This is a genomic window from Arthrobacter sp. S39 (genome assembly GCF_004320525.1).
In the GTDB taxonomy this organism is placed as follows: domain Bacteria; phylum Actinomycetota; class Actinomycetes; order Actinomycetales; family Micrococcaceae; genus Arthrobacter.
The window spans coordinates 228,204-341,452 of the sequence record NZ_SIHX01000001.1 but is presented as its reverse complement, the minus strand read 5'-3'; the positions used below and the strand labels follow the sequence as shown (position 1 = coordinate 341,452).

115 protein-coding genes (1 of these 115 only partly in view) are annotated in these 113,249 nt (G+C 64.4%); 43 read left to right on the top strand and 72 right to left on the bottom strand.

Features of this window, described 5'->3' with window-relative positions:
* Positions 1-59: 59 nt before the first annotated feature.
* From EYS21_RS01635 to EYS21_RS01625, 3 genes are all read left to right on the top strand, one after another.
* On the top strand, positions 60-683 hold the full coding sequence (locus EYS21_RS01635; RefSeq protein WP_131131381.1) for a 5-formyltetrahydrofolate cyclo-ligase: 624 nt from the start codon (positions 60-62) through the stop codon (positions 681-683).
* Between the two features lie 129 nt (positions 684-812).
* A complete protein-coding gene (locus EYS21_RS01630) occupies positions 813-1,073 on the top strand; it encodes an FmdB family zinc ribbon protein (protein ID WP_131131380.1) in 261 nt (86 codons plus the stop codon).
* 122 nt (positions 1,074-1,195) lie between these two features.
* A complete protein-coding gene (locus EYS21_RS01625) occupies positions 1,196-1,948 on the top strand; it encodes an RcpC/CpaB family pilus assembly protein (RefSeq protein ID WP_131131379.1) in 753 nt (250 codons plus the stop codon).
* 73 nt (positions 1,949-2,021) lie between these two features.
* Here the strand turns inward: EYS21_RS01625 and EYS21_RS01620 are convergent, their stop codons facing one another.
* The 7 genes from EYS21_RS01620 to EYS21_RS01590 all read right to left on the bottom strand — a co-directional run bounded on the left by EYS21_RS01620 (position 2,022) and on the right by EYS21_RS01590 (position 13,033).
* Complete coding sequence (locus EYS21_RS01620) at positions 2,022-6,233, bottom strand: AAA family ATPase (protein WP_131131378.1); 4,212 nt, start codon at positions 6,231-6,233, stop codon at positions 2,022-2,024.
* Positions 6,234-6,362: 129 nt separating this feature from the next.
* A complete protein-coding gene (gene guaA, locus EYS21_RS01615; protein WP_131131377.1) occupies positions 6,363-7,952 on the bottom strand; it encodes a glutamine-hydrolyzing GMP synthase in 1,590 nt (529 codons plus the stop codon).
* Between the two features lie 99 nt (positions 7,953-8,051).
* Positions 8,052-8,582: a DUF3817 domain-containing protein gene (locus EYS21_RS01610; protein ID WP_131131376.1), complete on the bottom strand. Its 531-nt coding sequence runs from the start codon at positions 8,580-8,582 to the stop codon at positions 8,052-8,054.
* Positions 8,579-9,442 carry an SURF1 family protein gene (locus tag EYS21_RS01605; protein WP_131131375.1) on the bottom strand — a complete coding sequence of 288 codons (864 nt, stop codon included), beginning with the start codon at positions 9,440-9,442 and terminating at the stop codon, positions 8,579-8,581. The genes EYS21_RS01610 and EYS21_RS01605 overlap by 4 nt, the downstream gene beginning before the upstream one ends.
* Before the next feature lie 81 nt (positions 9,443-9,523).
* Positions 9,524-10,012 (bottom strand): PTS sugar transporter subunit IIA, encoded by a 489-nt coding sequence (locus EYS21_RS01600; protein WP_131131374.1) that lies wholly within the window; start codon positions 10,010-10,012, stop codon positions 9,524-9,526.
* A 41-nt stretch (positions 10,013-10,053) separates the two neighbouring features.
* Entirely contained in the window at positions 10,054-11,793 is a 1,740-nt protein-coding gene (locus EYS21_RS01595; protein WP_131131373.1) for a glycerol-3-phosphate dehydrogenase/oxidase, read from the bottom strand.
* A gap of 103 nt (positions 11,794-11,896) precedes the next feature.
* On the bottom strand, positions 11,897-13,033 hold the full coding sequence (locus EYS21_RS01590) for a GuaB3 family IMP dehydrogenase-related protein (RefSeq protein WP_131131372.1): 1,137 nt from the start codon (positions 13,031-13,033) through the stop codon (positions 11,897-11,899).
* Positions 13,034-13,087: 54 nt separating this feature from the next.
* Between EYS21_RS01590 and EYS21_RS01585 the strand changes: the two genes are divergently transcribed.
* Together EYS21_RS01585 and EYS21_RS01580 are read left to right on the top strand one after the other, a co-directional pair.
* Positions 13,088-13,591 carry a hypothetical protein gene (locus tag EYS21_RS01585; RefSeq protein ID WP_131131371.1) on the top strand — a complete coding sequence of 168 codons (504 nt, stop codon included), beginning with the start codon at positions 13,088-13,090 and terminating at the stop codon, positions 13,589-13,591.
* A gap of 59 nt (positions 13,592-13,650) precedes the next feature.
* Positions 13,651-14,226 (top strand): hypothetical protein, encoded by a 576-nt coding sequence (locus EYS21_RS01580; protein ID WP_131131370.1) that lies wholly within the window; start codon positions 13,651-13,653, stop codon positions 14,224-14,226.
* Between the two features lie 16 nt (positions 14,227-14,242).
* On the opposite strand, the gene EYS21_RS01575 is transcribed toward EYS21_RS01580, so the two are convergent.
* The 3 genes from EYS21_RS01575 to EYS21_RS01565 form a co-directional block, all read right to left on the bottom strand.
* Positions 14,243-16,102 carry an ABC transporter ATP-binding protein gene (locus EYS21_RS01575; RefSeq protein WP_131131369.1) on the bottom strand — a complete coding sequence of 620 codons (1,860 nt, stop codon included), beginning with the start codon at positions 16,100-16,102 and terminating at the stop codon, positions 14,243-14,245.
* A 92-nt stretch (positions 16,103-16,194) separates the two neighbouring features.
* Positions 16,195-17,706, bottom strand: a complete 1,512-nt coding sequence (gene guaB / locus EYS21_RS01570) for an IMP dehydrogenase (RefSeq protein ID WP_131131368.1) — start codon at positions 17,704-17,706, stop codon at positions 16,195-16,197.
* A gap of 216 nt (positions 17,707-17,922) precedes the next feature.
* Positions 17,923-19,992, bottom strand: coding sequence for an acyltransferase family protein (locus EYS21_RS01565; RefSeq protein ID WP_242633232.1), 2,070 nt, complete (start codon positions 19,990-19,992; stop codon positions 17,923-17,925).
* Between the two features lie 137 nt (positions 19,993-20,129).
* On the opposite strand from EYS21_RS01565, the gene EYS21_RS01560 reads away from it, so the two are divergent.
* Positions 20,130-21,098: a DUF389 domain-containing protein gene (locus tag EYS21_RS01560; protein ID WP_242633231.1), complete on the top strand. Its 969-nt coding sequence runs from the start codon at positions 20,130-20,132 to the stop codon at positions 21,096-21,098.
* Here the strand turns inward: EYS21_RS01560 and EYS21_RS01555 are convergent.
* The 4 genes from EYS21_RS01555 to EYS21_RS01540 all read right to left on the bottom strand — a co-directional run bounded on the left by EYS21_RS01555 (position 21,067) and on the right by EYS21_RS01540 (position 25,891).
* Positions 21,067-22,173 carry an NAD(P)-binding domain-containing protein gene (locus EYS21_RS01555; RefSeq protein WP_131131366.1) on the bottom strand — a complete coding sequence of 369 codons (1,107 nt, stop codon included), beginning with the start codon at positions 22,171-22,173 and terminating at the stop codon, positions 21,067-21,069. The genes EYS21_RS01560 and EYS21_RS01555 overlap by 32 nt on opposite strands.
* Entirely contained in the window at positions 22,173-22,529 is a 357-nt protein-coding gene (locus EYS21_RS01550; RefSeq protein ID WP_242633230.1) for a hypothetical protein, read from the bottom strand. The genes EYS21_RS01555 and EYS21_RS01550 overlap by 1 nt, the downstream gene beginning before the upstream one ends.
* A 94-nt stretch (positions 22,530-22,623) precedes the next feature.
* Positions 22,624-24,261 carry a helix-turn-helix transcriptional regulator gene (locus EYS21_RS01545; protein WP_131131365.1) on the bottom strand — a complete coding sequence of 546 codons (1,638 nt, stop codon included), beginning with the start codon at positions 24,259-24,261 and terminating at the stop codon, positions 22,624-22,626.
* 106 nt (positions 24,262-24,367) lie between these two features.
* Positions 24,368-25,891: an ATP-dependent DNA ligase gene (locus tag EYS21_RS01540; RefSeq protein WP_131131364.1), complete on the bottom strand. Its 1,524-nt coding sequence runs from the start codon at positions 25,889-25,891 to the stop codon at positions 24,368-24,370.
* Positions 25,892-25,967: 76 nt separating this feature from the next.
* On the opposite strand from EYS21_RS01540, the gene EYS21_RS01535 reads away from it, so the two are divergent.
* A complete protein-coding gene (locus EYS21_RS01535) occupies positions 25,968-26,567 on the top strand; it encodes a dihydrofolate reductase family protein (protein WP_131131363.1) in 600 nt (199 codons plus the stop codon).
* 59 nt (positions 26,568-26,626) lie between these two features.
* Here the strand turns inward: EYS21_RS01535 and groL are convergent, their stop codons facing one another.
* The 4 genes from groL to EYS21_RS01515 all read right to left on the bottom strand — a co-directional run bounded on the left by groL (position 26,627) and on the right by EYS21_RS01515 (position 30,066).
* Positions 26,627-28,237: a chaperonin GroEL gene (gene groL / locus EYS21_RS01530; protein ID WP_131131362.1), complete on the bottom strand. Its 1,611-nt coding sequence runs from the start codon at positions 28,235-28,237 to the stop codon at positions 26,627-26,629.
* 77 nt (positions 28,238-28,314) lie between these two features.
* A complete protein-coding gene (gene groES / locus EYS21_RS01525) occupies positions 28,315-28,608 on the bottom strand; it encodes a co-chaperone GroES (protein WP_056344177.1) in 294 nt (97 codons plus the stop codon).
* 220 nt (positions 28,609-28,828) lie between these two features.
* Positions 28,829-29,215, bottom strand: a complete 387-nt coding sequence (locus EYS21_RS01520; protein ID WP_131131361.1) for a hypothetical protein — start codon at positions 29,213-29,215, stop codon at positions 28,829-28,831.
* A gap of 29 nt (positions 29,216-29,244) precedes the next feature.
* Positions 29,245-30,066 carry a phytanoyl-CoA dioxygenase family protein gene (locus EYS21_RS01515; protein ID WP_165478240.1) on the bottom strand — a complete coding sequence of 274 codons (822 nt, stop codon included), beginning with the start codon at positions 30,064-30,066 and terminating at the stop codon, positions 29,245-29,247.
* 104 nt (positions 30,067-30,170) lie between these two features.
* Between EYS21_RS01515 and EYS21_RS01510 the strand changes: the two genes are divergently transcribed.
* Together EYS21_RS01510 and EYS21_RS01505 are read left to right on the top strand one after the other, a co-directional pair.
* Positions 30,171-31,016 carry an AraC family transcriptional regulator gene (locus EYS21_RS01510; protein WP_131131359.1) on the top strand — a complete coding sequence of 282 codons (846 nt, stop codon included), beginning with the start codon at positions 30,171-30,173 and terminating at the stop codon, positions 31,014-31,016.
* Positions 31,017-31,026: 10 nt separating this feature from the next.
* Positions 31,027-32,265: a class I SAM-dependent methyltransferase gene (locus EYS21_RS01505; RefSeq protein ID WP_131131358.1), complete on the top strand. Its 1,239-nt coding sequence runs from the start codon at positions 31,027-31,029 to the stop codon at positions 32,263-32,265.
* A gap of 2 nt (positions 32,266-32,267) precedes the next feature.
* On the opposite strand, the gene EYS21_RS01500 is transcribed toward EYS21_RS01505, so the two are convergent.
* The gene (locus tag EYS21_RS01500; protein ID WP_278184701.1) at positions 32,268-33,086 is read right to left on the bottom strand and encodes a shikimate 5-dehydrogenase; all 819 of its coding nucleotides are present in this window, start codon (positions 33,084-33,086) and stop codon (positions 32,268-32,270) included.
* Positions 33,087-33,113: 27 nt separating this feature from the next.
* Complete coding sequence (locus EYS21_RS01495; protein ID WP_131131876.1) at positions 33,114-34,547, bottom strand: glycoside hydrolase family 3 N-terminal domain-containing protein; 1,434 nt, start codon at positions 34,545-34,547, stop codon at positions 33,114-33,116.
* Positions 34,548-34,945: 398 nt separating this feature from the next.
* Between EYS21_RS01495 and EYS21_RS01490 the strand changes: the two genes are divergently transcribed.
* Positions 34,946-36,097 carry a glutamate--cysteine ligase gene (locus tag EYS21_RS01490; RefSeq protein WP_131131357.1) on the top strand — a complete coding sequence of 384 codons (1,152 nt, stop codon included), beginning with the start codon at positions 34,946-34,948 and terminating at the stop codon, positions 36,095-36,097.
* Between the two features lie 89 nt (positions 36,098-36,186).
* On the opposite strand, the gene tsaD is transcribed toward EYS21_RS01490, so the two are convergent.
* From tsaD to EYS21_RS01460, 6 genes are all read right to left on the bottom strand, one after another.
* The gene (tsaD, locus tag EYS21_RS01485; RefSeq protein WP_131131356.1) at positions 36,187-37,305 is read right to left on the bottom strand and encodes a tRNA (adenosine(37)-N6)-threonylcarbamoyltransferase complex transferase subunit TsaD; all 1,119 of its coding nucleotides are present in this window, start codon (positions 37,303-37,305) and stop codon (positions 36,187-36,189) included.
* Entirely contained in the window at positions 37,302-37,763 is a 462-nt protein-coding gene (gene rimI, locus EYS21_RS01480) for a ribosomal protein S18-alanine N-acetyltransferase (RefSeq protein ID WP_131131875.1), read from the bottom strand. Before rimI ends, tsaD begins: the two co-directional genes overlap by 4 nt.
* A gap of 44 nt (positions 37,764-37,807) precedes the next feature.
* Positions 37,808-38,479, bottom strand: coding sequence for a tRNA (adenosine(37)-N6)-threonylcarbamoyltransferase complex dimerization subunit type 1 TsaB (tsaB, locus tag EYS21_RS01475; RefSeq protein WP_131131355.1), 672 nt, complete (start codon positions 38,477-38,479; stop codon positions 37,808-37,810).
* Positions 38,479-39,096, bottom strand: coding sequence for a tRNA (adenosine(37)-N6)-threonylcarbamoyltransferase complex ATPase subunit type 1 TsaE (gene tsaE, locus EYS21_RS01470; RefSeq protein WP_131131354.1), 618 nt, complete (start codon positions 39,094-39,096; stop codon positions 38,479-38,481). Before tsaE ends, tsaB begins: the two co-directional genes overlap by 1 nt.
* A complete protein-coding gene (alr, locus tag EYS21_RS01465; RefSeq protein ID WP_131131353.1) occupies positions 39,083-40,312 on the bottom strand; it encodes an alanine racemase in 1,230 nt (409 codons plus the stop codon). The genes tsaE and alr overlap by 14 nt, the downstream gene beginning before the upstream one ends.
* 84 nt (positions 40,313-40,396) lie before the next feature.
* A complete protein-coding gene (locus EYS21_RS01460; RefSeq protein ID WP_131131352.1) occupies positions 40,397-41,488 on the bottom strand; it encodes a carbohydrate kinase family protein in 1,092 nt (363 codons plus the stop codon).
* 70 nt (positions 41,489-41,558) lie between these two features.
* Here EYS21_RS01460 and EYS21_RS01455 point away from each other — a divergent pair, with 70 nt between their 5' ends.
* From EYS21_RS01455 to EYS21_RS23945, 4 genes are all read left to right on the top strand, one after another.
* Entirely contained in the window at positions 41,559-42,950 is a 1,392-nt protein-coding gene (locus EYS21_RS01455; RefSeq protein ID WP_131131351.1) for a 6-phospho-beta-glucosidase, read from the top strand.
* A 139-nt stretch (positions 42,951-43,089) separates the two neighbouring features.
* Positions 43,090-44,355 (top strand): D-inositol-3-phosphate glycosyltransferase, encoded by a 1,266-nt coding sequence (gene mshA, locus EYS21_RS01450; protein ID WP_131131350.1) that lies wholly within the window; start codon positions 43,090-43,092, stop codon positions 44,353-44,355.
* A gap of 47 nt (positions 44,356-44,402) precedes the next feature.
* Positions 44,403-46,085, top strand: a complete 1,683-nt coding sequence (locus tag EYS21_RS01445; protein ID WP_131131349.1) for a formate--tetrahydrofolate ligase — start codon at positions 44,403-44,405, stop codon at positions 46,083-46,085.
* Between the two features lie 459 nt (positions 46,086-46,544).
* On the top strand, positions 46,545-47,138 hold the full coding sequence (locus EYS21_RS23945; protein WP_347559515.1) for a DUF559 domain-containing protein: 594 nt from the start codon (positions 46,545-46,547) through the stop codon (positions 47,136-47,138).
* 84 nt (positions 47,139-47,222) lie between these two features.
* Here the strand turns inward: EYS21_RS23945 and EYS21_RS01435 are convergent, their stop codons facing one another.
* The 8 genes from EYS21_RS01435 to glmS form a co-directional block, all read right to left on the bottom strand.
* On the bottom strand, positions 47,223-48,308 hold the full coding sequence (locus tag EYS21_RS01435; protein ID WP_131131347.1) for an inositol-3-phosphate synthase: 1,086 nt from the start codon (positions 48,306-48,308) through the stop codon (positions 47,223-47,225).
* 171 nt (positions 48,309-48,479) lie between these two features.
* Complete coding sequence (mgrA, locus tag EYS21_RS01430; protein WP_131131346.1) at positions 48,480-49,517, bottom strand: L-glyceraldehyde 3-phosphate reductase; 1,038 nt, start codon at positions 49,515-49,517, stop codon at positions 48,480-48,482.
* A gap of 96 nt (positions 49,518-49,613) precedes the next feature.
* Positions 49,614-51,383, bottom strand: a complete 1,770-nt coding sequence (treZ, locus tag EYS21_RS01425) for a malto-oligosyltrehalose trehalohydrolase (RefSeq protein WP_131131345.1) — start codon at positions 51,381-51,383, stop codon at positions 49,614-49,616.
* On the bottom strand, positions 51,380-53,689 hold the full coding sequence (gene treY, locus EYS21_RS01420) for a malto-oligosyltrehalose synthase (protein ID WP_131131344.1): 2,310 nt from the start codon (positions 53,687-53,689) through the stop codon (positions 51,380-51,382). The genes treZ and treY overlap by 4 nt, the downstream gene beginning before the upstream one ends.
* The gene (gene glgX / locus EYS21_RS01415) at positions 53,686-55,941 is read right to left on the bottom strand and encodes a glycogen debranching protein GlgX (protein WP_131131343.1); all 2,256 of its coding nucleotides are present in this window, start codon (positions 55,939-55,941) and stop codon (positions 53,686-53,688) included. Before glgX ends, treY begins: the two co-directional genes overlap by 4 nt.
* Positions 55,942-56,057: 116 nt before the next feature.
* Positions 56,058-57,593, bottom strand: a complete 1,536-nt coding sequence (locus EYS21_RS01410; RefSeq protein ID WP_131131342.1) for an NAD(P)H-hydrate epimerase — start codon at positions 57,591-57,593, stop codon at positions 56,058-56,060.
* Between the two features lie 37 nt (positions 57,594-57,630).
* Entirely contained in the window at positions 57,631-57,978 is a 348-nt protein-coding gene (locus EYS21_RS01405) for a holo-ACP synthase (protein WP_131131341.1), read from the bottom strand.
* Between the two features lie 5 nt (positions 57,979-57,983).
* Entirely contained in the window at positions 57,984-59,876 is a 1,893-nt protein-coding gene (gene glmS, locus EYS21_RS01400; RefSeq protein ID WP_131131340.1) for a glutamine--fructose-6-phosphate transaminase (isomerizing), read from the bottom strand.
* Positions 59,877-60,022: 146 nt separating this feature from the next.
* Here glmS and coaA point away from each other — a divergent pair, with 146 nt between their 5' ends.
* The 3 genes from coaA (at position 60,023) to mscL (ending at position 62,363) form a co-directional block, all read left to right on the top strand.
* Positions 60,023-60,988: a type I pantothenate kinase gene (gene coaA / locus EYS21_RS01395; protein ID WP_131131339.1), complete on the top strand. Its 966-nt coding sequence runs from the start codon at positions 60,023-60,025 to the stop codon at positions 60,986-60,988.
* 110 nt (positions 60,989-61,098) lie between these two features.
* Positions 61,099-61,887: a M15 family metallopeptidase gene (locus EYS21_RS01390; RefSeq protein WP_131131874.1), complete on the top strand. Its 789-nt coding sequence runs from the start codon at positions 61,099-61,101 to the stop codon at positions 61,885-61,887.
* Between the two features lie 86 nt (positions 61,888-61,973).
* Positions 61,974-62,363, top strand: a complete 390-nt coding sequence (mscL, locus tag EYS21_RS01385; RefSeq protein WP_131131338.1) for a large conductance mechanosensitive channel protein MscL — start codon at positions 61,974-61,976, stop codon at positions 62,361-62,363.
* Positions 62,364-62,427: 64 nt separating this feature from the next.
* On the opposite strand, the gene glmM is transcribed toward mscL, so the two are convergent.
* Both glmM and EYS21_RS01375 read right to left on the bottom strand, forming a co-directional pair.
* Positions 62,428-63,789: a phosphoglucosamine mutase gene (gene glmM, locus EYS21_RS01380; RefSeq protein WP_131131337.1), complete on the bottom strand. Its 1,362-nt coding sequence runs from the start codon at positions 63,787-63,789 to the stop codon at positions 62,428-62,430.
* A gap of 36 nt (positions 63,790-63,825) precedes the next feature.
* Positions 63,826-64,956: an acyltransferase gene (locus EYS21_RS01375; protein ID WP_131131336.1), complete on the bottom strand. Its 1,131-nt coding sequence runs from the start codon at positions 64,954-64,956 to the stop codon at positions 63,826-63,828.
* Positions 64,957-65,114: 158 nt separating this feature from the next.
* Between EYS21_RS01375 and EYS21_RS01370 the strand changes: the two genes are divergently transcribed.
* The 4 genes from EYS21_RS01370 (at position 65,115) to EYS21_RS01355 (ending at position 71,976) form a co-directional block, all read left to right on the top strand.
* Complete coding sequence (locus EYS21_RS01370) at positions 65,115-66,353, top strand: bifunctional glycosyltransferase family 2/GtrA family protein (protein ID WP_131131335.1); 1,239 nt, start codon at positions 65,115-65,117, stop codon at positions 66,351-66,353.
* 77 nt (positions 66,354-66,430) lie between these two features.
* On the top strand, positions 66,431-68,230 hold the full coding sequence (locus EYS21_RS01365) for a glycosyltransferase family 39 protein (RefSeq protein WP_242633229.1): 1,800 nt from the start codon (positions 66,431-66,433) through the stop codon (positions 68,228-68,230).
* A complete protein-coding gene (locus EYS21_RS01360) occupies positions 68,196-70,097 on the top strand; it encodes a glycosyltransferase family 39 protein (protein WP_165478239.1) in 1,902 nt (633 codons plus the stop codon). The genes EYS21_RS01365 and EYS21_RS01360 overlap by 35 nt, the downstream gene beginning before the upstream one ends.
* Positions 70,066-71,976, top strand: a complete 1,911-nt coding sequence (locus tag EYS21_RS01355; RefSeq protein WP_131131332.1) for a glycosyltransferase family 39 protein — start codon at positions 70,066-70,068, stop codon at positions 71,974-71,976. Before EYS21_RS01360 ends, EYS21_RS01355 begins: the two co-directional genes overlap by 32 nt.
* Positions 71,977-72,027: 51 nt before the next feature.
* Here EYS21_RS01355 and rpsI read toward each other — a convergent pair whose 3' ends face one another.
* The gene (gene rpsI / locus EYS21_RS01350; RefSeq protein ID WP_050684362.1) at positions 72,028-72,534 is read right to left on the bottom strand and encodes a 30S ribosomal protein S9; all 507 of its coding nucleotides are present in this window, start codon (positions 72,532-72,534) and stop codon (positions 72,028-72,030) included.
* Between the two features lie 38 nt (positions 72,535-72,572).
* A complete protein-coding gene (gene rplM / locus EYS21_RS01345) occupies positions 72,573-73,016 on the bottom strand; it encodes a 50S ribosomal protein L13 (RefSeq protein WP_015937805.1) in 444 nt (147 codons plus the stop codon).
* 297 nt (positions 73,017-73,313) lie between these two features.
* Between rplM and EYS21_RS01340 the strand changes: the two genes are divergently transcribed.
* The 20 genes from EYS21_RS01340 to EYS21_RS01245 all read left to right on the top strand — a co-directional run bounded on the left by EYS21_RS01340 (position 73,314) and on the right by EYS21_RS01245 (position 89,805).
* Positions 73,314-73,979: an A24 family peptidase gene (locus EYS21_RS01340; RefSeq protein WP_347559514.1), complete on the top strand. Its 666-nt coding sequence runs from the start codon at positions 73,314-73,316 to the stop codon at positions 73,977-73,979.
* 274 nt (positions 73,980-74,253) lie between these two features.
* On the top strand, positions 74,254-74,454 hold the full coding sequence (locus tag EYS21_RS01335; protein ID WP_131131331.1) for a Flp family type IVb pilin: 201 nt from the start codon (positions 74,254-74,256) through the stop codon (positions 74,452-74,454).
* A 148-nt stretch (positions 74,455-74,602) separates the two neighbouring features.
* Positions 74,603-74,803: a Flp family type IVb pilin gene (locus EYS21_RS01330; protein WP_131131330.1), complete on the top strand. Its 201-nt coding sequence runs from the start codon at positions 74,603-74,605 to the stop codon at positions 74,801-74,803.
* Between the two features lie 74 nt (positions 74,804-74,877).
* Positions 74,878-75,270: a TadE/TadG family type IV pilus assembly protein gene (locus EYS21_RS01325; protein ID WP_131131329.1), complete on the top strand. Its 393-nt coding sequence runs from the start codon at positions 74,878-74,880 to the stop codon at positions 75,268-75,270.
* On the top strand, positions 75,258-76,265 hold the full coding sequence (locus EYS21_RS01320; RefSeq protein WP_131131328.1) for a pilus assembly protein TadG-related protein: 1,008 nt from the start codon (positions 75,258-75,260) through the stop codon (positions 76,263-76,265). The genes EYS21_RS01325 and EYS21_RS01320 overlap by 13 nt, the downstream gene beginning before the upstream one ends.
* A gap of 28 nt (positions 76,266-76,293) precedes the next feature.
* Positions 76,294-77,076 (top strand): RcpC/CpaB family pilus assembly protein, encoded by a 783-nt coding sequence (locus EYS21_RS01315; protein WP_131131327.1) that lies wholly within the window; start codon positions 76,294-76,296, stop codon positions 77,074-77,076.
* A complete protein-coding gene (locus EYS21_RS01310; RefSeq protein ID WP_131131326.1) occupies positions 77,073-78,278 on the top strand; it encodes an AAA family ATPase in 1,206 nt (401 codons plus the stop codon). Before EYS21_RS01315 ends, EYS21_RS01310 begins: the two co-directional genes overlap by 4 nt.
* Positions 78,275-79,759: a CpaF family protein gene (locus EYS21_RS01305; RefSeq protein ID WP_131131325.1), complete on the top strand. Its 1,485-nt coding sequence runs from the start codon at positions 78,275-78,277 to the stop codon at positions 79,757-79,759. The genes EYS21_RS01310 and EYS21_RS01305 overlap by 4 nt, the downstream gene beginning before the upstream one ends.
* A 2-nt stretch (positions 79,760-79,761) precedes the next feature.
* Positions 79,762-80,712 carry a type II secretion system F family protein gene (locus tag EYS21_RS01300; RefSeq protein ID WP_131131324.1) on the top strand — a complete coding sequence of 317 codons (951 nt, stop codon included), beginning with the start codon at positions 79,762-79,764 and terminating at the stop codon, positions 80,710-80,712.
* A gap of 11 nt (positions 80,713-80,723) precedes the next feature.
* On the top strand, positions 80,724-81,599 hold the full coding sequence (locus EYS21_RS01295; protein ID WP_131131323.1) for a type II secretion system F family protein: 876 nt from the start codon (positions 80,724-80,726) through the stop codon (positions 81,597-81,599).
* Positions 81,600-81,607: 8 nt separating this feature from the next.
* Positions 81,608-81,820 (top strand): Flp family type IVb pilin, encoded by a 213-nt coding sequence (locus EYS21_RS01290; RefSeq protein ID WP_131131322.1) that lies wholly within the window; start codon positions 81,608-81,610, stop codon positions 81,818-81,820.
* Between the two features lie 264 nt (positions 81,821-82,084).
* On the top strand, positions 82,085-82,321 hold the full coding sequence (locus EYS21_RS01285) for a Flp family type IVb pilin (RefSeq protein WP_131131321.1): 237 nt from the start codon (positions 82,085-82,087) through the stop codon (positions 82,319-82,321).
* Between the two features lie 120 nt (positions 82,322-82,441).
* Positions 82,442-82,834: a TadE family protein gene (locus EYS21_RS01280; RefSeq protein WP_131131320.1), complete on the top strand. Its 393-nt coding sequence runs from the start codon at positions 82,442-82,444 to the stop codon at positions 82,832-82,834.
* The gene (locus tag EYS21_RS01275; protein WP_131131319.1) at positions 82,822-83,853 is read left to right on the top strand and encodes a pilus assembly protein TadG-related protein; all 1,032 of its coding nucleotides are present in this window, start codon (positions 82,822-82,824) and stop codon (positions 83,851-83,853) included. Before EYS21_RS01280 ends, EYS21_RS01275 begins: the two co-directional genes overlap by 13 nt.
* 42 nt (positions 83,854-83,895) lie before the next feature.
* Entirely contained in the window at positions 83,896-84,666 is a 771-nt protein-coding gene (locus EYS21_RS01270; protein ID WP_131131318.1) for an RcpC/CpaB family pilus assembly protein, read from the top strand.
* Positions 84,663-85,859 (top strand): AAA family ATPase, encoded by a 1,197-nt coding sequence (locus EYS21_RS01265; RefSeq protein WP_131131317.1) that lies wholly within the window; start codon positions 84,663-84,665, stop codon positions 85,857-85,859. The genes EYS21_RS01270 and EYS21_RS01265 overlap by 4 nt, the downstream gene beginning before the upstream one ends.
* Positions 85,860-87,416, top strand: a complete 1,557-nt coding sequence (locus EYS21_RS01260) for a CpaF family protein (protein ID WP_131131316.1) — start codon at positions 85,860-85,862, stop codon at positions 87,414-87,416.
* Positions 87,417-87,422: 6 nt separating this feature from the next.
* On the top strand, positions 87,423-88,355 hold the full coding sequence (locus tag EYS21_RS01255) for a type II secretion system F family protein (RefSeq protein ID WP_131131315.1): 933 nt from the start codon (positions 87,423-87,425) through the stop codon (positions 88,353-88,355).
* Positions 88,356-88,362: 7 nt separating this feature from the next.
* Positions 88,363-89,247 carry a type II secretion system F family protein gene (locus tag EYS21_RS01250; protein ID WP_131131314.1) on the top strand — a complete coding sequence of 295 codons (885 nt, stop codon included), beginning with the start codon at positions 88,363-88,365 and terminating at the stop codon, positions 89,245-89,247.
* A gap of 93 nt (positions 89,248-89,340) precedes the next feature.
* Complete coding sequence (locus EYS21_RS01245; protein ID WP_165478238.1) at positions 89,341-89,805, top strand: Hpt domain-containing protein; 465 nt, start codon at positions 89,341-89,343, stop codon at positions 89,803-89,805.
* Positions 89,806-89,839: 34 nt separating this feature from the next.
* On the opposite strand, the gene EYS21_RS01240 is transcribed toward EYS21_RS01245, so the two are convergent.
* On the bottom strand, positions 89,840-90,619 hold the full coding sequence (locus EYS21_RS01240; RefSeq protein ID WP_131131313.1) for a response regulator transcription factor: 780 nt from the start codon (positions 90,617-90,619) through the stop codon (positions 89,840-89,842).
* A gap of 254 nt (positions 90,620-90,873) precedes the next feature.
* On the opposite strand from EYS21_RS01240, the gene EYS21_RS01235 reads away from it, so the two are divergent.
* The gene (locus EYS21_RS01235; RefSeq protein ID WP_131131312.1) at positions 90,874-92,541 is read left to right on the top strand and encodes an ATP-binding protein; all 1,668 of its coding nucleotides are present in this window, start codon (positions 90,874-90,876) and stop codon (positions 92,539-92,541) included.
* A gap of 127 nt (positions 92,542-92,668) precedes the next feature.
* On the opposite strand, the gene EYS21_RS01230 is transcribed toward EYS21_RS01235, so the two are convergent.
* From EYS21_RS01230 to rpsJ, 31 genes are all read right to left on the bottom strand, one after another.
* The gene (locus tag EYS21_RS01230) at positions 92,669-93,562 is read right to left on the bottom strand and encodes a tRNA pseudouridine synthase A (RefSeq protein ID WP_207307654.1); all 894 of its coding nucleotides are present in this window, start codon (positions 93,560-93,562) and stop codon (positions 92,669-92,671) included.
* Between the two features lie 31 nt (positions 93,563-93,593).
* Positions 93,594-94,169, bottom strand: a complete 576-nt coding sequence (rplQ, locus tag EYS21_RS01225) for a 50S ribosomal protein L17 (RefSeq protein WP_131131311.1) — start codon at positions 94,167-94,169, stop codon at positions 93,594-93,596.
* Between the two features lie 66 nt (positions 94,170-94,235).
* Complete coding sequence (locus EYS21_RS01220) at positions 94,236-95,246, bottom strand: DNA-directed RNA polymerase subunit alpha (RefSeq protein ID WP_131131310.1); 1,011 nt, start codon at positions 95,244-95,246, stop codon at positions 94,236-94,238.
* 132 nt (positions 95,247-95,378) lie between these two features.
* Complete coding sequence (gene rpsK / locus EYS21_RS01215) at positions 95,379-95,780, bottom strand: 30S ribosomal protein S11 (RefSeq protein WP_018769149.1); 402 nt, start codon at positions 95,778-95,780, stop codon at positions 95,379-95,381.
* 53 nt (positions 95,781-95,833) lie between these two features.
* Entirely contained in the window at positions 95,834-96,208 is a 375-nt protein-coding gene (gene rpsM, locus EYS21_RS01210) for a 30S ribosomal protein S13 (RefSeq protein ID WP_003803743.1), read from the bottom strand.
* Between the two features lie 178 nt (positions 96,209-96,386).
* Entirely contained in the window at positions 96,387-96,500 is a 114-nt protein-coding gene (rpmJ, locus tag EYS21_RS01205; protein ID WP_009358722.1) for a 50S ribosomal protein L36, read from the bottom strand.
* 70 nt (positions 96,501-96,570) lie between these two features.
* On the bottom strand, positions 96,571-96,792 hold the full coding sequence (gene infA / locus EYS21_RS01200) for a translation initiation factor IF-1 (protein ID WP_009358723.1): 222 nt from the start codon (positions 96,790-96,792) through the stop codon (positions 96,571-96,573).
* A 169-nt stretch (positions 96,793-96,961) separates the two neighbouring features.
* The gene (locus EYS21_RS01195; protein WP_131131309.1) at positions 96,962-97,915 is read right to left on the bottom strand and encodes a P1 family peptidase; all 954 of its coding nucleotides are present in this window, start codon (positions 97,913-97,915) and stop codon (positions 96,962-96,964) included.
* A 24-nt stretch (positions 97,916-97,939) separates the two neighbouring features.
* On the bottom strand, positions 97,940-98,767 hold the full coding sequence (map, locus tag EYS21_RS01190) for a type I methionyl aminopeptidase (RefSeq protein WP_131131308.1): 828 nt from the start codon (positions 98,765-98,767) through the stop codon (positions 97,940-97,942).
* A gap of 69 nt (positions 98,768-98,836) precedes the next feature.
* The gene (locus tag EYS21_RS01185) at positions 98,837-99,406 is read right to left on the bottom strand and encodes an adenylate kinase (RefSeq protein WP_207307663.1); all 570 of its coding nucleotides are present in this window, start codon (positions 99,404-99,406) and stop codon (positions 98,837-98,839) included.
* A gap of 5 nt (positions 99,407-99,411) precedes the next feature.
* On the bottom strand, positions 99,412-100,722 hold the full coding sequence (secY, locus tag EYS21_RS01180; RefSeq protein WP_131131306.1) for a preprotein translocase subunit SecY: 1,311 nt from the start codon (positions 100,720-100,722) through the stop codon (positions 99,412-99,414).
* Between the two features lie 220 nt (positions 100,723-100,942).
* Positions 100,943-101,437 (bottom strand): 50S ribosomal protein L15, encoded by a 495-nt coding sequence (gene rplO / locus EYS21_RS01175; protein ID WP_066436888.1) that lies wholly within the window; start codon positions 101,435-101,437, stop codon positions 100,943-100,945.
* Positions 101,438-101,644 (bottom strand): 50S ribosomal protein L30, encoded by a 207-nt coding sequence (gene rpmD / locus EYS21_RS01170; protein ID WP_131131305.1) that lies wholly within the window; start codon positions 101,642-101,644, stop codon positions 101,438-101,440.
* Between the two features lie 3 nt (positions 101,645-101,647).
* Complete coding sequence (gene rpsE / locus EYS21_RS01165; RefSeq protein ID WP_066293261.1) at positions 101,648-102,376, bottom strand: 30S ribosomal protein S5; 729 nt, start codon at positions 102,374-102,376, stop codon at positions 101,648-101,650.
* Complete coding sequence (rplR, locus tag EYS21_RS01160; RefSeq protein WP_079596676.1) at positions 102,373-102,756, bottom strand: 50S ribosomal protein L18; 384 nt, start codon at positions 102,754-102,756, stop codon at positions 102,373-102,375. Before rplR ends, rpsE begins: the two co-directional genes overlap by 4 nt.
* A gap of 2 nt (positions 102,757-102,758) precedes the next feature.
* Entirely contained in the window at positions 102,759-103,295 is a 537-nt protein-coding gene (rplF, locus tag EYS21_RS01155; protein WP_056344361.1) for a 50S ribosomal protein L6, read from the bottom strand.
* An 18-nt stretch (positions 103,296-103,313) separates the two neighbouring features.
* Positions 103,314-103,712, bottom strand: a complete 399-nt coding sequence (gene rpsH, locus EYS21_RS01150) for a 30S ribosomal protein S8 (RefSeq protein ID WP_018773673.1) — start codon at positions 103,710-103,712, stop codon at positions 103,314-103,316.
* Between the two features lie 78 nt (positions 103,713-103,790).
* Positions 103,791-104,372, bottom strand: a complete 582-nt coding sequence (gene rplE / locus EYS21_RS01145) for a 50S ribosomal protein L5 (protein WP_066293276.1) — start codon at positions 104,370-104,372, stop codon at positions 103,791-103,793.
* A complete protein-coding gene (gene rplX, locus EYS21_RS01140) occupies positions 104,372-104,731 on the bottom strand; it encodes a 50S ribosomal protein L24 (RefSeq protein WP_131131304.1) in 360 nt (119 codons plus the stop codon). Before rplX ends, rplE begins: the two co-directional genes overlap by 1 nt.
* A gap of 3 nt (positions 104,732-104,734) precedes the next feature.
* Positions 104,735-105,103 carry a 50S ribosomal protein L14 gene (rplN, locus tag EYS21_RS01135; RefSeq protein WP_024366126.1) on the bottom strand — a complete coding sequence of 123 codons (369 nt, stop codon included), beginning with the start codon at positions 105,101-105,103 and terminating at the stop codon, positions 104,735-104,737.
* A 450-nt stretch (positions 105,104-105,553) separates the two neighbouring features.
* Positions 105,554-105,859, bottom strand: coding sequence for a 30S ribosomal protein S17 (rpsQ, locus tag EYS21_RS01130; protein ID WP_104136687.1), 306 nt, complete (start codon positions 105,857-105,859; stop codon positions 105,554-105,556).
* Complete coding sequence (gene rpmC, locus EYS21_RS23895) at positions 105,856-106,185, bottom strand: 50S ribosomal protein L29 (protein WP_131131303.1); 330 nt, start codon at positions 106,183-106,185, stop codon at positions 105,856-105,858. The genes rpsQ and rpmC overlap by 4 nt, the downstream gene beginning before the upstream one ends.
* Positions 106,186-106,187: 2 nt before the next feature.
* A complete protein-coding gene (gene rplP / locus EYS21_RS01120; protein WP_013601829.1) occupies positions 106,188-106,604 on the bottom strand; it encodes a 50S ribosomal protein L16 in 417 nt (138 codons plus the stop codon).
* On the bottom strand, positions 106,605-107,438 hold the full coding sequence (rpsC, locus tag EYS21_RS01115) for a 30S ribosomal protein S3 (RefSeq protein WP_131131302.1): 834 nt from the start codon (positions 107,436-107,438) through the stop codon (positions 106,605-106,607). It abuts the gene before it with no gap.
* The gene (gene rplV / locus EYS21_RS01110) at positions 107,439-107,804 is read right to left on the bottom strand and encodes a 50S ribosomal protein L22 (RefSeq protein ID WP_003803798.1); all 366 of its coding nucleotides are present in this window, start codon (positions 107,802-107,804) and stop codon (positions 107,439-107,441) included.
* 38 nt (positions 107,805-107,842) lie between these two features.
* The gene (rpsS, locus tag EYS21_RS01105) at positions 107,843-108,124 is read right to left on the bottom strand and encodes a 30S ribosomal protein S19 (RefSeq protein WP_011692805.1); all 282 of its coding nucleotides are present in this window, start codon (positions 108,122-108,124) and stop codon (positions 107,843-107,845) included.
* 12 nt (positions 108,125-108,136) lie between these two features.
* Complete coding sequence (gene rplB, locus EYS21_RS01100; RefSeq protein ID WP_131131301.1) at positions 108,137-108,976, bottom strand: 50S ribosomal protein L2; 840 nt, start codon at positions 108,974-108,976, stop codon at positions 108,137-108,139.
* Positions 108,977-109,005: 29 nt separating this feature from the next.
* Entirely contained in the window at positions 109,006-109,311 is a 306-nt protein-coding gene (gene rplW, locus EYS21_RS01095) for a 50S ribosomal protein L23 (protein ID WP_066293292.1), read from the bottom strand.
* Positions 109,308-109,928, bottom strand: coding sequence for a 50S ribosomal protein L4 (gene rplD / locus EYS21_RS01090; RefSeq protein WP_131131300.1), 621 nt, complete (start codon positions 109,926-109,928; stop codon positions 109,308-109,310). The genes rplW and rplD overlap by 4 nt, the downstream gene beginning before the upstream one ends.
* A 4-nt stretch (positions 109,929-109,932) precedes the next feature.
* Positions 109,933-110,583 (bottom strand): 50S ribosomal protein L3, encoded by a 651-nt coding sequence (rplC, locus tag EYS21_RS01085; RefSeq protein WP_056626643.1) that lies wholly within the window; start codon positions 110,581-110,583, stop codon positions 109,933-109,935.
* A gap of 17 nt (positions 110,584-110,600) precedes the next feature.
* On the bottom strand, positions 110,601-110,909 hold the full coding sequence (gene rpsJ / locus EYS21_RS01080; protein WP_003803825.1) for a 30S ribosomal protein S10: 309 nt from the start codon (positions 110,907-110,909) through the stop codon (positions 110,601-110,603).
* A 383-nt stretch (positions 110,910-111,292) separates the two neighbouring features.
* Between rpsJ and EYS21_RS01075 the strand changes: the two genes are divergently transcribed.
* A complete protein-coding gene (locus EYS21_RS01075; protein ID WP_131131299.1) occupies positions 111,293-112,729 on the top strand; it encodes a GH1 family beta-glucosidase in 1,437 nt (478 codons plus the stop codon).
* Between the two features lie 53 nt (positions 112,730-112,782).
* Here the strand turns inward: EYS21_RS01075 and EYS21_RS23890 are convergent, their stop codons facing one another.
* Both EYS21_RS23890 and EYS21_RS01070 read right to left on the bottom strand, forming a co-directional pair.
* Positions 112,783-112,908: a hypothetical protein gene (locus tag EYS21_RS23890; protein WP_269449497.1), complete on the bottom strand. Its 126-nt coding sequence runs from the start codon at positions 112,906-112,908 to the stop codon at positions 112,783-112,785.
* A gap of 30 nt (positions 112,909-112,938) precedes the next feature.
* Positions 112,939-113,249, bottom strand: partial view of a hypothetical protein gene (locus EYS21_RS01070; RefSeq protein ID WP_207307653.1) — the final stretch only. Its footprint extends 3,859 nt past the window's final position; 311 of the gene's 4,170 nt are visible here — the last part of the coding sequence; the start codon falls outside the window, past its right edge; its stop codon occupies positions 112,939-112,941.

Below are 113,249 nucleotides of genomic sequence, written 5' to 3'. Positions count from 1 at the left end.
TACAGACCGTAATTATTGGACGGGCGAAACCCGGCCGGACGACAGGAGGAGCAGCCACTGTGACTGCCGGCAACAGCTCTGCCAAGGAAAAGATCCGTGCACTGCACCGGGCTGCCCGCGCCGCTATGGCCCCCGCCGCCCGAGAGGCGGCCGGTGCCGGCATAGCGCGCCACGGCCTCGACTGGGCTGACCGTCTTTCCCCGGCGACGCCGTCGACGTTCTGCGTCTACCTCGGTGTGGGCTTCGAACCGCCCACAGGCCCGCTCATTGCTTCCCTTCACGGCCGGGGCCACAGGATTCTGCTGCCGGTCTGCGAACCCGGGCGCCGGCTCAGCTGGGTGTTCTGGGCGCCGGGCGGGGAGCTCGTCCGCAGCACATTTGCCCCCATCCTTGAGCCGGCGGGGACCCGGCACGGGCTCGACGTGATGGCCGGCGTCTCCGCGCTCTTCCTGCCGGCCACTGCCCTGGACCACAACGGCAACCGCATCGGACAAGGCGGTGGCTACTACGACGTTTTCCTCGATGCGCTCGACGGCGTCCGGCCCGGCCTTCCCTCTGCGGCGATCGTCTTTGACCAGGAGGTACTGCCGGCGGGCAGCATTCCCGCCGAGGACTTCGACCGGAAAGTACCGGACGCCCTCACCCCCTCCGGACTGGTTCATCTGGGCCCGGCGCCGGCATAACTTCCGACGCCGGGCGGCCGCCCCGGCGGGGATGATAGAATTGGCACTCAGGCCCTGCGACTGCTAATGGACGGAAACGATCGTCCTGGCAGCACGGGACCTCTCGTTTGTCCAAGAGGAGGAGCACCAGTGCCAACGTATGCGTACGCCTGCAAGGATTGCAGCCATGCCTTCGATATTGTCCAGTCGTTCACGGACAGCACACTGACGTCCTGCCCCGAGTGCCAGGGCACCTTGCGCAAGAAGTTCAACAGTGTTGGCGTGGTCTTCAAGGGCTCCGGTTTCTACCGCACCGACTCCCGCGATGCCAAGGGAAGCACGGTTTCGGCCGCCCCGTCGGCGCCCGCAGCACCGGCACCAGCCCCCGCCACGGCCGCTGCCGCAAGCTGACGCGCCAGGCCTGTTCCCGGGCCTCGCATGACCGCGGCATCCTCAGCGACGCCCGAATCCGGTTGTCCACATAGCCCACAACGGTGCTGTTCTCTGTGTCCGGCCCGAAATAGCGTGGGCCCATGTCCGCCGCACTGTTTCGCCCTCATCGAAGAACTCCCGCCAGCCGAAAGGCACCTGCGCCCGGGCGGCCGTCACGTGGTGCCCGTCCGCTGTCGGCCGGCCGGCCGCCGGGCCGCCGGCTTGGCCCGTGGCTGGCCCGCAACCGCCGTCTCGCCATAGCGTTCCTGCTCTGCGTTGCAGCAGCCGTGGCGGTCCATCAGCTCACTCCGGCGCCGGCGGATTCGGTGACGGCCCTCGCCGCGGCCCGGGACCTTCCGGCCGGTTCCTCGCTGGCGTCCTCGGACATGGCCGTAGTTCAGGTTCCGCCGGACATGATCGCAGCCGGATCCCTTCAGGTCGCCGCCGAGGCAGCGGGAAAGCAGTTGGCAGCCCCGCTCCGCAAAGGGCAGCTCCTGACGGACACCCAGCTACTGGGCCCCGGTTTGCTCGCGGGGACTCCTCCGGGTTCTGCTGCTGTGCCGCTGCGGATGGCGGACCCCTCCTCCATCCAGCTCGTGTCACCGGGGCAGCTGGTGAACGTGGTGCTCACGTCCGCGAACGGCTACGACCAGCAGGCTGCCTCGGAAGTCCTGGCGACAGCGGTGCCGGTGCTCTGGACCTCGGGCCAGGGCGGCAAAACCGGAGAATGGCTGGGAACAGGCGAGACGGAAGGCCTGATCGTAGTGGCGGCCGACCCCGGACAGGCTGCCCGGCTGGCAGGGGCCTCCACGCAGGGCAAGCTGTTTTTTGTCCTTGTCGGGGCGCCGGGATGACCCGCGGGGCCGCCCGCGGGGTGGCCCGACCGTGCCTGGTGGCGGGGCCCACGGCGCAGTAGGCTCCGGTCCATCACCCCCAGTGTGGCGGTTTCTGTTCCTTAAGCCATGCGTCGTGGTCGTCATCGGGGCCGTCGCCCCAGCGCCGGGGGTCGTCCTCCGCGGCTTTGTTGGGCAGGATGCCCTCCGTTCCGGTGGCAGCCTGGCCGTACGCAGGGGCAGCCGTTTTGGCCTCCTCGCGCGCGTTTTCCTGGCTTGTGCCCTGGCTTGGCGCCTGGCCGTCAGCGGCGTCTCCGCCGGCGCGGGCGTCAGCGTTGTATGTTGGGGCCACGCGGACCGCCTCCTCCTCATCCGGACGTGCCGCCCGGTTCTGGTAGTTTTCCGGCGCAGCAGGCTGTCCCTGCTGCGTGTGGTCGGCCCGGCTGGGAAGGTCAGGCTCCCGGCTGACGCTCCCATACGCTTCGAGTGACAGCGGGTCCACGTCGTCGTCGAAGAAATTGGCGGATGCCATGGCCCGGCCCGGCAGGACCACTTTCTCCAGGCCCAGGTAACCGGCAATGCGGTCGGCGCAGGCCGAGGGGTCGGTGAAGACCTCGATGGTCCACAGCGGCATGTACCGCCAGCCCATGCGCTCCAGGAGCTGCGGCCGCAGCCGGCTCCGCTCCCGGACACTCATGGTCCGGTATTGGTCAGTGCCGTCTGATTCGATGGCCACCGGCCACGGCGTCTCGGGGTCGTCCTGGCCCATGGTGCTGAGCGGGTCGGCTGCCGCCACCACGTCGATGACGCCGTCGTACTGGTGCCAGACGCGCGCACCGCGGGCACGCAGGCGGTCCCCGAGGTCAGCAACCAGCGGATCCGCTCCGAGGGCCTGCTCGCTGGCGGCGGCCCGGGACGCAGGAGTGCCGAGGTTGGTGTTCCCGGCAATCTCCCGGTCCAGAAGCTCATAGAGGTCAACGGCGCCGTGGGCCAGCCTGGTGTGGTCCAGGTCCTCCGGCCGGAAGCAGGTCAGGACGTGCAGGGACCGGCGCGCCCGGGTCATGGCCAGGGCGAACTTTTCGCGGCCGCCCTCGGCGGACAACGGACCGAAATTGTGCAGGGCACGGCCATGCGGCGTCCGTCCGAAGCCGGGTGAAAAAATCACGTGGTCCCGGACCAGGCCCTGTGCGCGTTCAAGGTCCACGACCCGGAAGGATTCGGGACCTGCCCCGAAGAACCCGGCGAGGCCGGGGTGGTTGGGCAGCTGCAGCCGGATGGATTCGCCGATCCTGGCCGCGTGCCGGAGACTGGCCGTGACAACGGCCAGCGAAGTCCGCGGGCGGAGCCGTGCATGTTCGAAGACCAGGTGCACCACCCGGTTGACCTCTGCCACGACGGATTCAACACCCTCATGGTCGGCGCTCGGCAGCCCGGTCCCGTCCGGCAGGTACTCAACCAGCAGGGCCCTGTCCAGACCCGTGGCGGACTGGCCCTCCGGCAGCCGGCGGAGGCCGCCGTCGTAGAAATTCTTGCTGAGCTGGAGGACCAGGTCCTCGTCCACGGCACGGTAGACAAAGTTCAGCCGCCAGACCGGCAGCACGGCTGACAGTGCGGAGAAGGCGCTCTCCACGCGCTGGTGGGCCGTTTCGCCGGCCGCGAGCCGTTCCACTCCGACGGTGAACGTGCGCGGGCTGGCAATCCGGGAATCACCGAAGGCAATGACCTGCTTGGCCCGGGCCATGGCCGGCAGGACCGCCTGGAGCGAGGTGGCCTCGGCATCCAGGACAACCACGGCATCAAAGCTCTGCTCTGCCGGAAGGAGCCCGGTCATCAGGTACGGGCTCACGGACCAGACGGGCACCAGCATGGGCACCAGCGCCGGCGCCTGGGCGGTCAGCGCGGCAAGGGTCACACGCCCGTCCTTCAGCAGGCTCTTGAGCAGGGCGGCCTGGCGCGGGTTCTCGCCGATGGCTGCGCGCCACCGCTCGGACAGGTCCCAGCGGAGCCGGGCGGCGCCGCTGGCGATATGCGCGTTGTCGGCGAGCCGGTATTCAGCTTCCAGCTGCCGGAGGGCGTCACCGTCGGACATGGCGAGGTAGTCGTCGCCGCTGATCATAGCTTCCAGTGCGGACTGCCACCAGGCGAGTTCAAGCTCCGCGGCCACGGATCCGGCCGGGACTTCCCGCTCGGCGAGGTCGGTGAGCAGTTCACCCAGGCCATGTTCACGCATGTTCTCCACCAGCAGGGTGCGCTCCGGCAGTGTCTTGAGGGTGTCCGTGTCCGCGACCAGCCGCTCGAGGCGTTCCATCAGCTCGGGGTACGGCGTGGTTGCCAGGGACCCGCCCGCTTCGGTGTGCCGCAGGGCCTCCCCCAGCTCCGTGAGTTCACGGTCCAGCGAACGGTACATCATGTTCATCTCCGCCAGCCCTGACGGCACGGCGGGGTGGCGCTGCGTTGTGGCGTAGCCGGACCACAGTGCGCGCTGTTCCTGCACGAGCATCAGTGAGCTGTGGAGGTCCGCGATGTGGACCCCGGGGCGGACGTATTCCTTCGCCACCCGGCGCAGCCGGGAGCGCTGCATGGACGCCATGTCGATGTTCCGCTCACGCCGCCAGGCCGAGGATGCGGTCGCCGAAATCAGGTCATGGACGGGCCGGTCAAAAATGTCCGGGGTGAACTTGTCCAGGCTTTCCCGCACCGCCATGAGGAGCTCAAGCTGCTCGCCCCATTCGGCAAATGAGAGGCCAAGGCGGATCTCGGCGTGCTCCGCCACGGCGTTCATGCGGTCCCGCAGGACGGGCAGGGTTTCTTCCACAGAGCGGGCCAGCTGCTGGGCTTCTTCCGTTTCCTTGCGGGTGAGCAGCCTGGCCCCGTGCCAGGGGCTGGTGGTGGACGCCCGGCTGAAACTGCCGAGTTCCGCGGCACGGTGGAGCCGGCCCGCGAGTTCGTTACGGTCCCTGATGTTGTCCAGGACGCTCCGCTTGAGCCGGACAGTGGTGGCCGGGGCAGGCTGGATGGAGGTCAGTTCGGCCAGTGACTGCATGGCTTGGTAGGGCGAGCACCCCCAGCGCTGCCGCACATTGTGGAGGGACGCAACGTGGTCCGTCAGGGCGTGCCGGTGTTCGGTGAGGGTCTTGTGCAGGTTCCCGAGCTGGGGCTGGAGGGACTTCTCGTTCCGGACGATGGCGCGCACCAGCTGTGCCTTGAGCTGCTGCGGAGTGGCGGTGCCGGAGAGCTGGAACAGGATGGACTCCAGGCCGAGGGTCTCTAGCTGCGCCGAGACCTCGTTGAGGCTGGCACGCCGGTCCCCGACCACCAGGACGGTTTTGCCGGCATCCACGAGCGCGCCGATGGTGTTGATGGCGGTCTGGGTCTGGCCGGTTCCTGGCGGGCTGCTGACCACCAGGGAATCCCCGGCCCGGGCGGCGTCAAGCACGTACTGCTGGTCCGCGTCGGCGTCGAGCAGGAGCAGTTCATCCTGGGGGTGGCGCTGGTCCACGCCGGGAAAGCGGGCGGGGTCCGGTTCGTCCACGTCCACCACTGCACCGCTGGCGGCGGTGGCCAGGGCAGCCACCAGCGGGTTCGCTTCGTTGATCCAGGGGTCATCGAGGTTCCCGGACAGGTCGGCAAAGGTGGAGACCAGCAGGTTGTGCTGCGCCTCGGCGCCATGGATGGGCCTGATCAGCGTAGCCAGCCGGTCAAGCACGGGCTGGGGGTCAAAGCGGGCGGTGCTGTACGCCAGGCGGGTCACCGCGTTGACGTCGAAGACGATCCCGTGGATGTTCTTCAGGTGACGGACCAGCGCCGGGTTGATGTGTGCCTGTTCCGTGAGCTGCAGCTCATAGTCGTCTTCGCCGGGGCGCACCGTCAGGGAGATCGCGGTCAGCATGACCGGGGCGGAGATCCGCTGCGGTTTGCCCCCGACGGCGGAGGTCCAGACCACAGTGCCGGCGGACAGGTAGCCGGCGTCGATGCCGCGGTCGTTGCCCAGTTCGAAGATCTTGGAGCGGATGTTCCGGGATGCGCGGGCCGCGACCACGTACTGCTGGCGGTCCCGGATCAGGGTGGAAAGCCGCGTGCGCCGGCCCGCCATCAGCTGGGCGAGGCCTGACGGGTGGGCGTGGGTCAGGTCGATGGAACCTTCAGGGGTCTTGGTGAAGCGCAGCATGGTGTCTGCCCCGGTGACGGGCTTAAGACCGGACAGCCATTTCCTGAACTCCTCGGAGCCCTCCGGGTGGCCTTGACCAACTGACACTACTGCCTTCTTTTCTGCGTTTTCACGTGACGCCCTGGACCATACCGGCATACTTTCGAGCGTAGCCGGAAAGATGCCTTAGTGAGAGACCGCAACACTGATCATGCCAAATTGCGGAGTATTTCCCCTCAAACGACCAGTGGCCGGCCTCCCTGACGGAGACCGGCCACTGTTATGCGGTTATTCCCATTCGATGGTTCCCGGCGGCTTGCTGGTCACGTCCAGCACAACGCGGTTAACGCCTTCCACCTCATTGGTGATCCGGTTGGAGATCCGGGCCAGGAGGTCGTAGGGCAGCCGTGACCAGTCCGCCGTCATGGCGTCCTCGGAGGAAACCGGACGGAGGACGATCGGGTGGCCGTAGGTGCGGCCGTCGCCCATGACACCAACGCTGCGGACGTCGGCCAGCAGGACAACCGGCATCTGCCATACGTCGTTGTCGAGCCCGGCAGCAGTCAGCTCGGCGCGGGCAATGGCGTCCGCCTTGCGGAGCAGGTCCAGGCGTTCCTTGGTGACCTCGCCGACGATGCGGATTCCGAGGCCGGGCCCGGGGAAGGGCTGGCGTCCGACGATTTCCTGCGGCAGGCCCAGCTGGGCGCCGACGGCCCGGACTTCGTCCTTGAACAGTGCCCGCAGCGGCTCGACGAGCTCAAACTGCAGGTCCTCGGGAAGGCCGCCCACGTTGTGGTGGCTCTTGATGTTGGCTGCGCCTTCGCCGCCGCCGGATTCGACGACGTCGGGGTACAGGGTGCCCTGGACCAGGAATTTGATCTTTTCGCCGTGTGCGGCTGCCTCGGCGATGATGGCCAGTTCGGCTTCTTCAAAGGCGCGGATGAACTCGCGGCCGATGATCTTGCGCTTCGTCTCCGGATCGCTGACCCCGGCCAGGGCGGCCTGGAAGCGCTCCTGCTCGTTGGCGACGTAGAGCTTGACGCCGGTGGCGGCGACGAAGTCGCGTTCCACCTGCTCGGCTTCGCCTTCGCGCAGCAGCCCGTGGTCCACGAACACACAGGTCAGCTGGTCGCCCACGGCGCGCTGGACAAGGGCGGCCGCAACTGCGGAGTCAACACCGCCGGAGAGGCCGCAAATGACCTTCGCGTCGCCGATCTGCTGGCGGATGCGCTCCACCTGTTCGTCGAGGATGTTCCCGGTGGTCCAGTTCGGTTCCAGCTTGGCGCCCTTGAACAGGAAGTTCTCCAGCACCTGCTGGCCGTAGGCCGAGTGCTTCACTTCCGGGTGCCACTGCACGCCGTAGAGGCATTTTTCCTCGTTGGCGAAGGCTGCAACTTCGGCGCCGGCGGTGGTGGCCAGCACTTCGAAGCCTTCCGGCGCCTCGTGCACGGAGTCGCCGTGGCTCATCCAGGTGTTCTGGTGCTGCGGCATCCCTTCGAGCACTGAGCGGCCCTCGCCGAGGATGGTGGTCTGCGTCGAGCCGTACTCGCGCAGGCCGGTCTTGTCGACTTTGCCGCCCAGGGCATTGGCCATGGCCTGGAAGCCGTAGCAGATGCCGAAGACCGGGATCCCGGCTTCGAAGAGGTCGGCGCCGACAGACGGTGCACCGTCAGCGTAGACGCTGGACGGGCCGCCGGACAGGATGATGGCGGCGGGGTTCTTGGCCAGGAGCTGCTCGGTGCTGTAGGTATGCGGAACCACTTCCGAATACACATTCGCTTCCCGGACGCGGCGGGCAATAAGCTGCGCGTACTGGGCACCGTAGTCAACAACCAGCACCGGCTTCTGGGAAGTCTGGGATGCAGTGGGAGTAGTCACCGTACTAGCCTACTTTGCGCGGTTGCCCCGCCGCACATCCAGGGCCGCCGGTGTGACGGAGTAAACGTCCGACGGCGGGGCGGCCTGCGCGCCGCGGCCCTAGTAGCGCCGGGGTGCCTGCGGGTTGTCCGCCAGCTCCGCCTCAACCTCGGCGTGGAACTTCTTCTCCACGATGAAGGACAGGAACGGAATAACGCCGCCCAGGGCCAGCAGGATGAGCTTGGCGAAAGGCCAGCGCATCAGCGACCAGAGGCGGAAGTTGGACATCAGGTAGACAACGTACATCCAGCCGTGCACGATCAGCACCGTGACAGAGATGTTGACCCCGCCCAGCACGCCCTTGGGTTCGGCGTCGGCGAACCCCAGGCCGAACGGCTCTCCCGTGACGGCGTTCGTTCCACCGGCGAAGAGGTACTGGCCGAACGCGTAGCGTGCAATGAGCTCGGCGCACAGCAGCAGCAGCATGCCGCCGGTGAGGTACGCCAGCACCTTGTAGAACTTCAGGGCTGAGCGGATCTGCTGCTCGGTGCCGCCGAAGCGGCGTTTTTTGCCTTTGTTGGCCACTCCGCCGCTGGTCTGGCTGCTGTCACCGGACGGCTGTGCCTGCATGGCAGGTTTGGGTTCAATCATGGCTGTACCTTTTGTTGGGTCGGTTCAGAAGGTGTGGGGGCTGGGAGGTGATCGTGGCCGCCGTCGGTGCCGCCGCCGCCGTCGTGCTCGTCCTCAAGGGTCCGGCGGTAGTCGTCCTTGACCAGGCGCCACCAGATAAACAGGGCAAAGCCGGCGAAGACCACCCACTCCAGGGAGTAGAAGAGGTTGAGCCAGTTGATCTTCTGGGCCGGCGGCTGGGGTCCGATGTTCAGCGGCTTGAGCGCACTGTCCGTGGCCCCGGCGCTGAGGTCCGTTCCGGCGGACACTTCGGCCGTGGCCGCGATGAACCCGGGGTAGCTGCTGACATCCCAGTAGTTGATGAGTTCGGCCACGGACACCGCCGTGGCGCGGCCCGGGCCGGGAGCCGTTTGGGGCAAGGGCGCCTCGGACGGCAGGAGCCGTCCGGTCAGTTCAAGAGTGCCCGACGGCGGTTCGGCGGCGTCGGCGGGATCGCCCACCCAGCCGCGGGCTACGGGAATCCAGGTTTCCGGCGAGGCCCCGGCGCCGCTGAGAACCGGCGCTCCGTTGACGGCAAAGGCGGTCACCACCCAGTAGCCGGACTCGCCGTTGTGCAGGCGCCCGGGAATCAGTACCTGCTTGTTGGCGTCGTAGGTCCCCGCCGCGGTGACCATCTGGTCCGCCACGGAGCCATGGAAAAAGTCTCCGGGCTGGAGCGTGCCGGTCAGCGACTGTGCCGTCTCGGTGGCGGGGTTGACCGGGATCTCGGCTTGCGTGGACCTGCCGAACTGCCATTGGCTGAGCAGGACGAACACCCCGGAAACGGCAATCGCGAACACCAGGCCTGCGATCCATCGGGGTTTGAGGGCTGTTTTCCACACCCCTTAACCGTACTTCGTTCCGCCGTAGAACAACTAAACGAAGGGGCCTGCCCCTGGAGTGGGGCAGCGACGTCCCTATCCCTAGTGGTCGAAGAAGACCAGGCTGGAGTTGATGAGCTCGGCGATCACTTCGGGGTCGTAGGCACGCCGGAGGGACTCGCGGAACGATTCCTTGGACAGCGACCGCGCCAGGGTGGCGAGGACCTCCAGGTGGTCCGAGAAGGAACTCGCCGGCGTCGCGATCAAGAGAATGACGGTGGCCGGACCGTCGGTGGCGCCGAAGTCCAGTGCGTGCCCGTACTTGGTGATGCCGACGGCGATGGAGGTCCGGGACACGAATTCGCTCCGGGCGTGGGGCAGGCCGATGCCGCCCGGCAGACCTGTGGCCAGCTGGTGCTCCCGGGCGTGGACGTGCTCCAGGAAGCCCGGCAGGTCCGTCACCCGGCCGGCGGCGAAAAGACGTGCCGCGAGCTGCGATGCTGCGTCCACCTTGTCCGATGCCTCAAGCTCGAGGATCACCATTTCGGGCGTGGTGAGTTCGGCATCGTACCGGTCAAGTGGTTCCGCCAAGGCGTTTCCCTTCAGTGAGGCGAGAATGCTGGAGCGGCCCCTCAGCGCAAGGGGACGATGTCGTCGACGCCCATTCGAGCGGCGTCGGCGGATTCATCATCGGGTTGCTGCTGGCTCAGCCGCTCGGCTTCTACGCGTGCAATGTAGTGCTTGATTTCGCTTTCGCGCTGCACATCGCTCCAGCCAAGGACTTCACCCATCAGTTTAGCGACTACCGGAACCGCGGAGACACCACGGTCCCACGACTCGATCGAAATCCGGGTCCTGCGGGTCAGGACGTCGTGGACATGCCGGGCGCCCTCGTGGGTGGCGGCGTACACGGCCTCGGCCTGGAGGTAGTCGTCGGCGCCGGGCAGCGGCTCCGCCAGCTCGGGCCTCTCCGCGATGATGGCGAGCACTTCCGGCGCCATCGATCCGTAACGGTTGAGCAGGTGTTCGATCCGCGCCACGTGGACGCCCGATTCCTCGGCCGTCCGGTTGCGCCGGTTCCAGGCAGCCTTGAAGCCGCTGGCACCGAGCAGCGGGATGGTTTCCGTGCAACTGGGTGGCACGCGTTCGTCCATGGTGCGCGTGGCTTCGTCAACGGCGTCCTTGGCCATTATCCGGTACGTTGTCCATTTGCCACCGGCCACCACCACGAGGCCGGGCACCGGGTGTGCCACGACGTGTTCGCGGGACAGTTTGGCGGTGGAGTCGTTTTCGCCGGCCAGCAGGGGACGCAGCCCGGCGAAAACCCCTTCCACGTCCTCCCGGGTGAGGGGCCGCTTCAGGACCCTGTTGACGCGTTCCAGGATGTAGTCGATGTCCTTGCTCGAGGCTGCCGGGTGGGCCTTGTCCAGGTTCCAGTCGGTGTCGGTGGTGCCAATGATCCAGTGCCGCCCCCACGGGATGACGAACAGCACGGACTTCTCTGTGCGCAGGATCAGGCCCACGGTGGACTGGAAGCGGTCCCTGGGCACCACGAGGTGGATGCCTTTGGAGGCGCGGACCTTCAGTTGGCCCCGTTCGGTCACCAAGGCCTGGGTTTCGTCCGTCCACACGCCGGTGGCGTTGATGACCTGCTTGGCGCGGATCTTAAACTCCGTGCCGTCCTCGTGGTTGACCACCTTGGCCCCGACCACGCGTTCGCCCTCGCGCAGGAAGTCCACCACCGCCATCTGGTTGACCGCGTGGGCGCCGTAATGGGCCGCGGTGCGGATCAGGTTCGCCGCGTACTTGGCGTCATCGACCTGGCCGTCGTAGTACCTGATGGAACCCACGAAGGCGTCGTCCTTGAGGCTGGGCGCGGCGCGGAGGGTACCGCGCCGGGTCAGGTGCTTGTGGAAAGGCACCCCGCGGCTATGCCCGCCGGTGATGGACATTGCGTCGTAGAGGGCGATCCCGGCGCCCACGTACGGCCGCTCCAGGAACGGTTTGGTCAGCGGGTACAGGAACGGCACCGGCCTGGCGAGGTGCGGCGCGAGCACCGACAGGATCAGGCCGCGCTCATGCAGGGCCTCCTTGACGAGGCCGAAGTCCAGCATTTCGAGGTAGCGCAGGCCGCCGTGGATGAGTTTGGAGGACCGGGACGAGGTGCCGGCCGCCCAGTCGCTGGCTTCCACGATTCCCACGCTGAGTCCGCGGGTCACGGCGTCCAGGGCCGCGCCGGTACCCACGATGCCGCCCCCGACAATAAGGATGTCCAGTTCCTTGCCGGGTTCAGTGGTGGCCCGGAGCCGCGCGATGGACTGCTCACGGGCCGCCGGGCCCAGGGTGCCGCCGGTGTTTGGAACACTCTTCATGGAACGCCTCCGATGCCGCTGGTGCAGGTAGTAATCCACACTACTTGCTAGCCGCACGGTTCGGCAGGCGGGTCCGGGTCCGGCACCCGGCCCGCGCCGGACGTCAGTTTCCTGAGTAAGGCGAGACGACGACGTCGACGCGCTGGAATTCCTTGAGGTCCGAATAGCCGGTGGTGGCCATGGAGCGGCGCAGCGCGCCGATCAGGTTGGATGTGCCGTTGGTGTGGTGGCCGGGCCCGAAGAGAACTTCCTCCAGGGAGCCGACGGTGCCAACGTTGGCCCGGTCGCCGCGGGGAAGTTCCAGGTGGTGGGCCTCCTGGCCCCAGTGCCAGCCCTTGCCCGGCGCCTCTTCGGCGCGGGCCAGTGCGCTCCCAAGCATCACGGCGTCGGCGCCCATCGCGATGGCCTTGACGATGTCGCCCGAGGTTCCCATGCCGCCGTCGGCAATCACGTGCACGTAACGTCCGCCGGACTCGTCCATGTAGTCCCGGCGGGCCGCAGCGACGTCGGAGATGGCCGAGGCCATCGGCGAGTGGATGCCCAGGGCACGGCGCGTGGTGGTGGTCGCTCCCCCGCCGAAGCCCACGAGCACGCCGGCAGCGCCGGTGCGCATAAGGTGCAGGGCCGGGGTGTAGCCGGCGGCGCCGCCCACAATGACGGGCACGTCGAGTTCGTAGATGAACTGCTTGAGGTTCAGCGGCTCGTGGTCCTTGGACACGTGCTCGGCGGACACAGTGGTGCCGCGGATGACAAAGATGTCGACGCCGGCAGCCACCACGGTCTTGTAGTGTTCCTGGGTGCGCTGCGGGGTCAGGGAGCCGGCCACGGTGACGCCGGCGGCACGGATCTCGGCGAGGCGCGAGGTGATCAGCTCGGGCTGGATGGGCGCGCGGTACAGTTCCTGCATCCGTCCGGTGACTGCGGGGCTGTTGACCTCGTCCTCGAGAGCACCGATCTCGTCCAGGACCGGCTGCGGGTCCTCGTACCGGGTCCAGAGGCCCTCAAGGTCCAGGACCCCGAGTCCGCCGAGGCGGCCAAGCGCGATGGCTGTCTGCGGGGACATGGCCGAGTCCATCGGTGCTGCGATGACGGGCATGTCGAACTTGTACGCGTCGATCTGCCACGACACGGAAACGTCCTTGGGGTCGCGGGTACGACGGTTAGGGACAATCGCAATGTCATCCAGGGAGTAGGCACGACGCCCACGCTTGCCACGGCCGATCTCGATCTCGTAAGTCACTGCTCTAGGTTATCCCAGCCGGGGCCCTCACCACGGACGGCCTAGAGTTGCTGGATGGGCAAACGGTGGACCTTCGATGGCCACATCGCGGGCATCGGCGCACAGTCCGGGCTTCGGGCCGTTGTGGGGGTGTGGCATAAATCCCCGTTGGGAGCCTTCGCGGACGTTATGGTGCAGCTGCCTGACGGGCAGCGGATCGGGAGCCGGACGCCGCTTGGATTCGCCCTCCGGGCAGTGCCGCGGCCGCTGGCGGTCCACCCGGTGTGGCTCCGGTCTGTGGACCCCTTGGCGGGGCTCCTCAGCCCGGGTGCCCGAACCTCCGGGACCGCAGGAAACGGGCGGCGCGAGTCCTACGGCGTTACGGACGTCCACTGCATTACTGAAGCCCACACGGTCTGGGAAGATCAGGACCAGGGTGCGTTGGCGCCGGTCATGCCCGCCGTTACGTTCGGTTTCAGCAGCGTCCCGGCGCAGCCCGGTATCGCCCGCGTGCGGACCACCATCGTTGAAGGGCCAGCCGACGGGGACATGTCCCCATCACGGCGGGCCAATAAATGAAATAGTTTGTTAGCGAGGCGGAACGGCAATGGCCGCCGCGAACATTATTGGGGGACATCATGGCGCCAGCGGTCTTCGGCGCAGCCCGGCGCGACGGTCCGGACGTTGCTGGCGGCCGTCGTATGACCGGTCCGGCCACTTTCATTACAACGGTATCGGCCCCCCACGCTTTGGGGTATGCCCACCGACGCGCCCGCGTCTTTATGTTCTGGTGGATGGGAATGGTGTTCGCCATTCCCGGGGCGGTGCAGGCAGCCGTTCTGGCGGCTACGGGTCAAAATCCTGAGGACGGCCTGGTCTTGGCAGGCCTGGGACTGGGGATATCCGTCGTCGGCTGGCTGGCAGCAATTGGTTCTCGGTTTACCCGCACAGCTCCCCGCCCGGCAGAGGATGTCGCCCGCACGGAACTGTACATCCGGACAGGGCCAGGAGTGGCCATCAGCTCGGTGACTGGCATGCTCGTGATCGTGGTGGTAATTATGGTCGCAGCCCCGCAGGGAACTTCTCCGGAAATCATGCCTGTGCTGGCCGCCCTGGCGGTATTCCCGATGCCCATCGCCGCCGCACTTCTCTACTCAGGTCACCTTCACCGGCACCGGGACCGCCTGTACGCCAACTGGCTGGCCCGCCGCTAGGTGGCCGGCGGGCCGTTCAGACCCCTTCGGGCTCTTCCACGCTCAGCTGCGATTCGAACATCCTGAAGTAGCGTCCCCGCAGCGCCACCAGCTCCTTGTGGGTGCCCTGCTCCACGATGCGGCCGTCTTCGAGCATGTACACAATGTCCGCTTTTTCGATGGTGGCCAGGCGGTGGCTGATGGCAATGATCGTGCTGCTGCGGTCGGCGAACAGCCTCGTGAAGATCCGGTGTTCGGCGAGGGCGTCGATGGCCGAGGTGGGCTCGTCCATCACCATAAACGTTGCGTTACGGTAGAAGTTCCGGGCCATCGCCAGCCGCTGCCACTGGCCGCCGGAGAGCCCGCTCCCCTTCCGTCCGCGCGGATCCTCCATCCAGTTGCTGACGTGGTTGTCCAGGCCGTTGGGCAGCTTGTTGATGAACTCCAGGGCCTCGGCGTCCTCGGCCGAGCGCCGGATCCGGCCGTCGTCCTTAGCGGCATCGACGTCGCCGAAGTAGATGTTCTCCGCGGCGGTGGCGAACTCGTACTTCAGGAACTCCTGGCTCAACACTGCCAGGTGGCGGTGCCAGGAGGTGACGTCGACGGCGGCGAGGTCCACGCCGTCGAGCATCACCTGCCCTGAATCCGGGGCGTAGAGCCCGGCCAGGATCCTGATGAGGGTGGACTTTCCGGCCCCGTTCTCCCCCACGATGGCGATGTGCTGGCCTTCCCGGATGGTCATGCTGATGCCGCGGATCACCTCGATGTCGCTGCCGGTGTAGGTGAAGCGGATGTCCTTCAGCTCCACGGTCTTGGGGGCATGCAGCAGCGGCGGCGCGTGCCGGGAGTGGACGGGCAGCGCCATAAACAGTTCGTAGTCCTTGAGGTTTGCGAGGTCCTCGTCGATGGAGCTCAGTGACGACACCAGGTTGTTGGCGGTGGACAGGGCGCGGCTGACGATCTGCTGGACGTACAGGAACTGGCCCACCGGCTGGGCCCGCGCGATGATCTGCCCGACCACCCAGATCAGCGACACCACTTCGGCGCCGTACTGCAGGGCATCGGCGGCAAGCTGCTTCGGAATGTACCGCTTCTGGAAGTCCAGCCGGCGGCGCTCGTCCGCGTCCCGCAGCCGGGACCGGAAGTCCATCAGGTAGCCAACGATCCCGTACAGCCGCATTTCGGCGATGTGCTGCGGGCGCAGGAGGTTGGTCTCGATCATCCGGCGCTGGCGCCGCGAGTCCACCTGGGTGTTCCAGTGCGCGATCTGCTCCCGGGAGAGCTTGAACTGCAGGTACACACTCGGGACGATCGCGACCAGGACGATGACGGCGATCCACCAGCTCACCAGCAGCAGGGCGCCGACGGCGAGGATCACGGACACGAGCTGCGTGAAGATCGCGGCTATCCGGTCCAGGACGCGGGCGTAGGAGTCAGAGAACCGCTTGGCGCGGTCGTAGAGGTCAACGGTCTCTTTGTCGTCGTACCGCCAGAATTCCAGCGCCAGGAACCGCTCATACATCAGGTCGCCAACGATGGCGCCGACCTTGAAGCTCATGAGCTGCTGGATGTAGCGGTCCACGCTGCTGAACGCACCCCAGAACAGTCCCAGGGCGGCGGTGATGATGACGTACACGATCGCCTGCTGGCCGGCGGCAGCGTCACCGGAATAGGCGGCCGCCAGGGCCGTGGTGGTCAGCGCGGCGAAATACGTGGTGACCAGCGGCAACGTCGCCGAAATGAGCGAGCCGACTACCTTCATCACGACGGCGGCCGGCGAGGCCCGGAAGCTGACCCGCAGCACCTGCGCCACTGCCCGGGCATACGGCCGGACGGCGAGCTTCCGTTTAGGATCCCGTTTGGGGTTCAGCTCAACGGGATGGTGGGGTTGGGACATGGTTACAGCCTAGTTCGGCCCCGGTGATCGAGCCTGCCGAGATCCAGGTTTCGACAGGCTCAACCACCGGGGATGGGACCAGCCAAAGCCGCTCAGCGCGAACCGTAGTTCGGTGCCTCCACCGTCATCTGGATGTCGTGCGGGTGCGATTCCTTGAGCCCGGCCGGGGTGATGCGGACAAACTTGCCGCGCGCCTTCAGCTCCGGAATGGTCGGGGAACCGACGTAGAACATGGTCTGGCGCAGGCCACCCACGAGCTGGTAGGCCACAGACGCCAGGGGCCCGCGGTAGGCCACACGGCCTTCGATGCCCTCAGGGATCAGCTTGTCGTCGCCGGAAACGTCGGCCTGGAAGTAGCGGTCCTTCGAGTAGGACGTGTTCTTGCCGCGGGACTGCATGGCGCCGAGCGAGCCCATGCCGCGGTAGCTCTTGAACTGCTTGCCGTTGACGAAGATCAGCTCGCCCGGGGACTCGTCACAGCCAGCCAGCAGGGAGCCGAGCATCACGGTGTCGGCGCCGGCAACCAGCGCCTTGCCGATGTCGCCGGAGTACTGCAGGCCGCCGTCGGCGATCAGCGGAACACCGGCCGGGATGGCTGCCTTGGAGGATTCGTAGATGGCGGTGATCTGCGGGACGCCCACACCGGCCACCACGCGGGTGGTGCAGATGGAGCCCGGGCCCACGCCCACCTTGATACCGTCGGCGCCGGCGTCGATCAGTGCCTGCGCGCCTTCACGGGTGGCGGCCTGGCCGCCGATGATGTCCACGTGCGCCGCTACGGGGTCGGACTTTAGGCGGCGGATCATGTCCAGCACGCCCTGCGAGTGGCCGTTGGCGGTGTCCACGAAAAGGGCGTCGACGCCGGCGTCCACCAGTGCCATGGCGCGTTCCCAGCCGTCGCCGAAGAAGCCGATGGCTGCGCCCACGCGCAGGCGGCCTTCCTCGTCCTTGGTGGCGAGCGGGTACTGCTCGGCCTTGGTGAAGTCCTTGGTGGTGATCAGGCCTTTAAGGCGGCCCTGCTCGTCTACCAGCGGGAGCTTTTCGATCTTGTTGGTGGCCAGCTTGTGCGAGGCTTCCTCGCGGCTGATGCCCACGTGGCCGGTGACCAGCGGCATTTTGGTCATGACGTCGCTGACCAGCCTCAGCGGGAAGTCGGCTTCAGGCACAAAGCGGGTGTCGCGGTTGGTGACGATGCCGAGGAGCCGCATGCCCTCATCCACCACGGGCAGTCCGGAAACGCGGTACTGGGAGCAGATCTCGTCCAGTTCCGCCAGTGTGGCCTCAGGGCCGATGGTCAGCGGGTTGGTGATCATTCCCGACTCGCTGCGCTTGACCCTGTCCACCTGGTCGGCCTGGTCCTGGATGGACAGGTTGCGGTGCACCACGCCCAGGCCGCCCTGGCGGGCCATCGCGATGGCCATCCGGGATTCGGTCACGGTGTCCATCGCGGCGGACAGCAGCGGGGTCTGCACCGTGATCCGCTTGGAGATCCGGGAGGAGGTGTCGGCGTCGGAGGGGATGACGTCGGTGTGGCCGGGGAGCAGCAGGACGTCGTCGTATGTCAGGCCAACAAAGCCGAACGGATCGTGTGCGGGCTGGGTCATGAGTGCGCCTCTTACCTTGGTTGCGGGGTTCACGGGTAGGGGTTGCAGCTGATGACCAGCCCGTCATTACGGGACTGGTCCGTGCATGGGTTGCGGTGCGGGGTACTTTTGTACACGGGTTCAGTGCAGAAAGTGTTGAGTAAATATTAGAACCTCGGCGCCGATCCCCCTATTCCGGGGCGGCAATGTGAGCAACGGCACCAGCCTGACGCAACCTCAGGTCCAGCCGGTGGCCGCCAGCAGCCGCTGCTCGAACATGGGGATCATGCTCTGTACGTAGGTCTTGGTGAGGTGGTTGTCGTCCTTGTAGACGTACACGTTCCCCACCACGGCCGGGCAGGTGCCGCCGGCGCAGATGAAGTCGCTCAGGTCCATCAGGTGGAGTCCCGCAATCTGGCCGCGGTAGCTGTCCAGCGGCGACGATTCGGCGAGGGACTCGTTCAGCGGCGCGTTGCACTCCGGGGCGTCTGCGCCATGTTTCTGGACGCACTCCGGCATGTTGATGCTGAACCGCGGGTTGTCCCGGACGCCCACCACATCCATCCCGGCCGCAGTGAACTGGCGGATGCCGTCGAGGTAACCGGGAACCTCGGTTTCGAACGGCGCCTCCGCGTGGGTCAGCGAAGCGACGGTGAATACCGCGTCCGGCCGGTGTTCCATCACATATGCAGCGCTGGCCTTGTTGAAGGCGTTGCACTCCTCATTGCGTTCAGGCGATTCGGCGCCGAAGCGGCAGTTGCCCTTGAGCAGGGTCACCACTTCCCAGCCGCGGTCCTTGGCGATCGGGCCGAGGGCGGCCATGTACTGCTGCGCGTGGGAATCACCCAGCACCACGATCCGTTTGGTCACCGTCTCCGGTTTCGTGTTCTGCAGGCATCCGCCCAGCAGGGGGTCCGAGGGCACGTTGGCGTCGGTGCAGAGGCCGTCGATGTCCGCCCATTCGTCCTTCATCGCCGCCGGTGCCGGAATGATCCGGGCTTCCGGGGTGGGTTTGCCGGCATTCTCCGGCGCAAGTGAAGCAGCCCCCGGCGTCAGCTCCCGCGGCTGCGCGGCCGCGGCTGCCTCCTCCGCGGTGATCGTGGTTTGCCACACGGCCACCGGGCCGGCGAGCACCCCGCAGCAGGCAGCGATCACGACGGCGGTGCGCCAGGACCGCTTCTGCGGCCAGTGCCAGTCGCGGAGCGGCTTCTCCACAAAGCGGGTGGTCAGCACGGCGAGGACGACGGACGCGGCGACAACGGCCAGTCCCTGGCCGAGACCGGGCGTCACGATCCCGGTGGCGGCCAGCGCCAGGACCAGCACCGGCCAGTGCCACAGGTACAGGGCGTAGGAGTTGTCGCCCAGGGCAACCAACGGCTTCCAGCTCAGGAGCCGGTCCACGCCGAACCGGCTTCCGCTCTGGCCGGCGACGATGATCGCGGCCGCGGCCAGGGTGGGCCACAGGGCAATGAATCCCGGAAAGGAGCGGTCCACGGTTAGCACCAGGCCGCAGGACACCATGGCGGCCAGGCCGGCCCACCCGAGCATTACGCGCAGCGCCTTGCCCGGCTTCAGGTACGGCAGTACCAGGGCCAGGAGGGAGCCGAGGGCAAATTCCCACAGGCGTGTCCGGGTGTCGAAGTAGGCATAGGCCTGGTTGGTGGTTGTCTGCTCGATCGAGTAGGCCAGCGATGCCAGAAAGATCGCGGAGAATGCCGCCGCCAGGACCAGCCGGTAACTGGCGTTGCTCCGCCGTCGAAGCCACCGCCACACCAGCGCGGCACCGGCGAACACCAGCGGCCAGAGGATGAAGACCTGGCCCTGGATGGACAGCGACCAGAAGTGCTGCAGCGGGCTGGCGCCGGAGTGGTCCTGGGCGTAGTAGTCGACGGCGGTATCGGCCAGGAGCCAGTTCTGCCGGTAGAGCAGGGAGGCCCAGGCCTGGTCCAGGATGTCGGGCCAGCGGCTCTGCGGCAGCATCAGCCACGTGCCGGCCAGGATGCCCAGCAGGACAACGACGGCGGCAGGCAGCAGCCGCTTGAAAAGGTGCAGCCAGTGCCGGATAAGTTCCAAGGGTTTGCCCGCTTCGACCTTCCGGATGAAGGAAAGGGTCAGCAGGAATGCTGAGATGAGCAGGAAGATGTCCACACCGCCGGAGACCCGCCCCAGCCACACGTGGTAGGTCACCACCATCAGTACTGCGAGCGCCCGGAGCCCCTGGACCTCGGGCCGGAAAGTCGCTTTGCGTCCTTTGGGGGTCGCTTCGCTCGCACGGCCGGGAGCGGCCGTGGTTCTCGCAGTCGACACAAAAGACCTCTCGCAGCGGGCAACCAAAGCATCCATGCTACCGAGCCGTATTTTCGATGACCAATCAGGGCCGGCCGGTCAACGGTCCCGAAGCACTGGGAAACTATGCTGTCCCCAGGCCAGGAAAGGGATCTGACGTGATTGTCCAGATGCGAATTTGTGTTCCCGAAGAGCTCTCCGCCGTTGTGCAGGAATGCTGTACCGGGCAGACCGGATGCGCCGGGCTGGCAGTTCTTGCCGGGGCGTCCGTCCTGCCTCCCGGCGATGTCATCGAGGTCCAGGTCGCCCGCGAGGCGGTGGAGGAGCTGCTGGAGAAACTGCACGTCCTCAAGGTGCACGAGACTGGGTCGATTTCCGTCTCCTCGCCCGAACTGGTCCTGTCCCGGCGCGCGGACGAGGCGGAAAACGCTGCGCCGGGCGACGGGGCGGACGCCCTGATCTGGGATGAGGTGACGCGGCAGACCGGTGAGGACTCCCGGCTGACCTGGAGCTACCTCGCCTTCCTTGTGCTGGCAACGCAGCTGGCCGCCATCGGGATCGTGACCAACTCGACGATCGCGATCGTCGGTGCCATGGCGGTGGGCCCGGAGTTCGGCCCGCTGGCCGCCCTCGCCGTCGCCCTGGCAAGGGGACGCTGGCGGCTGGGGCGCCGCGCCGCCGTCGCACTGGCCGTTGGTTTCCCGGTGGCCATGCTGCTGGCGGCGCTGAGCGCCTGGCTGTCCGTGCCGTTGGGGCTCTTTCCGGCAAACGTCCTGGACTCAGGTTCCGCGGTGGAGTTCATCTACCACCCGGGACCGTACTCACTGATCGTTGCTGTGCTGGCGGGGGCGGCCGGAATGCTCTCGGTGATCAGCCGGCGTTCGGCCGCCCTCATTGGTGTTTTCATCTCGGTGACCACCGTGCCGGCGGCAGGATTCGTCGCAGTGGCGCTGGTCCTCGGTGAATACCAGAAAGCTGCAGGTTCGGCGCTGCAGCTTTTGGTCAACCTGGTGGGGATCGTGGCCTCTGCCGTAGCCGTGCTGGTCTTCTACCGGCTCGTGTCCAGCCGGCTGCCCGAGGACACGGCGCGCGGGCTTAGGTGGAAGATGCGGCGGACTCGCGGCTGACGGAAGCGGGGATTCTTCCGGCCAGGTAGCGGGCGTCACGGCTGACGCCCGGAAGGGTGGCCGAAAAGGCCGCGTACATAAACTCCTGGCCCAGGAAGAACAGCCCGGGCGAGTCAAGCGCAACGCCACGCTCCTGCCGGGGCAAAGCGCCGTCGTCGAGCAGTGCCGGATCTATCCAGCTGAAATCATCCTTGAACCCGGTGCACCAGATGACGTTGGCGACTTCAAGCCGGGTCCCGTCCGCCAGGACGGGCAGCCCGTTCTCCACTCCGGCGACCCGCGGCACGCGCCTGACGCCCGCGGCCACCAGGTCCTTGGTCTTCGTCCGGACCAGGGGTTCTGCGTGTGCCTTGAATTTTGGTGCCGCTATGCGCCCGAGGGGATTGCCTAGAGTGAGGACGTTCAACTCAATGAACCGCACTATCGGCAGGAAGTATCGCGCCGCGGTCCGGCCGTGCTTTACCGGGATCTCGCCGCCGGGCTTGCCAGCCACGGTGGTGGGATGCGTCCGGGCTACTTCGATGCCGATCTCCGCCCCCGAGTTCCCGAGTCCCACCACCAGGACCGGACCCTCCTGCAACTGCTGGGGGTTCCGGTACTCGCTGGAGTGGAGCTGCACGATGGACGGCGCCAGTTCCGCGGCGAAGACGGGCACCTTGGGTTCCTGGGTGCATCCTGTGGCGACGACGGCGTTGCGCGCCTCCCAGCGCCGGCCGTTGGCGGCGGCGATGTAACGGTCACCTTCCCGCCACAGCCGTTCGATGCGGACGCCGTTGAGCACTGGCAGGTCGAACCGCGCGGCGTAGCCTTCAAGGTATCCGGCGACTTCATCCTTGGTGGGGAAGGTCAGCGGATCCGCCGGGAACGGGACGCCCGGCAGTCCGTTGTACTTGGCGGGAGTAAACACCCGGAGCGAATCCCAGCGCTGGCGCCAGGCGTCTCCCGGCCGGCCGTTGGCATCCAGGATCAGGAAGCTCCGTTGTTGTTCGTTCAGGTAGTAACCCATGGCCAGGCCGGCTTGGCCGCCGCCGATGATCATCGTGTCCAGCATGCCGGTCAGATCGTTGTCGTTCATCACTGCGCTCCTTTTTCGCTGAGGTTGATTCCTAGGGCTGAACCCTCCGTGCGGACTGCCGTCCGTCCGGCCGTTGTGCCGCCGTCGGCTTCGCGTCCCGTCTCCCTGTAGCGCCACCACCAGGCCAGCATCAGGGCGGATGCCAGGACGTAGGCCAGGTGGAGGGCCCAGATGGGGCCGGCGGGCAGGTTGAAGACGTAGATGGAGTGAACGGCATTGGCCACATTGCTCAGGACCAGGTTCCCCAGGCTGTACGAGGCGAGGTCCCGGGTGCGGGCCGCTTTCACCAGCATCGGCAGCATTCCCAAGGCAAACAGCACCGTCGAAAGGGTGCCGGCAAGGACTGGAAGGTTCATGCTTTGAGGCTACGATCGGGGCCAGCCCGACCGCGTCGGACAAAACATGTAACTCTGCACGGGGGCTGTATGGGTATTTTTGTGCAGCCCGCCCTTATCCCGCCAGCCCGTGCTCGAACGCATACCGCGTGGCAGCCGTGCGGGACGAAACGCCCAGCTTCAGGAAGATGTTGCTGAGGTGCCGGGCAACCGTCTTTTCGCTCAGATACAGTTCGGCGGCTATCGCCCGGTTGCCCTCTCCGGACGCCACAAGCCGAAGAACTTCCGTTTCCCTTGGGGACAGCGGGCCCTTGGCAGCGGCGTCGGTGCGTTCCCGCATGAGCGACGCGGCCCAGGCGGCGGCCGGCCCTGCGCCCAGCTCCAGGAACTCGGCATGTGCTGCTTCAAAGTCCATCAGCGCCGAAGGCTCATCGCCGAGCGCGCGGCACGCACGCCCGATCAATACCCGGCAGCGGGCCGCCTCGTAGGGCACCCCGAGTTCAAGCCAGAGGTTCCAGGCCTGCCGCAGGGCTTGTGATGCACCCGCCGGGTCGCCTGCAGCGCGGCGGACAGCGCCGTCGGCCTGCGCGGCAACCGCCCGGACCATGGGCATGGGGCATTCGCGGGCAAAGGCCTCCAGCTCGTCCGCGCCCCGCCGTGCCGCCTCAAGGTCGGAGGCAGCCAGTTCGATCTCCACCAGTGCCGGCAACAGGTTCCGGCGGGTGGCGACGTCAGCCACGCCGGCTGCCCTGCGGACCATCACCTGTGCCTGCTGCACGTCCCCCCGCGCCAACAGGAGGAGCGCAAGGCCAGGCTGGGGCTCATAGCCGCTTCGGGCCGCCTCACGGTAGGAAGCATCGGCGGCTTCCAGTTGGCCGGTGAGCCGCTGCACTTCGCCCTGCTGGTAGTAGCCCCCGTACATTGCCTGCGGGTCACCCCGGGTGGAGCGTCCCTGGGCCGCGGCCGCAGCCTCCATCGCTTCAGCCCAGGCCCCGTGCAGCCGGAAGATTTCCGCGCGGTGTGACTGGCACTGGCCGCTGAACGCCACCATGTCGGGGCGGGCGTTGCACCAGCGGTCCAGGGCGGCCGTCCATTGCAATGCCCGCTCCAGGTCGAAGGCCAGGTGGCAGTTGCCAATCACTGCGCAGTAGATAATTCCTGACGGGATCGCCGACAGCTCCCCCGCCGTCACGGCCACCATGACCTCGTCGAACATCCGGAGGCCCTCTTCGGGGTGTCCAAGCATCAGTGTCGCCTGGCCGGTCCCGAGGAGGGCCAGCGCGGACAGGTCTTTGTCCTGGAACCGTTGGCCGAAGTCCGCAACCTGGGTGAAGACCTGCAGGGCGCCTACAGGATCACCGCCGTAGAGCTTGCCCAGGCCCATCGGAACGAGCAAGAGGCCCTGCACGGCGTCGGGCTCGGCCAGTTCATCCACCAGCCTCTGGCCACGGGCAAACCAACCTCCGGCCCGCGCTGCCTCCCCCAGGTTCATCAGCTGCATCCCCATCCAGCCGGCACACCGGGCGGCGCCGACGACGTCTCCGACGACGAGGTACTCCTCGTGCGCCCGGGTGAGGGTGTCCAGGCCGGCAGCCGTGTTGCCGGTCAGGATTTCCGCGATGGCGAGCCTGTCAAGGTCTGGTGCCGGCAGTCCGCCGCGCCGGTCGGCGTCACGCAAGTTCTCGAAGGCATCGGTCCAGCGGTTCTCGCGGAACGCTGCCCTGCCTTGGTCGATGCCCGTCTCAGCTGACATCCGGCCTCCTTTCGGATACCTGCCCGCCCAGCCGGTTGGCCACGCCGCACGATGGGCACGGCGCTACTTAAGCGCCACGGTACGCCCGCCGGAGAACCCGCACAACCTACGAACGCAGCAGCGCGCGCAGCGTCTGGATGGTGTCTGCCTCTGCCGCTGTCTTGTCGTCGCGGTAGCGCTTGACCCGTGCGAACCGGAGGGCGATTCCGCCCGGGTACCGCGGGGAATTCTGTACCCCGTCGATCGCGATCTCGACCACGGTGACGGGCTCCACCCAGACGGTGCCCGCCGTGCGCCGCGTTTCGAGCTCCTGGAACCTCCCGGTCTGCCAGCGCAGCAGCGCGTCGGTGAGGCCCTTGAATGTCTTGCCCACCATCACGTAACCGCCGGGTTCGCCGAACTCGCCGGTCGGGTCGAGTGCTCCGAGGTGCAGGTTCGACAGCAGCCCCGTGCGCCGTCCTGAGCCCCACTCGCAGGCCAGCACTACCAGGTCATAAGTGAGGACCGGCTTCACTTTGATCCAGTTGGAACCACGCCGGCCGGCCGCGTAGGCCGATCCGACCGCTTTCACCACCACGCCCTCGTGGCCCGCGGCGAGCGCATCGCGCGACACCCGCTCAGCAACAGCCGCATCCGCCGTGATCTCCCCCGGGATCCGGTGTTCCGGGGCGATGCGTTCGAGCACACCAATGCGCGTTGACAGCGGCTCGTCAAGAAGGTCGCGCCCGTCGAGGTGCAGCACGTCGAAGAACCACGGATGCAGCACTGTGGCGCGCACCGCATCCGCGCCGAACCGCGACATGGTCTCCTGGAACGGCCGCGGTCCGCCGTCTTCGTCGAGGGCCAGGGTCTCGCCATCGAGGATCACATCGCGGACCTGCAGTCCGCGCACCACCTCCACCACCTCGGGCAGCCGGTGGGTTACGTCGGCCAGGGTGCGGGTGAAGATGCGCACCTCGTCGCCGATGCGATGCACCTGGATGCGGGCGCCGTCGAGCTTGTACTCCACGGATGCCTCCCCCGTGACCTCCAGCGCCGCGCTGGCGTTCGCCGCGGTTGCGGCGAGCATGGGCTGCACGGGACGGCCGACGACGAGGCCGACGGCGTCCAGCTGGGCGGCCGTGCCCGTGATCGCCAGCAGGGCGGTCCCGCCAAGATCGCCGGAGAGCATCGCAGCGCGGCGCACCGCGTCGACATGCCGGTCAGCGGCGCGTGCAACGGCATCCGTCAGCACCCCCTCCAGCGCACCGGTACGCAGCTCACCGAGCAGCACACCGGAAATGAATGCCTGCTCGCGTTCGGTGGCTGCCGCCGTGAGCGTCCGGAGGGTGGCGGCGCGCTCCGCCGCCGATCCGGCACCTGCGGTGACGAGCAGCCGGTCCAGGGCGGCGTCGAGGTCGGCGACAGTAAGGCTCGGTTCGGCGGCCGGCTCCCCCATGGCCGCTCCCATGCCGCGCCAGCCGACCCCTACCCGGCCCTGCCGCGGCCGGGCAATGAGCAGCCCAACCGCCGTCGCGATGTCCGCGGGCTCGAGCCGGCGCAGCAGGCCGGCCAGGGCATCAACCTTCGCGAGCCGGGAGCGGGTGGACGCGACGGCATCCGTGGTTCGTACGAGCTCGTCGAGCAGCATGGCAACAGTCTGCCACGCCGGCCGATGCCGGCCGCCGGCTCTGGACAGTGCCGGAACGCAGTTCCAGACTGGACGCATGGGAATCATCGTCGCGAACATGTTCATCACCCTCGACGGCGTCTACCAGGCGCCCGGCGGCCGCGAAGAAGACACTGACGGCGGCTTCGCCCTCGGTGGCTGGCAGGCGCCCGTGTCCGATGACGAAGCCGGCGCGGCCATCGGCGCCGAGATCGAACGCATCGATGCCCTGCTTCTCGGCCGGAAGACCTACGACATCTTCGCCGCGTACTGGCCGCACCAGTCAGACGACATCGGCGGCACGCTCAACCGGGTGCCCAAGTTCGTTGTCTCCAAGACCCTGACCGCCCCGGGCTGGGCCGGAACCACAGTGCTGCCGGATGCCGCGGCCGCAGGCCGGCTTCGCGAGGAGTACGGCCAGGTGCACATGTTCGGCAGCGGCGTCCTCATCCGTTCGCTGCTGGCGGCAAACGTGATCGACCGCCTTCATTTCTGGCTTTATCCGATCACCCTTGGGCAGGGCAAGCGCCTCTTCGACGCCGGGACTGTCCCAGCTTCCTTCCGCCTCGCCGAGCCGGCGCGCAGCTTCCCGAAGGGGGCGGTGTCGCTGGTCTACGAGCGCGCAGGCGAGGTTGAGACCCAGGAGATGGCGGTCTAAGGACGACAAAAAACCGGCCCAGCCGAAGCTGGACCGGTTCTTTATGTGGCAGTTTCAGCTCAGTGGCTGTGGCCTGCGTGCTCGTCTTCGTCAGCCGGCTTCTCCACCACGAGGGTCTCGGTGGTGAGGACCAGCGCGGCGATGGACGCTGCGTTGCGCAGGGCTGCACGGGTGACCTTGACCGGGTCGATGACACCGGCGCCGATCAGGTCCTCGTACACGCCGGACTTGGCGTTGAAACCGTTGTTGGTTTCGAGCTCTGCAACCTTGGCCGTGACAACGTAACCGTCGAACCCGGCGTTCTGGGCGATCCAGCGCAGCGGCTGGACCAGGGCGCGGCGGACGATGCCCACAGCGGCTGCGGCGTCGCCTTCGAGGGCCTTGACTGCAGGGTCCTCGTCGAGTGCCTTCAGGGCGTGGATCAGCGCGGAACCGCCGCCGGCCACGATGCCTTCTTCGAGGGCGGCGCGGGTGGAGGACACAGCATCTTCGATGCGGTGCTTCTTTTCCTTCAGCTCAACCTCGGTGGCTGCGCCAACCTTGATCACGCCGATGCCGCCGGCCAGCTTGGCCAGGCGTTCCTGCAGCTTTTCCTTGTCCCAGTCGGAGTCGGTGCGGGTCAGCTCGGCGCGCAGCTGGGAAACCCGGGCTGCGACGTCTTCTGCGGAACCGGCGCCGTCAACGATGGTGGTGTTGTCCTTGGTGACCGTGATGCGGCGGGCGGTACCCAGCACCTCAAGGCCAACGGTGTCCAGGCTCAGGCCCAGTTCCGGGGAGACAACCTGCGCACCGGTCAGGGTGGCGATGTCCTGCAGCATGGCCTTGCGGCGGTCGCCGAAGCCCGGAGCCTTGACGGCAACCACGTTCAGGGTGCCGCGGATGCGGTTGACGATCAGCGTGGACAGTGCCTCGCCGTCGACGTCTTCGGCAATGATGAACAGCGGCTTGGAGCTCTGCAGCGCCTTCTCCAGCAGCGGCAGGAAGTCCTGGACCGAGGAGATCTTGCCCTGGTTGATCAGGATGAGGGCGTCTTCGAGGACGGCTTCCTGGCGTTCTGCGTCGGTGACGAAGTACGGGGACAGGTAGCCCTTGTCGAACTGCATGCCTTCGGTGAGGACCAGTTCGGTCTGCGTGGTGGAGGACTCCTCGATGGTGATCACACCATCCTTGCCGACCTTGCCGAATGCCTCGGCGAGGAGCTCGCCGATTTCGTCGCTCTGGGCGGAGATGGCTGCAACGCTGGCAACCTGGGTGCCCTCAACCGGACGGGCGTTCTCGAGCAGGCGGGCGGCGACGGCTTCAACGGAAACCTCGATGCCGCGCTTGATCTGGCCGGGGGCAGCGCCGGCAGCAACGTTGCGCAGGCCTTCCTTGACCAGTGCCTGTGCCAGGACGGTGGCGGTGGTGGTGCCGTCACCGGCAACATCGTTGGTCTTCGTGGCGACTTCCTTGGCCAGCTGCGCGCCAAGGTTCTCGTACGGGTCGTCCAGTTCGATTTCACGGGCAATGGTGACACCGTCGTTGGTGATTGTGGGAGCGCCCCACTTCTTGTCGAGGACGACGTTGCGGCCGCGGGGGCCGAGCGTCACCTTGACAGTATTGGCGAGCTTATCGATGCCGGCTTCAAGCGACCGGCGGGCAGCGTCGTTAAACGCAAGCTGCTTTGCCATGGTTGTGTCCTTTCAAGACAGAAACCCCGTGCTGCTGTTCAGTCAGGGACGGAGCAGCGGCACGGGGATCCAAAGAGTTACTTTACGACGATCGCCAGAACGTCGCGGGCGGACAGCACGAGGTATTCGTTGCCACCGGTCTTGACTTCGGTTCCGCCGTACTTGGAGTAGATAACAACGTCGCCAACGGCTACGTCGACAGGAACGCGGTTGCCGTCTTCGAAGCGGCCGGGGCCTACTGCAACAACTTCACCCTCCTGCGGCTTCTCCTGTGCGGAGTCCGGGATAACCAGGCCGGAAGCCGTGGTCTGCTCGGCTTCGAGCGGGCGGACAACAATACGATCCTCAAGAGGCTTAATAGAGACCGACACTCGGACCTCTCCTTCTACGTCAGCGAAATTTGTGGACAGTTGAGCTGTTTCGCCATGGCTGGCAAACCGTCGTCGCGGTGCCGGCAGCAGCCTGGCTGGCAGCTCGTCATGTGTTAGCACCCTCCTAGGGAGAGTGCTAATGATGACTCTATGTTTTGGTTAGCACTCGGTCAAGGCGAGTGCCAGAATTTTGCCCCCAGTGAACAGTCCCCGGCCAGCCTCAGCGCCCGGCGAGGTCATCGAAATCGACGTCCTCGTCACCTTCGTTGCCCTCGTCTTCGCCGTTGCCCCGCTGGAGATAGAGGACAACGGCGCCGGCTACAGCGGCCAGCAGGGAAACCACCAGCAGGATAATGCCGCCTAGCTGGGCCCCTGCGTAGAGGTCCCTGATCTCGCGCGCCTCGTCGGTGGCGTCCTGAATGTTTTTGCCGCCCACGGAGTAGACCGTGGCGTTGAAGGTGTCCAGGAAGAAGATGATCACCAGCAGCGCCGTGCAGACCACCGCCACGGCAGCGCCCGCGATCAGTGCGGGACGGGCGAACTTCACCAGGCCTGGGTGGTTCGGATGTGGCTGTTCGGACGGCTGTAGGCCTGCGCGCTCTTCCATGCCTTCAACCCTATCGGCATCAGATAACTTCAGTGGATCGCGGATTCCTGGTCCTCACCCTGGGATCCGCAGGGCCCGCCGTCTTCGTTGCTGGCCCGGGCTGTGGGGTTTCCGTCGAAATCCATCATGGCCGGGGCATACCATCGCCCTACGTGGGAGGCCGATGCCGGCATGTAGTGGGAAATGAAGGACCGGCGCCACTGATCGGTGGTCCGGTTGGCATCCGAGCCGTGGACCACGCTGCCGTTGAACAGCAGAACGTCGCCGGGCTCCAGGGAGAGCTTGACCGGCTCGTGGCCCTCCGGTGGCTTCACATGTTCCTTGGTGAAGCTCTCGGTGAGGTCTGCAGGTTCCGGGCACAGCACCTCCATGTCCTGCGTTCCTGGACAGAGCTGCAGGCCACCGTTTTCCGGGGTGGAGTGGTCGATGGCCAGCCATGCCGCCAGGCATGACTGGGGCTTGATTTTCAGGAAATAGTTATCCTGGTGGAAGGCCTGCCCGCGGGCTCCTGGCGGCTTGAAGTAGTACATGGACTGGACGGCGATCGGCTCGTCATCCATAAGTTGGGTCAGCACCGACTTCACGCGCGGATCCAGCAGCCGTTTTTTGCTGCCCTCATCAAACAGGTGTGGATGGAACATCCGCGGGTAGCGGGCCAGCGGATCCTCGCCGGCCTGCGGGGACCAGTGCCCCTCGATGGGAACCCCGGCGTCGGCGAGCGCGTCGAAGTGGTTTTTGCATTCGGCTACTTCTGCGGCGCTGAAGAGCGCTTTGGCTACCGTGAATCCGGTGTGGTGGTAGGCCATGACCTGGTCCTGCGAGAGCTGGTAGGCGGCTGGTTCTGCGTGCATTCTTCTCATCCTCTTTTATCCGGCGGGCTTCAATCATCCGATTTACCGTTGCCCGGCGGCATGGCACCGCTTCTCAATCTCATGGATTTTCTTATCCTTGATCCATGGCCTTCACTGATTTGCTGCACTGGCGCGCCTCCGGTTCGTTCCGCAACATACCGATGCCGCCGGTCCACCGGGACAACCCCGGGGACTATCTCCTGGTCTGGGTCATCGACGGGGCAATCCACGGCGACCTTGCCGGTGAACGCCTTACGGCAGGCAGGGGCAGGGTCCTGATGTTCCCGCCGTCGGTCCCGCACTCGTACGCAGCCCCCGCCACCGGTGACTGGCATTGGCTGTGGGTGCATTTTGACGGCTCCGCAGCCGCGGCGGTCCACGCGGAATTCATGGCAGCGGGCCAGCGGCTGACCGTGCGCGATGACCAGGCCATGTACCGAAGATTCATGGGAGTCCTCACCCATGCACAGCAGAGCCCCGCACCCCGGGAGTCCCGGGCCCTCAGTGGGGAACTGCTGGGTCTCCTGGGCACCATCCTGGACCGGTGCGCGGCGCAGGGACAACCCTCCGCCGGGGAGCCCAAGCTGGAAGCGCTGTTCGCCTGGATCGCGGAGAACCTCCACCGGCCCCTCCCGCTCCACGAATTGTGCAGCCAGGCCACCTACTCGCCGGCCCAGCTTCACCGGCACTTCATCGCCGCAGTGGGGCTGAGCCCGCAGGCCTACGTGGCCCGGATCAGGCACTCCACCGCTGCGGACCTTCTGGCTCTGACATCCATGGCCGTAGCGGACGTAGCGGCGGCCGTAGGTTACGCGGACCCGCTCTACTTTTCCCGCCGGTTCAAGTCATGGTCCGGGCTCTCCCCCTCCGCCTTCCGCCTCGCCGGAATCCCCGGACCGGTCGCATCGTCGGGAAACGGCCACCCTGAACCGCTGCAGTATTTCAACTAGGCTGGAACCCATGGCTCAAGCACCGCAGGACCAGATCGCACCACTGCTCACGAGCGAAGGATGGGACCTGCTCGCGTCCCTTGGCCCGTACCGCGAGGACACCTCGTTCGAGCTGAATTCCTCGCTTCGCAAGGCCGGCCACTCCCCCGCACTGGTGTCCGCGGTCCTCACCCAGTCCAGGCTCCGCACCAAGGCCGAACTGAAGTTCGGTGAATTCGCCCGCAGCATGCTCTTCACCCAGGCCGGGCTGGAACAGGCCACCCGGCTGCAGGTGGCCGCCCGGCACGCCGAACGGTTCGTGCAGGCCGGGATCGGCCACGTCGCCGACCTCGGCTGCGGGCTGGCCGCCGACTCGTTGGCCCTCGCCTCGATGGACATCACCGTCACGGCCGTGGAAATGGACGAGACCACCGCCGCCTGCGCCACGGTGAACCTCATTCCGTTCCCCAACGCCACCGTGGTGCACTCCGATGCGACATCCGTCCCGCTGGACGGGATCGACGGCGTCTGGCTGGACCCGGCACGCCGCGTCACTTCCACGTCCGGTACCAAGCGGATCTGGGATCCGGAGGCCTTCTCCCCGCCATTGTCGTTTGTGGAGTCGCTGGCCGCGTCCGGCCGCGCGGTGGGGGTCAAAATGGGCCCCGGGATGCCGCACGAATCGGTGCCGGCGGACTGTGAGGCGCAGTGGGTCTCCGTGGGCGGCGACGTCACCGAGGTGACGCTGTGGTTCAACGCGGTGCGCCGGACCGGAATCCGCCGGGCAGCCTTGCTTTTGGGCCCCCAGGGCGCCGCCGAAATCACCAGCGCCGAGGATTTCGACGGCGGTCCGGTCGCCCCCGTGGGCCCGGTGGAGGGCTACCTCTACGAACCGGACGGCGCCGTGATCCGCGCGGGGCTGGTGGCCGACGTCGCCCTTGAACTGGGCGGGCACCTCGTGGACGAGCACATCGCCTACATCTGCGCGCCTGACCTCGTGGACACGCCCTACGCACGGGCCTACAAGGTCCTGGAAGTCATGCCGTACAACGTCAAGGCGCTCAAGGCCTGGGTCAAGGACAACGGCATCGGCGTGCTGGACATCAAAAAACGCGGCACGTCCGTCACCCCGGAGGAGCTGCGGAAACAGCTGCTCCCCGCAGGGAAGGCCAGCAGCAAAGGCAGCAAGAAGGCCGGAAACAAAACGGCCACCCTGGTCCTGACCCGCATCGGGGAGGACAGGGTGGCCATCGTGGTGGAACCGGCCTGAGACTACTGGGCGCGCGTGAATTCCTCGGCAGCCCGGACCTGCTCTTCGGTGGGGCGGACCCCGGTGTACAGCACAAACTGCTCCAGTGCCTGGATGGTGGCCACTTCGGCGCCGGTGATCACCGGCTTCCCGGCGGCGCGGGCCGCCTGGATCAGTGGGGTTTCGGCTGGCAGCGCCACGACGTCGAACACCACTTTGGCCGCGGCGATGGTCTCCTCCGGGAAGGACAGTGAGTCGGCTTCCGGACCGCCCTGCATCCCGATCGGGGTGACGTTGATGATCAAATCTGCCGTGCCGCCGTCGAGCGCTGCGCGCCAGCGGAACCCGTACTGCTCCGCGAGGGGCCGCCCTGCGTTCCCGTTGCGCGCAATCACCGTGACGTCCGTGAAGCCGGCGTCGCGGAGGGCGGCGATGGTGGCTTTCGCCATTCCGCCGGCCCCCTGCACCAGGACGGAATAGCCCACGGGCACCGCGTTGGACTTGAGCAGCTGTTCGATGGCCGTGTAGTCGGTGTTGTAGGCCTTGAGGTGCCCGTCGGTGTTCACGATCGTGTTGACGGAATCGATGGCCTTGGCCGAGGGGTCCATCTCGTCCACGAGGGCGATCACGTCCTCCTTGTACGGCATGGACACCGCGCAGCCGCGGATCCCCAGGCCCCGGACGCCGGCAATGGCCTGGCCAAGGTCCGTGGGGGCGAAGGCCTTGTAGATCCAGTTCAGGTCCAGCTGGTCGTACAGGTAGTTGTGGAAGCGGGTCCCGTTGTTGCTGGGCCGCGCCGACAGCGAGATGCAGAGGGTCATGTCTTTATTAAGAATGGGCACCGGTCCATTAAACGGGATCCCCAGGGGTTACGGGCAGCCGGTGCCGGCCGGGAAGCTTCCGACGGCGGCAGGCAGCTTTCCGGGGGCCGTCGCCTTGCCTGCCAGTACGGCAGCCAGCGCGTCGAAGGCGCCCGGGCTGCGCCCGTACAAGGCGACCTTGACCGGCGCGGCGGAGTCCTGCAGCGGCCAGGGCGCGTCCAGCGATACTGCAATGTCCCCGCCTGCCGGTGCGCCGCCGTAGCCGATGAGGCTGACCACCGGCCCCTCGCCTACAGCCAGGCCGGCCCTGGCGGCCGCGGCCTCGAACCGGGCCCGGTCCTGCGGGGAGCCGCCGGCCACCCGGACACTGCCGGGAACCAGCGGGCCGCTGCAGGGTCCGGACAGGACCGTGACAGCGGCGGCCGATACCCGCGCGGAGATGTCCGCGCCGGCCCCGGGCGCCGACCCGGGAGGCGCGGCTGTCCTGCCCCGCCAGATCATCATGGTGGCCACCCGCTGCGCGGCCTCGTCCAGGCGCGCGGCCGGCAGGCTGCCGCCGGCCACGGCACCCACGATGGCCGCGTGTGCCTGCGCCACATCCGTGGGCATCAGCAGCAGGTCCGCTCCGGCGGCGAGCGCCGCCACGGCAGCGGAGCCGTCCGGATACCGCTTCTGGACCGCAGCCATGTTGAGGGCGTCCGTCACGGCTACTCCGTTGAATCCCATGCCCCGCAGCGCTGCGTACGTGGGCGCGGACAACGACGCCGGGACGCCGGGTTCCAGCGCGGGCACGGCAATGTGCCCCGTCATCACCATGGGCACACCGGCACCGATGGCGGCCCGGAACGGCTTCCAGTCGCGGGCCTCGAGATCGGCAATGCTTGCGGGCTGCACGGGCAGGTCCTGGTGCGAGTCAACCGTGACTGAACCATGCCCGGGGAAATGCTTCACAGCCGGCAGGACGCCCGACTCCTGCATCCCCTGCGAAAAGGCCACCCCCAGCGCCCCTGCCGCATCCGGGTACCCGGACATGGAGCGCGCGCCGATGGTCGGATCGGCAGGCCCGATGGTGACGTCCGTGTCCGGCGCGAAGTCCACGTTGAAACCCAGCGGTGCGAGTTCGGACGCCATGGCCCGGCCCGCGTCCTTCGTGAGCGCCGTATTGCCCGCGGCTCCGTAGGTCATGGGCGCCGGCCATTCGGTGAGTGGCGAACCGAGCCGCGCCACCATGCCGCCCTCCTGGTCCACGCCGATGAGGCCGGGCCAGGTCCGGCCATCCGCCCGGGCTGCCTGGGCCAGGCGTGCGGTGGTCGCTGCCATGGCCGCGGGGTCCACCTGCTTCCGGGCGTCCACGGGAACGTTGTCCCCCATGATGATCGAGCCCGCCAGGTGGAGGCGCTCGATGGTGGCGGCGTGCGCCGCCGCGTCCGTGCCGGCGAAGAAGGGCATCAGGACCTGGCCTGCTTTTTGCTCCGGGGTCATGGCGGCCACGGCTGCAGCGGCCGCGTCCCTGTCGCGCTGCTGCGGTCCCCAGCCGAGGGGCCTGGTTCCCGGGTCCGGTGCGGCGGACGACGGCGGGGGCGCCGGCGTCGTCCGTTTGGATGCCGACGGTGAGGCGCTGGGAGAGGGGGTCTCGGACGTGGGCGCCGCCGCCGGGGCGGGCACGCCCGTGCAGGCGCTCAGGGCGGTGAGGGTGGCCGCCGCTGCCAGGATGAGGGTGGTTTTGTGAAAACTGTCACGGGTCTGCGGGAACAAGGCCATCAATACGATGCTACCCCTGCACTAGACTTGAACCACCCGTTCGCCTGCCTGCCGCCGATTGCCAGGACACCCTTCCGGGGCGGCGTGGGCCAGGGACAACAGAACAGTTAGGGGAACGCATGAAGATTGATTTCGCTTCATCCAGGCAATCAACTCTTGGTGTGGAGTGGGAGCTGGCACTCGTGGACGGCCAGACCGGAGAGCTGGCTTCCGTGGCCAACGAGGTGCTCCGTGGCGTCGCCGCCAAACACCCCGAGCTGAACGAGGACGACGAACATCCCCACATCAAGCAGGAACTCCTGCTGAACACGGTGGAACTTGTCACCGGGATCTGCGAGACCGCCGGCGAAGCCAAGGAGGACCTCAGCAGGTCCCTGGCCGCCGTCCGCGAGATCACGGACCCCATGGGCGTGGAGGTTTTCTGCGCTGGGAGCCACCCCTTCAGCCCGCCCCAGCTCCAGCCCGTCACGGACAAGGCCCGTTACGCCAAGCTGATCGACCGCACGCAGTGGTGGGGCCGCCAGATGGTGATTTACGGTGTGCACGTCCATGTTGGCCTGGACCGGCGCGAAAAGGCCCTTCCCGTGCTGGACGGCCTGGTCAATTACTTCCCCCATTTCCAGGCGCTGTCCGCGTCGAGCCCGTTCTGGGGCGGCGAGGATACCGGCTACGCCTCGCACCGGGCCCTGATGTTCCAGCAGCTGCCCACCGCAGGCCTGCCGTTCCAGTTCCGGTCCTGGGACGAATACGAGTCCTACGTCCAGGACATGTTCACCACCGGCGTGATCGATACCCTGTCCGAGATCCGCTGGGACATCCGCCCGGTCCCCAACCTGGGCACCATCGAGATGCGCATCTGCGACGGCCTGGCAACGCTGGAGGAAGTGGGCGCCATTGCCGCCCTCACCCAGTGCCTCGTGGACGAATTCTCCACCACGCTCGATAACGGCGGGACCATCCCCACCATGCCGCCGTGGCACGTCCAGGAAAACAAATGGCGTGCCGCCCGCTACGGCATGGAAGCCATCATCATCCTCGACGCCAAGGGCAGGGAGCAGCTGGTGACGGACCACCTCCTGGAGACCCTGAACAGGCTGGAGCCCGTCGCGGCCAAGCTCGGCTGCCCGGACGAGCTCGCCGACGTCGAGAAGATCATCCGCCGCGGAGCTGGCTACCAGCGCCAGCGCCGCGTGGCCGCCGAGCGCGGCGGAGACCTGCAGGCCGTAGTGCTGGACCTGGTCAAGCAGATGCGCAACGGCCCCACCGCCTGAATTTCACCCGTTGCTCTATCACCTATGGTCGTTAAACCCGTGGTTTGGGGACCAAAGGTGATAGAGCAAGTTGGTTTAAGGCGTGAAGGTCAGGCGGGCAGTGACACCGCGGTGACCGGCATGGAGGAGTCCGGCGCGAAGCGGATGCCGCTGGGCGCCACCCCGGCCATGACCAGCTGCGCGCCGAGGGCGGCCACCATGGCACCGTTGTCCGTGCAGAGGTCCAGCGGCGGAACATGGAGCCGGATCCCGGCGGACGCACAGCGCTGGCCGGTCAGTTCGCGCAACCTGGAATTGGCAGCCACGCCACCGCCCAGCAGGACATCCTTGATTCCGTTCTCGCGGCAGGCCAGCACGGCCTTTGACGTGATCACGTCCACCACGGCTTCCTGGAACGCGGCCGCGATGTCTGCCACCGGCACCTCCTCGCCGCGGGCCTCGAACTGCTCGACGCACCGGGCAACGGCGGTTTTGAGGCCGCTGAAGGACCAGTCATAGCGGTGCGGGCCCGGTTCCTCGGCGGACCCCATGTATTTGGGCTGGCTCAGTCCCCGCGGGAACCGGATGGCTTTGGGGTTGCCGGTCTTGGCCAGCCTGTCGATGGCGGGACCGCCCGGATAGCCGAGGCCCAGGATGCGGGCCACCTTGTCGTAGGCTTCGCCGGCGGCGTCGTCGATCGTGGAGCCCAGCAGCTGCACGTCGTCGGTGATGCTGTTGATCTTGAGGATCTCGGTGTGCCCGCCGGACACCAGCAGGGCGCCGAGGTTGTCCGGCAGCCGCGGGGCGACGCCTGAACCAACTCCACCCGAAGCGCTGGCAGGCGACTTGCCGTCCAGGAGTCCCACGCCCACATGCGCCACCAGGTGGTTGATCGCGTACAGTGGCTTGCCTGTGGCCACGGCCAGGGCCTTGGCGGCGCAGACGCCCACCATCAGCGCCCCGGCGAGTCCTGGTCCCGACGTGACCGCAATGGCGTCGATGTCGTCCAGTTCCACGCCGGCGTCGTCAAGGGCCTGCCGCAGTGTGGGGACAAAGGCATCCAGGTGCGCGCGGGAGGCGATCTCCGGGATCACCCCGCCGAAGCGGACGTGTTCGTCCATGGACGAGGAGACGGTGTTGGTCAGCAGGGTGGTTCCGCGGACGATCCCGACGCCGGTCTCGTCGCAGGACGATTCGATGCCCAGTACCAGGGGCTGCTGGCGGTTCATGGCTGGTCTGCTTCCGTGGTGGGGGCCTGGTCGGGGGTGAGCTGGAGCCGCATGATCAGGGCGTCCACGCCGTCGCGGTAGTACCGGCGGCGGACATGGATCTGCACGAACCCGAAGCGCAGGTACAGCTGCTGGGCCCGCGGGTTGTCCGCGCGGACCTCCAGTAGGACGTCCTGGGCGCCGCGCTGTCCGGCTTCCCCGATGAGGCGGGTCAGCAGGGCTGAGCCGATCCCCCGGCCTTCGAATTCAGGCACGACGGCGATGGTCTGGACGTCCGCGATGGGCTCGATGCACATCAGGCCGGCGTAGCCCACGATCCCGGATGCTGTTTCGGCCACCAGGTAACGGCGGGTGTCAGTCTGCGACAGTTCGTCGAAGAACATGTGGAGGGGCCAGGCATCGGCGGGGAACAGCCTTTGTTCCAGGATGTTGACGGCGGGCACATCGTCGAGCGTCATGTCGCGCAGGACCACCCCGTCAGCGCCGGGCACGGCCGGGGTGCTCACAGCGCCCGCTTCCGCGGCCCGGGGACCTGCGCGTCGGATTCGCGCAGGTACAGGGGTGTGGAATCAGGCAGCGGGTCACCCGCTGCAAGCCGGGCCAGCGCGAACTGGCCCAGGTACAGGGCGTCGGGCTGTTCGGAGCTGAACGCGGGGTTGGCCTTGAGCGCATCGGAGTACAGGCCCGCGCCGGCACCGAAGGCGGGCAGGTCCGGGAGGTCCGCCGCGAAGCCCACGTGCGGTCCGTCTTCCAGCTGCGGCAGCTGCCCGTCCGCCAGGCTGTAGCGGGCCCAGTAGACCTCTTTCCGGCGTGCATCGGTGACCACCAGGAATTCGGGCACCGCATCGGTGGACTCGGCAACCTCCAGGGCCACGGCGTCGAGGCTCATCATGCCGTACAGGGGTTTGTTCCAGACGAAGGCCAAAGTGCGGGCAGTGGCGATGCCGGACCGCAGGCCCGTGAACGGGCCGGGGCCCACGCCGGTGACGATGGCATCGACGTCGCTCCCCGAGACACCTGCCGAGGCGAGGAGGTCGTCGATGCCCGGGGCTAGCACCTCGGCGTGGCTGCGGGTGTCCTCGGTGGCGAAGCTGGCCACGACTCCCTCCAGGGCATCGTCTGACACGAGCGCGGCGCTGGCCACGGCTGAGGTGTCGATCGCAAGTATGAGCATCAGGGTGTCCCTTCGGTGATTCCGCCAAGGGCTGGCCTGGCCGCCCAGCGCGGACCGAAGCCGCGCATCACGATCGTGCGGGGCTCGTCGTCGTCGTCCGTATCAAAGTCCAGGACCTCTGGTTCCCCTTCGCGGGCGCCGGCTGCCGGGTGCGGTTCCGTTGCGGGCAGTCCAATGGTGCGGTGCAGGTCAACCTCGAGCCGGCTCTCGCTCAGGTGTTCCACCCGGCCGCGGCCCCATTCCACCACCGTCACGGCCGAGTCCATGGTGTTCTCCAGGTCGATGTCGTCAATTTCCGACGCCGATCCCAGCCGGTAGGCGTCCACGTGGACCAGGTCCGGGCCCCCGGGTCGGGGACCGTCTGGCAGGTTGGGGTGGATGCGGACCAGGACAAAGGTCGGCGAAATAACGCCGGACCGCACCCCCAGGCCCTCACCCAGGCCCTGGGTGAACGTGGTCTTGCCGGCACCCAGCTCACCGGTCAGCACCAGCAGGTCCCCGGCATCCAGTTCCGACGCCAAAGCCGCAGCGAGCCCGTGGGTCTGGTCCGCCGTCGACACGCTGAGCGTCAGTTCCCAGTTGGCTGCGGAGCCGACGCCGGCCTCAGGCCGGCTCATGGCGGGGCTGCTTCCCGGACCCGGGCGCAACGAAGGCCTCGTTGATGAACCGGCGCGGAACCCGTGGACTGATCCGGGTCACGATCTCGTAGTTGTTCGTTCCGGCGGCGAGCGCCCAGTCGTCGGCCGTTGGGCCGCCGTCGGACCCGCTGCCAAAAAGCTCTGCCTCGGCGCCCAGCAGGCCCGCACCGGCGGGGACCGCGTCGCCCAGGTCGATGACCATCTGGTCCATGGCGATCCGTCCCACTACGGGATACGTGCGGCCCGCCACCCGGACCGGACCGCCGGTGGCCACGCGAGGGATGCCGTCCGCGTAGCCCACGGGGATCAGCGCCAGGGTGCTGGGGCTGGTGGTGTGGTAGCGGAGGCCGTAGGAAACGCCCTGCCCGGCCGGCACGTGCTTGCACTGCGACACGAGGGTCCGCAGTGTCATGGCCGGGCGCAGGCCGAGTTCGGCGGATGTCTGGCCCTCGAACGGTGAAAGGCCGTAGATGCCCAGCCCCACGCGGACCAGGTCGAAGTGGGTGTCCGGCCGGGACAGCGTTGCGGGAGTGTTCGCCAGGTGGCGGACCTCGGGATCCACGCCGGCGTCCTCGGCCACGGCCAGCACCTCGCGGAAGGCCGCCAGCTGCTCGTCGGTTTCAGGCCGCTCGGGTTCGTCGGCGACGGACAGGTGGGAAAAGATGCCGACGACGCGCAGGAGCCCCTGGTCCTGGTATTCGAGGGCCTCGCCCACCAGGTGGTCCCAGCCTTCGAGGGTGACGCCGTTCCGGCCCAGGCCGGTGTCCACCTTGAGGTGGATCCGGGCCGGGCGTTCCTGTTCGCGGGCGGCGGCCACGATCTTGTCCAGCTCCCAGCCGGAGCAGCCGATGTCGACGCCGGCAGCCACGGCCGCGCCGAAGTTGCTTTCCGTGGTGTGCAGCCACGCCAGCATGGGCGCGTCGATCCCCGCGGTCCGCAGGGCGAGGGCTTCGGAGATGTGGGCGACGCCCAGCCAGGAGGCCCCTGCTTCGAGGGCGGCCCGGGCTACGGGAACGGCGCCGTGGCCGTATGCGTCGGCCTTGACCACCGCCATGACCTTCGCTGGCGATGCCGCGGCGGCAAGCCTGCGGACATTGTGGCGGATGGCGTCCAGGTCGATGACGGCGGAGCGTTCGTAGAGCGGATCCGCTCCTGGGGCTGCGCTGAAGTCACCGGTTGCTACGGGGTAAGTCACCTTAGTGATTCTAGTGCGGGCGGCCCAGCCGCAAATCACGGCCCGATAATCGCGGGGCCCAGGCGCCCCGGCAAACCCTGCGCTTCAGGCGTCGGAGAGGTGCGCGATCGTGGCGGTGGCCCGGCGCTGGGCGGCCAGCGGGACGTCCCGGATGATCTCTTCGAGGAAGCCGTAGCGGCGAAGCCACTGGCTGCTCTGGCGTTCCCGCCGGGCGTTGGCCCGCTGCCACCAGTCGGCGATGTCGCCCCAGCCAGGGGCCGCGAGCGAACCGCCCACCTCCTGGACGGCCAGCGACGCGCACAGGTTCGCGAAGCGGAGCCGGTTCCCCAGCGGCCAGCCCGCGAGGCTGCCCACGATGAACGCGGCGTCAAAGCAGTCGCCGGCGCCGGTGGGGTCGAACGCCGAGACCGGCAGCGACGGCACCCACTCCTCCTCGCCGCTCTCGGAGTCGACAGCCATGGCACCCTGCGCGCCGAGTGTCACCACGGCCACGGGCACGCGGTCTGCCAGGGCATAGAGCGCGGCCCAGGGGTCGTCCTTGCCGGTGAACGCCATGGCCTCGCGCTGGTTGGGCAGGAACGCGTGGAAGTACTGCAGGTTTTCGAGCCGGACCGGGGACCACTTGCCGCTGGGGTCCCAGCCGACGTCGCCGAAGAGCTTGACCCCGGACTGGTGCGCTTCCACCGCCCAGGGTTCAATCTCAAGGTCCAGTTCGGCGATGCCTGCGAGCGCCGGCGGCGGCGTGCCGATCAGCTCCGACGACGTCACCGGGGCCGGGTGCCCGTGCGTCACCAGCGAGCGGTCCTTCTGGACGCTCAGGGATACGGTGACCGGGGAGTGCCACCCGGGGATGCGGCGCGACAGGCTGAGGTCCACATGCTCCTGCCCGGCCAGGATCTTCCAGTTGTAGTCGCCGTAGCCGTCGTCGCCGAACGCGGCGGCCAGGCCCGTCTTGAGACCCAGACGGGCCGCGGCGATGGCCTGGTTGGCCACGCCGCCGGGGCAGCTGCCCATGCCCTCGCTCCAGATCTCCGTTCCGGGTTCCGGCGCGTGCGGCAGCCCGGTGAAAATGATGTCCTGGAACACCGTTCCGGCGAGGATCAGGTCGAACTCACCGTCCGACGGCGTGCGGACGGCGGAGAGCGGGTCGAAGCGGCGGGCGGGGATGGCGTCCATGTCCGGCACGATACGCCCTGCCGCCCCCATGCGATAGGGGCGACCCGCCGTCGGGCCTAGACTGCTGGTTATGCGGCTCATGATCGCCGGCGGCGGCGGATTCCGGGTTCCCCTGGTGTACCGGGCGCTGCGCTCGGGCGCCTTTGCGGGGCTGGCCACCGAACTGGTGCTGTACGACGTCGACCCCGGCCGGCTCAGTGCCGTCGCGGCGGTCCTCGCGTCCATGCCCTCCCCGCCTGCCGGGGAAGGCGACCGGCCGCCGTCGATCCGCACCACGACGTCGCTGCCGGACGCGCTCCTGGGCACGGACATGGTGTTCGCGGCGATCCGCCCAGGCGGCACGGCCGGGCGCATCGCGGACGAACGCGTGGCGCAGGACCTTGGCCTGCTGGGACAGGAAACCACCGGAGCCGGGGGGATCTCCTACGCCCTGCGCACGATTCCCCGGATGCTGGAACTCGCCCGGCAGATGCGGGAGCTCTGCCCGGACGCCTGGCTGATCAACTTCACCAACCCGGCCGGGATGGTCACCGAGGCCCTGCTGCCCGTCCTCGGGCCGAAGGCGATCGGCATCTGCGACTCGGCCGGCGGGCTCGTCCACCGGGCTGCGCAAGCCGCCGGGATTCCGCTCCAGGACGGAAGGCTCGACGGCGTGGGCTACTACGGGCTGAACCATCTGGGCTGGCTGTACCGGCTGGAGTCCGGCGGCCGGGACCTGCTGCCCGGCCTGTTGTCGGACCCTGCGGCGCTGAACACCTTCGAGGAAGGCCGGCTGTTCCCGCAGCCGTTCCTTGCCGGGCTCGGCGCACTTCCCAACGAATACCTCTATTACTACTACCGGCTGGACAGCGCCGCGGCGGCCATGCGGGCCATGCCGCAGACCCGCGGCGAGTCCATCCACGCCCAGCAGGCCGAACTCTATCCGCGGCTCGCCACCGCCGGAAACCGCGCCTACCGGCTGTGGGACGCCGCCCGCCGCTCCCGCGAGGAAGGCTACCTGGCCGAGGCCCGCACCCATGGTGAGCAGCGCGACGAGGAGGACCTCGCCGGCGGCGGCTACGAACGTGTGGCCCTGGCTGTGATGCGCGCCGTGGCGGGCGGCAGTGGTGACACACAACTGATCCTGAACACGCGCAACACCCTGCCGGCAACGGCAGCAGCCCCGCCGAAACCGGCCATTCCCGGGCTGCCGGCGGACGCCGTCGTCGAGGTCCCCTGCACGGTGACGGCCGACGGCGCGGTGCCGCTCCCCCAGTCGCCCCCGGGCCGGGAGCAACTCAGGCTGATGCGCCGGGTCAAGGAGGTGGAGCAGCTCACCGTTGGGGCAGCCACCCACGGAGACCGGGCCGCGGCCTTCGACGCTTTCGCCAGGCATCCCCTGGTGGACTCCCGGGAATTGGCGGGTGCCCTGCTCGAAGGCTATGAACGGGCCTTCCCCGCGCTGAAGGAACTCTGGCGCTGACATCCTGTGGTTGCCTTCACATGCGCCACGCGGGCCGACGGGCACCTGGCGGGAGGCCGAGCGTTAACGTCAGGAGTAGTGTTTTATCGGATGCATAACTGACGGCGCGCACGCGGCGCCGGCGCTGGAAGGAGATGCCGTGGCACTGATCCGCAGGGTCGCCTTGCTCTCCCTCCACACCTCGCCCATGGAACAGCCAGGTTCCGGCGATGCCGGCGGGATGAACGTCTACATCCGCGAACTGGCCTCCGCCCTGGCCGAGACCGGCGTGGAAGTGGAGATCTTCACCCGTTCCACCTCAGCCAGCCAGCCCGCCGTCGAGCATCCCGACCCCGGCGTCTGCGTCCACAACGTCCTGGCCGGCCCGCCGCACAAGGTTCCCAAGGAGGAGCTGCCCGGTCTGCTGCACAGCATGGTGGCCGAGATCGAGCAGATCCGCCAGCGCCAGCCGCACGGCCGGTACGACGTCATCCACTCGCATTATTGGGTGTCGGGCGTGGCCGGCCTGGAGCTTTCGGAGCTGTGGGGCGTGCCGCTGGTCCACACGATGCACACCATGGCCAAGGTCAAGAACCTGCTGCTTGAGTCCGGGGAGCAGCCGGAGCCGCGGCGTCGGGAGGTGGGAGAGCACCGGATTGTCGACGGCGCCGCCCGCCTGATCGCCAACACTCCCGCCGAGGCCCAGGAACTGGTGTCGCACTACGGCGCCGACTACGACCAGATCGACATCGCCGCTCCGGGGGTTGACCTTGCCACATTCACGCCGGCGTTCCGCGCGCGGTCACGTGCCGAGCGGGATATCCCGGCGGACACCTTCCACCTGCTGTTCGCCGGGCGCATCCAGCGGCTCAAAGGCCCGCAGATCCTGATCAAGGCGGCCGCCAAGCTGCGGGCCCGGCGCCCGGACATCAATCTGCGGCTCACCATCCTGGGAGCGCTCAGCGGCAACAAGGACTTCAACCTCCGCCACCTGATCACGGAGGCGGGAATGGACGACGTCGTCACGCACCTCCCGCCGGTAGGCGCACCGGAGCTGGCGGCCTGGTTCCGTGCCGCGGACGTGGTAGTGATGCCTTCCTTCAGCGAATCCTTCGGGCTCGTGGCGCTTGAGGCGCAGGCGTGCGGAACGCCGGTGGTGGCCACCCGCGTCGGCGGGCTGTCCCGGGCCATCTGCCACGGCCTGACCGGGCTGCTGGTGGACGGGCACCATGCCGAGGACTGGGCCGATGCGCTGGAAGCCCTCTATGACGACCCTGCGACGCGGGTAGACATGGGGCGGGCGGCCGCCATCCGGGCCCAGAACTCCGGCTGGCAGCGCACCGCCGCCATCACGCTGGAAAGCTACCACGCCGCCGTCGACAATCACCTGGTGGGCCGGCTGATCCCGGCTGCACCGGCACCCTGAGGCGGACGCCACCGCGCCCGCCCGACCCGCCCGAACAAAGGACAAAGATGTCTGAACGCATTCCGCTGACCGACCTTGAGATCGCGCGCCAGGCGACGATCAGGCCCATCGGCGAAGTGGCGGCAGCGGCCGGAATCAATGCGGACGCGCTCGAACTGTACGGGCGGTACAAAGCCAAGATCGACCCGGCCCTGCTGGATGCCCCCGCCCCGGCAGGGAAGGTGGTGCTGGTCTCCGCCATGTCCCCCACCCCCGCCGGCGAGGGGAAGTCCACCACCACCGTGGGCCTGGCCGATTCGCTGGCCCGGGCCGGCCACAACGTCATGATCGCCCTTCGGGAACCCTCGCTTGGACCCATCCTGGGCATGAAAGGCGGCGCGACGGGCGGCGGCTACTCCCAGGTACTGCCGATGGACGAGATCAACCTGCACTTCACCGGCGACTTCCATGCGGTTACGTCGGCCAACAACGCGCTCATGGCGCTCGTGGACAACCACATTTACCAGGGCAACGAGCTGAACATCGATCCCCGGCGGATGACGTTCAAGCGGGTCCTGGACATGAACGACAGGTCGCTGCGGGAAGTGATCATAGGCCTGGGCGGGCCCACCCAGGGTGTGCCCCGGCAGGACGGCTTCGACATTACGGTGGCGTCGGAGATCATGGCGGTGTTCTGCCTTGCCACGGACCTGGCCGACCTCCGCGAGCGGCTGGGCCGGATTACGTTCGGCTACACGTACGACCGTTCCCCCGTGACGGTGGCGGACCTCGGCGTCCAGGGCGCGCTGACCCTGCTCCTCAAGGAAGCCATCAAGCCGAACCTGGTGCAGACCATTGCCGGCACTCCCGCCCTGGTCCACGGCGGACCGTTCGCCAACATCGCGCACGGCTGCAATTCGCTGATCGCCACACAGACCGCGCGGCGGCTGGCGGACATTGTGGTCACGGAGGCCGGTTTCGGGGCCGACCTGGGGGCGGAGAAGTACATGGACATCAAGTCCCGGGTTGGTGACGTGGCGCCGTCCGCCGTGGTGGTGGTGGCCACCGTCCGCGCGCTGAAGATGCACGGCGGGGTGGCCAAGGACCGGCTGACGGAACCCAACCTCGAGGCGCTGCAGGCCGGCGTCGCCAACCTCCGCCGGCACGTCCACAACGTCGAGAAGTTCGGAGTAACGCCGGTGGTGGCCATCAACAGGTTTTCCTCCGACACTTCTGAGGAGCTCGACTGGCTGCTGGAGTGGTGTGCGGCGGAGGGGGTGCAGGCGGCGGTGGCGGACGTCTGGGGCCGGGGCGGAGGCGGTGACGGGGGCGACGAACTCGCGGCCAAGGTGGCGGCGGTGGTCTCCGCGCCCAACAGTTTCCGGCACCTTTATCCGCTGGACCTGCCTGTGGAGGAGAAGATCCGGACCATCGTGCAGGAGATCTACGGCGCAGACGGCGTGGACTTCTCCGTCCCTGCTCTGAAGCGGCTGGCCGACATCGAAAAGAACGGCTGGACCGGGCTGCCCGTCTGCATGGCCAAGACCCAGTACTCGTTCAGCGACGAGGCCTCCCGGCTGGGCGCGCCGAAGGGCTTCACCATCCACGTGCGTGACCTGATCCCGAAGACCGGTGCGGGCTTCATCGTGGCCCTGACCGGTGCGGTCATGACCATGCCCGGCCTCCCCGCAGCCCCGGCGGCGATGCGCATGGACGTGGACGGCGAAGGCAACCCGGTAGGCCTCTCCTGACCTGTCTGCCTCCCCACCTGTTGCTCTATCACTTTGAGCCCCCATTTGGCTCTTTTGAGAGCCAAGACTGATAGGGCAAACCGGCCTGTGGATATCTTCTGCGGGCATTCGTGCCTTTGGGCAACAATGGTGCTCATGCGCCCGTCCTCGCCGCTGCCAGCCTCCATGGCATCTGTCCCGTTTACCGTCCACGAGGCACGGGCCGCCAGCCTGAGCCGGGGAAGGTTACGTTCGTCCGACGTGGCCTCAGCGGGGCGGCTGCTCTATTTGCCGATTGGGTGGGACTTTGAAATCCGGGGGCTGGCGAGGGCCTTATCCGCAGCGACGCCTGGGGCGTGGATCTCGCACGTGACGGCGGCATGCATCCTGGGACTATGGCTCCCACCATGGTTCCGCGAATGCGGGGAACTCCATCTGAGCAAACCGAGAGAGCTGCCGCCCGTACGGCGAAAGGGCGTCGTGGGCCACACCGTCTTGGCATTTGATCAAGAAGTCATGGAGCTGGACGGGATTCGGATCTCCACACCGGCCCGGACTTGGCTTGACCTTTCGGGCATCCTGCCTTTGGAGGACTTGGTGGCTGTGGGAGACCAGTTGGTTCGCCAGCCGCGGCTTGATCTTGATGCCCGCTCTGACCCCTGGTCGACCCTGCCACTGCTGAAAGAAATGCTGAAGCGGCACCCGAAACTGAAGGGAATCGTGAAAGCGAGGGAAGCCGCAGAACTCATCCGTTCCGGCTCGGATTCTGCACCCGAGACCTTCCTGCGGCTGGCCTTGACAGCCGCTGGCCTGCCGGAGCCAGAACTGCAGCTACGTGTCGAGCGTGACAACCGCTGGTCGCCGGCCGCAGACATGGGGTACCGCGCCCAGCGCGTTGCCATCCAGTACGACGGCGGCCATCACCTTACGCGCGAACAGCAATCCGTCGACAATCGCCGGGACGAATCATTCAATGCCGCAGGCTGGCGGTACTTCAAGTTCAACGCCGACGATTTGGCCAACGACTTCCGGGCGGCGGTGCGCAGGGTCCGCGCAGCGTTGCATGGGCGTTAAACACGCGTTGCCCCATCACTTGTGGTTGCTAAACCCCTGGTTTGGGGACCACAAGTGATAGGGCAACGAAAGTCCGGGGGTGGGTTAGCGCTCGAGGTCTCCGCGGATGAAGGCCTCGACCTTTTCACGGGCGAGGTCGTCGTTGAACTGCTCCGGCGGGGACTTCATGAAGTAGCTGGATGCAGACAGCAGCGGGCCGCCGATGCCGCGGTCCAGGCCGATCTTGGCCGCGCGGATGGCGTCGATGATCACGCCGGCGGAGTTCGGTGAGTCCCAGACTTCCAGCTTGTACTCCAGCGACACCGGGGCGTCGCCGAAGTTGCGGCCTTCGAGGCGGACGAAGGCCCACTTGCGGTCATCGAGCCACTGGACGTAGTCCGACGGGCCGATGTGGACGTCCTTGGCAGCCAGTTCAGCTTCAACGTTGGAGGTCACGGCCTGGGTCTTGGAGATCTTCTTGGACTCGAGGCGGTCGCGCTCCAGCATGTTCTTGAAGTCCATGTTGCCGCCGACGTTGAGCTGGTACGTGCGGTCCAGCGTGACGCCGCGGTCTTCGAAGAGCTTGGCCATGACGCGGTGCGTGATGGTGGCACCGATCTGGCTCTTGATGTCATCGCCCACGATCGGGACGCCGGCGGCGGTGAACTTGTCAGCCCAGGCCTTGGTGCCGGCAATGAACACCGGAAGCGCGTTGACGAAAGCTACCCCGGCGTCGATGGCTGCCTGGGCGTAGAACTCGGCGGCTTCCTGCGAACCAACGGGCAGGTAGCAGACCATAACGTCGGCCTTGGCGTCCTTGAGGGCCTGGACAACGTCGACCGGCTCTGACGGGGACTGCTCAATGGTCTCAAGGTAGTACTTGCCGAGGCCGTCCAGGGTGTGGCCGCGCTGGACCGTGACACCGGTGGGCGGCACGTCGGCGATCTTGATGGTGTTGTTTTCGCTGGCGAGGATGGCATCCGCGAGGTCAACGCCGACCTTCTTGCCATCCACGTCGAAGGCGGCAACGAACTGGACATCGTTGACGTGGTACTTGCCGAACTCCACGTGCATCAGGCCGGGGATCGTGGCCTCGGGATCGGCGTCACGGTAGTAGTGCACACCCTGGACGAGCGATGCGGCGCAGTTACCCACACCGACGATTGCAACACGAATCGGATTTGAAGACACGGAACTCCTTTGAGGACAAAACTTCAGCCGCCGCACGGTCAGTACTGGAACGTACGACGGCGGACAGCAGGCATGGCGCCACGCGGCGCCTTTTCATAGTACCCAACTGAGCGGGGGCCGGGATTGTTCCCCGGCGCCCCGCCCAGTTGGTTCGTGCGCAGATCGGAAGTGTTACTTCTTCTGCCAGAGGTTGATGTCCGATGCTTCCGCGAACTCGTCGATGGCGGTCAGCTCGTCGGTGGTGAACTTCAGGTCGTTGATGGCGGAGAGGGTGTCCTCCAGCTGCCTGACGCTCGAGGCCCCCACCAGGGCAGAGGTCACCGGCGTGCCCTTGGGCTGGTCGCGCAGGATCCAGGCGATGGCCATCTGGGCGAGCGACTGGCCGCGGCCCTCGGCGATCGAGTTGAGGCCGCGCACGCGGTCCAGTTTCTCCTCCGTGAGGGCCGCTTCGGAGAGGAAGCGCTCCTTGGCGGCGCGTGAATCGGCGGGGACACCCTTCAGGTACCGGTTCGTCAGCAGGCCCTGCGACAGCGGCGAGAAGGCGATGGACCCGGCGCCCACCTGGTCCAGGGCCTCGTAGAGGTTCGGCGTCCCGTTCTCGGTCCAGCGGTTCAGCATCGAGTAGCTGGGCTGGTGGATGAGCAGCGGAGTGCCGAGTTCCTTCAGGATCCTGGCAGCTTCAAGGGTTTGTTCCGGAGTGTAGGAGGAGATGCCGGCGTAGAGCGCCTTGCCGGAGCGGACGGCGTAGTCCAGCGCGCCCATGGTCTCCTCCATCGGCGTTTCCGGGTCCGGCCGGTGGCTGTAGAAGATGTCCACGTAGTCCAGGCCCATCCGCTGGAGGGACTGGTCCAGGCTGGAGATGAGGTATTTGCGGGAGCCCCATTCACCGTACGGGCCGGGCCACATGTAGTAGCCGGCTTTGGTGGAGATGGTCAGTTCGTCCCGGTAGGGCTTGAAGTCGTCCGCGAGGTGGCGGCCGAAATTGGTTTCGGCAGAGCCGTCCGGCGGGCCATAGTTGTTGGCGAGGTCGAAGTGGTTCACGCCAAGGTCGAACGCGCGGCGGAGGATGGCACGCTGTTCGTCAAAACGCTTGTCGTCGCCGAAGTTGTGCCAGAGGCCAAGGGAGATGGCCGGGAGCTTCAGTCCGCTGCGGCCGACGCGGCGGTAGGGCATGGATTCATAGCGGTTTTCCGCGGCTGAATAAGTCATACGTTCCATCCTGCCAGCTGTGACGCAGGCTACAGCCCCCGCAGCCGTTGTTACGCCGCGGGCTGACACAATCAGCCCGCGGCGCGGCGGCCGGAACTACAAAGCCTTCACGACGGCGGCACTCCACGGACCGAGCGCCAGCGCACCGTTATCGGCGGCAGGCACTTCCTCCGTGGCCAGCAGCAGCGTCCCTGCCCCGTCGAACGCGGCCTTCTGCTCGGAGAGGTTCAGCAGCACCTCGACGGATCCGCGGCGGAAACGCAGCCAGCCGGCGTCGTCGTCGAACTCCACCCGGGTCTCCGCAAACCCCAGCCCAGCCAGCTCCGGATGCTCCCGGCGCAGCGCGGCGAGTGAACGGTAGAGCTGCAGGAGCCGCGCGTGGTCCCCGGCAGAAGCCTCGGCCCAGTTGAGCTTGGAGCGGCGGAACGTTTCCGGGTCCTGCGGGTCAGGTACGACGGCGGGATCCCACCCCATCCGTTCGAACTCGCGGATCCGGCCTTCCGCCGTCGCCTTCCCCAGCTCAGGCTCGGGGTGTGAGGTGAAGAACTGCCACGGCGTGGACGCGCCGAACTCCTCGCCCATGAACAGCATGGGCGTGAACGGCGATGTCATGGTCAGGACCGCCGCGACAGCCAGCTGCCCGAAGGACAGCGACTGGGAGAGTCTGTCCCCTGTGGCCCGGTTGCCGATCTGGTCATGGTTCTGGTTGCAGACCACCAGGGCCGATGGCTCCACGAGCGAGGTGTTAATGGGCCTGCCGTGGTGGCGTCCGCGGAAGCTTGAGTAGCTGCCGTCGTGCAGGAAGCCGTCCTTCAGGACTTTGGCCAGCACGGCCAGGGACTGAAAGTCCCCGTAGTAGCCGGTGGTCTCCCCGCTGACGTTGACGTGGACGGCGTGGTGGAAGTCGTCGCTCCACTGTCCGGCCAGGCCGTAGCCGTTCAGATCGCGCGGGTAGAGCAGCCGAGGGTTGTTCAGGTCCGATTCGGCGATCAGGGTCTTGGGCAGCCCCGTTTCGGCCGAGACCGCGTCACCCAGCGCGCCTAGCTCTTCCAGGATGTGCACCGCGCGCTCGTCCCGGAGGGCGTGGACGGCATCGAGGCGCAGGCCGTCCACATGGTAGTCCCGCAGCCACAGCGCGGCGTTGTCCAGGATGTATTCGCGGACCACGTCCGAGCCGTGGCCGTCCAGGTTGACCGAATCGCCCCACGTGTTGGCGTCGCCCTGCTTGAGGTACGGCCCGAAGCGGGAGAGGTAGTTTCCGCTGGGTCCCAGGTGGTTGTAGACAACGTCCTGGATGACTCCGAGGCCGGCCGCGTGGGCGGCATCCACAAAACGCTGGTAGGCCGCGGGCCCGCCATAGCCTTCGTGGACGGCGTACCACTGGACGCCGTCGTAGCCCCAGTTGTGGGTTCCGTTGAAGCCGTTGACGGGCAGCAGCTCCACGAAGTCCACGCCCAGGTCCGCGAGGTAGCCGAGCTTTTCCGCGGCTGAATCCAGGGTTCCCTCCGGCGTGAACGTCCCTACATGGAGCTCGTAAATGACCGAGCCGCGGAGTTCCTTCCCCTGCCAGCCGGTGTCCTGCCACTCATGGTCGCGGGGGCTGAACGTCCGGGACAGTGCGTGCACCCCGTCCGGCACCCGGCGCGAGCGCGGGTCCGGCAGCGGATGCGTGTCCCCGTCCAGCAGGTAGCCGTAGTCCACCTCGCCGTCCGTGGGGGCGTCCGGTGCGGTCCACCAGCCCTCAGCACCGGGGGCACTTTCCAGTTTCACCATCGGGTAGTGCGTCCCGTTTGCCAGCAGCGTCACAGTGGAGAGGTTCGGTGCCCAGACGTCGAAGCGTCCGGATCCGGTGTGGGTCAGGCTCATGAGTCGTCTCCGTCCGCCGGTACCAGCAAGGCCACCGGGTAGGTACCCAGGATCTCGGCCACCGAAACGGTGCCGGGTCCAAAGCTGTTGCCGGTGAGTTCGTCGCGCAGGGAGCCGGGGAGTTCGACGGCGGTGTCCCGCCACCCGCCCCCGGCTTCCAGTCCGGCGGGGAGCCGGGTAGCCAGGGTTATGGCGCCGCCCCGGTCAAAGGCCAGTAGGTGTCCCGCTGCCGCCCCGGAAGCCGGGACCGGGCTGTAGCCCTGGAACAGTTCGGGCTTGTCGCGGCGCAGGCGGAGGGCACGGGAGGTGACCAGCAGCTTGCTGGCTTCCGTACCGGCATCAGGCAACAGCCCGCCGTCGAGCCTGGCCAACTCCTCTTCACGTCGCGCGAAGTCCACGGGGCGCCGGTTGTCGGGGTCGGTCAGCGACCGGTCCCAGAACTCCGTGCCCTGGTACACGTCCGGAACCCCGGGCATGGTCAGCTGGATCATTTTGGCGGCCAGCGAGTTGGAGGCTGCGAAGGAATCCGTGCTGGCTACGAAGTCCTCGATCACGGCCGTGACACGGGCGTCGTCGAAGGCGGCGTCAACAGCTGCCCTGACGGTCGCTTCGAACTCTTCGTCCGGGTCGGTCCATGTGGTGGAGTTGCCGGCTTCCCGGGCAGCCTTTTGCGCGTAGCCCTGCAGCCGTTCGCGGGAGGCCCGCCACGCACCGACCACTGCCTGCCACAGCAGGTTGGCGAAGGGTCCGTCCGGAACCGGCGCCAGCTCCTGCAGCCGGCCCAGCGTGGCCGTCCAGTCGCCGGGGAGTTCGGCGATAACCGAGATCCGGGCCCGGGCGTCCTCGCTGCGCTTCGTGTCGTGGGTGGAAAGAGTGGTCATGGATTCCGGGAGGTCCGCAAGCCGCCGGCGCATCCGGTGGTGGAACTCCTCGGGAGCAATAGAAAACTCGGTGGGTTCAGCGCCCACTTCGGTGAGCGCACCCAGCCGGGTGTAGCGGTAGAACGCGGTGTCCTCCACGCCCTTCGCCATCACCATGCCCGAGGTCTGCTGGAAGCGGACGGCGATCGCGGTGCTGGGATCGAGCAGCAGGGGCAGCAGCGTGCCGACGGCCACGTCGAGGTCCGGACGGCGTGCCGCCGCCGACTCGCAGGCCTCCTTCAGCACCTCGGCTCCCACCGGCAGGTACGACCGGTAGACCGGGAATGAGGCGATGATTTCGGCAATGGCATCGGCGGCCTGGTCTTCTGCCAGTCCGTGCGAGGCGGGAACCAGCCGGGCCAGCCGCAGCACCTCGGACCGCAGGATGCCGTCGGCGATCATCCGCTTGGTGCCGCGGATCATTTCGGCGTAATCGGCGGGGGAACCGCCGCGGAGGCTTGCGTCCAGGGCATCCAGCCCTGCCTCGCCGGCCGGGTCCACCAGGACCCGGTCGATCTCGGCCAGCGCATCGTAACCGGTGGTCCCTTCGCAGGCGAACTCCCCTGGCAGGACCTCGCCGGGTTCCAGGATCTTTTCCACCAGGACGTAGGCGCCGCCGCTGAGTTCCTTGAGCCAGCGCAGGTACCCTGCAGGGTCGGCGAGTCCGTCCGGGTGGTCCACGCGCAGGCCGTCCACCAGTCCTTCCCGGAACCAGCGGGCCACCTCGGCGTGGGCTTCCTCAAACACGCCGGGGGTTTCGACGCGGATGCCCGCCAGCGTGTTGACCGCGAAGAAGCGGCGGTAGTTCAGTTCGCTGTCCGCCCGCCGCCACGAGACCAGCTCATAGTGCTGGCGGTCATGGACGGCCCGCGGCGAATCGCCCTCAGTGTAGGAGCCCGCCGCCAAAGGAAAGCGGTGGTCGTAGTAGCGAAGCTCGCCGTCCTTGACCTCCAGCTGGTCCACGTCGTCATCGGAGCCCAGCACCGGCAGCCGGATCCGGCCGCCGCCGAACTCCCAGTCGACGTCGAACGCTTCTGCGTAACGAGAGTCCTGCCCCTCCGCCAGCAGCGACCACCACCAGGGGTTCTGCGGCGGTGACGCCACACCCACGTGGTTGGGAACGATGTCCACCAGGACGCCCATGCCGTGCTCGCGGGCAGCCGTGGACAGTGCCAGCAGGCCCTCGGGGCCGCCGCGCTCCGGGTCGACGGCGGACGGGTCCGTGACGTCGTAGCCGTGGTCCGAAGCCTGCTCGGCCGTCAGGATCGGCGACAGATAGACCCAGTCGGCCCCTAGGGATTTCAGGTACGGGACCTTGGCTGCCGCATCAAAGAGGGTGAAGCTGCGTCGGATCTGCAGCCGGTACGTTGATGCCGGAACCCTCATTTTGCAGCGCCTTTCGGCTTGGTGACCTTCTTCGTTTTCTTGGGCTCCGGCACGGTGGGCGTGCTCAGGGCTTCGGTCTCGCTGGTGCTCGTCTGGGTCAGGGCCGCCAGCGACGCAGCAACTGAATGGTCCGGTTCGGTTTCCTCCACCATGTGGGCCCGAAGGACCACCAGGGATTTCGCCTCAACGGGAATGGACTGCCCGGCCTTCACCGGTGCAGTGTCCGCATTGTGGCCGGCCGTGTCGATGATGATGTCCCACGCCGGAGCGTACTCATCGTTGGGAAGGGTGAACTTCACGGTGTCGTCGTGCGCGTTGAAGTACAGTAGGAAGTTCACATCGGTGATCCGGCGCCCGCGGACGTCCTTGCCCTGGATCCCGTCACCGTTGAGGAACATGCCTACCGAACGGCCGAACCCGCTGTCCCAGTCCTCCGGTTTCATGGTGTCGCCGTCGACGTCGAGCCATACGATGTCAGGCAGCCGTTCGCCTTCGCCCCGCAGCACGGGGCGCCCGTCGAAGAACCGGCTTCGCCGGAAGGTGGGGTGCTTGGCCCGCAGCGCGTTGACGGCGGCCGTGAACTCCACAAGCGGCTGGTCGATGCTTTCCCAGTTGATCCACGTCAGTTCGGAGTCCTGGCAGTACCCGTTGTTGTTGCCCTGCTGGGTGCGGCCCAGTTCGTCACCGTGCAGCAGCATGGGGACACCCTGGGACAGCAGCAGGGAGGCTATGAAGTTCCGCTGCTGGCGGGCGCGCAGCCCCAGCACAGCCGGATCGTCGGTGGGGCCTTCGGCTCCGCAGTTCCAGGAACGGTTGTGGGATTCGCCGTCGTTGTTGCCTTCGCCGTTGGCGTCGTTGCGCTTCTCGTTGTAGGACACCAGGTCGGACAGGGTGAAGCCGTCGTGGGCCGTGACAAAGTTGATGGACGCGACGGGGCGGCGGCCTGAGTGCTCATAGAGGTCGGCGGAACCGGTAATGCGCGAGGCGAATTCGCCCAGCGTGGCCGGCTCGCCGCGCCAGAAGTCGCGGACCGTATCGCGGTACTTTCCGTTCCATTCCGTCCACTGCGGCGGGAAGTTGCCCACCTGGTAGCCGCCGGGCCCAACGTCCCAGGGCTCCGCGATGAGCTTGACCTGGGACACGACCGGGTCCTGCTGGATGAGTTCGAAGAACGTGGAGAGCTTGTCGACGTCGTAGAACTCGCGCGCCAGGGTGGAGGCGAGGTCGAAGCGGAAGCCGTCCACGTGCATTTCCGTGACCCAGTACCGCAGCGAGTCCATCAGCAGCTGCAGCGAGTGCGGCTGGCGGACGTTCAGCGAGTTGCCGGTGCCGGTGTAGTCCATGTAGTGCTTCTCGTCGCCCTCCATCAGCCGGTAGTAGGAGGCGTTGTCGATGCCCTTGAAGGACAGCGTGGGGCCCAGGTGGTTGCCTTCGGCGGTGTGGTTGTAGACCACGTCCAGGATCACTTCGATGCCGGCCCGGTGCAGGGACCGGACCATGGCCTTGAAGTCCTGGACCTGCTGGCCGGTGTCCCCGGTGGAGCTGTAGGTGTTCTGCGGGGCGAAGAAGCCGATGGTGTTGTAGCCCCAGTAGTTGTTCAGGCCTTTGTCCTGCAGCGTGCCGTCATTGACGAACTGGTGCACGGGCATCAGTTCGATGGCGGTGACGCCGAGCTTCTGCAGGTGCGAGATGACGGAGGGGTGCGCCACGCCGGCGTAGGTGCCGCGTTGCTCCTCGGGGATCTCGGGGTGGAGCTGGGTGAGGCCTTTGACGTGGGCCTCGTAGATGACCGACTTGTGGTACGGAACACGGAGGTTGTGGTCGCCGTCCCAATCGAAGAACGGGTTGATGACCACGCCCATCATCATGTGCGAGGCTGAGTCCTCGTTGTTGACGGAGTCCGGCTCGCCGAGGTTGTAGGAGAACAGCGACGGGTCCCAGTCCACCTGCCCGTGCACGGCCTTTGCGTACGGGTCCAGGAGGAGCTTGTTGGGGTTGAACCGGTTGCCGGAGGCGGGGTCATACGGGCCGTGGACGCGGTAGCCATACTTCTGCCCGGGCTGGACCTGGGGGACGTAGCCGTGCCAGACGTAGCCGTCCACTTCGTCCAGCCCGAAGCGCGTCTCAACGCCGTTGTCATCGAAGAGGCACAGCTCCACTTTTTCGGCGCGTTCGCTGAACAGCGCGAAGTTTGTGCCGGTTCCATCAAAAGTGGCTCCCAGCGGATAAGCCGATCCGGGCCAGATTTCCATGCGTGCTCCTCGTTGTCGTTCAACAGCGCGTTCCTGACGTTCCGGTCCACGCTGCCGTGCAGAACCTATGCTTACCGTAATGCGTGGCTGTGACTATTACGTTTCCAGGCCACCTATTAAGTAAGCATGCTGACTTTACCCCAAATGTCCGGTAAGGCGTCCGCAATCCGGCCCGCGGCCAGCGGTCCGCCGGCAGACGCGGCCGCTCCGGCCCGGCCGTGCAGGCTCGCCGCCATGGCGGCGATGGCGGCCCAGCGCTCGTCCGGATCGATGCCTGCATCACGGAAGCGGCCGACGTCGGACCCCACCTGGGCGAGCAGCGCACCAATGATTCCGGCCAGGACGTCGCCGCTGCCGGCCGAGGCGAGCCAGGGTGTGCCGTCCGCCTGGCTGTAGAAATCCTGGAAGGGTGATGCCACCAGCGTGGTGGCGCCCTTGAGGAGGACGGTGGCCTCGGTGAGCCCCGCGGCGTGCCGGACGGCGCCGAGTGTGTTCGCCTCCACGGCGGAACGTTCGGTCAGGGAGTGGTCGGCATCCAGCCGTCGCAGCAGGGACGCGAGCTCGCCGGCGTGCGGCGTGAGCACCATCTGCGGGGCCAGGATCAGCGGCAGGCCGGGAAGTGCTCCGGCGTCGGCGACAGTAGGCAGCCCCGAGTCCACGGCGTCGCGCGCGCGCTGGAGCTGTTCGTGGTCCTCCGGGCCCATGCCTGGGCCCACAAGCCAGGCCTGGACGTGGGTTTCCGCCACGGTTCCGGTGCTGCACACCACCTCTGGACAGGACTGCCGGACCAGGTGCGCCACCTCGGGCGGGCCCAGGTACCGCACCATGCCGACGCCGGCGGCCAGCGCGCCGCGGCAGGCCAGGACCGCCGCTCCGGGATAGGTGGCGGACCCGGCGACCACGCCCAGAACGCCACGGGAATACTTGTGTGAACGCCGCTGCGGCTGCGGGAGGAGCCGTGCCAGGTCAGCGGCTTCAAACCGCCGCAGCGCGGGCCATGGGAGGTGCTCCTCGATCCCGATCGGCACCACCTCGACGCGGCCGGCGTGGTCGGCGCCCGGATCGGCCAGCAGGCCGGCCTTCGCGGCGCCGAAAGTCACGGTCAGTGCGGCGGACAGCACCGGGGCGTGGGCCTCGCCGGTGTCGGCGTCCACGCCGCTGGGCACGTCACACGCAACCACCAGGGGCAGGTTGCTGCGGGAAAGCGCCCCTACCAGGGCTGCGGCAGCTCCGCGGAGCCCGCCCTGTGCGCCGGTCCCCAGGATCGCGTCAATGACGACGTCGGCACCCGCCACGCGTGCCGCCAGCTCGCCGGGGTTGGAGTCGGTAAGCCGGTGCACACGGCCGCCTGCCCGCTCAAAGGCGGCCAGCGCCTCGGGGTGTGCCGAATCGGAGGTGAGCACCGCCGTCGTACGCATTCCCCGGGCGGCCAGGAAGGACGCGGCGAATAGGCCGTCGCCGCCGTTGTTGCCTTTGCCCGCGAGGACGGCGACGCCGGCACCGTAGAGCCGCCGCCCGCGGGCGTGCAGCTCACGGACCACAGCATTGGCCAGGCCGTGCGAGGCGCGCTGCATCGGCACGGCACCCATGCCGGCGGCCAAGAGGGGCTGTTCGGCCTCCCTGACCTGGGTTCCGGTGTAGGCGCTGATCATGTCGTCAGTCCCGCTGGCAGGTCCAGCCTTGGGGCTTTCAGCCTTCGGCCAGGACCGTTGCCGTGGCGATCCCGCCGTCGTGGCTCATGGACACATGCCACCGCTTGACGCCCTTGGCCTCAGCCACCGCAAGGACGGTGCCCTTGACCTGGATCGTGGGGCCGTGCTGGTCCAAACCGATCCAGCAGTCCTGCCAGTTCATGCCGGCAGGGGCGCCCAGGACCTTGGCCACCGCTTCCTTGGCCGCGAACCTCGCGGCCAGGGACCGCGTGTTCAGCTCCCGCTCCGCGGGTACAAACAGCCGGTCCCGCAGCCCGGGGGTGCGTTCAAGCTGGCGGCCGAACCGCTCGATGTCTACAACGTCTACGCCTATGCCAACAATCATGCGGCTTATTCTACGGTGACGCTCTTGGCCAGGTTGCGCGGCTGGTCCACGTCGTAGCCCTTGGCCGAGGCGAGTTCCAGTGCGAAGATCTGCAGCGGCACGGTGGCCAGCAGCGGCGCGAGCAGCGTGGGTGTCTCCGGAATGTAGAAGACGTGCTCGGCGTAGGCCTTCACGGCCTCGTCGCCTTCCTCGGCGATGACGATGGTCTTCGCGCCGCGGGCCCGGACTTCCTGGATGTTGGAGACGATCTTGGCGTGCAGCGAATCGCGGCCGCGCGGGGACGGGACCACCACGAAAACGGGCTGGCCTTCCTCGATCAGGGCGATGGGTCCGTGCTTCAACTCGCCGGCAGCGAAGCCTTCGGCGTGGATGTAGGCGAGCTCCTTGAGCTTCAGCGCGCCTTCCATGGCCACCGGGAAGCCCACGTGGCGGCCCAGGAACAGCACCGACTTGGCGTCCTTCATGGACCGGCCCAGTTCCTTGATCTGGTCCTCGTTGTCCAGGATCCGCTGGATCTTGGCCGGGATCTTGCCCAGGTCCGCCAGGATGTCCTTGATCTCGCCCTGGAACTTGTTCCCGCGCAGCTGTGCCAAATACAGGCCCAGCAGGTACGCGGCAGTGATCTGCGCCAGGAACGCCTTGGTGGAGGCCACCGCGATCTCCGGGCCGGCGTGCGTGTACAGCACGGCGTCGGATTCACGCGGGATGGTGGACCCGTTGGTGTTGCAGATGGACAGGGTCTTGGCGCCCTGCTCCTTGGCGTAACGGACAGCCATCAGCGTGTCCATGGTCTCGCCGGACTGGGAGATGGACACGATCAGGGTGTTGGCGTCCACGATGGGGTCGCGGTAACGGAACTCGTGCGAGAGCTCCACCTCGGTGGCGATCCGGCACCAGTGCTCGATGGCGTACTTGGCCACCTGTCCGGCATACGCGGACGTGCCGCAGGCCAGGACGATGATCTTGTTGACGTTCTTCAGCAGGGCCGGGTCGATCCGGAGCTCGTCCAGGGTGAGCTTGCCGTTGACGTCAGAGCGGCCCAGCAGGGTCTGCGCCACGGCGTCGGGCTGGTCGTGGATTTCCTTCTCCATGAACGAGTCGAAGCCGCCCTTTTCGGCAGATTCCGGGTCCCAGTCGACGTGGTATTCCTTGCCATGGGCAGGGGCGCCGTAGAAGTCGGTGATCTCCACGGAATCAGCCGTGATGGTGACGATCTGGTCCTGGCCCAGTTCCACCGCGCGGCGGGTGTAGTCGATAAAGCCAGAGACGTCTGAGCCCAGGAAGTTCTCGCCCTCACCCAGGCCAACCACCAGCGGGGAGTTGCGGCGCGCGGCCACGACCACGTCCGGCTGGTCAGCGTGTACGGCGAGGAGCGTGAACGCGCCCTCGAGGCGCTGGCAGGCCAGCTGCATGGCCTTGGTCAGGCCGCCGTTGCTGGTGTCGCCGTTCAGTTTGGTGCGGAAGATGTCGCCGAGCAGGGCGGCGGCCACTTCGGTGTCCGTTTCGGACGCGAACTTAACGCCCTTGGCCAGCAGCTCAAGCTTCAGCTCGGCGAAGTTCTCGATGATGCCGTTGTGGATCAGGGCCAGCTTCCCGCCGTCGGCCAGGTGCGGGTGCGCGTTCTGGTCCGTGGGGCCGCCGTGCGTGGCCCAGCGCGTGTGGCCGATACCGGTGAAGGTCTCCGGCAGCGGGTTGGCTTCCAGTTCGGCGAGCAGGTTGCTCAGTTTTCCGGACTTCTTGCGGGAGGAGATGACGCCGTCGGCAACAACGGCAACCCCCGCAGAGTCGTAACCCCGGTACTCCAGGCGGCGCAATCCTTCAAGGACAACATCCAGCGCACTGTGACCGGCAATTCCCTGGCCAGTCGAACGGCCTACATATCCCACGATTCCACACATGGGGACAAGCTTATCGGCAGCCGCAGGGAGATCTAAACTGGACAGTGCCGGGCAAGCCGTCCTATCCGCCCGTGTTCGCCGCCGCAGCAACGGCAGGCCGCGTCTTGCATTTCGCTCTCAGCCGCGCGAAGGGCAGAATCTCTAAAGTGACTGTGCAACGCAATGAAGCGAACGGCGAAGGTGTCTCCCCGTTCGTTGAGCTGGACCGGCAGACCTGGTCCCGGCTCGCAGCCCAGATGGAACAGCCTCTGAACGAAGAGGACATTGTCCGTCTGCGCGGCCTCGGCGATCCTCTGGACATGAAGGAGATCCGCGAGGTCTATCTGCCGTTGTCCCGTCTCCTTCATCTGTATGTCGAGGCCGCTGGCCAGCTTCATGCGGCCACCACCACCTTCCTGGGCGAACAGACCCAGCGCACCCCGTTTGTGATCGGCGTGGCCGGTTCGGTGGCGGTGGGCAAATCAACCATCGCCCGTGTGCTCCGCGAGATGCTCCGGCGCTGGCCGGGCACCCCCAACGTTGAGCTGATCACCACGGACGGGTTCCTGTACCCCCTGGCCGAGCTCAAGCGGCGGCAGCTCCTGGAACGCAAGGGCTTCCCGGAGTCCTACGACCGGCGTGCCCTCCTGCGCTTCGTCAGCGAAATCAAGGGCGGCGCGGAGGAAGTCCGGGCGCCCTGGTACTCCCACGTCACATACGACATTGTTCCGGACAAGGAAGTGGTGGTCCGCCGCCCGGATGTGCTGATCGTCGAGGGTCTGAACGTCCTCGCCCCGGCACGCCCGCGCCACGACGGCAAGCAGGGGCTTGCCCTGAGCGACTTCTTCGACTTCTCTATCTATGTGGACGCCCCGACGTCCTACATCGAGGAGTGGTACGTGGAGCGGTTCCGCAAGCTCCAGAGCACGGCGTTCGCGCAGCCGGAGTCCTACTTCCACCGGTATGCCACGCTCTCCGAGTCGGAAGCTGAGACCACCGCGCGGGACATCTGGAAGCGGATCAACGAGCCCAACCTGGAAGAAAACGTGCTGCCCACCCGCGGCCGTGCCCAGCTGGTGCTGTCCAAGGACGCCGACCATTCCATCCGCCGCATGCTCCTGCGCAAGGTCTAGCACGCGTGTGCCACGACTGCGCCGCCGTTGAAGGCGTCCCTGCTGACCGCACCCCGGCGGCAGGGGCCAGCCGGCGCAGCTTCGCCCGGTTCCTCGCGGCCGGTGCCGGGCTGACTGTCCTGGCAGCCTGCACACCCGACGCACCCGCCCAGGTGGCGCCGTCGTCGTCCTCCCCTGCCCTTTCCCCAACTTCTCCCTCCCCTGCCGCGGCGGCCGCTTCGGAAAGTCCGACGGCGGCAGTTGAGCCGGCAGCGCAGGCACCTGTTGCACCGTCCCCCGCCGCAGCCCTCCCCCGGCAGTTCTCGCTGACGGAACCGGCGAGCCCGTGGCTGGTGGTCAACAAATACAGGCCCTTGGTGCCGGCTGACTATGTGCCCGCGGACTTGGTACAACCCAACATCCCGGTGACGGTTTCCGGCGAGGCGGCGCTGCTGAACAGCACGACGGCGGCCGCCGCGGAAGCGATGTTCGTTGCGGCAGCGCGGGACGGCGTCAGCATCACGCTGGCGAGTGGATACCGCTCGTACGGCACCCAGGTAACCACGTACAACGGCTACGTGGCTGCGCGTGGGCAGGCGGATGCGGACACGGCCAGCGCCAGGCCCGGCTACTCGGAGCACCAGACCGGATGGTCCTTCGACATCGGTGACGGCGGCGGGGCGTGCGGTTTCCAGCCGTGCTTCGCGGACCAGCCAGCCGCGGCCTGGGTCAAGGCGAATGGCCACCGATTCGGGTTCATCGTCAGGTATCCGTGGATGTTCCATCCGATTACCGGGTACTACTACGAGCCGTGGCACCTGCGGTACATCGGAGTGGAGGCTGCCACGGACATGGCGAACCGGGGCATCAGCACGCTGGAGGAGTACTTCGGCGTCGAGGCAGCGCCCGGGTATCCGTAAAGTACGTATGCTTGGTGCCCGACACGCGGTCAGGAATTAACAGTCCTGTCATGAGGGGCTAACCCACCTGCGCTAGCTTGGATCCTATGCTGACAGGATTCAAGAATTTCATTATGAAGGGCAATGTCGTTGACCTTGCCGTCGCAGTTGTGATGGGTGCCGCCTTCGGCGCCGTCGTCACGTCGATTGTCGAAGGCCTGCTCACGCCCCTGATCGGACGTCTGTTCAGTGCCAAGGGCATTGCAGAAATGCAGTGGGAGGGATTCATGTATGGGTCCGTCATCTCCTCCATCATTTCGTTCCTCCTGATCGCCTCCGCCATCTACTTTGTGGTGGTTCTGCCGATGAACCACATGATCGAACGCCGCAACCGCCGGCTCGGGATCGACCCCGACGTCAAGGAAGAATCCGCGGAAGATCCGCAGATCGCCCTGCTCACCGAGATCCGGGATTCGCTGCAGAGCCGGCCACTCTAGGTTCCGCCCCACGAAAAAGCGGCCCGCTTCCTTTCGGAGGCGGGCCGCTTCTTTGTCTCTTGGATCAGTCAGTAACGAGCTCCAGCGCGAGCTCCGTGCGGACCACCTGGGCGAGGCGCTCGGCGATGTCCTGCGCCGTTAGCTCGTCGCCTGCCTCCACCATGACCCGGACCACCGGTTCAGTACCGGAGGGGCGCAGCAGCACGCGGCCGGTGTCGCCCAGTTCCGCCTCGGCGACGGCCACGGAGGCTGCAAGGGCTTCTGAGCTGTGGACGCGGGTACGGTCCACGCCGCGGACGTTGATGAGGACCTGCGGGAGCTTGGTCATGACCGTGGCGAGCTGCTTAAGCGGACGGCCGGTGAGTGCGATCTGCGCTGCGAGCTGCAGCCCGGTGAGTACGCCGTCGCCGGTGGTGGCGTAGTCGGCGAAGATCACGTGCCCGGACTGTTCGCCGCCCAGGTTGTAGCCGCCTTCGCGCATGCTTTCCAGGACGTAACGGTCTCCGACCGCAGTTTCACGGATGCTGATGCCGGCCTCGCGGAGGGCGATCTTCAGGCCAAGGTTGCTCATGACGGTGGCCACCAGGACGTCGTCCTTGAGCTTTCCGGAGGCTTTCAGCGCGACGGCAAGGATGGCCATGATCTGGTCGCCGTCCACTTCGTTGCCTTCGTGGTCCACGGCGAGGCAGCGGTCGGCGTCGCCGTCGTGGGCGATGCCGAGGTGCGCGCCGTGCTTCACAACGGCTTCCTTGAGCGGGCCCAGGTGCGTGGAGCCGACTCCGTCGTTGATGTTGTGGCCGTCCGGATCGGCGCCGATGACCACGACGTCGGCGCCAGCGTCCTTGAACACCTGTGGGGAGCAGCCGCTGGCGGCGCCGTGGGCGCAGTCCAGCACCACTTTGATGCCCTCCAGCCGGTGCGGCAGAGTGCGCAGCAGGTGCACGATGTAGCGGTCTTCAGCGTCAGAGAAACGCTGGATCCGGCCCACGTCGACACCGACGGGACGCACGGGCTCGTTGGTCATCTGCGCCTCGATGGCGTCTTCGACGTCGTCCGGGAGCTTCTGGCCGCCGCGGGCGAAGAACTTGATGCCGTTGTCCGGGGCAGGGTTGTGCGAGGCGGAGATCATCACGCCGAAGTCTGCGTCCAGGTCAGCCACGAGGTAGGCTGCGGCCGGCGTCGGGAGGACGCCGGCGTCGTAGACGTCGATGCCTGAGCTGGAGAGCCCCGCCTCCACGGCTGCGGCGATGAACTCACCGCTCGCGCGCGGGTCACGGGCCACAACGGCGCGCGGCCGGCTGCCGTTGGTATTGCGGTCGTGGCCAAGCACGACGGCGGCCGCCTGGGCCAGCTGCATCGCCAACTCCGCTGTCAGCAAACCGTTGGCAAGGCCCCGGACACCATCTGTTCCAAATAATCTAGACACCGTGCAAGTCTAGAGGATGGGCCGAAATGCTCACGGTCAAGCAATCGAAGCTTCATCCCGACGGCGACCGCGACCCGCGATGTTCCTGCCAATGAACCTGGACAGCCGGTGACTCGGCTTCTCCACTAAGCGAAAGAAGACCTCGGCCGCCAGCAAAGAGAATGGCACGGCGACCAAAGCAATCTGGATCGGGTTTGTTTCATGCAATGAGAAGGCAACGGACACGACGATGGGTTCGTGGATCAGGTAGAGACTGAAGGACCGCACGCCGAGCCAGCGAACGAGGGAATTGTTTCCCAAGGCAATCGTTGGCTGCCATGCGATGAAGGCAAATATGAGTATTACGCCACCGAGAGAAGCCATGGAGATAACGACCGGCAGTTGCACGAAAAGCCAACGGGAACAAAGCAGGACCAGCGATGCGGTGAGGAGGCCCATCCACGCCCATGCTCCGAGTTTGCTGCCCCAACCCTTCACGACGTCCCGCCGCACGGCCAACAAAACACCGATGCCGAACATAGGAAGGTACACCGGAAGTGCCGTATACATCATGTTTCCAACCGCGATGAGCACCAAAAGCCCTGCTAGGCCGGGAATCCATGCGCGCCGGATACGTAAGGCGGCAATTAAGTAGAGCGGCAGGATGAGGGAGAAGAGTATCTCCCACTGGAGTGACCAGAGCGGCGAGTTGAGAGCGCCTGCTCCGCGAAGCAGGAAAGCGTCGGCCACCGCGTTGGGCGTCTCGTCGTGCAGGTTTAACCACGAGCTGAATTCCGCGCTTGCTACCCGTGGAACCGTCCACGCCATCAGGAGCGCGAACAGCAGGGAAGCCCAGACCGGCAAATAGATCCTGACAATGCGCTTGGGGTAGTAGGCTGCCCAATTCGGCCGCGAGGCCTGGACAAAAGGCAGGGTCAGGACGAAGCCCGACAATATGAAGAATACATACACCGCCTCTTGGCCTGCCCACACGAGGTGCAGAGGCGTGAAGGTAGTCCACCACACCCACGGCTCGAACGGTCCCGTCCCATTGCTGTCCACCGCCGCAGAGAGTTGAGGGGATACCAAGAAGCAGTGGTGTATGAGCACGACCAAAGCGGCGAGACCCCTCAAACCGTCGAGCGAGGTGTAGCGCGCGGTCGTGCGTGTTTCGTTGGAGTCCCCCATGCGCTCCACATTAAAGATCGGATGGAACGGGACGCCCGAGTGGTGTCTACCTGTCCTCTGGCCGCGCGGATCGGGCGGACTACTTGGTTTTTTTGGACTGTACCTGTCTTTGGCAAAAAGCCTCGCCCCCGGAGTTTAGGGCCTCTACTCTTTCATGCATGACACCTAGCTATGGGGGCTTGGCGCTCGAAATTGTAGTACCGGTTTTCAATGAGGAAGCCGTACTCGAAAACAGCATCTCAAGGCTCGCCAAATACCTGACGCACGAAATGCCTTCGACATGGAAAATAACCATTGCCGACAACGCAAGCACCGATCGGACTCCGATGATTGCGGCTCGACTCAGCGAGCAACTACCGAATGTTGAATATCGGCGCCTTGAAGTCAAAGGACGCGGTTATGCCCTCCGTGATGCCTGGGGTGCCTCTCACGCGAAAGTGCTGGCCTACCTGGACGTGGACCTTTCTACGGACCTCGCGGCCCTGCCGCCGCTGGTTGCTCCCCTGCTGTCCGGACATTCCGATATCTCGATTGGAACGCGCCTCGGCCAGAGCTCGCGCGTAAGCCGCGGGCCTAAGCGGGAATTCATTTCCAGATCCTACAATTTCCTGCTTCGGCGGACTATGCAGGTGCGCTTTTCCGATGCCCAGTGTGGCTTTAAAGCAATTCGCGCCGATGTAGCCCGTCGTTTGCTCCCGCATGTGGAAGACAATGGCTGGTTCTTTGATACAGAACTGCTGATTATCGCCGAACGTTCGGGGCTGCGTATTCATGAGATTCCCGTTGACTGGGTGGACGACCCGGACAGCCGAGTGGACATCAAGCAGACCGCTCTGGACGACCTGCGCGGCATGGTCCGCGTGGCTGGATCCTTGGTGAAAGGCTCCATTCCAGTACAGGCGATCTATGCGGAGCTCGGCCGCCGACCGATTGTGCCTCCAGGACGGCCGAGCTTCTTTGGCCAGGTCATCCGGTTTGGCCTCGTTGGTGTTGTCTCAACTTTGGCCTTCGCGCTGCTCTACTTGATGCTGCAAGGTCCTTTCGGGGCCCAGGAGGCGAACTTCCTGGCCCTGTTGTTCACAGCAGTGGGCAACACGGCAGCGAACCGCAGGTTCACGTTCGGCATCAGCGGCCCGGCAAAACTATTCACCCAGCAGTTCCAGGGTCTGATCGTGTTCGTGCTGGCCTGGGGCATCACGTCTTCGTCCCTGCTGGTGCTTCACACAGTAAATCTGGATGCCGCGCCTAGTACTGAACTCCTCACGCTGACGGCTGCCAACGTCTTCGCCACGCTCATGAGGTTTGTGCTCCTACGGATTTGGGTCTTCCGGGTCCGCCGCATCGACGAACGTGCCGCGGTCCTGGCGCTGCGGCCTGCTGGGCATCCCGTCCGTTGAGTGTCACAGAGACGAGCCGTTCCAAGGCTCCTGCGAAGGACACTGCCTGGCGGCCGCTGCCGTGGGAGCAGATAGGCTTGGCTGTCCTTTTAGCGGGCACGGCGCTCACGTTCCTCTGGGGCCTGGACCGCAATGGCTGGGCCAACCCCTACTACTCCGCAGCCGCCCAGGCCGGGTCTCAAGACTGGAAAGCCTTCTTCTTCGGATCCCTCGACGCCGGCAATCTCATCACTATCGACAAACCGCCGCTGAGCATCTGGATCATGTCGCTCTCCGTCCGGCTCTTCGGACTCACGTCATGGGCCCTCCTGGTCCCCCAGGCCATCATGGGCGTGGCCACCACTTGGCTAATCTACAAAATCATCCGCCGCAGCCACACAGCCGCACCTGCATTGCTGGGCGGTCTGATCTATGCCACCACCCCCGTCGTTGTGCTCATGTCCCGCTACAACAACCCCGAACCCCTCATGGGCCTCCTCACAGTCGCCGCCGTCTACTTCGTGATCCGAGCCATCGACGACAATCGCTGGACCTGGTACCTGCTCGCCGGAACCGCACTCGGGCTCGGATTCATGGCAAAACAGATTCAAGCCTTCCTGCCAATCCCCGCCCTTGTACTCGCCGTCCTACTCTTCGGCGCGGGCACGCTCGGTTCCAGGGTCTTCCGTCTTCTAGTTGCCCTCGGAGCCCTAGTAATCAGCGGAGGCTGGTGGCTGGCAATCGTCGATCTCACCCCGGCAGCCGATCGGCCATACGTCGGCGGATCCGCAACCAACAGCATGCTCGAACTGACACTCGACTACAACGGGCTGGCACGGTTTCTGCGGTTCAGCGTCGATCCGCAGACCGGGACGGCCGTTGGACCTAATGGCGCAGCGACTGAGTATGACGGAGGTTTCAGCAGGCTTTTCAACGCAAATTTCGCCCCCGAGGGCGCTTGGTTGCTGTTCACAGCGCTAACTTGCGCACTCGCACTGGTCATGCTGTGGCGCCAATCGGGTGGAACCAGACTCGCGTCAGGGTTGATGACGGTGGGAGTTGTGTGGCTAGGAGCCGTCTACGCAGTATTGAGTTTCATGGGCACGATGACCCACACATACTATGTCTTTTCGATCGCGGCCCCTATTTCCCTTATGGTCCCTCTGGGCCTCGTTATGTTGTGGAACCAGCGACACCGGCTCGTGCTCCGTCTCGTCGGCGCCGTACTGCTGATCGGAACGGGTTACACGGCTGTCCGGATCTTTCAATACAGCAATGAATGGGGCCCGTGGCCCGTAACGGTCGTCGGTGTAATGATGCTCGGCGTTGCGGGATGGCTGTTCGCCGCGACGAGACTCCAAAAACTGCTTACGTGCTCCGTGATCCCGTTGGTTATGGTCTTAGCGCCTATCGCCACCGACATCGTCACGCTTTCCGGATTGCACTCGGGCACTAATCCACTCTCAGGTCCAGTAGGCAACAACCCTGGTGCTTTGTCAGCCCATCTTGATGCAGCGCGGCGCGGTGATCCGCCATTGGCCCGGCATCTGGGATTCGGTGTGGAACCCTCGGCCGAAGTAGCCACAATGCTGCGTACTTCGGACGGAGCGGAATGGGCCGCCGCGACCTACACGGCTCAGAACGCTGCCGTGTACCAGCTCGCGTCGCAACGCCCCGTGATTGCCCTCGGGGGATGGCTTGGGGATGATCCGGCGCCCACTGTCGACCAGTTCAAAGGGATCGTGGAGGACCGGCGTATCGCATACTTCATTCACCAGCAAGTAATTGTGGACGAAGTCCCCCTGGGACGTAATGCTGTTGCTATCACGGATTGGGTGCAGTCCAACTTCAAGGGGGAGAACGTTGACGGCGTCACCATCTACAACCTTAGGAAATAAGGGGGTCAAGCCCCACAAAAACCATAATTTAGGCAGTACCCGAACTTGGGAAATTGGCACGCTGATCGGCATTATCTCAGGATCTGCTCTGATTTATGTTTGGGGACTGGCTGGCAACGGCTGGGCCAATGCGTACTATTCCGCCGCCGTCCAAGCTGGCCAGCATGATCTTGCCGCGCTCTTCTTTGGATCCGCGGATTGGGGCAACTCCATAACCGTGGATAAGCCTCCGTTGAGCTTGTGGATTATGGGCTTGTCAGTCCGAATATTTGGACTGAATACGTGGGCGCTCCTCCTTCCGCAAGCTGGGATGACCATGGCCAGCACCCTATTGATCTATCGGGTGGCGCGGCCGCACTTGCCCGCATCATTGGCGCTGCTCTCCGCTGCTGTTTTTGCAATGACTCCTATTACGGTCCTTCTAGCCCGGTACAACAATCCTGATCCTCTGATGGTGCTCCTCATGCTTTCGGCCCTCTATGCTGGGATTCGGGCCGTAGAGACAGACCGGAGTCGACTCCTTTATCTAGGGGCCTGTTTTCTCGCGCTGGGCTTTCTGACAAAACAGCTCCAAGCGTTCCTGGTGCTGCCAGCCATAGTCCTCGTCTTCCTTGTGTATTCATCATTTGCTTGGCCCAAACGGCTTGTCACGCTTCTTTTTGCTTGCGTGATGCTTGTTGCCGGTTCGCTTGCCTGGCCGATGGTTGTGGAACTGACACCCCCCATGTCCCGCCCCTATGTCGGTGGTTCAGCCACGAATAGCATGCTGGAGCTGACCCTTGGATATAACGGTCTCGATCGCGTGCTGAAGCGTGAAGCGGACCCTTCCACGGCGCTGATTCCCGAAGCGATGCGGCGCCTTGATACCGATGCAGGGTTCTTCAGACTGTTTAATGCAAACTACGGGCAAGAGATCGGTTGGCTACTAGTCCCAGCCCTTATAGCGTCTATCGCCATCACCGTTCAACTCGTATCCGGGAGATTCAGTCGCAAGAAATCCATACTCGCCACCGCTGCAGTGAGCTGGCTGGCCACCACCTATATCGTCTTGTCATTCATGGGGAATAGTTTTCATTCGTACTACACTGCATCACTGGCAGCACCGCTGGCTTTATGTATCGGTCTGGGCGCCGAGCTCGCCTTCACTTCCGGCAGGACAGTCCTAAGCCGAGTAGGGCTTGGATTGACAGTAGTTGCGAGCTCTATCTTTTCCCACGCGATGTGGCAGTTGAGCGACGCGTATTTGGAATGGCTCGGAAACGCGCTCCTTTACGCCGGGTTACTTTCCGGCGCAGTCCTGCTTCTGCCTGCTCCGCAGAAGTGGATTTCAGTGGCGGCGTCATGGCTGGCAATTGGCAGCCTGCTTGTGGGGCCTTTGTACTGCTCAGTGATCACGCTCAGTTCTCCCCAGAATGGTTCGAATCCACTGTCCGGTGGCGTTGCAAGAAACCCACACACACTCAGCCGCTTCCTCCAAGGCGTCAGGGTGCAGGATCCGGCGTGGGCTTCGGGGCTGGCCATTGGCAATAGTCCGAGTCCGGCAATTGCCGAACTTCTTCGTAGTGCAGACGCCGATTGCACGTGGGCTGCCGCTACATATCCAGGCCAAACTGCAGCTCGGTTCCAACTGGAAGTGGGGAGGCCAATTATGCCAATCGGTGGCTTCGCAGCAACGGATCCCAGCCCGAAGCTGGAGCAATTCCAACAGGCCGCGTTGACTGGGCGGCTTTGCTACCTGGTTGAACAGCCGGAGCAACTCATGGTTCCGGGGAACAGCTCAGAATTGGCGGCTATTCACGACTGGGTACGCAACACCTTCAGAGCGGAGAATATCGATGGCGTCACCGTCTACCGCCTTGCGCTTTAGGCCGGAGATTCAGGAAGCTCTGGCCGTTACGCAGAGGCGCTGGTTTCAACTGTGGCCGGACCTGTTCCTTTTGGCAGTGGCCGGCCTTGTGTACTTTTGGAACCTGTCCATAAACGGCTGGGGTAACCCGTACTACGCGGCTGCAGCTCAGGCCGGCTCTGTGGACTGGGTTGCACTACTGTTTGGCTCCGCGGATGCAGGAAACGGACTCACAGTAGACAAACCGCCACTGCACTTGTGGGTCTTGGCGCTTTCGGTGAAGGCTTTCGGGCTTAGCTCTCTGAGCGTACTGGCACCTCAGGCTCTGATGGGCATGGCGACGGTCTGGCTGGTGTACAGGACGGCGTTGGTTCTGGGCAGTCGTCGACAAGCCGTGATTGCTGGCTTGTTTGTTGTTTTCACCCCGGTGACCTCAATGATCTTTCGATTCAACAACCCGGACGCGCTCCTTCTGTTACTTTGGGCCGTGGTGGTCTTCTATGTCGTCAAGGCGGTCGAGAAGAACGCAGCACGCTACCTATACGTGGCCGCGTCCCTCCTAGGAATGGCCTTTCTCTGCAAGCAATTCCAGAGTTGGATCATAGTTCCGGCCGTGGTTGGCGCCATTTTCCTCTTTGGCGTTGGCCCGGTGGTGGCCAGGGTGCGACAGCTGTTGGTTGCCGCTGTCGTTATGGTTCTGCCCCCTTCGATTTGGACGATGGTCGCGGAGTTCACCCCTGCCAGCCAAAGGCCATGGATTGGAGGGTCTGTGAGTAACAGCTTTCTTGAACTCACGTTTGGTTACAACGGGCTCGGAAGGCTTACAGGACAGACCCATTTGGGAGCCACTAACCCTAAGGACTTTGACGGAATCGTCGGATATGACGCTGGCCTTTGGAGACTGCTGACAATCAATTACGCACCCGAGATTGCTTGGTTCCTGCCGGTTGCATTCGTGGGCGCTGCTTTCCTCATTGCGAGGCTCTTTCGAAGAAGCCTCGGACGAACACAAGCGTTTCTGTCTTTTTTGCTCTTAGCGTGGTTTGGCACGGCATTTACAGTGCTCAGCTTTATGACGGGAGACATCCACCCTTATTACACAAGCATGCTGGCACTTCCCGCGGCCTATCTCGCAGCGCATGCTGCAGAGAGCTTCTGGGTGAACCGGAGCCGACTCCGTTATCGGAGAGGTGCTGCACTGTTGACTCTGCTTTGTATGTTCTTGACATCAGGGATCCTAACTTGGTTTCAGGATTGGCAGCCATGGGCAGGCTTCCTGGTCAAAATATTGGCGTTGGCCGCCTCATTAGTTCTTGGCGTACTCCTGGGCAACAAGCGGTTGCGCGCCACGTCTGCTGGCTACGTCCTTGCCGCGGCGTCCTTGCTGCTTATCCCCAGCCTGTTTGTTGCGGAGTCGGTAACGACCCCCCAGCAGGGATCATTCCCAATTTCTGGACCTGTACCCTCAGTGGAAAGCTGGCATAGGCGGGACGCCGAGCAATTACGCCTGAATGAGAAGAGTAAGTTTTCGGAAGCACGCGGGGAACCAGTCATCCCGCACATATCTGCCCTGCTTGAAGAGGTACCTTCGGACGTTACTTGGGCTGCGGCGACAACTGGTAGCCAAAATGCTGCACTATACCAACTGGCCACCGGCCGTAGTGTGATGTCTATAGGCGGTTTTTCCACTGGAGACGTTTACCCTCCCCTGAGCGATCTCCAAGATCTGGTGGCAAATCGGAGAATCGCCTATTACATTCACCAGCCAGGAATACTAGAGTGGGCGGCAGCAAGCTCGAACACTATTGCAGTCGTTTCTTGGATTGAGGAAACCTTCACGTCTGAAGTAATTGGCGGAGTTCGCTTGTTTGATCTTCGAAGCAAACTGCCTGATCGATGACATGAAAAGCCCGCCCCGCCAACGGCGGGACGGGCTTTTGCGCAAGCGGACTTAGCGCTTGGAGTACTGCTGAGCCTTGCGGGCCTTCTTGAGACCGGCCTTCTTACGCTCGATGACGCGGGCGTCGCGGGAGAGGTAACCGGCCTTCTTCAGCGTGGCGCGGTTGTTCTCGACATCGATCTCGTTCAGCGAACGGGCGATGCCGAGGCGCAGGGCGCCGGCCTGGCCGGAGATGCCGCCACCGTGGATGCGGGCGATGACGTCGTAGGCGCCTTCAAGATCCAGGATCTTGAAGGGCTCGTTGACGTCCTGCTGGTGCAGCTTGTTCGGGAAGTAGTTGTCCAGCGCGCGGCCGTTGATGGTCCACTTGCCGGAGCCGGGAACAACGCGAACGCGTGCAACGGCTTCCTTGCGGCGGCCAACTGCTGCGCCGGCAACGGTCAGGGCCGGACGTTCCTTCTTCGGCGCAGCGGCGTCTGCAGCTGAGCTTTCAGAGGTGTAGCTGGTCAGGGTTTCCTCAGCCTCAACGGCTTCGGTGGTCTCTTCGTTCTGAGCCACGGTTCTCCTTGTATAGATAAGTTGTTTGGTGGCCAGGACTACTGGGCGACCTGGGTGATTTCGAAAGTCTTGGGCTGCTGGGCGGCGTGCGGGTGCTCTGCACCGCGGTACACCTTCAGCTTGCCCAGCTGCTGGGCAGCAAGCGAGTTCTTGGGGAGCATGCCTTTGATGGCCTTCTCAACGGCGCGGACCGGGTTGGATTCCAGGAGTTCCGCGTAGTTGACAGAGGTCAGGCCGCCCGGGTAGCCGGAGTGGCGGTATGCGCGCTTCTGCTCCAGCTTGGCGCCGGTCAGGGCTACCTTCTCAGCGTTGATAATGATGACGAAGTCGCCCATGTCCATGTGGGACGCAAAGGTGGCCTTGTGCTTGCCGCGCAGCAGGATTGCGGTCTGGCTGGCAAGACGACCAAGGACAACGTCTGTGGCGTCAATGACGTGCCACTGGCGGTTGATATCGCCGGGCTTCGGGGTGTACGTACGCACGGTTTTTGCCTCGTTCTTGTTCTGGCGTTCTTGTTTAGGCGTCACTCAAGCGTGTGCACCTACTATCTATGCGCTACCGGAACAGAGGTGAGGACTCCATGTAACCAGTCATCCTTAGGTCCCGAATGTGCTCGTTGAGTAGTTATCCTGCAACCGGATTCTCAAGCGGGCACGCATCATCGAGATAGGACACGCACAACGACTACCAATATTAGCTTGAAGCGGGCTCCAGGGTCAAAATGAGGTAGTCGGACGCTCATTCGCCACCAACCGGTCCGACGCACGCAGGGGGACTAAGTGACTTCTTTGGAGCTGACCAGCATGCACGGGCTGCTTCTGGCGGCAGGCATGGGACTTCTGGGGGCCAGCCTCTCACTGCTCGCCGACCTGCTCATCGCCAGGCTCCTGCCCCGGTTCGGCAGATTGCCGCGGGGTCGCGTGAGAACCGCGACGGCGGCAATAACAGCAGTTGTCTGCTTTGCATTTGCCCTCCGAATGGAGGATGAACCCGTGTTGCCGGCATTCGTCTTTCTCGGCGTCCTCGGAATTCAGCTCGCACGAATTGATATCGAGCTCCACTTGCTGCCTGATCCCCTCGTATTGCTCCTTCTAGCAGGAGGGGCAGCACTTCTTACGGCATCGACTCTTGCCGGCGAACCGTGGAGCGACCTAGTGAAAGCGGTCTCGGGTGGAGCGATCTTGTTCGTTATCTACTTGGTTCTGGCTCTGATTTCCCCGAAGGGCATCGGAATGGGAGATGTAAAGCTAGCCGCTCCGGTCGGTCTCTACTTGGGGTACCTAGGCTGGACCCAACTGCTTTATGGCGGGCTGCTCGGCTTCATCGTAGGCGGAATTGCCTCCGCCGTATTAGTCGGGCGTGGTCCCGAGAAGACGCCTGCCGAAGTGGCCTACGGGCCTTCTATGCTGGCAGCGGCCATTGCTGTGGTCCTCGTTTCGGCCTGAGTTTCGGGTGCAAAGGTTCACAGCCCTACACGTGGCCTCCGGAGCTTCCAAGTAGTTCCTGGCTGCCGCACTCCCAAACCTGAGTACTCCATTTACGTGGCCAAGTACGTGCTACTTCGGAGTCCAAAAAACTCGAGTACCACTACGCATTGTTGCGATTCTTGCCCGGTGCAATTCTTTAGCTAGCGAAAGTCCAGCAGCTAAAGAATTATGGGGGCCGCTGGAAATTCGTTGGAATAATCCACATCAATTTCACCGAATTAAGGAATTTAAAATGACTGCACTCATGGTCTCCGTTCTGGCTTTTGTTTCCGGAGTCAAGGACCGTTTCACCTCCGAGAAGGGCGCGACCGCGACGGAGTACTCCCTGCTCGTGGCATTCATCGCCCTGCTCATCATCATCGGCGTCACGGCCTTCGGTACAGCGCTCAACACTTGGTTCTCGAGCCTTGGGTCTCGCGTAGGAACCTGGTAAATCGCCCGTCCCGAAGTGTGCCGCGTCATTGCATCAAGGCGCGGCACACTGCCGGCCACGGCATACGGAAGTCCAGCAACCACCGAATGGGGCGGTTTTGGTCTTCGCCGAATTTCCGAGTACTTCGATTTCAACTAAGGAATTGACAATGACTTCACTTATGGTCTCCGTCCTCGCCTTCGTCTCAGGTATCAAGGACCGCGTTGCCTCTGAAAAAGGCGCAACCGCTACCGAATACTCACTCCTCGTAGCGTTTATCGCTCTGCTCATCATTCTGGGCGTCACGGCCTTCGGTACCGCGCTGAACACCTGGTTCTCCACCTTGGGCTCCACCGTCGGCACCTGGTAGCCGCAACCTTCCGCGGGTGTGCCGCCCCCAATGGCGCGGCACACCCCAAACACCAACCATCCACGGGGGATCCGTTGAAGAAGACCTGCAAAGAAAGCACGGACCACAAGAGCCGTGGCGCCGTCGCCGTCGAGTTCGCCTTGGTTGCGCCGCTGCTGCTGGCCCTCGTCACCGGAATCGTTGAATTCGCCCACGCCTTTAACGCGCAGATATCTGTGACGCAGGCGGCACGTGAAGCGGCCCGGGAGATGGCCATCAAGGATAACCAAACAGACGCCAAAGCGGCCGCGGCGGCCGGCGCACCTGGCCTGAACACCAGCGCCTTCGCCTACACCTTCACGCCCACCGCATGCACCTCGAATGACCCAATCAAAGTAACCATCACCTACACCTCGGCCACGATGACCGGGCTGTTTGGAAGTTCGGTAACCCTTACCGGAGTAGGAGCAATGCGATGCGGCGGATAGTTGGCGACCCCGAGTCCCGGGAGCGCGGCGCCAGCGGCGCCCTTGTCGCTGTCATGATGATGGTCCTCATTGGTGCAGGTGCGCTTGCAGTTGATACGGGACAGATTTACTCAGAACGCGCCCAGCTTCAGAACGCGGCCGATGCGGGCGCCTTGGCAGGCGCTGATCTTTGTTCAGAAGGCGGTTGCTCGCAGGCGAACGCGAACACCTTGGCAGCCAGCTTCGCTAACAGCAACTCCAATGATGCAAATACAACGGTTGAATCCGTGGATCTGTCAGTGGCCGGCAACGTATCGGTCACTACCTCGACCAAGGACGGCACTACCGGCGCAGGCTTCCTCAGCAAGATGTTCGCGAGCGCCCTGAATGCACCTGCGGCAAAGGTGGGAGCCACAGCGACAGCCAGATGGTTTTACCCCACCCGAGGCGTATCCGTCCTCCCACTGACTTTCGCTTCCTGCGAGTTCGAGGACGACGGGATGCCGCACAAGATCCTTACCCAAGGTGGCGCCCAGGACTGTAACGGAACCAACCCGTCGAACCAAGTCATTCCCGGCGGATTCGCCTGGCTTGACCCTGACGGCAACACCGGGTGCAACGTGACGGCTGAGGTGGGCCAATGGAGCTACACGTCTGCAGGCGAAGGAGTGCCCAACGGCTGCATCGATCTCTTCAACCCGGCAATCAACCCGTGGCTGGCGAATTCAACAGTGGCCCTGCCCGTGTACAAGTACACGTGCGATGGGATGCCCTCCTCACAGTTTGGAGCCTGCAACGGAAGCAGCGTCCAGTACTACATCGAAAAGTGGGCGGGCTTCAAGATCCAGGCATGGAACCTCACCGGTCAGGCCAAGTATGACCCGACCAACGTTTTCACAGGAAGTGAGAAAGGTCTCTACGGAACCTTTCTGGGATATTCCGCAGATCCGGGGCTCTTCTCCGGAGGCTCAACCACACCCACCGGCAACGTCACTGTTACCGAGCTGATCAAGTAAGCACCAACTGCACCAACTAAGGGGAGAAATGAAAACACGCCTACTGGGAGGCATCGCCGCGCTACTCGTTGCAATTATCGGCACAGTCCTTCTCATCACATATGTCCAAAGCGCCGATCAACGAGCCATGGCAGGCACCGAGACCTCCGAGGTCCTCGTCGTACAGAAAGCCATTCCTGCAGGGACGCCGGCGAGTGAAATCGGCGGTTCCGTGGCCCTGAAGCCAATTCAGAAGTCCAGCCTCACTGAGGGGACCGTCACGGAACTTTCGGAGCTGGGCAGCAAAGTCACTGCAGTTTCGCTGGTTCCCGGCGAACAGCTGATGGCAAGCCGCATGGTTGATCCCGATTCCTTCCTTGGTCCGTCAAGGGTTGCAGTGCCGGATGGAATGCAGGAAGTTACTCTCAAACTCCCCATCGAACGGGTGGTCGGCGGAAAAGTCACGGCCGGCGACACGGTCGGCATCTTCGTCTCGCTGACTGAGACGTCAACGAACGGCTCAGGGGAAACGGCTACACAGTCCTCCGGTACGCAACTCACTTTCCACAAGGTACTTGTGACAGCGGCCCAATTCAGCAATGGCAGCGCCGCTCAGCCTGAGGCGGCCCAGGAAGGTGAATCTGACGGCGCTTTGAGTTCGGGCAGCAGCCAAAGTGACGGCACGTACCTGATCACGGTAGCCCGCAACTCCGTCGAAGCGGAACGGTTGGTCTACGCCATTGAGTTTGGCAGGATCTACATGTCCAAGGAACCGGCCGAGGCAACCGAAGGCAACACCGGAGTGGTTGACAAGACCAAGGTATTCCGATGAGCCGCTTCGTCCTGATCACGCCTAACACTGACTTCGAACGCCGTGTCCGGATGGCAACCGCCGGCATGCCTGGGTCCCTGCAGTATTTCCAGGCCGATTACCTTCCCCAAGGCCCGGCCGAAGTACTCAAGCAGCTCCTCGGGGAACCACCCGAAGTATTCATCCTCGGCCCTGGACTCCCGGAAGATGACGCTCTGAAGTTCGCGTCGGTCATGGATCTGCAGTATCCGGAGATCAGCATGATCTTGGTGGCTGGGGAGTCCTCAGAGGTCGCCATCCAGGCGATGCGCGCCGGCGTGAGGGACCTCCTGGACCCGGCGGCCGAATCGGATCACATTCGAATCATCGTGGAACGGGCCAGCCTGGCCGCTGCCGGACGTCGGAGGGGCCTCGCACCAAGTAGCTCCGAACACCATGAGCATGCTGAAGGCGGACGCATCATCGCCGTTATCTCCCCGAAGGGCGGGGTGGGCAAGACCACGGTTGCGACCAACATCGCCGTCGGACTAGGTCAGTTCGCTCCAATGGGCGTTGTGATCGTTGACTTGGATCTCCAATTTGGCGACGTAGCCAGCGGCCTTATGCTCGAACCCGAGCACACCATCACCGACGCTGTGGTAGGAGCAGCCAGTCAGGACTCCATGGTCCTCAAGACGTACCTCAGCGTTCACCCGGCCGGAATTTATGCCCTCTGCGCGCCGCGAAACCCGGTGGAAATGGACCGCATCAGTGGCGAGAACGTCACCCACCTGCTGAACCAGCTGAAGCAGGAGTTCCAGTACGTCGTCGTGGACACTGCTCCCGGCCTGGGCGAACACGTCCTGGCAACCCTGGACCTCGCCTCGGACGCAGTGTGGATTTGCGGAATGGACATACCCAGCATCAGGGGCCTTCGCACGGGAAGCCAGATCCTAGCGGAACTGAACCTCCTGCCCGAACGGCGCCACGTGGTCCTGAATATGGCCGACCGTCGGACCGGCCTGACATTGCAGGACGTGGAAACCACCATCGGCGCTCCCGTCGATGTTGTCTTGCCCCGGTCCAGGACGCTTCCGTTCTCCACCAATAAAGGCGTCCCCCTGCTTCAAGACGGTAGCAGGGACCCGGCCACCAAAGGACTGCGCCAGCTGGTGGACCGCTTCAAGCCGAATTGGGAAGCCAGACCTCATAAGAAACTTCACAGAAGGGCGGTAGTCCAGTGAATCTCTCTCGCAGACTAGAAAAAGCGCGTGGTACAGAGTCCCCGACGACGCTCGTTGAGGCCGTTCCGCCGAACCCGTTTACAGTACAGGGTGGCCCTGCAGAGCCCGCTACCTTGGGCCGAATTCACGAGGCAAAGACCGCAGAAACTGCTCATGCAGCGGACGTTGTTGAGCTCACGCAAACGGCGGCCGCTGCCAGCGGAGCCCTTGGCGCCCTCAAGGAGCGTGCCAGCCAGGCACTCTATGAACGACTGGGCGCGCGCATCACCGATTCGTCGCTTGAAGAAGCCGAACTCCATCAGTACGTCAAAGACGAACTCAAAATCGTCGTTGACGAGGAACAAGTTCCGCTGACAGCGACTGAGCGCCAGCGGCTTACCCGGGAGATCATCGACGACGTACTTGGTCATGGCCCAATCCAGCGCTTTCTTGACGATCCGTCAGTTACCGAAGTAATGGTGAACCGGTTTGACCAGGTCTACGTGGAACGCGCCGGCAAACTCATCATGACGGACACGAAGTTTGCTTCCGATGATGCGCTGAGGCGGGTCATCGAACGCATCGTCTCGAAGGTCGGCCGTCGCATCGACGAATCATCTCCCCTTGTGGATGCCCGACTCGCTGACGGGTCGCGCGTGAACGCGATCATTCCGCCGCTGGCCGTCAACGGACCCGCTCTAACCATCCGAAAGTTCGGAGGCGACGCACTGACGGTCCAGAAGCTGATCGGCTACGGCAGCCTCTCGCCTGAAATGGCTGAACTGCTCCAAGCCTGCGTCCTTGCCCGCATGAACATCATCGTCTCGGGAGGTACCGGCACCGGCAAGACCACCCTGCTGAATGCCCTTTCGTCGTTCATTCCGGCTTCCGACCGAATCGTCACCATTGAGGATGCGGTTGAACTGCAATTACAGCAGGATCACGTGGTCAGGTTGGAAAGCCGGCCAGCGAACATCGAGGGCAAAGGTGAAGTCGCCATCCGCGACCTTGTGCGGAACTCACTCCGCATGCGTCCTGACCGCATCGTGGTCGGTGAGGTCCGCGGCGGCGAATGTCTTGACATGTTGCAAGCCATGAACACAGGACACGACGGATCCCTCTCCACCGTTCACGCCAACTCTCCGCGGGACGCTATTGCCCGCCTTGAAACTCTTGTCCTGATGGCTGGAATGGATCTCCCGCTCCGAGCTGTGAGGGAGCAGGTGGCCTCTGCCGTCAACCTCATCGTCCACATCTCAAGGCTTCGGGACGGAACCCGACGGGTGACCCACATCACGGAGGTCCAGGGTATGGAAGGTGACATCGTGACCCTTCAGGATGCGTTCGTCTTCGACTACTCCGCTGGTGTTGATGCGAGCGGCCGGTTCTTGGGCAAGCCGATTCCGACGGGTGTGCGGCCGCGGTTTACCGACAGGTTCGTTGAACTCGGCATCCATATCTCTCCCCAGGTCTTTGGGGCCCAGCCCGTCAGGGGCAGGTAGCCATGGGAGCCGAGTTGCCAGTGGGCATATTCATCGGTGGACTGTTCTTGGTCTACCTGGCCCTCGGGCTCGTATTCGGAGTGGTTATCAGGGGTCGGGCGGGAGTCGCGCTGTCTCGAAGGCGTCCTGATGCCGTGCACTATTCCTCCGGCCTGACAAGGCTGACAGACCAGGCCGCCGGGATTCTGAACCGCGGCCTGAAAAATCGGTCCAGTGGCTTGTTTAAACGCGAGAAGCTTGAGCAGGCAGGCCTCCACAAGGAGCCGGGCGAGTATCTTCTTATGGCTGGGGCAATAACCCTGGTGGCGGGAGTGCTGGGGTTCCTCCTCGGAGGACTCGGGATCAGCATCCTCTCCGTTTTGCTCGCCCCGTTCTTGCTCTTTGTTCTCCTGAACCTTCTCATCTCTCGGCGGCGGCGGAAATTCGACACCCAGGTGCCGGACACGCTCCAGATGTTCGCAGGGGGTCTTCGCGCAGGGCACAGCCTTCTGAGGGCTATCGATGCGGCTGCTCAGGAAAACGAAGGGCCGATGGCCGAAGAACTGAGTCGAATAGTCAACGAAACTCGGATCGGACGTGACCTGGGCGAATCCTTGGCTGATGTGTCCAGTAGAACAGCCAGCGAAGACTTCTACTGGATTGCGCAAGCTATTGAGATCCATCGGGAGGTGGGTGGCGACCTCGCCGAGGTCCTTGACCATGTTGGCGAAACAATCCGGGACCGAAACCAGGTCAGGGGCCAGGTACGGGCTTTGAGTGCGGAAGGCCGGATCTCCGCGCTCGTGCTGATGGCGTTGCCGATCCTCATGTTCATCGGCCTCGTGACCTTCAATCCGACGTACGCACGAGTCTTCACAACAACCTTCATCGGGTTCGTCATGCTTGGTGCGGCGATCGCCCTTCTCTCAGTCGGCGGCCTTTGGCTTAGCCGAATCATTAAGCCGAAGTACTAGGGGCGGTAGTTATGCAACCCATCGCAATGGCAGCAATCCTGGCCATCGTTCTTCCGATTTCGGGCATGATCTGGCTGGCCTTCACAGGCGATCGCGCCGGACTCCGCAATATCCAAACCAACCTTGGACGCCGGCCTAGCCAAGTTGCCCAGTCCCTGAACGTCAATGAGCAAATCGCTGCCCTTTCCAAGCGGCTCACCCCGCACAGCTACGAAGCGTGGCTGGACAAGCAGTTGGCAGGAGCGGGCCGCCCCAAGCAATGGCCGCTGGCACGGATCATCATGGTCAAGCCCATGCTGGCTTTCGGCGGTGCGATTCTGGGGCTTCTCGTCTTTCTTGGTGCACCGTCCGCCGGACGCTTCGTGATCGGCATCGTGATCATGGCATTGGCGTACTTCGTCCCGGACATCCTGTTGCGAAATCGGGCTCAGAAACGGCGGGAAGAGATAAGGCTCGAACTTCCCAACGCGCTGGACCAGATGCTGATTTCAGTTCAGGCGGGGTTGGGCTTCGAGACCGCTATGGGAAGGGCCGGTGAAAATGGCCGCGGACCGCTTGCGGACGAACTGATCAGGACCCTCCAGGACATACAAGTGGGCCGGTCACGGAAGGAAGCCTACCTATCGCTCGCCGAGAGGGTGGACGTCCCTGACGTCCGCACCTTCATCCGGGCGGTAGTCCAGGCCGACACTTACGGCATTGCGATTGCCGGAGTCCTCAAGACCCAGGCCAAAGACATGAGGATCAAGAGGCGGCAGCGGGCGGAAGAGCATGCCATGAAGATGCCCGTCAAGATGCTCTTTCCGCTGATTTTCTTCATCCTTCCGACCCTGTTCATCGTATTGCTGGGGCCGGCAGTGCTCCAGATCATGGCTGTCTTTTCCTAGGGGAAACCGTGTTACTGCTCAACATTCACGCCCAACGCCTTGTCGCCCGCCTGAAAGCCGCGTTTGAGGACCAACGGGGGGCAACGGCCACAGAGTACGGGATTCTGCTGTCGTTCCTGGCCCTGGCACTCGTGCTCGGCGTCGCGGCCTTCGGCCAGGCCCTGAACCTGCACTATATGGGAATGACAACAACCCTCAGAACGGCTCTCGGAATTCCCTAATTCCTGACCCAAACGCGCCACCCGGCGCCCCAAGAACCGGACCCCCTCGGCACCCAGAACCGAGGGGGTCCGCCTGTGTGCCCGAAGAATCTGGCATTTCCAAGTTTCAACGCAGTGCCAGCTAAGGAAAAGCGCAGGAAGAGTGCACGTTGGGAAGGCTTAGCACAGGATGCTGCAAACTCCCGCCATTGTGCGATCAAGCGTTGCTAGATTTTTGTCAGAGCTGGTGCTGGACCAGCTTCACCCACTCGCTCAGGAGTCTCAATGCTTTCTCTTTACACCAACCTCTCAGTCCGTCTCCGCAACGAGAAAGGCGCAACCGCCGTCGAGTACGGCATCATGGTTGGCCTCATCGCCGTCGTCATAATCGTTGCGGTCACTTTGCTCGGTGGAACACTAAACCTGATGTTCCAGGAAGTTTCTTGCTCCGTCGGCGGCGGTACCTGGACTGCAACCGCCGCTACCGCTACCGCTGCAGCTGGCGGAAGCTGCGCACCATAACTCAGTCGCTGGGCGCTCAGCCTCGCCTAACTCTTCCCGAGAATCTAGGACAGTGGCGGCGGCATTTAGCCGCCGCCACTCCGGTTCCAAACCAGACGATACTGGCTGAAAGGTCTCTTCATGTCGAGGGCATCCGAACGCGGCGCCGTTGCGGTCGAGTTCGCGATCGTCGCACCCCTGCTGGTCATGCTGCTCTTAGGGATCATGGAATTCGGTCGCGTGTACAACGCGCAGGCGTCGCTCTCGGCTGCCGCGCGTGAAGGGGTCCGGGTCATGGCAATCTCCAACAACGCGACAGCAGCCCGCAATGCAGCGAAGAGCACAGCGCTTTCCCTACAACCGGGCCTGGCGGACGCGAACATCACCTTCAAGAACCTCGATACGCCCAGCTCAACGACATGTGCACCCGGTCACCGCATTTCCATCACCGTCACGTACAGCCTGTCCACCATGACAGGCATAGCCGGTCCGTTCACCATGACGGGCAAAGGAGCAATGCTATGCGGCGGCTGAACCGAACCAACGTGAAGAACGACGGCGAATGCGGCGCCGTGAGCGTCATCGTCGCCATGATGCTGGTGGCACTTTTAGGCTTCGGCGCCATCGCCGTGGATGTGGGCATGCTCTACGCCGAACGGGCCCAGCTCCGAAATGGAGCCGACGCCGCTGCCTTGGCGATCGCCCAAAAGTGCGCCAGGAGCGCCAGTGATCCGGACTGTTCTGCAACGTCTTCCCTTGCCGTATCCCTTACCAGCGGCAACGCCAACGATGGCCTCAGCAACATCAAGTCCGCTGTCCTAGACAAAACCGCCCGGACAGTAACTGTGAGGGCGTCCGCGCAGGAAGCCGGCCACTCCCCCAATGAAGTCTCCCTTTTCTTCGCCCGGGCCCTGGGAATGAATACGGCGGAGGTCAACGCCCCGGCAACCGTCCTCTGGGGCAGCCCGGAAAAAGGGCTCACAGCTTTCCCTATCACCGTCTCGGTTTGCCAGGTTCGAAACCAGACTGACGTGATGCAGCTTCTCCAGTTGCATGGGAAGAACGCCAACACCGACTGCAACTACGGGCCGTCCGGGGCCGCAGTCGAGGGCGGGTTCGGTGAACTGAAACAGGACTCCGGCCAGTGCGGCGCGATCATCGACATCGCCACCAGCACTGCCGGCGGAGACACCGGTAACAATGCGCCGCCCAATTGTGAGGCCACTCTGAACGGCTGGGCAGCGGACATGAATGCGGGCAAGGACGTCATCCTCTTGCTGCCCATCTTCAATTCAGTCACCGGCACCGGCACAAATGCAGTCTTCGGCCTCACAACCTTCGCCGCATTCAGGGTGGCCGGGTGGAAGGTTGGCAACACGGGCCTTCCCTACACCTTCCGCAACAGGTCACCGGATGTCCCGTCAGCCCTGGAATGCAAAGAACCATGCCGGGGCATTATCGGAACCTTCGTCAAATACGTTTCCTTGGCCAACGGCTACACCCTGGGGCCAATAAACGCCGATGGTGCCACCGTCGTTGCACTCAGCAATTAGTTCAGAGAACACCATGATTTGTGAAACGCACAGGAGCAGTCAGTGAAGTCACGTTTATTGGCCGGAGTAGTGGCAGTGCTGCTGGCCATAGTCGGAGCGGTCATCGTGGTGTCCTACGCCCAGGGAGCCGATCAACGGGCGGTCAGCGGCCTTGACCCGGTCGGCGTCCTTGTTGTGACCAAAGCCGTTCCGGCAGGTTCCTCCGCTGAGACGGTGAAAGCATCGGTTGCCCTTCAGGAACTACCTGGCACCGCCGTCGCCAAGACTGCCCTGAACACGCTGGACGGAGCGGTCGGGAAGGTCACCTCCGCAGACCTCGTACCCGGCGAGCAACTGCTTGCAGAGAGGCTGATCTCGCCTGAGGAACTGAAGACCCTGGGTTCGGTCCCTGTCCCGGCAGGCCTGCAGGAAGTCTCCTTTCAGCTGGAACCCCAGCGCGTTGTGGGCGGACGCCTGGCGGCGGGTGACACGGTGGGCATCTTCATCACCCTGCCCAATGGCGGCATCGAAGCCAAAGCCGACCAGGAAACCGTGCAACTGTCCATCCGCAAAGCACTGGTGACCGCCGTCCAACGGGCACCCGAAGGAGCCGTGGCAAACCCGGCCCCGTCGGCAAGTGCAGAACCGGCACCGGATCCCCGTGACGTCAACCTCCCCACCGGACTCCTTATGGTCACCGTTGCCGTGAACGACATCAACGCGGACAAGATCGTCTTCGCCTCAGAATTCGCTGCCCTCTGGCTCAGCAAGGAACCGCTCGACGCGCAGGACAGCGGACCGCGCGTCATGACCAGGTCGGACCTCTACAAATGAGCCGCTTTGTCCTAATCACTCCCGACGTCAGCTTCGACGCACGCCTCCGTCAAGCTGTTGCCGGCGGTCTGCAGGGAGGCGTACAGACCTTCTTCACCACCTTATTGCCGGCGGACCCGCACGAGCTCTTCGCCAGCCTGGACCAGGAACACCCTGAAGTGCTGGTCCTGGGACCGGAAGTGCCTCTGGACGAGGCACTTCGGTTCGCGACGGTCCTGAATGTCGGTTTCCCGGAACTGAGCGTCATTATAGCCGCCGAGCCTGACCCCGACTTCCTTCTGCACGCCATGCGGGCAGGCATCCGGGACGTCGCTTCCCCCCATTCGGATCCAGCGCAGCTTCGGGTACTCCTGGAGCGTGCCAGCCAGTCCTTCGCGCACCGGTACCGTGCAACGGCGCCTCAGCAAGCGCCGGAGTCCAATAAGGGCCTAGTCATCGGCGTCTTCTCCCCGAAGGGCGGCGTGGGCAAAACTACCATCGCCACCAACATCGCCATCGGGCTGGGCAAGGTAGCGCCCATGAGCGTGGTCATTGTGGACCTGGACCTGCAGTTCGGGGACGTCGCCTCCGGGCTTTACCTTGACCCCGAGCACACGGTGACGGACGCGGTGTCGCCCGCCGCGAGCCAGGACTCCCTGGTGCTCAAAGCCTTCCTCACTGTCCACCCGGGCAGCATCTACGCGCTCTGCGCTCCCCCAACGCCCGTGGACGCGGACGAGATCACCCCGGACCAGATCAGCCGGCTGCTGGAACAGCTGTCTGAACAGTTCCAGTACGTCGTGGTGGACACAGCACCCGGTCTGCCGGAAATTGGGCTCGCCGCCATGGAAAAGTGCACGGACGTGGTGTGGGTGAGCGGTATGGATATCCCCAGCGTCCGTGGCCTCCGCTCAGGCCTGGATATCCTCCGCCAGCTGGACGTTCTTCCGGACACCCGGCATGTGGTCCTGAACATGGCCGATGCCAAAACCGGCCTAACTGTCCAGGACCTCGAATCGACCATCGGCGCGCCCGTGGACGTGAGCATCCCTCGGTCCCGCGCCGTGGCGCTCTCCACCAACCGCGGAATCCCCGTCCTCCAGGAGCCCGTAAAAGACCCCGCAACCAAGGGGCTGAACCGGCTCGTGGAACGCTTCAACCCTGCGTGGCGGGAAAAATCGCAGCGCAAACTCCACCGAAGGGTAGTGGTCTAGATGAAACTTTCAGAGCGCATCAGTGCCGCCCAGGGAAAAGCCCAGCCAAGTTCCCAGCCGGCTTCTGTGAAGGCTTCAGCCCCCACTCTCGATGTGCCGCGTCCTGAAGTTCCTGCCCAGCGCGTGCGGTGGTTTGAACAGGCTCCGGAACAGCGGACGACGACGGCGGCACCGCCTCCTGCCGTCGTCGTCACCGTGCACGCTCATCAGGAAGAGACGCGGCCGAAAGCCCTGCAGCCCGTGGACGTCTTCGCGGCCCTCAAGGAAAGGGCAGCGACGGCGCTGTTCGAACGTCTTGGCGCCCGGTTCAATGACTCGTCCATCACGGAACAGGAACTCAAGTCCTCAGCCCGGGATGAACTGACACGGATCATCGACGCCGAGCAGGTGCCGCTCTCTCCAGAGGAACGCACCCGTCTGGTGCAGGATGTGGCCGACGACGTCCTGGGCTACGGTCCGCTTCAGCGGCTGCTGGATGATCCCGCGGTCACCGAAATCATGGTCAACCGCATGGACCAGATCTACGTGGAGCGCAAGGGGCACCTAACCCTTGCAGACTCACGCTTCAGCTCCGAGGAGCACCTCCGCAAGGTCATCGAGCGTATCGTCTCCAAAGTGGGCCGCCGCATTGACGAGTCCTCACCCCTGGTGGACGCCCGGTTGGAGGACGGCTCGCGCGTCAACGCCGTTATCCCTCCGCTGGCCGTGGGCGGATCCTCCCTGACCATCCGTAAATTCAGCAAAGTTCCGCTGACAGTCAGGAACCTCATCGACTTCGGCACCCTGACGCCGGAGATGGCGGAACTGCTCAATGCATGCGTCAAGGCCAAGCTGAACATCATCGTCTCCGGCGGAACAGGTACCGGCAAGACCACACTGCTCAACGTCCTCTCTTCCTTCCTCCCGGCAAACGAACGGATTGTCACCATCGAGGACGCGGTGGAACTCCAGATCCAGCAGGACCACGTGGTCCGCTTGGAGAGCCGCCCTCCCAACACTGAGGGCAAAGGCGAAGTGACCATCCGCGAACTGCTCCGCAACTCACTGCGCATGCGGCCGGACCGCATTGTGGTGGGCGAGGTCCGCGGCGGCGAATCGCTGGACATGCTCCAGGCCATGAACACTGGCCACGATGGTTCCCTCTCCACCGTCCACTCCAATTCCCCGCGCGATGCCGTAGCCCGGCTGGAAACACTGGTACTGATGGCAGGAATGGATCTGCCGCTGCGGGCCATCCGCGAGCAGATCGCGTCCGCGGTCAATCTGATTGTCCAGATCTCACGTTTACGTGACGGTACCCGTCGGATCACCCACGTCACCGAGGTCCAAGGCATGGAAGGGGACATCGTAACCCTCCAGGACGCCTTCGTCTTCGACTATTCCGCTGGCGTTGACCAACATGGGCGCTTTCTGGGCAAGCCCATTGCAACCGGCATCCGGCCGCGGTTTATCGACCGCTTCGAGGACCTCGGAATCCATGTGTCGCCAGCTGTTTTCGCGACCCCTGCCGGTCCGGGTCCGGCTGGTGCGGGCCCTGCAGGACCCGGAAAGGCCTAGGTCGCCATGCTGATCATCCTTGGGGCCGCTTTGCTGTTCCTCGCCCCGATCCTCCTGGGTGTGGCGCTGGTGCTGCCCCGAACCCCCGAAGTCGCCTTGGACCGACGCCGCCCTTACGAGGCGGAGCCGCCGTCGCGGCTAACCCTGCTCAGTGACGCCACGGTAGGCGGCCTGGGCCGATTCCTGGAAGCCGGGAACATCCGTCTCTTCAACCGTGACGCACTGGAGAATGCAGGGCTGCGGCTGAGTCAGACTGAATTTACGGTGTTGGTCATCGCCGGCTCCATCGTCGGCGCGCTGGTAGGACTGGTCATTGGGGTACCGGCCATCTCCGTCCTGCTGGTTGTCCTGGCGCCGTTCGTGGGCCACCTCGTCCTGGGATTCCTTGCCGGCAAACGGCGTGCCAAGTTCGACGAACAGCTCTGCGATACTCTGCAACTGCTTGCTGGCGGATTACGTGCGGGCCACAGCATCCTGCGGACCATCGATGCCGCCGCGGCGGAGTCGCTGAGCCCCACCTCCGAGGAGATGCGGCGCGTCGTCACGGAGACCAGCTTGGGCCGCGACCTGCTCGCCTCACTGACTGACACGTCCGACCGCATGCGGAACGAGGACTTCGTCTGGATCGCCCAGGCCATTCAGATCAACCGGGAAGTGGGCGGCAACTTGGCCGAGGTCCTGGACCAGGTGAATGAAACCATTCGGGAGAGGTCGGAAATCAAAGGACACATCAAGGCGCTGGCTGCCGAAGGCAAATTTTCGGCGTACATCCTTATTGCCATGCCCATTGGAATAGTGGCCATGCTCATGGGTGTGAACCCTGGATACATGAATTCCATGTTCACCCACCCACTGGGCTGGGGAATGGTCGGTCTCTCCTTTGTACTGCTGACGATCGGCAGCCTGTGGATGCGCAAAATCATCGATCTGAAGTTCTGAGGTCCCAATGAGTCCCCTTGTGCTGTTTGCCCTGGTGTTGGTCTCCGTGCCGACCGGCTATCTGGCCTGGTCCATCCTCTCCGTGGATCGAAAGGGCCACACCGCCACGGTGGCCATCCTGACGCGCGGCAGGACGACTGCTGCAGCACCGGAAGGAAAACCGGGCAGTCTCCTGGCAAGCATTGGCTACCGGCTAACGCCCCCGGCCTATGTGCGGAAGCTAGATAAGCTGCTGTCGCTTGCGGGACGGCCCCCAGCGTGGCCATTGGGTCGCATCCTTGCAGCAAAGCCCCTTCTTGGCCTCGTCGGAGCAGTGGCGTTCATCCTGATCAGCACCAGCAGCCCGGCACCGCTCATAAAGCTGACGGGTCTGTTCGTTCTGTTCCTGGGCTATTTCATCCCCGATCTGATGCTCTACAGCAAAGGCCTGGAACGCCAGAAGATCATGCAGCTGGAACTGGCAAACACCTTGGACCAGATGCTCATTTCCGTGGAGGCTGGACTGGGCTTCGAGGGGGCCATGGCGCGCGCCGGAGCAAATGGCAAGGGCCCACTGGCCGAGGAGCTCGTGCGCACCCTGCAGGACATGCAGGTGGGGCGCAGCCGCCGGGAATCCTATCTTGCCTTGGCCGAGCGGACTAGCCTTCCGGAACTCCGCAGCTTTGTCCAGGCCATTGTCCAGGCAGACAAGTACGGCATTGCCATCAGCCGGGTGCTTCGCGTCCAGGCGAAGGTGATGCGCGTGAAACGCCGCCAACGCGCCGAGGAAAAGGCCATGAAGCTCCCCGTCATGATCCTTTTCCCGCTGCTGTTCTTCATCTTCCCGGTGCTTTTTATTGCAATTCTTGGCCCCGCCGTCATCAACACCATCGTGACGTTTAGCAGTCAGTAGCTAGGAAGTCCCGCCAGGTCAAGGTCCCTCAAGCTTTCCTCAGGATCTCCCTAAATCCAGCTTTTGGAAATAATCAGGAAGTAGCCTTGTACCATGCACACTCCAGACCCAGGCACCGGCGACAAGGAAATCCCCGCGGTTCCCCTGCCCGCTGCCTCTGGAGGTATGGCGGAGGCTGGAGTTCTGCACGAATTGGAGGACCTCTTGCCGCTAGTGGACTCAGGCATTCTGGAAGACCTGGAGGAGCAGCTGGACGGTGCAGAACTCGCCCTCCGGTTCGCCCGCGACTACGCCGCCATGTGGGACCAGCGTTACCGCCGGCTGGCCCTCGCTGTGGAGAACCAGGACCGTGCCTCCGCCCTTGACGCCATCATCAGCCTGAGGATCACGTCCGCCATGGTAGGGGGCCTCCGGCTGGCCCGGCTGGCCGAGATGCTCGAAACAGTCATCCGGCAGGGCGACTTTGGCCAGGGGCAGGCCATGATGGGACGCGTGGCCGAACACGGGGACCGGACCGTCTCCGAACTCCAGGCGAACTACATCCTGAAGAACGAATAGGGCCAGCCCCGCCCTCCAAGCAAGGCACCGTACCCTAACGTTGCTCCGGCCGCTTCGGCGCCAGCCTGTACCCGACTCCGCGCACGGTCTGCAGCCACCGCGGGGCTGCAGGATCCTCCTTCAGCTTGCGCCTCAGGTTGCCGATGTGGACTTCCACGGCCCGCTCATCGGCCTCACTGATGTAGGCGTCCGCCTCGTAGAGATCACCGCGCACGGCCTTGACCAGGTCCGAGCGCGTACAAACGGCCCCGCCTCCGCGCAGCAGCACGTGGAGGAGGTCAAATTCGCTGCGCGTGAGGCCCAGCTGTTCGCCGTGAATGGCCACTGAACGCGTCCGGTGGTCAAGGATCAGCCCGTTATGGTGGAGCACTCCGGTGTGTGCCGGCGGCCCAGCCTGTACGGGACCGGGAGGCCACGCCTCCGGATCCTGGCCCTTGATTTCATGCCGCGGCCGGCGCATCATCGCCGCCACCCGGGCCCGCAGCTCGCGCGGACGGAACGGCTTCGAGATGTAGTCGTCGGCACCCGCATTCAGCGCCGACAGCAGATCCGGTTCTTCGGTCCTGCCGGTCAGCATCACCACATAGGCATCGCTGAAATTCCTGATCCGCCGCAGCACCTCAAAGCCGTCAATGTCCGGCAGGCCGATGTCCAGCGTCACGACGTTCGCCTGCTTAGCCCGGACCACTTCGACGCCATCCCGCCCGTCCGAGGCGGTATGGACCTCAAAACCCGCTTGGCTGAGCACACCCTCCAAGAGGTTGCGTATGTCAGCATCATCCTCGATGACTACCGCTACTCCAAGATCGTCCATTGTCATCCCCATGCCAGGTGAAAGCGGCCCCCCATCAGCCCAGCGCCAATGCCGTATTCACTCCAACTGCCTCTACGCTACAAGGGATGAACGTCTGATGACATGCCTTTTCGATATTCGCATGCGAAAAGTCAATTATCATGACAGCAGATGTACATTCGAACCCAGGGGGCGTAGCACTGTGCACTTCAATAAAGCGCTGGTAAATTCGTCCTGGACACGATGTTTGATGGGGGAAAGGCTACGGCCCGCTCATGAGTGAGAAGCTTGTTCAGCGTGGAATAAGCCGCTATTTCAGGACATTGGGTCCGCGTACTCAGGTCGCTTTATGCCAGCTTCCGCTGACACTGATCGTGCTTGCCTTGGCCATAGCGACTCCCTTAGCCTGGCCGACCCTGCTGAATAGTCCCCTCTATATCTTCAGCATGGTGCTGCACGGCCTATTGTTTGCGGCTTGCTTTATCATCCCTTGGGAACGGCTGAACAACAGCGCCTACTTGGTCATTCCCGTCCTGGACCTTCTTGCGATTGGACTGTCACGCAATGGTGCCGGGCCGCTCGTGCCCGGACTCGTGATCCTCGCAATTTTTCCCATCATCTGGCTCTCAGCATCTGGAATGCTGGCACGCACCAGCATCGTTTTGAGCATTCTGGGACCGCTCTTCATCTTGCTGCCTACAGTGGCCGGAAAGTTTCCCAACCTCACGGCTTCGGATCTGACTTCCCTTCTCCTTTTCCCGCTCATGATGCTGGCGGTCTCCCTTGCCATCCGCTTCGCCAGCGTGAATATGAGGATGCAGCAGCGGCAGCTCCAGGAAAAAGACAGGGAACTCCGCGACCTGCTCGATGCAAGCACGGAGCGTGAGCGGTTGCTGAAAACGATTCTGGACGCGACCGACGTCGGAATCGTGGCGGTTAATTCAAAGGGTGGGCACCTGCTGACAAACAATCGACAGAAGAGTTTGGAGCAGAACGCGATCAATCCGGGTGTCAGAGCTGCACAGGAAGAGGATCAACTGATCTTCGCCCAAGACAAAGTGACACCACTGGCGGCGGAGAAGCGGCCTATTCAACGTGCTATCCAGGGTGAATTGTTTGCTGATTATCTCGTCTGGATCGGTAACGGATCGAATCAGCGCGCTGTTTCCACCGCAGCCCGGCCGATGGTTAGCGATGACGGCCAATTCATGGGGGCGGTGATTGTCTACAACGATGTCACGGGGCTCGTCGAAGCCTTGGCGGCAAACGAAGAACTCATCTCGAACGTCTCGCATGAGTTCAGGAGTCCGCTGAACTCCATCCTCGGCAACGTCGACCTGGTCCTTGAGGACGTTCAGGGCACGTCCCCGCTCTCTGCCCAACGCCTTGAGGTCGTGTTGCGCAATTCCGAGAGGCTCCTTGCACTGGTGTCCGACCTGATGGCGTCGGCTTCCTCGGCCCTCAAAGTACACCCTAAACGCACCGACCTCGCTAGCCTCGTGGAGACCAGCATCGGCTCAGCGCAACCGCAGGCGGAGCAGTCCAGGATCTCCCTGGTCGCCGACATCCAGTCGCCGCTGTGGGCCTATGCCGATCCGCTGCGCATCGGGCAGGCCCTGGACAACCTGGTGTCCAACGCCATCAAGTACTCGCCCGGCGGCGGCGTGGTGAATATCAGTGCCCAGGGCTCGGATGACTGGGTCCGGCTGCAGGTGCAGGATTCGGGGATGGGCATGAGCCCGGAAGACTCGGCCAGGGTCTTCCGCCGGTTCTTCCGGACAGAGACAGCCCGCGAAGCTGCCATCCCGGGGGCGGGCCTGGGGCTGTCCATCACCAAGGCGATTATCGAAGGCCACGGCGGCGACATCTCCTGCACCAGCAATCCGGGCAAGGGCAGCACGTTCACGCTGACTCTCCCGGCCGAGGGGCCGTCGCTCTACTGACCCCACCCCTCATCGATTGATCCCCACCGGCCCCCTAGCCTCACAAGTTCGGCCAGGGAACCCTGCTGGCGTGGGCCCTACGCCGTTTTGACGCGTGAAAAGGGCCCGCACGGAGCAATCGAACGGGTTAGTGCTCCCGCTTGGCCCGCGTGAGTTCGGCCCGTGCGAGCATCTCCCCGTCGGTCGGGTAGGCGACCTCCTCCAGAACCAGGGGGTGGGGCGCAGCCAGCACGGATTTGGCGTCGCGCTTCTTCGCGAGGAGCCGCTCATACAGCCACTCCGGTTCCTCCACGCCCTCGCCCACGAACAGGGCCGAGCCCACCAGGGACCGCACCATGTTGTGGCAGAACGCGTCCGCCTGGACGGTGGCCACAATGACGCCGTCCTCCCCGCGCGCAAATTCGAAGCGCTGCAGTTCGCGGACGGTGGTGGCACCTTCCCTGGGCTTGCAGTAGGAGAGGAAGTTCTGCAGCCCCAGCAGCTTGGACGCCCCCTCATTCAACAGGGAAACGTCCAGCGGGTTCTTGTGCCACAGCGTGAAGTAGCGTTCCAGCGGGTCCCAAAGTGCCGGGCCGTCTGCGATGCGGTAGCTGTAGCGGCGCCACAGGGCTGAGAACCGGGCGTCAAAGCCCTCGGCGGCCAGGGACACCCTGTGGACCTCGATGGATCCGGTCAGGTCACCCAGGCCGCGGCTCAGTGCCCCGCGGATCCGGCGCAGCATGGCGACGCCGGGATCGAGTTCGTGCCCCCGTGGCAGTCCCAGCCACTCGGCTTCGGTGAGGTCCACGTGGACCACCTGGCCGCGGGCGTGCACACCGGCGTCCGTGCGGCCAGCCACGGTCACGCGCACAGGCCGGCGGACCAGCAATGCCACGGCCTCCTCCAGGACGCCCTGGACGGTGCGGAGACCCGGCTGGATGGCCCACCCGTTGAAGGGGCCGCCGTCGTACGAAAGATCAAGCCGGATACGCAAAAACCCGCCGCCCCCCAAAACGGGGGCCGCGGGTTTTTGGTCGTTCATAGACCTAAGTCTATGCGAAGGAATCAGCGAATTACTTCGCGTCCTTTTCCTCAGCCTTGTCCTCGGCGGGAGCTTCCTCAGCGGCCGGAGCCTCTTCGGTTGCAGCCTCAGCCTCGGGAGCCTCAGCAGCGACGACCTCTGCCTCGGGAGCTTCTTCTGCGGCCGGAGCGGCAGCAGCTGCTTCCTTCTTGTCGGCGTCGCGCTTAGCGGCAGAGGTAGCCTCGGCTACAACGGCCTGCTTGGCGGAAACCGGCTCGAGGACCAGTTCGATGACAGCCATGGGAGCGTTGTCGCCCTTACGGTTGCCGATCTTGGTGATGCGGGTGTAGCCGCCGTCGCGGTTCTCCACTGCCTGTGCAATGTCGGTGAACAGCTCGTGGACGACGCCCTTGTTGCTGATCAGGCCGAGTACACGGCGGCGGGAAGCCAGGTCGCCGCGCTTGGCGAAAGTCACCAGGCGCTCTGCGTACGGCTTCAGGCGCTTGGCCTTGGTCACCGTGGTGGTGATCCGCTTGTGCTCGAACAGTGCTGCTGCCAGGTTCGCGAGCATAAGACGCTCGTGAGCCGGGCCGCCTCCGAGGCGCGGACCCTTAGTGGGGGTAGGCATAATTGTTTCTCCTCATATGGAAGCCGGTGGTGGGCACACCATGGTGCCCGCCGGCCAAGATCTGTTTTAGAGTTCGTCGTCGCCGAAGGCGGCGTCGTCCTCTTCAATTGCTGCGGCGCGTGCTGCGAGGTCAAAACCGGGAGGCGAGTCCTTGAGGGACAGGCCCAGTTCAACCAGCTTTGCCTTGACCTCGTCAATGGACTTCGCACCGAAGTTACGGATGTCCATCAGGTCAGCCTCGGAGCGGGCTACGAGTTCACCCACGGTGTGGATGCCCTCACGCTTGAGGCAGTTGTAGGAACGGACGGTGAGGTCCAGATCCTCGATCGGCAGGGCCATGTCAGCTGCCAGGGCAGCGTCCGTCGGCGACGGGCCAATCTCGATACCTTCAGCTGCGGTGTTCAGCTCGCGGGCCAGACCGAAGAGTTCCACCAGGGTGGTACCTGCGGAAGCAACCGCATCGCGCGGGGCGATGGCCTGCTTGGTCTCGACGTCGACAATGAGCTTGTCGAAGTCAGTGCGCTGCTCAACACGGGTTGCTTCCACGCGGAAAGTAACCTTCAGCACCGGCGAGTAGATCGAGTCGACCGGGATACGGCCGATCTCGGAATCGCCGGACTTGTTCTGAGCTGCCGACACGTAGCCGCGGCCGCGCTCGATGGTCAGTTCGAGTTCGAACTTGCCCTTCGAGTTCAGTGTGGCAATGTGCAGATCCGGGTTGTGGAATTCGACGCCGGCCGGCGGAGCGATGTCCGCGGCGGTGACGACTCCGGGGCCCTGCTTGCGCAGGTAAGCAACAACCGGCTCGTCGTGCTCGGAGGAAACCGACAGGCTCTTGATGTTCAGGATGATCTCAGTGACATCTTCCTTGACACCCGGAACCGTGGTGAACTCGTGCAGCACGCCATCGATCCGGATGCTGGTTACAGCGGCACCGGGGATGGAGGAGAGCAGGGTACGGCGGAGGGAGTTTCCGAGGGTGTAGCCGAAGCCCGGTTCCAGCGGTTCAATGATGAAACGCGAACGGTTTTCGGAGACTACCTCTTCGGAGAGGGTGGGGCGCTGTGCAATGAGCACTTAGGTTTCCTTTCGGCGAGCATCCGCTATATGACGCAACACAGGTGGTGGAAATTCGGTCTGAAGACTTAACGCGGCTGGGCCTGCCCGGACCATCGACGGTCCGGGCAAGCTCCTGCTGCTGAAAAAGCCTTAGACGCGGCGGCGCTTCGGCGGACGGCAGCCGTTGTGCGCCGCGGGGGTGACGTCCTGGATGGAGCCAACCTCCAGGCCAGCGGCCTGCAGCGAGCGGATTGCGGTCTCACGTCCGGAGCCCGGTCCCTTCACGAAAACGTCAACCTTGCGCATGCCGTGCTCCTGCGCACGCTTGGCAGCGGCTTCGGCAGCCATCTGGGCAGCGAACGGGGTGGACTTACGCGAGCCCTTGAAGCCAACCTCACCTGAGGAAGCCCAAGAGATAACAGCGCCGTTCGGATCCGTGATGGAAACGATGGTGTTGTTAAACGTGCTCTTGATGTGCGCCTGGCCAAGCGCGATATTCTTCTTGTCCTTCTTACGCGGCTTGCGAACCGCGCCACGAGTCTTCGGGGGCATTATTTCTCCTACAGAAAGTTATCGGGGTAGGCAATCGTTGAATCCCGAAGGATTTAACGAGCCTTCTTCTTGCCGGCGACGGTACGCTTCGGGCCCTTGCGGGTACGTGCGTTGGTCTTCGTACGCTGTCCGCGTACGGGCAGGCCCTTGCGGTGGCGCAGGCCTTCGTAGCTGCCGATCTCAACCTTGCGGCGGATATCTGCTGCTACTTCGCGGCGAAGGTCACCCTCAACCTTGTAGTTGCCTTCAATGTAGTCACGCAGCTCAACCAGCTGGGCATCGGTGAGGTCCTTAACGCGGACGTCAGCGCTGATGCCAGTGGCAGCCAGGGTTTCGTGTGCACGGGTCTTACCCACGCCGTAGATGTAAGTAAGCGCAATTTCCAACCGCTTTTCGCGGGGAATGTCTACGCCAGCGAGACGAGCCATAGTGGCAGTACTCCTTGAATAAACCGGAGGTCGTAGGCAGTACACCCGTACGTTCCGTACGGCCCCAGCCTCCGACCGGGGGTTAGCTGTCCGGGCTCATGCGTCCCAGTTCAGCTTGTGCTGCCTTTTATTTACTTGCGTGGGTTAGCAACCCAGGATTTCCTTCAAAGAAGGAAATTTAGCCCTGGCGCTGCTTGTGGCGCGGGTTCTCGCAGATCACCATGACCCGGCCATTACGGCGGATCACTTTGCACTTTTCGCAGATCTGCTTGACGCTCGGCTTGACCTTCATGGCATTCCTTTGCGTGTAACAGTTGGTCAACTGGAGCAGCGTTCAGCGTGCGCTGATGCTGCCCAGCAATTTACTTGTAGCGGTAGACGATACGACCCCGAGTGAGGTCATAAGGGCTCAGTTCCACCACTACCCGGTCCTCAGGGAGAATCCTGATGTAGTGCTGGCGCATCTTGCCTGAGATGTGTGCCAGAACGATGTGCTTGTTGGTGAGCTCAACGCGAAACATCGCGTTGGGCAGCGCCTCAGTCACAACGCCCTCGATCTCAATGACCCCGTCCTTCTTGGCCATACCCTCCGCTAACTGTTGTTGCCGCAGCCCTGCCGGATTGCACCGGACATGACCACGAACGTTTTTGTGTGGATCGGTTGTCCCCACAGGCCCCAAACAGGGCACAGCTGGGCAGACAACCAACAGACAACACTACGCCACTTTGCGGCGAAAGTTAAATCCAGCCATGCTAGCGCATTCCTGCGCTGTACGCACCATAGTCCCCGGCCGGAGTGCTTACTGCTTCCGCGTTGGCCACGCCGTCCAGGATGGCCAGACGTACGACGTCGGCTCCCGCACTCTGCAGCGTGATCATGCTTATCTGCCGGGCAGTTTCGGTGCTGCGGTCCAGGGCCACGGCGCCGGTGGAGAGGCAGAAGACCGTGTCGCCGTCGGCAAGGGTGTGGGACGGGTTCAGCGCCCGGGCCAGCCCGGCGTGCGCCGCTGAGGCAGTCCGCTTGCACTCGGCGACGTCGAGGGCTGCGTTTGTAGCCACCACCACCAGTGTGGTGTTGAGTCCGTCCCGGTGATTGGGCTTGTCGAAATCCCCGGGTTCCGCCCGCTCCGGCGATGTGCCGAACGGCGTCCCCAGCGCATTCACCACAGCCAGTGCGCCGACCACGACCCCGTTCTCAAGGGTGACCGAGGCCGTGCCCACCCCGCCCTTGAACGTTCTGCCGAGCACCGCGCCGGTACCGGCGCCCACATTGCCGCGTCCGACGTCGTGCCCTTCCGGTTGCGCAGCGGCGGCGGCTGTTGCCGCGTAGCCCATGCCGGCGTCGGGCCGCGCGCTGAAGTCACCGCCGCGGCCGAGGTCGAAGATTGCGGCGGCGGGAACGATGGGCACCACTCCCCCGGTGACCGCGAAGCCGCGGCCGTGTTCCTCGCACCAGCGTTGGGCTCCGTGGGCGGAGGCCAGCCCGTAGGCGCTGCCGCCCGTCAGTACCACGGCATCGACGGTGGAGACCAGCGTGGTGGGGTCGAGCGCATCGGTCTCATGCGTGCCCGGGCCACCGCCCCGGACGTCCACGGAGCCGACCGTCCCGGGCGGCGGCAGGACCACTGTCACGCCAGTCAGCCACCCGTCGCCGGTCTTCTGCTCATGGCCCACCCGGATCCCCGGCACATCAGTAATGGCTCCCATAGGCTCCATTGTGCCCTCCCCCAGCTACGGAATGGGCACCGGAGTGACGCCGAGCGGCACCAGGTGCTCCGCGCCGCCGTCGGGAGCGGAGAGTACCCAGATCCCCTTCTCGTGGACGGCTACCGAGTGCTCCCACTGGCAGGAACGCTTGCCGTCCGTGGTCACCACGGTCCAGTCATCCTCCAGCACGGCCGTATCGATGCTGCCGCGGACCAGCATGGGTTCGATGGCGAGGCACAGGCCCGGACGGATCTTCGGGCCGCGGTGGCTGGTGCGGTAGTTCAGGACGTCGGGGGCCATGTGCATTTCCGAGCCGATGCCGTGGCCGACGTAGTCCTCGAGGATGCCCAGCGGCTTGCCGGGGACCGACGACACGTAGTCATCGATGGCGGCGCCGATGTCTCCTACATGGCTGCCGGACGCCAGTGCGGCGATGCCACGCCACATGGCAGCCTGCGTGACGTCGGACAGGCGCTGGTCTTCGGGGTCTGCCTTCCCCACGATGACGGTGCGCGCGGAGTCGGAGTGCCAGCCGTCGACGATGGCTCCGCCGTCGATCGAGATGATGTCGCCGTCGTTGAGGACGCGGCCGCCGGGGATCCCGTGCACCACTTCCTCATTGACGGACGTGCAGATGGTGGCCGGGAAGCCGTGGTAGCCGAAGAAGTTGGACTTGGCGCCGGCTTCGTTCAGGACAGCGGCGAAGACGTCGTCCAGGTGCTTGGTGGTCACCCCGGGCACCGCGGCGGCAACGGCCGCGTCCAGCGCACGGCTCAGGACCAGGCCCGCCTCGTGCATGGTGCGCATCTGGGCGTTGGTCTTGTATTCGATACGGGGCTGGCCGAAAGCCATGGTGAGTCCTTTCAATGGCTGAGGCCCCTCCCGGAATCCGGGAGGAGCCTCGAATAACTGTTGCCGGGATCAGGCGGCCTGGGCTGCCTTGATGGCCTGCATGACGCGGTCGGTGACCTCGTCGATGCCGCCGATGCCGTCGACCTGGGTCAGGATGCCGCGTTCGGCATACTTGGCCACAACGGCTTCGGTCTGCTCGTGGTACAGGTCCAGGCGGTGGCGGATGACGGCTTCGTTGTCGTCGCTCCGGCCCGTCTCCTTGGCCCGGCCGAGAAGCCGGTGTACCAGTTCCTCGTCGTCGGCTGTCAGCTGCAGGACGACGTCGAGCTTCTCTTCGCCCTTGGCGAGGATCTCGTCGAGGTAGTCCACCTGGGCGGTGGTGCGGGGGTAGCCGTCCAGCAGGAAGCCGCTTTCGACGTCGGCCTCGCTCAGGCGGTCGCGCACCATCTTGTTGGTGACGCTGTCCGGCACGAAATCGCCGGCATCCATGTACTTCTTGGCCTCGACGCCCAGCGGCGTCTCACCCTTGACATTGGCGCGGAAGATATCGCCGGTGGAGATCGCAACGACGCCGAGGCGTTCGGAGATCCGTTCCGCCTGCGTTCCCTTGCCCGAACCCGGAGGTCCAATAATCAGCATTCTCGTCATCGCAAAAGCCCTTCGTAGTGACGTTGTTGTAGCTGCGCGTCAATCTGCTTGACCGTTTCCAGGCCCACACCCACCATGATCAGGATCGACGTGCCACCGAACGGGAAGTTCTGGTTCGCGTTGATCAGGACCAGGGCGACGAGCGGGATCAGTGCCACAAAGCCCAGGTAGAGGGCGCCGGGCAGGGTGATCCTGGAAAGGACGTACTGCAGGTAGTCCGCTGTCGGCTTGCCAGCCCGGATGCCCGGGATGAAGCCGCCGTACTTCTTCATGTTGTCGGAGACTTCTTCAGGGTTGAAGGTGATCGCGACGTAGAAATAGGTGAAAAAGACAATCATGGCGAAGTAGAGCGCCATGTAAATCGGGTGGTCACCCCGTGTGAGGTTGTTGTTGATCCACTCCACCCAAGGGGCCATCTGCTCGCCCGCCTTGGGCTGGTTGAACTGGGAGATCAGGCCCGGCAGGTACAGCATGGAGGACGCAAAGATCACGGGGACCACGCCTGCCATGTTGACCTTGATGGGGATGTACGTGCTGGTGCCGCCCACCGTGCGGCGTCCAATCATCCGCTTGGCGTACTGCACCGGGACGCGGCGCTGGGACTGCTCCACGAAGACCACCAGGGCGACGGTCACCAGGCCGATGGCCAGGACCATAAAGAACGTGCCCGGACCCTGCGAGGTCCAGATGGCGCCCAGGGAGGTGGGGAAGCCTGCGGCGATCGAGGTGAAGATGAGCAGGGACATGCCGTTGCCCACACCCTTTTCGGTGACGAGCTCGCCCATCCACATGATCAGACCGGTGCCGGCCGTCAGCGTGATGATGATCAGGATCGTGGTGATCACGCTGGCATCAGGGATGATGTCCAGCGCACAGCCCGGAAGGAGCTGGCCCGAACGCGCCAGCGACACCAGTGTCGTGGCGTTGAGCAGGCCGAGAGCGATGGTGAGGTACCGCGTGTACTGCGTCAGCTTGGACTGCCCGGAGGCGCCCTCTTCGTACAGTTGCTGGAACCGGGGAATGACCACCCGGAGCAGCTGCACGATGATGCTGGCGGTAATATACGGCATGATGCCCAGCGCGAAGATGGACACCTGCAGCAATGCACCGCCGCTGAACAGGTTAACGAGCTGGTAGAGCCCGCCTGCGGTCTGACCGTTCTGCAAGCATTGCTGGACATTCTGGTAGTTCACACCAGGCGAGGGAATGAAGGCACCCAAGCGGAAGATGGTGATGATTCCCAGCGTGAACAACAACTTGCGTCGCAGATCAGGCGTGCGAAAGGCCCGGCCAAATGCGCTAAGCAAGCGTCCTCCTGTTTGTAAATTAAGAGTGGTGTGATGGGGGTCAATAAATCCCAACAACCGAGTCTAACGGGTGTATGCGCGATGCGAACAATCCGCAGGTGCGCGCGTGCGCCGAGCGGACGGAAATCCTCGGCTGGCGGATGTGAAAAAACTCCCGGTCTGCGGAGCCGGGGGGCTCTGCAGACCGGGAGTTCGCAACGGGCGTCCGCCCACCGCCTCGTTAGAGGGCGGTGGTGCTTCCGCCTGCTGCAGCAATCTTTTCAGCGGCGCTGGCCGAGAATGCGTGGGCGGTGACGTCAACCTTGACGGTGATGTCGCCGGTGCCAAGCACCTTGACGGGCTGGTTCTTGCGAACGGCACCCTTTTCGACCAGGTTCTCCACGGTGACTGCGCCACCTTCCGGGAACAGCTCGTTGAGCTTGTCCAGGTTTACAACCTGGAACTCAACCCGGAACGGGTTCTTGAAGCCGCGCAGCTTCGGCAGGCGCATGTGCAGCGGCAGCTGGCCGCCGGCAAAGCCAGCCTTGATCTGGTAGCGGGCCTTCGTACCCTTGGTACCGCGACCGGCGGTCTTACCCTTGGAACCTTCACCACGACCAACACGGGTCTTGGCGGTCTTGGCACCCGGGGCGGGACGCAGGTGGTGAACCTTCAGTGCGTTCTGCTTCTCAGCAGTGGCGCTCTGTGCCTTTTCGGCGGTTTTCTTCTCTGCCATTTACTTCGCCTCCTCTACCTTTACCAGGTGCGGAACCGTGTTGAGCATGCCAACGGTCACGGCGTCAGCGGTGCGGACAACGGTGTGTCCGATCCGCTTCAGGCCGAGGGACCGAAGGGTGTCGCGCTGGTTCTGCTTGCCGCCAATGACGGACTTGATCTGAGTGATCTCCAACTGGGCGTCGGAGGGAGTCAGGTTCTTAGCCATAACTTAGACACCCGCCTTCTGGTTCAGGAGAGCCTTCACCATTGCCGGCGGAGCAACCTCGTCGAGGGGCAGGCCGCGGCGTGCTGCCACTGCTGCCGGCTCTTCGAGGCGCTTCAGGGCATCAACGGTCGCGTGAACGATGTTGATGGCGTTGGAGGAACCGAGCGACTTGGAGAGGATGTCGTGGATGCCCACGCACTCCAGTACTGCACGGACCGGACCACCGGCGATAACACCGGTACCGGCGGAAGCCGGACGCAGCATTACGACGCCTGCAGCAGCCTCACCCTGAACACGGTGGGGAATGGTGTTGCCAATGCGGGGAACGCGGAAGAAGGACTTCTTGGCCTCTTCAACGCCCTTCGCGATTGCGGCAGGAACTTCCTTAGCCTTGCCGTAGCCAACGCCGACCATGCCGTTACCGTCACCAACGACGACCAGTGCGGTGAAGCTGAAGCGACGACCACCCTTGACGACCTTGGAAACGCGGTTGATGGTGACAACGCGCTCTACGAACTGGCTCTTCTCAGCTTCACGGCCGCCGTCGCGGCCGCCACGGCCACCACGGTCGCCGCGGCCCTGGCCACGGTCTCCACGCTCGCCACGACGAGCGCCACCACGGCGGTCGTCGGCAGCAGCGGGAGCAGTGGTCTCAGTGGCCGGAGCAGCTACGGCTTCAGTCGCCTTCTGATCTGCAGACACAGTGTCCTTTTCCTTGTTTGCTTCCGTCACAGTGACAGCCCACCTTCACGTGCACCGTCAGCGACGGCGGCGATCCGGCCGTGGTACTTGTTACCACCGCGGTCGAAGACAACAGCTTCGATACCGGCAGCCTTCGCACGCTCGGCGACGAGCTCGCCAACGCGCTTGGCCTTGGCAGTCTTGTCACCGTCGAATGCACGAAGGTCGGCTTCCAGAGTGGACGCGCTCGCTACGGTAAGGCCCTTGGTGTCATCGACAACCTGGACGAATACGTGGCGTGCGGAACGGTTGACGACCAGACGAGGACGTACAGCCGTACCGGAGATGCGCTTGCGGATACGAAGCTGGCGGCGGCTGCGCGAAGCAGACTTGCTCTTGTTCGTACGCTTCTTGTTAATTGAGATGGCCATGGTTACTTACCAGCCTTTCCGACCTTGCGGCGGATGACTTCGCCGGCGTAACGGATGCCCTTGCCCTTATAGGGGTCCGGCTTCCGCAGCTTGCGAATGTTGGCAGCAACCTCGCCGACCTGCTGCTTGTTGATACCTGAAACAGAGAGCTTGGTCGGGGTCTCAACTGCAAAGGTGATGCCGTCCGGTGCGGTGACATTTACCGGGTGGCTGTAGCCGAGAGCGAACTCAAGGTCAGATCCCTTGGCCTGAACGCGGTAACCAGTACCAACGATTTCAAGCTTCTTCTCGTAGCCCTTGGTAACGCCCTCGATCATGTTGGAGATCAGGGTGCGTGTCAGGCCGTGGAGTGAACGGGAGGCGCGCTCGTCGTTCGGGCGGGCGACAGTCAGGGTCTCTGCTTCCAGGGAAACCTCGATCGGGCTGGCCACAGTGTGGTTCAGCTCGCCTTTGGCACCCTTGACGCTGACGACAGAGCCGTCAACCTTGACCTCAACGCCGGCAGGAACGGTGATGGGGAGACGTCCAATACGTGACATTATTCTCTTCCTTTCCCGTTACCAGACGTAAGCGAGGACTTCGCCGCCCACGCCCTTCTTGCCGGCCTGCTTGTCAGTCAAGAGGCCGGAAGAGGTGGACAGGATTGCGACACCCAGGCCACCGAGCACGTGCGGCAGGTTGGTGGACTTTGCGTAAACGCGCAGTCCCGGCTTGGAAATACGACGAACGCCAGCGATTGAACGCTCGCGGTTCGGACCGAACTTGAGCTCGAGGGTCAGCTTCTTGCCAACCTCAGCGTCTTCTTCTTTCCAGGAGGCGATGTAACCTTCAGCCTTCAGGATGTCGGCAACGCGTGCCTTGAGCTTGCTGTACGGCATGGTCACGGAATCGTGGTATGCCGAGTTTGCATTGCGCAGACGCGTAAGCATGTCTGCGACAGGATCTGTCATTGTCATTTGGGCTCTTGCCCTTCCTCATAACGGTTTCCTCGCTGCTGCCAAAAGCCTCAGCGAAGGACCTGTTACGTAGTTAGATTAGTCTTCGGCCTTGAACGGGAAGCCAAGCGCCTTCAGCAGCGCGCGGCCTTCGTCATCGGTCTTGGCAGTGGTAACAACCGTGATGTCCATACCGCGGACGCGGTCGATGGAATCCTGGTCGATTTCGTGGAACATAACCTGCTCGGTCAGACCGAAGGTGTAGTTGCCGTTGCCATCGAACTGCTTGCCGCTGAGGCCGCGGAAGTCGCGGATACGGGGCAGAGCCAGCGTGACGAGGCGATCCAGGAATTCCCACATGCGGTCCCCACGCAGGGTAGCGTGTGCGCCGATGGGCATGCCTTCGCGCAGCTTGAACTGTGCGATCGACTTGCGGGCCTTGGTTACCTGCGGCTTCTGGCCGGTGATCAGGGTCAGATCGCGGACAGCGCCGTCGATCAGTTTGGAGTCCTTGGCGGCATCTCCAACACCCATGTTCACAACGACCTTCACCAGGCGGGGAACCTGGTTGACGTTCTCGTACTTGAATTCCTCAATGAGCGTGCTCTTGATGGAATCGGCGTACTTGGTCTTCAGACGAGGAACGATCTTCGTTGCCGGAGTCTCGAGAGTCTCAGTCATTAGATGTCCTTCCCGGAGCTCTTGGCCACGCGTACACGCACTTCGCGCTTCACGCCATTGCGCTCAACGGTCTCGGTGCGGAAACCTACGCGAGTGGGCTTCTTGGTGGACGGGTCAACCAGGGCCACGTTGGAGATGTGGATCGAAGCTTCTACGACCTCGATGCCACCGGTCTTGGTGCCGCGCTGCGACTGACCGACCTTGGTGTGCTTGGTTACGCGGTTAATGCCCTCAACCAACACGCGGTTGGTCTCCGGGAATACGCGCAGAACCTTGCCCTGCTTGCCTTTGTCGCCGCCGCGCTCAGCCTTGGCGCCAGTGATGACCTGAACGAGGTCACCCTTTTTGATCTTAGCCATGGACTAGAGCACCTCCGGAGCCAGAGAAACGATCTTCATGAACTTCTTGTCACGGAGTTCACGACCAACCGGTCCGAAGATACGGGTACCGCGGGGGTCACCGTCAGCCTTCAGGATCACAGCTGCGTTCTCGTCAAACTTGATGTAGGAACCATCCGCACGGCGGCGTTCCTTCTTGGTACGGACGATGACTGCCTTGACAACATCGCCCTTCTTTACGTTGCCGCCCGGAATTGCGTCCTTGACGGTAGCGACGATGACGTCGCCAATGCCTGCGTAGCGACGGCCAGATCCACCGAGAACGCGAATGGTAAGGATTTCCTTAGCACCCGTGTTGTCGGCGACCTTGAGTCGCGACTCCTGCTGAATCACTATTTACTCCTTGCGTCGCGCTGGTTCTCAGACCGAAAATCTTCCTACGGAATGAGCCTTGCGGAACGGTTGATCGGGGTGTCTCTTGACCTGCCTGGATTTTGCCAGACCAGGCCTAAACGCCAGTGCCAAAAACATTTGCTTCCCAGGCGGATTGGACGCAGTCCAAGCGCAAGGGGGCACTATGCCGTGGCACGATTGTTTACGAGGTTTGATGACGGCGCACAGAAGGCGCCATACAAACTCAATATCCTAGCACAGAACGGGGCACTCCCCCATATCACAAGGCGACGGTCCCTGCCCACTCGCCAGGCAACGGACGACGGCGGCACGTTGGGACCTTGGGCCGGCGCACCACGCGTGCCGTTCCCCCGGGAACGGGAAAACCCCCGCTCCCAAAGGGAACGGGGGTTTCCGGTACAGCGGCTGTTGCCAGCGGTGCTGCAGGTGTTACTTGGCCTTCTCGAGGATCTCCACGAGCCGCCAGTTCTTCGTGGCGGACAGCGGGCGGGTCTCGGCGATGACAACGAGGTCGCCGATGCCGGCGCTGTTCTCTTCGTCGTGAGCCTTGACCTTGGAGGTACGGCGGATGACCTTGCCGTACAGGGCGTGCTTCACGCGGTCTTCAACCTGGACAACGATGGTCTTTTCCATCTTGTCCGAAACCACGTAGCCGCGACGCGTCTTGCGGTAACCGCGCTGCTCAGCCGTAGCTGCCGTAGCAGTTTCCGTCACGTTCTCGTCCTTTTCACTCACTTGGCATCCTCCTCGGTCTCAACCGTTTCAGCCTTTTCGGCCTTCTTGGTTGTTGCCTTCTTGGACTTCTTTTCTTCCTTGGCTTCCACAACCGGTGCGGCAACCTCGGCACGAATGCCCAGCTCGCGTTCACGGAGAACGGTGTAGATGCGTGCGATGTCCTTCTTTACCGCGCGCAGACGACCGTGGTTCTCCAGCTGGCCGGTGGCTGACTGGAAACGCAGGTTGAACAGCTCTTCCTTAGCCTTGCGAAGTTCTTCAACGAGACGCTCGTTGTCGAAACCGTCCAGCTGTGCGGGAGCGAGTTCCTTGGATCCTACTGCCATTTCTATTCACCACCTTCGCGACGCAGAATGCGTGCCTTCAACGGGAGCTTGTGGATTGCCAGGCGCAGGGCCTCGCGTGCCACCGATTCTTCGACACCGGAGATCTCAAAGAGAACCCGGCCCGGCTTGACGTTGGCGACCCACCATTCCGGCGAACCCTTACCGGAACCCATGCGGGTTTCGGCAGGCTTCTTGGTCAGGGGACGGTCCGGGTAGATGTTGATCCAGACCTTACCGCCACGCTTGATGTGGCGGGTCATCGCGATACGTGCAGACTCGATCTGACGGTTGGTTACGTATGCCGGGCTCAGAGCCTGGATGCCGTACTCACCGAAGGAGACCTTGGTGCCGCCCGTAGCAGCGCCGGAACGACCCGGGTGGTGCTGCTTACGGTGCTTGACTCGACGTGGGATAAGCATTTAAGCCTGTCCTCCTTCTACTGCAGCAGGTGCAGCCTCAACTGCCGGAGCCTCTGCAGCGGGAGCTGCTTCGGCGGCCGGACGGTCGGTACGACGGCGGCGGTCACCACGGTCAGCACCGCCCGGGCGGCCCGGACGGTCGCTGGCGCCGCGGCCACGGGACGGAGCAGCAGCTGCCTGCTGAGCCAGTTCCTTGGCGGTGACGTCACCCTTGTAGATCCAGACCTTCACGCCGATACGGCCGAAGGTGGTCTTGGCCTCGTAGAAGCCGTAGTCGATGTTCGCGCGGAGGGTGTGCAGGGGCACACGGCCTTCGCGGTAGAACTCCGAGCGGGACATTTCAGCTCCACCCAGTCGACCCGAGCAGGCGATACGGATGCCCTTGGCACCTGCACGCTGCGCGGACTGCATGGCCTTCTTCATCGCACGGCGGAATGCCACGCGGGAAGTCAGCTGCTCAGCAACGCCCTGGGCAACAAGCTGTGCTTCCATCTCGGGGTTCTTGACCTCGAGGATGTTCAGCTGGACCTGCTTGCCGGTGAGCTTTTCGAGCTCGCCGCGGATGCGGTCTGCTTCAGCGCCGCGGCGGCCGATGACGATGCCCGGGCGTGCCGTGTGGATGTCCACGCGGACACGGTCACGGGTGCGCTCGATTTCGACCTTGGCGATACCGGCGCGCTCCATGCCAACAGACATGAGCTGGCGGATACGGATGTCTTCGCGAACGAAGTCCTTGTACCGCTGTCCGGCCTTGGTGCTGTCAGCGAACCAGTGCGATACGTGATCGGTGGTGATGCCGAGTCGGAACCCGTGCGGGTTTACTTTCTGTCCCACTTAGCGAGCCTCCTCTTTCTCCGGGGTAGCGACTACCACGGTGATGTGGCTGGTGCGCTTCTTGATCTGAAATGCACGACCCTGGGCACGCGGCTGGAACCGCTTCATGGTCGGGCCTTCATCAACAAACGCTTCGCTGATGATGAGGTCACCTTCGTCAAACGCCACGCCGTCGCGGTCCGCGAGGACCCGGGCGTTGGAGATTGCCGACTGAACTACCTTGAATACCGGCTCAGAAGCTGCCTGGGGGGCAAACTTCAGAATTGCCAGAGCCTCGTTCGCTTGCTTACCACGAACAAGGTTGACGACGCGCCGGGCCTTCATAGGCGTTACGCGGATGTGACGCGCAATTGCCTTGGCTTCCATTGCTTTCCTTCTCTCGTCTTTGACGTAAGTGCAGGCGCCTAGCGGCGCTTGCCCTTACGGTCGTCCTTGACATGGCCGCGGAATGTCCGCGTGGGAGCGAATTCGCCGAGCTTGTGCCCGACCATCGACTCGGTGACAAACACCGGGATGTGCTTGCGTCCGTCATGTACGGCGATCGTGTGCCCGAGCATGTCGGGGATGATCATCGAACGGCGGGACCAGGTCTTGATAACGTTCTTGGTGCCCTTTTCGTTTTCCCTATCCACCTTCACAAAGAGGTGCTGGTCAACGAAGGGACCTTTTTTCAGGCTGCGTGGCATGTGTCCAGGCTCCTATCGCTTGTTCTTGCCAGTACGACGGCGACGAACAATAAGCTTGTCGCTCTCTTTGTTGGGGCGGCGGGTGCGGCCTTCACGCTTACCGTTGGGGTTGACGGGGTTACGTCCACCGGACGTCTTACCCTCACCACCACCGTGCGGGTGGTCAACCGGGTTCATGGCTACACCACGGACGGTCGGGCGGACGCCCTTCCAGCGCATGCGGCCAGCCTTACCCCAGTTGATGTTCGACTGCTCGGCGTTGCCGACCTCGCCAACCGTGGCGCGGCAGCGCACGTCAACGTTGCGGATTTCGCCGGAAGGCAGTCGCAGCTGGGCGAAGCGGCCTTCCTTGGCAACAAGCTGGATCGATGCGCCGGCGGAGCGGCCCATCTTGGCGCCGCCACCCGGACGCAGTTCAACTGCGTGGATTACGGTACCCACCGGGATGTTGAGCAGGGGCAGGTTGTTACCGGGCTTGATGTCAGCACCGGGACCTGCCTCAACTACGTCACCCTGGGAGAGCTTGTTCGGGGCGATGATGTAACGCTTGGTGCCATCAACGAAGTGCAGGAGGGCGATGCGAGCCGTGCGGTTCGGATCGTACTCGATTTCGGCAACGCGGGCGTTGACGCCGTCCTTGTCGTGGCGACGGAAGTCGATCAGACGGTACTGGCGCTTGTGGCCACCACCCTTGTGACGGGTCGTGATCTTACCGGTGTTGTTACGGCCGCCCTTTTTGGGCAGCGGACGTACCAACGACTTTTCCGGCGTCGACCGCGTGATTTCGGTGAAGTCCGCTACGCTCGAGCCACGACGGCCCGGGGTAGTCGGCTTATATTTACGGATTCCCATAATTTATTTCCTCGTTAAAGTGGTCTCCGCTACGCGAGCGGACCGCCGAAGATGTCGATAGTGCCTTCTTTGAGGGTGACAATCGCACGCTTGGTGTTCTTGCGGGTACCCCATCCGAATTTGGTGCGCTTGCGCTTACCGGCACGGTTGATGGTGTTGATCGAGTCGACCTTGACGGAGAAGATTTTCTCCACGGCCAGCTTGATCTCGGTCTTGTTCGAGCGGGGGTCCACCAGGAAGGTGTACTTTCCCTCATCGATCAGGCCGTAGCTCTTTTCCGATACGACGGGTGCAAGCACGACGTCGCGCGGGTCCTTGATGGTGGCTGCACTCACTTGGCATCCTCCTCGTTCTTTGCAGCCTTGTCAGCAACGAATGCTTCGTAGGCAGCCTTGGTGAAGACTACGTCGTCAGAAACGAGAACGTCGTAGGTGTTCAGCTGGTCTGCGTACAGAACGTGAACAGCCTCGAGGTTGCGCACGGACAGTGCAGCAACATCGTTGGCGCGCTCAATGACAACGAGCAGGTTCTTGCGCTCGGAGACGCCGCGCAGCGTTGCCAGAGCTTCTTTGGAGGACGGCTTGGAGCCGGCAACCAGGTCAGCAACGACGTGGATGCGTCCGTTGCGGGCGCGGTCAGAGAGTGCGCCGCGCAGTGCAGCAGCAATCATCTTCTTGGGGGTGCGCTGGCTGTAGTCACGCGGTGTGGGACCGTGGACAACGCCACCGCCGGTCATGTGAGGAGCACGGATTGAACCCTGACGGGCGCGGCCGGTGCCCTTCTGCTTGAACGGCTTGCGGCCTGCACCGGAAACTTCGGCGCGGGTCTTGGTCTTGTGGGTACCCTGGCGAGCAGCAGCGAGCTGTGCAACGACGACCTGGTGCAGCAGCGGCACGTTGGTCTGAACGTCGAAGATCTCTGCAGGCAGGTCAACCTTGACAGTGTTAGCCATTGAACTAGGCTCCCTTCACGGCGGTGCGTACGAGTACGACCTGGCCGCGGGCGCCGGGAACGGCACCCTTGATCAGGAGCAGCGACTTCTCGACGTCAACAGCGTGAACGGTGAGGTTCAGCGTGGTGTGACGAACGGCGCCCATGCGGCCGGCCATTTTCATGCCCTTGAAGACGCGGCTCGGGGTGGATGCGCCACCGATTGAACCGGGCTTACGGTGGTTCTTGTGGGCACCGTGGGAAGCTCCAACGCCGTGGAAGCCGTGACGCTTCATAACACCGGCGAAGCCCTTACCCTTGGTGGTGCCGATGACGTCGATCTTCTGGCCGGCTTCGAAGAGCTCAACAGAAAGCTCCTGGCCCAGCTCGTAAGAGTCAGCATCTGCAGTGCGCAGTTCGACGACGTGGCGGCGAGGCGTGACGCCTGCCTTTTCAAAGTGACCAGCCAGCGGCTTGGTGACCTTGCGGGGATCGATCTGGCCGTAGCCGATCTGAACGGCGACGTAGCCATCAGTCTCTGCGTTGCGCAGCTGCGTGATGACGTTCGAATCTGCCTGGACCACAGTGACGGGGATGAGCTTGTTGTTCTCGTCCCAGACCTGGGTCATGCCGAGCTTCGTGCCCAGCAGGCCCTTTACGTTACGGGTTGCGGTCATAGTCTCTCAGCACCTCCCTACAGCTTGATTTCGATGTTCACGTCGGCCGGCAGGTCGAGACGCATAAGCGAGTCAACAGCCTTCGGCGTGGGATCGATGATGTCGATAAGACGCTTGTGCGTGCGCATTTCAAAGTGCTCGCGGCTGTCCTTGTACTTGTGGGGAGAGCGGATTACGCAGTAAACGTTCTTCTCCGTCGGCAGCGGCACGGGGCCAACTACCGTTGCGCCTGCGCGCGTGACCGTCTCAACGATCTTCCGTGCTGAAACGTCAATGACCTCGTGGTCATATGACTTCAGCCGGATGCGGATTTTTTGTCCCGCCATGTCGCCTGACTCTCTTTCAGTAAATGCTGCTCTGTTTACTTACCTGTTGTATGTGGCTGCCGAAGCATTTGAAGTCTTAACTACCACCCGCCGCACAAACTGAATCCGGATGAATCCGGGTTCCTCACCTTGCCGGCGTAACCGACCCCCGCGGTCGGGCGTGTCGCGATTTTCACGCATACAAGTCCGCAGTTCCATGGGGAGTGGGTTATGTTTGGTCTTCAACTTGGACCCTGACACCCGGCATTATCCGGATCGGGACACGAAGAAGCGCTTGAACAACTCATCTAGTATGCCGGATATTATCGGCAGAAGCGAATCTGCTTTAGCTTTGCCCCTCCCGGATCATTGCCTTCGGCAACCTGCGAATGGATGATGGGGGCATGACGGTCGAAAATGCTGCTTCCGTACGCGATCTCGCCGGCCGGCTGCCGCCGTCCTTTACGTTGGGCGTTGCCGCAGCCGCGTTCCAGATTGAGGGGGCCCTGGCCGAAGACGGGCGTGGACCGTCCGGCTGGGATGCCTTTGTGCAGAAACCCGGGAGCATCATGGACGGCCACTCCCCCGCCATGGCTTGCGACCACTACAACCGGGTCCCCGAGGACATCGCACTCATGCGTGAGCTGGGCATCGATTCGTACCGCTTCTCCCTTTCCTGGCCCCGGATCCAGCCGGACGGCCGCGGCGCCATCAACAGCCAGGGCCTGGACTTTTACGACCGGCTGATTGACCAGCTCCTCGAAGCGGGCATCTCGCCGATGGCGACCCTGTACCACTGGGACACCCCGCTGCCCCTGGAGCAAGCCGGCGGTTGGATGAACCGTGCCACTGCCGAACGGTTTGCCGAGTACTGCGCGGTGGCCGGGAAGCGCTTCGGCGACCGCGTCGCCCAGTGGGTGACGCTGAACGAGCCCGTTTCGGTAACACTGAACGGGTATGCCCTGGGCGTCCATGCGCCCGGCAGGGCCCTCATGTTCGACGCCCTGCCGTCGATCCATCACCAGCTGCTGGCCCACGGCCTGGGGGTGCAGGCCCTCCGTGCCGCCGGCGTCACGGGCGGCGTGGGAGTGACCAACCTGCACTCACCGGTGCGCCCCGCCAGCAGGAAGTTCGGCGACCGGCACGTCGCGAAGCTGTACGACCTGCTGATGAACCGGATCTACGCCGACCCCGTGCTGCTGGGACGCTACCCCAGACTCCCCCTGGTGGCACGGCCGTGGCTTCGGTCCATCGGGAAACTTTCAGACGCTGACCTCAAGACCATTAACCAGCCCCTGGACTTCTACGGCCTCAACTACTATTTCCCCGTGAAGGTGGCCATGAGCCGCGGCATCACCCCCATTCCCGCCGACACCCACAAGGCCGTGGCCCGGCTGCCGTTCCACGAAGTGGGGTACCCGGAATATGGAACCACCGGTTTCGGGTGGCCCGTCGCTCCTGCCCATCTCGGCGTCCTGCTCGCCGAGCTCCGCGACCGCTACGGGGACGCGCTGCCGCCCGTCTACATCACGGAAAGCGGGGCCAGTTTCCCGGAGCCGGACCGGGTCAGCGGCCGGCTCCAGGATGGGCGCCGGGTGAAATACATCGCGGACCACTTGCGGCAGGCTCTGGACGCCACCGCCCCCGGAGGAATTGCCGAAGGGGTTGACCTCCGTGGCTACTACGTCTGGACTCTGATGGACAACTTCGAATGGGCGGCGGGCTACTCGCAGCGCTTCGGACTGATCCATGTGGATTTCGAGACGCAGGAGCGGACCCCCAAAGAGTCCTTCTACTGGTACCAGGCCCTCAGCAGGGAACGGAAAAAGCCGCCCGGCTGAGCGCGGGCAGCCTTTGCACCAAGGCTGGCAGGGGCCCTGTATTTACCGCTGCCTTACTGGTTCTTTTTTGCCCGGTTGATGCGTTTGGCGCGGTCGATCTCATTCCGGAAATACTTCTTCGCCCAAAAAACTCCGGCGACAATGGCAACCACGACAGCCAGGAAAATTAGCCATTCCATGATGCGCTCCTCTCGATGCAAGCAACAGTATCAGTGCTTGCTGAACGGCCCGCCACGGTCCGGTTGGTCAGGTGCAGGCTGCCCTGCCGGCGGCTGCACCGCCGGTTTCTCCACGGCCGTCCCGCGGTTCAGCCGCCAGAGAGCGAACCCGATAAGCCCGACGGCGATCAGCGCCAGGAGTGCGAAGGTGTACTGACGCATCGCCCAGAGAATGCAGGCCGCGACTCCGGCGGCTCCCCACCAGACAAACAGCCTGTCCCCCAGCCCCAGGCCGCCGAGCAGGAGCCCGGCGAACAGCACAAGCACCCACAGTTGCTGGCTGCCGGTTCCGCCAAACACCA

Bases quoted from the DNA above. Each gene is read 5' to 3' on its own strand.
- EYS21_RS01625 (WP_131131379.1), top strand. From the start codon at position 1,196: ATGTCCGCCGCACTGTTTCGCCCTCATCGAAGAACTCCCGCCAGCCGA.
- EYS21_RS01620 (WP_131131378.1), bottom strand. From the start codon at position 6,233: ATGCCGGTATGGTCCAGGGCGTCACGTGAAAACGCAGAAAAGAAGGCA.
- EYS21_RS01610 (WP_131131376.1), bottom strand. From the start codon at position 8,582: ATGATTGAACCCAAACCTGCCATGCAGGCACAGCCGTCCGGTGACAGC.
- EYS21_RS01595 (WP_131131373.1), bottom strand. From the start codon at position 11,793: ATGAAGAGTGTTCCAAACACCGGCGGCACCCTGGGCCCGGCGGCCCGT.
- EYS21_RS01585 (WP_131131371.1), top strand. From the start codon at position 13,088: ATGGGCAAACGGTGGACCTTCGATGGCCACATCGCGGGCATCGGCGCA.
- EYS21_RS01580 (WP_131131370.1), top strand. From the start codon at position 13,651: ATGGCGCCAGCGGTCTTCGGCGCAGCCCGGCGCGACGGTCCGGACGTT.
- EYS21_RS01575 (WP_131131369.1), bottom strand. From the start codon at position 16,102: ATGTCCCAACCCCACCATCCCGTTGAGCTGAACCCCAAACGGGATCCT.
- guaB (WP_131131368.1), bottom strand. From the start codon at position 17,706: ATGACCCAGCCCGCACACGATCCGTTCGGCTTTGTTGGCCTGACATAC.
- EYS21_RS01555 (WP_131131366.1), bottom strand. From the start codon at position 22,173: ATGAACGACAACGATCTGACCGGCATGCTGGACACGATGATCATCGGC.
- EYS21_RS01550 (WP_242633230.1), bottom strand. From the start codon at position 22,529: ATGAACCTTCCAGTCCTTGCCGGCACCCTTTCGACGGTGCTGTTTGCC.
- EYS21_RS01545 (WP_131131365.1), bottom strand. From the start codon at position 24,261: ATGTCAGCTGAGACGGGCATCGACCAAGGCAGGGCAGCGTTCCGCGAG.
- EYS21_RS01540 (WP_131131364.1), bottom strand. From the start codon at position 25,891: ATGCTGCTCGACGAGCTCGTACGAACCACGGATGCCGTCGCGTCCACC.
- EYS21_RS01535 (WP_131131363.1), top strand. From the start codon at position 25,968: ATGGGAATCATCGTCGCGAACATGTTCATCACCCTCGACGGCGTCTAC.
- groL (WP_131131362.1), bottom strand. From the start codon at position 28,237: ATGGCAAAGCAGCTTGCGTTTAACGACGCTGCCCGCCGGTCGCTTGAA.
- EYS21_RS01520 (WP_131131361.1), bottom strand. From the start codon at position 29,215: ATGGAAGAGCGCGCAGGCCTACAGCCGTCCGAACAGCCACATCCGAAC.
- EYS21_RS01515 (WP_165478240.1), bottom strand. From the start codon at position 30,066: ATGCACGCAGAACCAGCCGCCTACCAGCTCTCGCAGGACCAGGTCATG.
- EYS21_RS01510 (WP_131131359.1), top strand. From the start codon at position 30,171: ATGGCCTTCACTGATTTGCTGCACTGGCGCGCCTCCGGTTCGTTCCGC.
- EYS21_RS01505 (WP_131131358.1), top strand. From the start codon at position 31,027: ATGGCTCAAGCACCGCAGGACCAGATCGCACCACTGCTCACGAGCGAA.
- EYS21_RS01495 (WP_131131876.1), bottom strand. From the start codon at position 34,547: ATGACCCCGGAGCAAAAAGCAGGCCAGGTCCTGATGCCCTTCTTCGCC.
- EYS21_RS01490 (WP_131131357.1), top strand. From the start codon at position 34,946: ATGAAGATTGATTTCGCTTCATCCAGGCAATCAACTCTTGGTGTGGAG.
- tsaD (WP_131131356.1), bottom strand. From the start codon at position 37,305: ATGAACCGCCAGCAGCCCCTGGTACTGGGCATCGAATCGTCCTGCGAC.
- rimI (WP_131131875.1), bottom strand. From the start codon at position 37,763: ATGACGCTCGACGATGTGCCCGCCGTCAACATCCTGGAACAAAGGCTG.
- tsaB (WP_131131355.1), bottom strand. From the start codon at position 38,479: ATGCTCATACTTGCGATCGACACCTCAGCCGTGGCCAGCGCCGCGCTC.
- tsaE (WP_131131354.1), bottom strand. From the start codon at position 39,096: ATGAGCCGGCCTGAGGCCGGCGTCGGCTCCGCAGCCAACTGGGAACTG.
- EYS21_RS01460 (WP_131131352.1), bottom strand. From the start codon at position 41,488: ATGGACGCCATCCCCGCCCGCCGCTTCGACCCGCTCTCCGCCGTCCGC.
- EYS21_RS01455 (WP_131131351.1), top strand. From the start codon at position 41,559: ATGCGGCTCATGATCGCCGGCGGCGGCGGATTCCGGGTTCCCCTGGTG.
- EYS21_RS01445 (WP_131131349.1), top strand. From the start codon at position 44,403: ATGTCTGAACGCATTCCGCTGACCGACCTTGAGATCGCGCGCCAGGCG.
- mgrA (WP_131131346.1), bottom strand. From the start codon at position 49,517: ATGACTTATTCAGCCGCGGAAAACCGCTATGAATCCATGCCCTACCGC.
- treZ (WP_131131345.1), bottom strand. From the start codon at position 51,383: ATGAGCCTGACCCACACCGGATCCGGACGCTTCGACGTCTGGGCACCG.
- treY (WP_131131344.1), bottom strand. From the start codon at position 53,689: ATGAGGGTTCCGGCATCAACGTACCGGCTGCAGATCCGACGCAGCTTC.
- glgX (WP_131131343.1), bottom strand. From the start codon at position 55,941: ATGGAAATCTGGCCCGGATCGGCTTATCCGCTGGGAGCCACTTTTGAT.
- EYS21_RS01410 (WP_131131342.1), bottom strand. From the start codon at position 57,593: ATGATCAGCGCCTACACCGGAACCCAGGTCAGGGAGGCCGAACAGCCC.
- EYS21_RS01405 (WP_131131341.1), bottom strand. From the start codon at position 57,978: ATGATTGTTGGCATAGGCGTAGACGTTGTAGACATCGAGCGGTTCGGC.
- glmS (WP_131131340.1), bottom strand. From the start codon at position 59,876: ATGTGTGGAATCGTGGGATATGTAGGCCGTTCGACTGGCCAGGGAATT.
- mscL (WP_131131338.1), top strand. From the start codon at position 61,974: ATGCTGACAGGATTCAAGAATTTCATTATGAAGGGCAATGTCGTTGAC.
- EYS21_RS01375 (WP_131131336.1), bottom strand. From the start codon at position 64,956: ATGGGGGACTCCAACGAAACACGCACGACCGCGCGCTACACCTCGCTC.
- EYS21_RS01370 (WP_131131335.1), top strand. From the start codon at position 65,115: ATGACACCTAGCTATGGGGGCTTGGCGCTCGAAATTGTAGTACCGGTT.
- EYS21_RS01355 (WP_131131332.1), top strand. From the start codon at position 70,066: ATGGCGTCACCGTCTACCGCCTTGCGCTTTAGGCCGGAGATTCAGGAA.
- EYS21_RS01335 (WP_131131331.1), top strand. From the start codon at position 74,254: ATGACTGCACTCATGGTCTCCGTTCTGGCTTTTGTTTCCGGAGTCAAG.
- EYS21_RS01330 (WP_131131330.1), top strand. From the start codon at position 74,603: ATGACTTCACTTATGGTCTCCGTCCTCGCCTTCGTCTCAGGTATCAAG.
- EYS21_RS01320 (WP_131131328.1), top strand. From the start codon at position 75,258: ATGCGGCGGATAGTTGGCGACCCCGAGTCCCGGGAGCGCGGCGCCAGC.
- EYS21_RS01315 (WP_131131327.1), top strand. From the start codon at position 76,294: ATGAAAACACGCCTACTGGGAGGCATCGCCGCGCTACTCGTTGCAATT.
- EYS21_RS01310 (WP_131131326.1), top strand. From the start codon at position 77,073: ATGAGCCGCTTCGTCCTGATCACGCCTAACACTGACTTCGAACGCCGT.
- EYS21_RS01300 (WP_131131324.1), top strand. From the start codon at position 79,762: ATGGGAGCCGAGTTGCCAGTGGGCATATTCATCGGTGGACTGTTCTTG.
- EYS21_RS01295 (WP_131131323.1), top strand. From the start codon at position 80,724: ATGCAACCCATCGCAATGGCAGCAATCCTGGCCATCGTTCTTCCGATT.
- EYS21_RS01285 (WP_131131321.1), top strand. From the start codon at position 82,085: ATGCTTTCTCTTTACACCAACCTCTCAGTCCGTCTCCGCAACGAGAAA.
- EYS21_RS01280 (WP_131131320.1), top strand. From the start codon at position 82,442: ATGTCGAGGGCATCCGAACGCGGCGCCGTTGCGGTCGAGTTCGCGATC.
- EYS21_RS01275 (WP_131131319.1), top strand. From the start codon at position 82,822: ATGCGGCGGCTGAACCGAACCAACGTGAAGAACGACGGCGAATGCGGC.
- EYS21_RS01265 (WP_131131317.1), top strand. From the start codon at position 84,663: ATGAGCCGCTTTGTCCTAATCACTCCCGACGTCAGCTTCGACGCACGC.
- EYS21_RS01260 (WP_131131316.1), top strand. From the start codon at position 85,860: ATGAAACTTTCAGAGCGCATCAGTGCCGCCCAGGGAAAAGCCCAGCCA.
- EYS21_RS01255 (WP_131131315.1), top strand. From the start codon at position 87,423: ATGCTGATCATCCTTGGGGCCGCTTTGCTGTTCCTCGCCCCGATCCTC.
- EYS21_RS01250 (WP_131131314.1), top strand. From the start codon at position 88,363: ATGAGTCCCCTTGTGCTGTTTGCCCTGGTGTTGGTCTCCGTGCCGACC.
- EYS21_RS01245 (WP_165478238.1), top strand. From the start codon at position 89,341: ATGCACACTCCAGACCCAGGCACCGGCGACAAGGAAATCCCCGCGGTT.
- EYS21_RS01240 (WP_131131313.1), bottom strand. From the start codon at position 90,619: ATGGACGATCTTGGAGTAGCGGTAGTCATCGAGGATGATGCTGACATA.
- EYS21_RS01235 (WP_131131312.1), top strand. From the start codon at position 90,874: ATGAGTGAGAAGCTTGTTCAGCGTGGAATAAGCCGCTATTTCAGGACA.
- EYS21_RS01230 (WP_207307654.1), bottom strand. From the start codon at position 93,562: ATGAACGACCAAAAACCCGCGGCCCCCGTTTTGGGGGGCGGCGGGTTT.
- rplQ (WP_131131311.1), bottom strand. From the start codon at position 94,169: ATGCCTACCCCCACTAAGGGTCCGCGCCTCGGAGGCGGCCCGGCTCAC.
- rpsK (WP_018769149.1), bottom strand. From the start codon at position 95,780: ATGCCCCCGAAGACTCGTGGCGCGGTTCGCAAGCCGCGTAAGAAGGAC.
- rpsM (WP_003803743.1), bottom strand. From the start codon at position 96,208: ATGGCTCGTCTCGCTGGCGTAGACATTCCCCGCGAAAAGCGGTTGGAA.
- rpmJ (WP_009358722.1), bottom strand. From the start codon at position 96,500: ATGAAGGTCAAGCCGAGCGTCAAGCAGATCTGCGAAAAGTGCAAAGTG.
- infA (WP_009358723.1), bottom strand. From the start codon at position 96,792: ATGGCCAAGAAGGACGGGGTCATTGAGATCGAGGGCGTTGTGACTGAG.
- EYS21_RS01195 (WP_131131309.1), bottom strand. From the start codon at position 97,915: ATGGGAGCCATTACTGATGTGCCGGGGATCCGGGTGGGCCATGAGCAG.
- map (WP_131131308.1), bottom strand. From the start codon at position 98,767: ATGGCTTTCGGCCAGCCCCGTATCGAATACAAGACCAACGCCCAGATG.
- EYS21_RS01185 (WP_207307663.1), bottom strand. From the start codon at position 99,406: ATGCTGATTATTGGACCTCCGGGTTCGGGCAAGGGAACGCAGGCGGAA.
- rplO (WP_066436888.1), bottom strand. From the start codon at position 101,437: ATGGCAGAGAAGAAAACCGCCGAAAAGGCACAGAGCGCCACTGCTGAG.
- rpmD (WP_131131305.1), bottom strand. From the start codon at position 101,644: ATGGCTAAGAACCTGACTCCCTCCGACGCCCAGTTGGAGATCACTCAG.
- rplR (WP_079596676.1), bottom strand. From the start codon at position 102,756: ATGGCCATCTCAATTAACAAGAAGCGTACGAACAAGAGCAAGTCTGCT.
- rplF (WP_056344361.1), bottom strand. From the start codon at position 103,295: ATGTCACGTATTGGACGTCTCCCCATCACCGTTCCTGCCGGCGTTGAG.
- rpsH (WP_018773673.1), bottom strand. From the start codon at position 103,712: ATGACAATGACAGATCCTGTCGCAGACATGCTTACGCGTCTGCGCAAT.
- rplE (WP_066293276.1), bottom strand. From the start codon at position 104,372: ATGACTGAGACTCTCGAGACTCCGGCAACGAAGATCGTTCCTCGTCTG.
- rplX (WP_131131304.1), bottom strand. From the start codon at position 104,731: ATGGCTAAGATCAAAAAGGGTGACCTCGTTCAGGTCATCACTGGCGCC.
- rpmC (WP_131131303.1), bottom strand. From the start codon at position 106,185: ATGGCAGTAGGATCCAAGGAACTCGCTCCCGCACAGCTGGACGGTTTC.
- rplP (WP_013601829.1), bottom strand. From the start codon at position 106,604: ATGCTTATCCCACGTCGAGTCAAGCACCGTAAGCAGCACCACCCGGGT.
- rplV (WP_003803798.1), bottom strand. From the start codon at position 107,804: ATGGAAGCCAAGGCAATTGCGCGTCACATCCGCGTAACGCCTATGAAG.
- rpsS (WP_011692805.1), bottom strand. From the start codon at position 108,124: ATGCCACGCAGCCTGAAAAAAGGTCCCTTCGTTGACCAGCACCTCTTT.
- rplB (WP_131131301.1), bottom strand. From the start codon at position 108,976: ATGGGAATCCGTAAATATAAGCCGACTACCCCGGGCCGTCGTGGCTCG.
- rplD (WP_131131300.1), bottom strand. From the start codon at position 109,928: ATGGCTAACACTGTCAAGGTTGACCTGCCTGCAGAGATCTTCGACGTT.
- rplC (WP_056626643.1), bottom strand. From the start codon at position 110,583: ATGACCGCAACCCGTAACGTAAAGGGCCTGCTGGGCACGAAGCTCGGC.
- rpsJ (WP_003803825.1), bottom strand. From the start codon at position 110,909: ATGGCGGGACAAAAAATCCGCATCCGGCTGAAGTCATATGACCACGAG.
- EYS21_RS01075 (WP_131131299.1), top strand. From the start codon at position 111,293: ATGACGGTCGAAAATGCTGCTTCCGTACGCGATCTCGCCGGCCGGCTG.
- EYS21_RS23890 (WP_269449497.1), bottom strand. From the start codon at position 112,908: ATGGAATGGCTAATTTTCCTGGCTGTCGTGGTTGCCATTGTCGCCGGA.